Source organism: Pseudogemmobacter hezensis, from assembly GCF_013155295.1.
Taxonomy (GTDB): Bacteria; Pseudomonadota; Alphaproteobacteria; order Rhodobacterales; family Rhodobacteraceae; genus Pseudogemmobacter; species Pseudogemmobacter hezensis.
On sequence record NZ_JABJXT010000010.1, the window covers coordinates 57,672 to 165,310 of the forward strand.

At 62.9% G+C, this 107,639-nt stretch carries 95 protein-coding genes, 1 tRNA gene and 1 pseudogene (1 of these 97 only partly in view); 43 read left to right on the forward strand and 54 right to left on the reverse strand.

Annotated elements, in window-relative coordinates; genetic code table 11:
- Positions 1–1,474 carry the 3' portion of an MFS transporter gene (locus HOY34_RS12520; protein WP_172363356.1) on the forward strand. It extends 35 nt beyond the left edge of the window, so the window shows 1,474 of its 1,509 coding nt (coding positions 36–1,509); its start codon lies beyond the left edge, outside the window; the stop codon is at positions 1,472–1,474.
- Positions 1,475–1,613: 139 nt separating this feature from the next.
- Here HOY34_RS12520 and HOY34_RS12525 read toward each other — a convergent pair whose 3' ends face one another.
- Positions 1,614–2,951, reverse strand: coding sequence for an MFS transporter (locus tag HOY34_RS12525; protein WP_172363358.1), 1,338 nt, complete (start codon positions 2,949–2,951; stop codon positions 1,614–1,616).
- A gap of 299 nt (positions 2,952–3,250) precedes the next feature.
- Between HOY34_RS12525 and cyoA the strand changes: the two genes are divergently transcribed.
- Genes cyoA through HOY34_RS12550 form a run of 5 tightly spaced genes read left to right on the forward strand, consistent with a single transcriptional unit; the run spans position 3,251 to position 8,230 of the window.
- The gene (gene cyoA, locus HOY34_RS12530) at positions 3,251–4,414 is read left to right on the forward strand and encodes a ubiquinol oxidase subunit II (protein ID WP_172363360.1); all 1,164 of its coding nucleotides are present in this window, start codon (positions 3,251–3,253) and stop codon (positions 4,412–4,414) included.
- A 14-nt stretch (positions 4,415–4,428) separates the two neighbouring features.
- Complete coding sequence (cyoB, locus tag HOY34_RS12535; protein WP_172363362.1) at positions 4,429–6,447, forward strand: cytochrome o ubiquinol oxidase subunit I; 2,019 nt, start codon at positions 4,429–4,431, stop codon at positions 6,445–6,447.
- Between the two features lie 3 nt (positions 6,448–6,450).
- Positions 6,451–7,104 (forward strand): cytochrome o ubiquinol oxidase subunit III, encoded by a 654-nt coding sequence (gene cyoC / locus HOY34_RS12540; protein WP_172363364.1) that lies wholly within the window; start codon positions 6,451–6,453, stop codon positions 7,102–7,104.
- The gene (cyoD, locus tag HOY34_RS12545; RefSeq protein ID WP_172363366.1) at positions 7,104–7,493 is read left to right on the forward strand and encodes a cytochrome o ubiquinol oxidase subunit IV; all 390 of its coding nucleotides are present in this window, start codon (positions 7,104–7,106) and stop codon (positions 7,491–7,493) included. Before cyoC ends, cyoD begins: the two co-directional genes overlap by 1 nt.
- Positions 7,490–8,230 carry an SURF1 family protein gene (locus tag HOY34_RS12550; protein WP_172363368.1) on the forward strand — a complete coding sequence of 247 codons (741 nt, stop codon included), beginning with the start codon at positions 7,490–7,492 and terminating at the stop codon, positions 8,228–8,230. The genes cyoD and HOY34_RS12550 overlap by 4 nt, the downstream gene beginning before the upstream one ends.
- A gap of 27 nt (positions 8,231–8,257) precedes the next feature.
- On the opposite strand, the gene HOY34_RS12555 is transcribed toward HOY34_RS12550, so the two are convergent.
- Positions 8,258–9,484: a 2Fe-2S iron-sulfur cluster-binding protein gene (locus tag HOY34_RS12555; protein ID WP_172363370.1), complete on the reverse strand. Its 1,227-nt coding sequence runs from the start codon at positions 9,482–9,484 to the stop codon at positions 8,258–8,260.
- Between the two features lie 399 nt (positions 9,485–9,883).
- Here HOY34_RS12555 and HOY34_RS12560 point away from each other — a divergent pair, with 399 nt between their 5' ends.
- Positions 9,884–12,184, forward strand: a complete 2,301-nt coding sequence (locus HOY34_RS12560; protein ID WP_172363372.1) for an FdhF/YdeP family oxidoreductase — start codon at positions 9,884–9,886, stop codon at positions 12,182–12,184.
- Positions 12,181–12,492 (forward strand): hypothetical protein, encoded by a 312-nt coding sequence (locus tag HOY34_RS12565; RefSeq protein ID WP_216654736.1) that lies wholly within the window; start codon positions 12,181–12,183, stop codon positions 12,490–12,492. The genes HOY34_RS12560 and HOY34_RS12565 overlap by 4 nt, the downstream gene beginning before the upstream one ends.
- Positions 12,493–12,565: 73 nt before the next feature.
- Here the strand turns inward: HOY34_RS12565 and HOY34_RS12570 are convergent, their stop codons facing one another.
- The 14 genes from HOY34_RS12570 to HOY34_RS12635 all read right to left on the reverse strand — a co-directional run bounded on the left by HOY34_RS12570 (position 12,566) and on the right by HOY34_RS12635 (position 27,446).
- A complete protein-coding gene (locus HOY34_RS12570; protein WP_172363374.1) occupies positions 12,566–14,455 on the reverse strand; it encodes a family 2A encapsulin nanocompartment cargo protein cysteine desulfurase in 1,890 nt (629 codons plus the stop codon).
- Positions 14,430–15,359 carry a family 2A encapsulin nanocompartment shell protein gene (locus tag HOY34_RS12575; protein WP_172363376.1) on the reverse strand — a complete coding sequence of 310 codons (930 nt, stop codon included), beginning with the start codon at positions 15,357–15,359 and terminating at the stop codon, positions 14,430–14,432. Before HOY34_RS12575 ends, HOY34_RS12570 begins: the two co-directional genes overlap by 26 nt.
- A 130-nt stretch (positions 15,360–15,489) precedes the next feature.
- Complete coding sequence (gene epsC, locus HOY34_RS12580; RefSeq protein ID WP_172363378.1) at positions 15,490–16,530, reverse strand: serine O-acetyltransferase EpsC; 1,041 nt, start codon at positions 16,528–16,530, stop codon at positions 15,490–15,492.
- A 202-nt stretch (positions 16,531–16,732) separates the two neighbouring features.
- The gene (locus HOY34_RS12585) at positions 16,733–17,200 is read right to left on the reverse strand and encodes a rhodanese-like domain-containing protein (RefSeq protein WP_172363380.1); all 468 of its coding nucleotides are present in this window, start codon (positions 17,198–17,200) and stop codon (positions 16,733–16,735) included.
- Between the two features lie 316 nt (positions 17,201–17,516).
- Positions 17,517–18,551, reverse strand: coding sequence for a serine O-acetyltransferase (locus HOY34_RS12590; protein ID WP_172363382.1), 1,035 nt, complete (start codon positions 18,549–18,551; stop codon positions 17,517–17,519).
- A 92-nt stretch (positions 18,552–18,643) separates the two neighbouring features.
- Positions 18,644–19,444 (reverse strand): hypothetical protein, encoded by an 801-nt coding sequence (locus HOY34_RS12595; protein WP_172363384.1) that lies wholly within the window; start codon positions 19,442–19,444, stop codon positions 18,644–18,646.
- A 49-nt stretch (positions 19,445–19,493) separates the two neighbouring features.
- On the reverse strand, positions 19,494–20,084 hold the full coding sequence (locus HOY34_RS12600) for a carboxymuconolactone decarboxylase family protein (RefSeq protein WP_172363386.1): 591 nt from the start codon (positions 20,082–20,084) through the stop codon (positions 19,494–19,496).
- Positions 20,077–20,766 carry a CMD domain protein gene (locus HOY34_RS12605; protein ID WP_172363388.1) on the reverse strand — a complete coding sequence of 230 codons (690 nt, stop codon included), beginning with the start codon at positions 20,764–20,766 and terminating at the stop codon, positions 20,077–20,079. Before HOY34_RS12605 ends, HOY34_RS12600 begins: the two co-directional genes overlap by 8 nt.
- 287 nt (positions 20,767–21,053) lie before the next feature.
- Complete coding sequence (locus tag HOY34_RS12610) at positions 21,054–22,268, reverse strand: SfnB family sulfur acquisition oxidoreductase (RefSeq protein ID WP_172363390.1); 1,215 nt, start codon at positions 22,266–22,268, stop codon at positions 21,054–21,056.
- 1 nt (position 22,269) lies between these two features.
- Complete coding sequence (gene ssuD / locus HOY34_RS12615; RefSeq protein WP_172363392.1) at positions 22,270–23,433, reverse strand: FMNH2-dependent alkanesulfonate monooxygenase; 1,164 nt, start codon at positions 23,431–23,433, stop codon at positions 22,270–22,272.
- A gap of 72 nt (positions 23,434–23,505) precedes the next feature.
- Positions 23,506–24,318: a MetQ/NlpA family ABC transporter substrate-binding protein gene (locus HOY34_RS12620; protein WP_172363394.1), complete on the reverse strand. Its 813-nt coding sequence runs from the start codon at positions 24,316–24,318 to the stop codon at positions 23,506–23,508.
- Positions 24,319–24,347: 29 nt separating this feature from the next.
- Positions 24,348–25,007, reverse strand: a complete 660-nt coding sequence (locus HOY34_RS12625; protein WP_172363396.1) for a methionine ABC transporter permease — start codon at positions 25,005–25,007, stop codon at positions 24,348–24,350.
- Positions 24,997–26,046, reverse strand: a complete 1,050-nt coding sequence (locus HOY34_RS12630) for a methionine ABC transporter ATP-binding protein (protein ID WP_172363398.1) — start codon at positions 26,044–26,046, stop codon at positions 24,997–24,999. Before HOY34_RS12630 ends, HOY34_RS12625 begins: the two co-directional genes overlap by 11 nt.
- Positions 26,043–27,446, reverse strand: a complete 1,404-nt coding sequence (locus HOY34_RS12635) for an LLM class flavin-dependent oxidoreductase (protein WP_172363400.1) — start codon at positions 27,444–27,446, stop codon at positions 26,043–26,045. Before HOY34_RS12635 ends, HOY34_RS12630 begins: the two co-directional genes overlap by 4 nt.
- A 380-nt stretch (positions 27,447–27,826) precedes the next feature.
- On the opposite strand from HOY34_RS12635, the gene ssuD (HOY34_RS12640) reads away from it, so the two are divergent.
- Positions 27,827–28,975, forward strand: a complete 1,149-nt coding sequence (gene ssuD, locus HOY34_RS12640) for an FMNH2-dependent alkanesulfonate monooxygenase (protein WP_172363402.1) — start codon at positions 27,827–27,829, stop codon at positions 28,973–28,975.
- A 1-nt stretch (position 28,976) separates the two neighbouring features.
- Positions 28,977–30,449: an FAD/NAD(P)-binding protein gene (locus HOY34_RS12645; protein WP_172363404.1), complete on the forward strand. Its 1,473-nt coding sequence runs from the start codon at positions 28,977–28,979 to the stop codon at positions 30,447–30,449.
- 102 nt (positions 30,450–30,551) lie between these two features.
- Here the strand turns inward: HOY34_RS12645 and HOY34_RS12650 are convergent, their stop codons facing one another.
- The 10 genes from HOY34_RS12650 to HOY34_RS12695 form a co-directional block, all read right to left on the reverse strand.
- Positions 30,552–31,718: a glycosyltransferase family 4 protein gene (locus tag HOY34_RS12650; protein WP_172363406.1), complete on the reverse strand. Its 1,167-nt coding sequence runs from the start codon at positions 31,716–31,718 to the stop codon at positions 30,552–30,554.
- Between the two features lie 319 nt (positions 31,719–32,037).
- A complete protein-coding gene (locus HOY34_RS12655) occupies positions 32,038–32,787 on the reverse strand; it encodes an SDR family oxidoreductase (RefSeq protein ID WP_172363408.1) in 750 nt (249 codons plus the stop codon).
- A gap of 4 nt (positions 32,788–32,791) precedes the next feature.
- Entirely contained in the window at positions 32,792–33,652 is an 861-nt protein-coding gene (locus HOY34_RS12660) for a fumarylacetoacetate hydrolase family protein (RefSeq protein ID WP_172363410.1), read from the reverse strand.
- A gap of 43 nt (positions 33,653–33,695) precedes the next feature.
- On the reverse strand, positions 33,696–35,159 hold the full coding sequence (locus HOY34_RS12665) for a mannitol dehydrogenase family protein (protein WP_172363412.1): 1,464 nt from the start codon (positions 35,157–35,159) through the stop codon (positions 33,696–33,698).
- Positions 35,160–35,223: 64 nt separating this feature from the next.
- The gene (locus HOY34_RS12670; protein ID WP_172363414.1) at positions 35,224–35,991 is read right to left on the reverse strand and encodes an SDR family NAD(P)-dependent oxidoreductase; all 768 of its coding nucleotides are present in this window, start codon (positions 35,989–35,991) and stop codon (positions 35,224–35,226) included.
- Positions 35,992–36,059: 68 nt separating this feature from the next.
- Complete coding sequence (gene uxuA, locus HOY34_RS12675; protein ID WP_366926958.1) at positions 36,060–37,253, reverse strand: mannonate dehydratase; 1,194 nt, start codon at positions 37,251–37,253, stop codon at positions 36,060–36,062.
- 126 nt (positions 37,254–37,379) lie between these two features.
- On the reverse strand, positions 37,380–38,162 hold the full coding sequence (locus HOY34_RS12680; protein ID WP_172363416.1) for a transporter substrate-binding domain-containing protein: 783 nt from the start codon (positions 38,160–38,162) through the stop codon (positions 37,380–37,382).
- A gap of 34 nt (positions 38,163–38,196) precedes the next feature.
- The gene (locus HOY34_RS12685) at positions 38,197–38,925 is read right to left on the reverse strand and encodes an amino acid ABC transporter ATP-binding protein (RefSeq protein WP_172363418.1); all 729 of its coding nucleotides are present in this window, start codon (positions 38,923–38,925) and stop codon (positions 38,197–38,199) included.
- Positions 38,909–39,562: an amino acid ABC transporter permease gene (locus tag HOY34_RS12690; protein WP_216654737.1), complete on the reverse strand. Its 654-nt coding sequence runs from the start codon at positions 39,560–39,562 to the stop codon at positions 38,909–38,911. The genes HOY34_RS12685 and HOY34_RS12690 overlap by 17 nt, the downstream gene beginning before the upstream one ends.
- A 10-nt stretch (positions 39,563–39,572) precedes the next feature.
- Positions 39,573–40,256, reverse strand: coding sequence for an amino acid ABC transporter permease (locus tag HOY34_RS12695; protein ID WP_172363420.1), 684 nt, complete (start codon positions 40,254–40,256; stop codon positions 39,573–39,575).
- Positions 40,257–40,343: 87 nt separating this feature from the next.
- Here HOY34_RS12695 and HOY34_RS12700 point away from each other — a divergent pair, with 87 nt between their 5' ends.
- Positions 40,344–40,592 (forward strand): hypothetical protein, encoded by a 249-nt coding sequence (locus tag HOY34_RS12700; RefSeq protein ID WP_172363422.1) that lies wholly within the window; start codon positions 40,344–40,346, stop codon positions 40,590–40,592.
- A 44-nt stretch (positions 40,593–40,636) separates the two neighbouring features.
- Positions 40,637–41,515 carry a GntR family transcriptional regulator gene (locus tag HOY34_RS12705; protein ID WP_301538903.1) on the forward strand — a complete coding sequence of 293 codons (879 nt, stop codon included), beginning with the start codon at positions 40,637–40,639 and terminating at the stop codon, positions 41,513–41,515.
- Between the two features lie 92 nt (positions 41,516–41,607).
- Here HOY34_RS12705 and HOY34_RS12710 read toward each other — a convergent pair whose 3' ends face one another.
- Complete coding sequence (locus HOY34_RS12710) at positions 41,608–42,510, reverse strand: DMT family transporter (RefSeq protein WP_172363426.1); 903 nt, start codon at positions 42,508–42,510, stop codon at positions 41,608–41,610.
- Between the two features lie 167 nt (positions 42,511–42,677).
- Here HOY34_RS12710 and HOY34_RS12715 point away from each other — a divergent pair, with 167 nt between their 5' ends.
- The 5 genes from HOY34_RS12715 to HOY34_RS12735 all read left to right on the forward strand — a co-directional run bounded on the left by HOY34_RS12715 (position 42,678) and on the right by HOY34_RS12735 (position 49,370).
- Entirely contained in the window at positions 42,678–43,568 is an 891-nt protein-coding gene (locus tag HOY34_RS12715) for a LysR family transcriptional regulator (protein ID WP_172363428.1), read from the forward strand.
- Between the two features lie 205 nt (positions 43,569–43,773).
- Entirely contained in the window at positions 43,774–44,292 is a 519-nt protein-coding gene (locus HOY34_RS12720; RefSeq protein ID WP_172363430.1) for an RNA polymerase sigma factor, read from the forward strand.
- A 61-nt stretch (positions 44,293–44,353) separates the two neighbouring features.
- Positions 44,354–45,346 carry a FecR family protein gene (locus tag HOY34_RS12725; protein WP_172363432.1) on the forward strand — a complete coding sequence of 331 codons (993 nt, stop codon included), beginning with the start codon at positions 44,354–44,356 and terminating at the stop codon, positions 45,344–45,346.
- A 158-nt stretch (positions 45,347–45,504) separates the two neighbouring features.
- Positions 45,505–48,015: a TonB-dependent siderophore receptor gene (locus tag HOY34_RS12730; RefSeq protein WP_172363434.1), complete on the forward strand. Its 2,511-nt coding sequence runs from the start codon at positions 45,505–45,507 to the stop codon at positions 48,013–48,015.
- 101 nt (positions 48,016–48,116) lie between these two features.
- Complete coding sequence (locus HOY34_RS12735; RefSeq protein WP_172363436.1) at positions 48,117–49,370, forward strand: YncE family protein; 1,254 nt, start codon at positions 48,117–48,119, stop codon at positions 49,368–49,370.
- Between the two features lie 112 nt (positions 49,371–49,482).
- On the opposite strand, the gene HOY34_RS12740 is transcribed toward HOY34_RS12735, so the two are convergent.
- Both HOY34_RS12740 and HOY34_RS12745 read right to left on the reverse strand, forming a co-directional pair.
- Complete coding sequence (locus HOY34_RS12740) at positions 49,483–50,028, reverse strand: YaeQ family protein (RefSeq protein WP_172363438.1); 546 nt, start codon at positions 50,026–50,028, stop codon at positions 49,483–49,485.
- 157 nt (positions 50,029–50,185) lie between these two features.
- Complete coding sequence (locus HOY34_RS12745; protein WP_172363440.1) at positions 50,186–51,031, reverse strand: arginase family protein; 846 nt, start codon at positions 51,029–51,031, stop codon at positions 50,186–50,188.
- 232 nt (positions 51,032–51,263) lie between these two features.
- Between HOY34_RS12745 and HOY34_RS12750 the strand changes: the two genes are divergently transcribed.
- The 3 genes from HOY34_RS12750 (at position 51,264) to HOY34_RS12760 (ending at position 55,373) form a co-directional block, all read left to right on the forward strand.
- Entirely contained in the window at positions 51,264–52,430 is a 1,167-nt protein-coding gene (locus HOY34_RS12750; RefSeq protein WP_172363541.1) for a nucleotide sugar dehydrogenase, read from the forward strand.
- 236 nt (positions 52,431–52,666) lie between these two features.
- Positions 52,667–54,127, forward strand: a complete 1,461-nt coding sequence (locus HOY34_RS12755) for a mannose-1-phosphate guanylyltransferase/mannose-6-phosphate isomerase (protein WP_172363442.1) — start codon at positions 52,667–52,669, stop codon at positions 54,125–54,127.
- 76 nt (positions 54,128–54,203) lie between these two features.
- The gene (locus HOY34_RS12760) at positions 54,204–55,373 is read left to right on the forward strand and encodes a glycosyltransferase (RefSeq protein ID WP_172363444.1); all 1,170 of its coding nucleotides are present in this window, start codon (positions 54,204–54,206) and stop codon (positions 55,371–55,373) included.
- 9 nt (positions 55,374–55,382) lie between these two features.
- Here the strand turns inward: HOY34_RS12760 and HOY34_RS12765 are convergent, their stop codons facing one another.
- Complete coding sequence (locus tag HOY34_RS12765) at positions 55,383–56,279, reverse strand: LysR substrate-binding domain-containing protein (RefSeq protein WP_172363446.1); 897 nt, start codon at positions 56,277–56,279, stop codon at positions 55,383–55,385.
- A 122-nt stretch (positions 56,280–56,401) separates the two neighbouring features.
- Here HOY34_RS12765 and mbhE point away from each other — a divergent pair, with 122 nt between their 5' ends.
- The 8 genes from mbhE (at position 56,402) to HOY34_RS12805 (ending at position 62,789) form a co-directional block, all read left to right on the forward strand.
- Entirely contained in the window at positions 56,402–58,648 is a 2,247-nt protein-coding gene (gene mbhE, locus HOY34_RS12770; RefSeq protein WP_172363448.1) for a hydrogen gas-evolving membrane-bound hydrogenase subunit E, read from the forward strand.
- Positions 58,645–59,058 carry a Na+/H+ antiporter subunit B gene (locus tag HOY34_RS12775; protein WP_172363450.1) on the forward strand — a complete coding sequence of 138 codons (414 nt, stop codon included), beginning with the start codon at positions 58,645–58,647 and terminating at the stop codon, positions 59,056–59,058. Before mbhE ends, HOY34_RS12775 begins: the two co-directional genes overlap by 4 nt.
- Positions 59,058–59,420, forward strand: a complete 363-nt coding sequence (locus HOY34_RS12780) for a Na+/H+ antiporter subunit C (protein ID WP_172363452.1) — start codon at positions 59,058–59,060, stop codon at positions 59,418–59,420. The genes HOY34_RS12775 and HOY34_RS12780 overlap by 1 nt, the downstream gene beginning before the upstream one ends.
- The gene (locus HOY34_RS12785) at positions 59,417–60,919 is read left to right on the forward strand and encodes a Na+/H+ antiporter subunit D (RefSeq protein WP_172363454.1); all 1,503 of its coding nucleotides are present in this window, start codon (positions 59,417–59,419) and stop codon (positions 60,917–60,919) included. The genes HOY34_RS12780 and HOY34_RS12785 overlap by 4 nt, the downstream gene beginning before the upstream one ends.
- The gene (locus tag HOY34_RS12790; RefSeq protein WP_172363456.1) at positions 60,916–61,425 is read left to right on the forward strand and encodes a Na+/H+ antiporter subunit E; all 510 of its coding nucleotides are present in this window, start codon (positions 60,916–60,918) and stop codon (positions 61,423–61,425) included. The genes HOY34_RS12785 and HOY34_RS12790 overlap by 4 nt, the downstream gene beginning before the upstream one ends.
- On the forward strand, positions 61,425–61,721 hold the full coding sequence (locus HOY34_RS12795) for an MrpF/PhaF family protein (protein WP_172363458.1): 297 nt from the start codon (positions 61,425–61,427) through the stop codon (positions 61,719–61,721). The genes HOY34_RS12790 and HOY34_RS12795 overlap by 1 nt, the downstream gene beginning before the upstream one ends.
- Positions 61,714–62,004, forward strand: a complete 291-nt coding sequence (mnhG, locus tag HOY34_RS12800; RefSeq protein WP_172363460.1) for a monovalent cation/H(+) antiporter subunit G — start codon at positions 61,714–61,716, stop codon at positions 62,002–62,004. The genes HOY34_RS12795 and mnhG overlap by 8 nt, the downstream gene beginning before the upstream one ends.
- Before the next feature lie 182 nt (positions 62,005–62,186).
- On the forward strand, positions 62,187–62,789 hold the full coding sequence (locus tag HOY34_RS12805; RefSeq protein WP_172363462.1) for a glutathione S-transferase family protein: 603 nt from the start codon (positions 62,187–62,189) through the stop codon (positions 62,787–62,789).
- 197 nt (positions 62,790–62,986) lie between these two features.
- On the opposite strand, the gene HOY34_RS12810 is transcribed toward HOY34_RS12805, so the two are convergent.
- Both HOY34_RS12810 and HOY34_RS12815 read right to left on the reverse strand, forming a co-directional pair.
- Positions 62,987–63,676 carry a response regulator gene (locus tag HOY34_RS12810; RefSeq protein WP_172363464.1) on the reverse strand — a complete coding sequence of 230 codons (690 nt, stop codon included), beginning with the start codon at positions 63,674–63,676 and terminating at the stop codon, positions 62,987–62,989.
- A complete protein-coding gene (locus HOY34_RS12815) occupies positions 63,673–65,205 on the reverse strand; it encodes a sensor histidine kinase (RefSeq protein ID WP_172363466.1) in 1,533 nt (510 codons plus the stop codon). The genes HOY34_RS12810 and HOY34_RS12815 overlap by 4 nt, the downstream gene beginning before the upstream one ends.
- Positions 65,206–65,367: 162 nt before the next feature.
- Between HOY34_RS12815 and HOY34_RS12820 the strand changes: the two genes are divergently transcribed.
- Positions 65,368–67,284 (forward strand): potassium transporter Kup, encoded by a 1,917-nt coding sequence (locus HOY34_RS12820; protein WP_172363468.1) that lies wholly within the window; start codon positions 65,368–65,370, stop codon positions 67,282–67,284.
- Positions 67,285–67,354: 70 nt separating this feature from the next.
- Here HOY34_RS12820 and nagB read toward each other — a convergent pair whose 3' ends face one another.
- The 7 genes from nagB to HOY34_RS12855 form a co-directional block, all read right to left on the reverse strand.
- On the reverse strand, positions 67,355–68,074 hold the full coding sequence (nagB, locus tag HOY34_RS12825; protein WP_172363470.1) for a glucosamine-6-phosphate deaminase: 720 nt from the start codon (positions 68,072–68,074) through the stop codon (positions 67,355–67,357).
- On the reverse strand, positions 68,071–68,964 hold the full coding sequence (locus tag HOY34_RS12830; RefSeq protein ID WP_172363472.1) for an ROK family protein: 894 nt from the start codon (positions 68,962–68,964) through the stop codon (positions 68,071–68,073). The genes nagB and HOY34_RS12830 overlap by 4 nt, the downstream gene beginning before the upstream one ends.
- Before the next feature lie 2 nt (positions 68,965–68,966).
- Positions 68,967–70,004 carry an ABC transporter ATP-binding protein gene (locus HOY34_RS12835; protein ID WP_172363474.1) on the reverse strand — a complete coding sequence of 346 codons (1,038 nt, stop codon included), beginning with the start codon at positions 70,002–70,004 and terminating at the stop codon, positions 68,967–68,969.
- Positions 70,004–71,515 (reverse strand): argininosuccinate lyase, encoded by a 1,512-nt coding sequence (gene argH / locus HOY34_RS12840; RefSeq protein WP_172363476.1) that lies wholly within the window; start codon positions 71,513–71,515, stop codon positions 70,004–70,006. Before argH ends, HOY34_RS12835 begins: the two co-directional genes overlap by 1 nt.
- A 3-nt stretch (positions 71,516–71,518) precedes the next feature.
- On the reverse strand, positions 71,519–72,385 hold the full coding sequence (locus HOY34_RS12845) for a carbohydrate ABC transporter permease (protein ID WP_172363478.1): 867 nt from the start codon (positions 72,383–72,385) through the stop codon (positions 71,519–71,521).
- Positions 72,385–73,257, reverse strand: coding sequence for a carbohydrate ABC transporter permease (locus HOY34_RS12850; RefSeq protein WP_172363480.1), 873 nt, complete (start codon positions 73,255–73,257; stop codon positions 72,385–72,387). Before HOY34_RS12850 ends, HOY34_RS12845 begins: the two co-directional genes overlap by 1 nt.
- A 164-nt stretch (positions 73,258–73,421) precedes the next feature.
- The gene (locus HOY34_RS12855; RefSeq protein WP_172363482.1) at positions 73,422–74,666 is read right to left on the reverse strand and encodes a sugar ABC transporter substrate-binding protein; all 1,245 of its coding nucleotides are present in this window, start codon (positions 74,664–74,666) and stop codon (positions 73,422–73,424) included.
- Positions 74,667–74,889: 223 nt separating this feature from the next.
- Here HOY34_RS12855 and HOY34_RS12860 point away from each other — a divergent pair, with 223 nt between their 5' ends.
- The 7 genes from HOY34_RS12860 (at position 74,890) to HOY34_RS12890 (ending at position 82,434) form a co-directional block, all read left to right on the forward strand.
- Positions 74,890–76,095, forward strand: coding sequence for an ROK family transcriptional regulator (locus HOY34_RS12860; protein ID WP_253944433.1), 1,206 nt, complete (start codon positions 74,890–74,892; stop codon positions 76,093–76,095).
- Positions 76,096–76,123: 28 nt separating this feature from the next.
- Entirely contained in the window at positions 76,124–78,361 is a 2,238-nt protein-coding gene (locus tag HOY34_RS21835; RefSeq protein ID WP_216654738.1) for a PIG-L family deacetylase, read from the forward strand.
- 361 nt (positions 78,362–78,722) lie between these two features.
- Positions 78,723–78,917: a hypothetical protein gene (locus HOY34_RS12870; protein WP_172363484.1), complete on the forward strand. Its 195-nt coding sequence runs from the start codon at positions 78,723–78,725 to the stop codon at positions 78,915–78,917.
- A gap of 158 nt (positions 78,918–79,075) precedes the next feature.
- Positions 79,076–79,882, forward strand: a complete 807-nt coding sequence (locus tag HOY34_RS12875) for a MetQ/NlpA family ABC transporter substrate-binding protein (RefSeq protein ID WP_172363486.1) — start codon at positions 79,076–79,078, stop codon at positions 79,880–79,882.
- An 11-nt stretch (positions 79,883–79,893) separates the two neighbouring features.
- Positions 79,894–80,691: a MetQ/NlpA family ABC transporter substrate-binding protein gene (locus HOY34_RS12880; protein WP_172363488.1), complete on the forward strand. Its 798-nt coding sequence runs from the start codon at positions 79,894–79,896 to the stop codon at positions 80,689–80,691.
- Positions 80,688–81,800: a methionine ABC transporter ATP-binding protein gene (locus HOY34_RS12885; RefSeq protein ID WP_172363490.1), complete on the forward strand. Its 1,113-nt coding sequence runs from the start codon at positions 80,688–80,690 to the stop codon at positions 81,798–81,800. The genes HOY34_RS12880 and HOY34_RS12885 overlap by 4 nt, the downstream gene beginning before the upstream one ends.
- On the forward strand, positions 81,781–82,434 hold the full coding sequence (locus HOY34_RS12890; protein WP_172363492.1) for a methionine ABC transporter permease: 654 nt from the start codon (positions 81,781–81,783) through the stop codon (positions 82,432–82,434). The genes HOY34_RS12885 and HOY34_RS12890 overlap by 20 nt, the downstream gene beginning before the upstream one ends.
- Positions 82,435–82,455: 21 nt before the next feature.
- Here the strand turns inward: HOY34_RS12890 and HOY34_RS12895 are convergent, their stop codons facing one another.
- The 5 genes from HOY34_RS12895 to HOY34_RS12915 all read right to left on the reverse strand — a co-directional run bounded on the left by HOY34_RS12895 (position 82,456) and on the right by HOY34_RS12915 (position 88,415).
- Entirely contained in the window at positions 82,456–83,817 is a 1,362-nt protein-coding gene (locus HOY34_RS12895; protein ID WP_172363494.1) for an LLM class flavin-dependent oxidoreductase, read from the reverse strand.
- Between the two features lie 7 nt (positions 83,818–83,824).
- The gene (locus HOY34_RS12900; protein WP_172363496.1) at positions 83,825–85,033 is read right to left on the reverse strand and encodes an SfnB family sulfur acquisition oxidoreductase; all 1,209 of its coding nucleotides are present in this window, start codon (positions 85,031–85,033) and stop codon (positions 83,825–83,827) included.
- Between the two features lie 4 nt (positions 85,034–85,037).
- Entirely contained in the window at positions 85,038–86,261 is a 1,224-nt protein-coding gene (locus HOY34_RS12905; protein ID WP_172363498.1) for an SfnB family sulfur acquisition oxidoreductase, read from the reverse strand.
- Between the two features lie 261 nt (positions 86,262–86,522).
- Positions 86,523–87,464: a homocysteine S-methyltransferase family protein gene (locus tag HOY34_RS12910; RefSeq protein WP_172363500.1), complete on the reverse strand. Its 942-nt coding sequence runs from the start codon at positions 87,462–87,464 to the stop codon at positions 86,523–86,525.
- Between the two features lie 123 nt (positions 87,465–87,587).
- Positions 87,588–88,415, reverse strand: a complete 828-nt coding sequence (locus tag HOY34_RS12915) for a LysR family transcriptional regulator (protein WP_172363502.1) — start codon at positions 88,413–88,415, stop codon at positions 87,588–87,590.
- A 120-nt stretch (positions 88,416–88,535) separates the two neighbouring features.
- Between HOY34_RS12915 and HOY34_RS12920 the strand changes: the two genes are divergently transcribed.
- On the forward strand, positions 88,536–89,534 hold the full coding sequence (locus HOY34_RS12920) for an SDR family oxidoreductase (RefSeq protein ID WP_172363504.1): 999 nt from the start codon (positions 88,536–88,538) through the stop codon (positions 89,532–89,534).
- 85 nt (positions 89,535–89,619) lie between these two features.
- On the opposite strand, the gene HOY34_RS12925 is transcribed toward HOY34_RS12920, so the two are convergent.
- From HOY34_RS12925 to HOY34_RS12955, 7 genes are all read right to left on the reverse strand, one after another.
- Positions 89,620–90,468: an HpcH/HpaI aldolase/citrate lyase family protein gene (locus tag HOY34_RS12925; RefSeq protein WP_216654739.1), complete on the reverse strand. Its 849-nt coding sequence runs from the start codon at positions 90,466–90,468 to the stop codon at positions 89,620–89,622.
- The gene (locus tag HOY34_RS12930) at positions 90,465–91,640 is read right to left on the reverse strand and encodes a CaiB/BaiF CoA transferase family protein (RefSeq protein WP_172363506.1); all 1,176 of its coding nucleotides are present in this window, start codon (positions 91,638–91,640) and stop codon (positions 90,465–90,467) included. The genes HOY34_RS12925 and HOY34_RS12930 overlap by 4 nt, the downstream gene beginning before the upstream one ends.
- Positions 91,641–91,685: 45 nt before the next feature.
- Complete coding sequence (locus HOY34_RS12935; protein ID WP_172363508.1) at positions 91,686–93,125, reverse strand: aldehyde dehydrogenase family protein; 1,440 nt, start codon at positions 93,123–93,125, stop codon at positions 91,686–91,688.
- A gap of 8 nt (positions 93,126–93,133) precedes the next feature.
- Positions 93,134–94,657 carry a fumarate hydratase gene (locus HOY34_RS12940; protein WP_172363510.1) on the reverse strand — a complete coding sequence of 508 codons (1,524 nt, stop codon included), beginning with the start codon at positions 94,655–94,657 and terminating at the stop codon, positions 93,134–93,136.
- Positions 94,658–94,697: 40 nt separating this feature from the next.
- Positions 94,698–95,291, reverse strand: coding sequence for a glutathione S-transferase N-terminal domain-containing protein (locus HOY34_RS12945; RefSeq protein WP_172363511.1), 594 nt, complete (start codon positions 95,289–95,291; stop codon positions 94,698–94,700).
- Positions 95,292–95,428: 137 nt separating this feature from the next.
- Complete coding sequence (locus tag HOY34_RS12950) at positions 95,429–96,577, reverse strand: LLM class flavin-dependent oxidoreductase (protein ID WP_172363513.1); 1,149 nt, start codon at positions 96,575–96,577, stop codon at positions 95,429–95,431.
- 66 nt (positions 96,578–96,643) lie between these two features.
- Positions 96,644–97,159 carry a flavin reductase family protein gene (locus tag HOY34_RS12955; protein ID WP_172363515.1) on the reverse strand — a complete coding sequence of 172 codons (516 nt, stop codon included), beginning with the start codon at positions 97,157–97,159 and terminating at the stop codon, positions 96,644–96,646.
- Between the two features lie 190 nt (positions 97,160–97,349).
- Here HOY34_RS12955 and HOY34_RS12960 point away from each other — a divergent pair, with 190 nt between their 5' ends.
- Positions 97,350–98,240 carry a LysR family transcriptional regulator gene (locus tag HOY34_RS12960; RefSeq protein WP_172363517.1) on the forward strand — a complete coding sequence of 297 codons (891 nt, stop codon included), beginning with the start codon at positions 97,350–97,352 and terminating at the stop codon, positions 98,238–98,240.
- A gap of 110 nt (positions 98,241–98,350) precedes the next feature.
- Here HOY34_RS12960 and HOY34_RS12965 read toward each other — a convergent pair whose 3' ends face one another.
- The gene (locus HOY34_RS12965; RefSeq protein ID WP_172363519.1) at positions 98,351–98,917 is read right to left on the reverse strand and encodes a L,D-transpeptidase; all 567 of its coding nucleotides are present in this window, start codon (positions 98,915–98,917) and stop codon (positions 98,351–98,353) included.
- 206 nt (positions 98,918–99,123) lie between these two features.
- Between HOY34_RS12965 and HOY34_RS12970 the strand changes: the two are divergent.
- A pseudogene (locus HOY34_RS12970) lies at positions 99,124–99,935 on the forward strand (IS5 family transposase); the annotation flags it as partial.
- 736 nt (positions 99,936–100,671) lie between these two features.
- Here the strand turns inward: HOY34_RS12970 and HOY34_RS12975 are convergent.
- Positions 100,672–101,136 carry a hypothetical protein gene (locus HOY34_RS12975; protein WP_172363521.1) on the reverse strand — a complete coding sequence of 155 codons (465 nt, stop codon included), beginning with the start codon at positions 101,134–101,136 and terminating at the stop codon, positions 100,672–100,674.
- Between the two features lie 555 nt (positions 101,137–101,691).
- Between HOY34_RS12975 and HOY34_RS12980 the strand changes: the two genes are divergently transcribed.
- From HOY34_RS12980 to HOY34_RS12995, 4 genes are all read left to right on the forward strand, one after another.
- On the forward strand, positions 101,692–103,716 hold the full coding sequence (locus HOY34_RS12980; protein ID WP_172363523.1) for a dynamin family protein: 2,025 nt from the start codon (positions 101,692–101,694) through the stop codon (positions 103,714–103,716).
- Positions 103,717–103,760: 44 nt separating this feature from the next.
- On the forward strand, positions 103,761–105,035 hold the full coding sequence (locus HOY34_RS12985) for a dynamin family protein (protein WP_172363525.1): 1,275 nt from the start codon (positions 103,761–103,763) through the stop codon (positions 105,033–105,035).
- A gap of 163 nt (positions 105,036–105,198) precedes the next feature.
- Positions 105,199–105,552: a roadblock/LC7 domain-containing protein gene (locus HOY34_RS12990; protein WP_172363527.1), complete on the forward strand. Its 354-nt coding sequence runs from the start codon at positions 105,199–105,201 to the stop codon at positions 105,550–105,552.
- 393 nt (positions 105,553–105,945) lie between these two features.
- Positions 105,946–106,035 (forward strand) — tRNA-Ser (locus HOY34_RS12995).
- Between the two features lie 36 nt (positions 106,036–106,071).
- Here the strand turns inward: HOY34_RS12995 and HOY34_RS13000 are convergent.
- Complete coding sequence (locus HOY34_RS13000; RefSeq protein ID WP_172363529.1) at positions 106,072–107,151, reverse strand: tyrosine-type recombinase/integrase; 1,080 nt, start codon at positions 107,149–107,151, stop codon at positions 106,072–106,074.
- Positions 107,152–107,639 lie beyond the last annotated feature (488 nt).

Here is a 107,639-nt window from a genome sequence, read left to right on the forward strand (position 1 = left end):
CATCTCAAGTGCTCTTTTTCTGATCGTTATCGATATGACGGTGCTTTACACGGCGCTGCCACGCCTGACCCATGATCTGGGGGCGACGGCGACCGAAAAGCTGTGGATCGTCAATGCCTATCCGCTGGTGGTGGCGGGCCTTTTGCCGGGCTTAGGCACTTTGGGCGACCGGCTGGGGCATAAACGTATGTTCCTTGCGGGGCTGGTGGTCTTTGGTCTGGCCTCTGCCTTTGCGGCTTTTGCGCCCTCGCCTGCCCTGCTGATTGCGGCGCGGGTGCTGCTGGCGGTGGGGGCGGCGGCGATGATGCCCGCGACGCTTTCGCTGATCCGGCTGACCTTTACGGATGAGAAAGAGCGCGCCTTTGCTATCGGCATCTGGGCGGCGGTGGCCTCTGGCGGGGCGGCGATCGGCCCGGTGGTGGGCGGACTGCTGCTGGAGTGGTTCTGGTGGGGCTCGGTCTTTTTGATCAACGTGCCGGTGGTGGTGCTGGCGCTGGCTTTGGGCGCGGTATTGCTGCCGCGCAGGCCCGGTAATCCCTCCAGCCCCTGGGATCTTCTGGGCTCGGTCCAGGTGATGATCGGGCTTGTTGGTCTGGTCTTTGCGATCAAAGAGCTGGCAAAGCGGCAGCCTGATTTCTGGCAGGCCGGGGTCAGTTTTGTGATCGGCCTGGTGGCGATGGTGATCTTTGTGCGTCGCCAGCGTCTCAGCGCGCAGCCGCTGATCGATTTCGCGCTGTTTCGCAACCCGCGCTTTGCCGCGGGCGTGGCAACCGCGCTGACGGCGGCGGCGACGCTGATCGGGTTCGAGCTGGTTTTCAGCCAGCGGCTGCAGCTGGTGCTGGGCTATTCGCCGCTTGAGGCGGGGCTTTTGATCCTGCCGATCCCGCTGGCCTCTTTCATCGCGGGGCCGGTGACCGGGATCGCGCTGCCGCGCATCGGGGCGACGCGGGTGCTTTGGGGCTCGCTTATGATGTCGGGGCTGGCGCTGGCGGCCTATCTGGCGCTGCACAATGGGGCGGTTTTCCTGTGGCTGGCAGCGCTGACGGTGATGGGCTTTGGCGTCGGGGCGGCGATGACGGCGGCCTCGGTCTCGATCATGCTTTCCGCACCAGAGGAACGCGCGGGCATGGCGGCCTCAATCGAAGAGGTCTCATTCGAGATGGGCGGTGCCCTGGGGATTGCGGCCTTTGGCAGTCTGATGTCGGCCATCTATAGCCGCGCGATGATCCTGCCAGAGGCGGTGGTGATTGCCGACCAGGCGCGTGACAGCATTGATGAGGCGCTGCTGCTGGCCGAGGCCCTGCCCGCCGATCAGGCGGCGCTGATCGCCTCGCTGGCCCGGACCGCGTTTGATCGGGCCTTTTCCGGCGTGACGCTGGCGGCGGCTTTGCTTTTGCTGGCGGTGGCACTGGTGATCTGGCTGCGCACCCGAGGCCTGAGCCCCGAGGATAAGGCGGTCCGCCCCCATCACTGAAGGGGCGGCCCCGGCCATTGCAGCGCAAAGCCTGTTGGAATGAAGAAAACCGCCAACCCTTCAGGGCTGGCGGTTTTTCTGTTGGCAGGCTGTGTTCGCAAGCTGTGCAGGGCAATCCCTGCGGCTTTCAGCGGGATGATCAGCTGGCTGCGCGGAATTCAAGCCGTCCGGCCAGCCAGATCGCGATGATCGAGCAGATCGCGCCCGAAAGCAGATAGAGACCCGCCGCAGGCAGCCCCAGCGAAGAGGCCAGGAACAGCGCGGTGATCGGGGCAAAGCCTGCGCCGAACATCCATGCCAGATCAGAAACGATGGCCGAGCCGGTGTAGCGGTTTTTCGCGCCGAACAACGCGCCCACCGCGCCCGAGCTTTGGCCAAAGCTAAGCCCCAGGATTGACCAGCCAAGCGCCAGATAGATCACTTCGCCGCTGCGTCCACCCGACAGCAGCACCGGCGCGGCGATGGCGAAAAGACCGATCAGCACAGCGGTTGCCTGCAACAGAACGCGCCGTCCGAACCTGTCAGCCAGCCAGCCCGAAAGCACCACGGCAAAGATGCCCAGAACCGCAGCCGCCGCATCCAGCAGCAGATACTCGCCGATGGTTTCCTCGGTATAAAGGTTGATCCAGGACAGTGGGAACACCGTCACCATATGGAACATCGCAAAGGTCGCCAGCGGCACGAAGATGCCCAGGATGACGGTGCCGCCATCCTCGCGCAGGGTCTGGGTGACCGGGGTCGGTTGCAGCTCGCGGGTGGCGTAAAGCTCCTGGAACTCATGCGAGGCCACGATGCGCAGACGTGCAAACAGCGCCACCACGTTCACGGCGAAAGCCACGAAGAACGGATAACGCCAGCCGAAGTCCATGAAGTCCTGCAGGCTGAGACTGTTCAGAAGATAGGCAAAGAGAGTGGTCGCCACGATCAGCCCGATCGGCGCCCCCAGCTGCGGCACCATCGCATAAAGTCCGCGCTGATTTTTCGGCGCATTCATCGCCAGCAGCGAGGGCATCCCGTCCCAGGCCCCGGCAAGCGCAAGCCCCTGACAGATTCGCAGCGCTGCGAGAATCACCACCGACCAGATGCCGACGGTCTCATAAGAGGGCAAAAGCCCCATGGCGACGGTCGCGGTTCCCATCAGGAACAGCGCCACTGTCAGCTTGGCCACCCGGCCGATCTGACGGTCCAGCGCCATGAACAAAAGCGAACCGATGGGCCGCGCCACAAAGGCCAGCGCCAGCAGACCAAAGGCCATCAGCGTGCCCGTCAGCGGATCGGTGAAAGAGAAAACCAGCTTTGGAAAAACGATGACCGCCGCGATGGCAAAGACGAAAAAGTCAAAGAATTCAGAGGCGCGACCGATAATAACGCCGACGGCGATATCTGAGGGCGACACCGAATGGATGGCCTCATTCGCGCTGTCTTGGCGATCGGCGGCGCGATCTTTAGCGCGACCTGTGGCGGATGTGTTCGACATCTGAGGGTTCCTGGGCTGGTTCGGTCGAATGGCAGAATCTTTTGGCGCCTGATCTGCCCCGGCCCCGCTGTTCAGCCCTGGTGAAAGGAACTGACGGGGTCGCGGTGGGACGCCGCTATCTCCTGCCCCTGAATATGCTATAACTGGCATATGGCAAAACGCCGCATGTTCTGCGACGTCGCATAAGGCTAGGCGGTAGGGGCCCGGGGGCCTGATCCCCAGATCCACCCAGCGTGACCACTTCGGGAAATGAAGGCAGTCATATGAAATCATTGCTAAATATCCGAGCGACTCTCTTGATGTCTGCTCTTGTCGCTCTTGCAGGATGCAAGGCTGAGGTTCTGGCGCCCTCCGGGGATGTCGCAGCCCGGCAGCGTGACCTTCTGGTGCAATCGACGCTTTTGATGCTGCTGATCATCGTTCCGGTGATGCTGCTGACGGTGTTCTTTGCGTGGAAATATCGCAGTAAAAACAAAGAGGCAGACTATCAGCCCGACTGGGATCACTCGACCAAACTCGAGCTGGTGATCTGGGCGGTGCCGCTTTTGCTGATCATTTGCCTTGGTGCGCTGACCTGGGTGGGTACGCATCTTCTGGACCCCTATCGGCCGCTTGATCGCACAGATGTGAACACGCCGGTTACCGAAGAACATCAGACCCTGAAGGTCGAGGTGGTCGCGCTCGACTGGAAATGGCTCTTCATCTACCCCGAGCAGGGGATCGCCACCGTGAACCGCCTGGTGGTGCCCGAAGATACCCCGATTGAATTCAGCCTGACCTCGTCCACGGTGATGAACGCCTTCTACATCCCGTCGATGGCCGGGATGATCTATGCGATGCCGGGGATGGAGACCAAACTTCACGGCGTCATGAACGAGCCGGGCGACTATAAGGGCATTGCCTCGCATTTCTCGGGCGCGGGTTTCTCGGGGATGCATTTCGTGGCAACCGCCACCGATCAGGCCGGGTTTGACGCTTTCGTGGCCGAGACCAAAGCCGCAGGCGGCATGCTGGACCGCACGGCCTATCTGGAACTGGCCGCGCCCAGCCAGAATGAGCCTGTTCGCACCTATGCGGATGTCGATCCGATCCTGTTTGCGCGGGTGGTCAATATCTGCGTCGAGGATGGCAAGATCTGCATGGCAGAGATGATGGAGATTGATGCCGCAGGTGGCGCAGGCCATGCGGGCATGATGAACCTGATGCCGCGCTATGCCAGCGCCGATGGCCGTGCACTGGCGATCCCGGTGCTGGGCGGCAATCTGAACATGATCCAGGGCTTCTGTGGCCCCGATGAAGAGGCCCGCATGCTGACGCAGCGCGTTGTCATCGCCCCGCGTGAGATCACCGAGCCCGGCCCGATGCGTGGTGCCGGCCTGACCCCGCCGCGCGGCATTTTCGCCAAAGAACCCAACCAATTCAGCCAGATCCCGCCCGAAGCCGGCGCTGGCAAAGACTTCTGAGAGGACGCGGAGAAATGGCAGACGCGCCGGGCGCACAGCCCACAACCTTTCTTCTGGGTCGCCTCAACTGGGAGGCCATTCCGAAAGAGCCCATCGTCTGGGTCACCTTTGCCGCCGTCGTTCTGGGCGGGATCCTGGTGCTGGCGGCCCTGACGAAATACCGTCTTTGGGGCTATCTGTGGAAAGAATGGTTCACATCGGTCGATCACAAGAAGATCGGCATCATGTATATCGTGCTGGCACTGGTCATGTTCGTGCGCGGCTTTGCCGATGCGCTGATGATGCGGCTGCAGCAGGTCTGGGCCTTTGGCGGATCCGAGGGCTATCTGAACAGCCACCACTATGATCAGATCTTCACCGCCCATGGCGTGATCATGATCTTCTTCGTGGCGATGCCCTTCATCACCGGGCTGATGAACTACCTGGTGCCACTGCAGATCGGCGCGCGGGACGTGTCTTTCCCCTTCCTGAACAATTTCTCGTTCTGGATGACGGTGGGCGGCGCGGTCATCACCATGGCATCGCTGTTTGTGGGCGAATATGCGCAGACCGGCTGGCTGGCCTTCCCACCACTGTCGGGCATACAAAGCAGCCCCTATGTCGGCGTTGATTACTATATCTGGGGCCTGCAGGTCGCGGGTGTCGGCACCACGCTTTCGGGGATCAACCTGCTGGTCACGATCCTGAAAATGCGCGCACCCGGCATGACGCTGATGCGGATGCCGATTTTCACCTGGACCTCGCTTTGCGCCAATATCCTGATCGTGGCCTCTTTCCCGATCCTGACCATGACGCTGATCCTGCTGACGCTGGACCGCTATCTCGGCACTGCCTTCTTCACCAATGAGGCGGGCGGCAATGCGATGATGTATGTCAACCTGATCTGGATCTGGGGCCACCCTGAGGTCTACATCCTGATCCTGCCGCTGTTTGGCGTGTTTTCCGAGGTCACCTCGACCTTCTCGGGCAAGCGCCTCTTTGGCTACAGCTCGATGGTCTATGCCACGATCTGTATCACCATCCTCAGCTATCTGGTCTGGCTGCACCACTTCTTTACCATGGGCTCGGGGGCCTCGGTGAACTCGTTCTTCGGGATCACCACGATGATCATCTCGATCCCGACGGGGGCCAAGCTCTTCAACTGGCTTTTCACCATGTACAAAGGCCGCATCCGTTATGAGCTGCCGATGATGTGGACGGTGGCCTTCATGCTGACCTTCGTGGTTGGCGGTATGACGGGCGTGCTGCTGGCGGTTCCGCCTGCCGATTTCGTGCTGCACAACTCGCTGTTCCTGATCGCGCACTTCCATAACGTGATCATCGGTGGCGTGCTGTTTGGCCTGTTCGCGGCGATCAACTTCTGGTGGCCCAAGGCCTTTGGCTACAAGCTGAATGTCTTCTGGGGCAAGGTCTCGTTCTGGTTCTGGGTTGTGGGTTTCTGGGCTGCCTTCATGCCGCTTTACATCCTGGGCCTGATGGGCGTCACCCGCCGCATGCGGGTGTTTGACGACCCCAGCTATCAGATCTGGTTCGGTATTGCGGCCTTTGGCGCGGTGCTGATCGCCATCGGTATTGCCGCGATGTTCGTGCAGTTCGGCGTCTCGATCTGGAAGCGCAACGATCCTGCGATGCGCGACGAGACCGGCGACCCCTGGGATGGCCGCACGCTGGAATGGGCAACCTCTTCGCCGCCCCCCGATTACAACTTTGCCTTCACCCCCGTCAGCCACGGTCTTGACACCTGGTGGGACATGAAGCGCGAGGGGGCAGCGCGGCCCACCGGCAAATACCACGCCATCCATATGCCGAAGAACACCGGCATGGGTGTGATCCTCTCGGCGATTGCCACGATCTTCGGCATGGCGATGATCTGGTACATCTGGTGGCTGGCAGTCCTGTCCTTTGTGGCGCTGGTGGCGGCCTCGATCTGGCACACCTTCAACTATAACCGCGACTTCTATATCCCGGTCGATGAGATCGAGGCCAAAGAAGCCGCCCGTACCAAACAGCTGCAAGCTGCTGCAGGGGTCTGAGCGATGAGCTATTTTTCACCCTCTAACCCGGCCGCGCTTTATCTGAAGAGTGACACGGCTGCGGTCGACAAATACTGGGACCAGTCTGAGCATCACCCCGAAGAGGGGGCCTCTACACCCCTGGGTTTCTGGGTCTATCTGATGTCAGACTGTCTGATGTTTGCGGTGCTTTTCGCGGTATATGGGGTGCTTGGCACCTCATATGCGGCGGGGCCGGGGCCAAAGGCGCTGTTTGACCTGAATCTGGTGGCGCTGAACACGGCGATGCTTTTGCTGTCGTCGATCACCTTCGGCTTTGCGATGCTGGCCCTTTATGCGGGCGACAAAAAGCGCACCCTGCGCTGGCTGTTCATCACGCTTTTGTTCGGCCTCGCCTTCCTTGCGATCGAGCTTTATGAGTTCTGGCACCTGATCCATGAGGGCGCGGTGCCGCAGCGCTCGGCCTTCCTGTCGTCCTTCTTCGCGCTGGTCGGCACCCACGGGCTGCACGTGTTCTTCGGCTCGGTCTGGCTGGTTACGCTGATGGTGCAGCTGTCGACCAAAGGCATTACCGGGCCGAATATCCGCCGGATGAACTGCCTGTCGATGTTCTGGCACTTCCTGGACGTCATCTGGATCGGCGTCTTTACCTTTGTCTATCTGCTGGGGATGATCTGATGGGCGCGCATCACGACACGCATGGGCATGATCATGGTCACGGCGACAGCCATGATCACGGCAGCTATGCCACCTATTTCAAAGGCTTCATCCTTTCCGTCATCCTGACCGCAATTCCCTTTGGCCTTGTCATGGCAGGAGGGTTCGAAAGCCGCCTGCTGACGGTTGCGCTGGTGGTTGGCTTTGCGGTGATCCAGATCCTGGTTCACATGGTCTACTTCCTGCATATGACCGCCAAACACGAAGAGGGCTGGACGCTGATGTCCACGCTTTTCACGCTGATCGTGGTGGTGATCATGCTCGCGGGTTCGCTTTGGGTCATGTATCACATGAACACCAATATGATGCCGCAGATGAACCATGAGGCCCTGCAGGGCTTCGGATCATGAGCATTCGGGGCGCTGTAACCGGCGCCCTGCGCACCAGGGCGGGGCAAATGGCCGCTCTGGTGTTCATTGCGCTGATCGGGCTGGGGGTCTGGCAGATCCAGCGTCTGGCCTGGAAAACCGACCTGATTGCCCGCATCGACGCAAGACTGGCGGCCGCGCCCGTGCCGCCGCCTTCTGAGGCCGCGTTTTCCGATATGGAAACGCCGGAATATCTGCGTGTCGCGCTGGTGGGCCGCTATATCGCGGATGGCCCGGATGCTGTGCCGCTGCAAACGCTGGTCCAGGCGCTGACCGTTCAGGGGCGCGGCTATTGGGTGATGGCGCCTTTCCTCAGCAATGATGGCCAGTTCATCCTGATCAATCGCGGCTTTCTCCCTGAGACGATGAAAGACGCCGTGCCGCCGGTGCCCGAAGGCCAGCAAAATCTGAGCGGGCTTTTGCGGCTCAGCCAGCCGGGGGGGGCGTTTTTGCGCTCGAACGATCCCGGGGCCGGGCGTTGGTTCTCGCGTGATGTCAAGGCAATCGGGGCCGTGCTGGGCACGCCGCTTGCGCCCTGGTTCCTCGATCTTGGCCAACCAGGAGAGGTGGTGCCCGAAGGCGTCTATCCGGTTCCGGGCCTGACGGTTGTCCGGCTGCGCAACAGCCATCTGGGCTATGCGATCACCTGGTTTTCGCTGGCTGTGGTCTGGGTGATTGGGGTCGGCGCGGTTCTGCGCGCGCGTGATCCTGACGCCTGAGCCTGACGCCCGAGCCGGGGCGGGCCTTCAGCCGCCCGCGCAGGAATTGCAGCTGATGCGTCCGGTCCGGCGATGATAGAGCACCGTCTCGCCCGCCAGCACCTCGCCGCCGCATCTGTCGCAAAGCGTCGGGTCGGTCATCGTCTCATGCGCAAAGCCGCCGGTCTCGACATATTCGCCGCCGATTTTCTTTGGCCATTCCCGGTCTTTGACGATATCGGCGCGGAAATATTCCTCGAACCGGGTCCAGCGGCTGATCTGATCCTGGCTTAAGCCATATTCGCGCAGCGTCTCGACCATCAGCGCCTGGCGATGATCGAACAGCGCATGGGTGATGACCATCCAGTGATGGGCATTGCGCGGCTTCTCGCCCCAATAGACCTTTTCGCCCGTCATCATCTGCTGCAGAAAACTATATTGCTTTGAGGCCGCCCGGTCCTGGGTCACCCCCTCAAAGAAGGGCGCAAGCTGCGTATCGGCAAAGACTTTGGCATAGAAGGTGTCAAAGATGCTGCGCAGCCTGCCACCCTGATCCAGCGCCTGCCAGAGCGCGGGGTCCAGCGGCGGCGCAGAGGTGATCTCGGGCAGGTCGCGGTAATCCAGCGAGAAGGGGCCGCGGATCTCAAATTCACCGCCGGGCTCTGCGTCTTGCGCAAAACAGGCGGGCAGCGGCGTGCCATCGGTCAGCACAAGTCGCGCCTCGGGGCAGGGGCTGGTTGCGGGGTCTGAGGTCAGCATCAGCACAGGCTCCTGATCCGGTGGCACGCCAGTCACCAGCCGCAGGCTTTGCCCGCTGCGATAATCCAGCGCGGTCATCGTCTCAAAGGTGATCCGCAGGGAACCAGAGCTATGCCCCTCAACCGCCACCAGCATGCAGGCGGTCGTCATATCGGCGGGGTCTTTGCGGGCCAGTTTCATCGGGCCGCTGGCCACGCATTTGCAGGGCAGGAAATAGCCCAGATCCTTTATCCGGTCGCTCAGTCGCCTTTGCGCCCCGCGCGGGATCTCGCCTTCGGTGCATTTGGTCAGGCAGGTCTGACAGGCGCCGCCCCGGCAGGAAAAGGGGGTGTCGATCCCCACCCGCAGCAAGGCATCCAGCACGGTTTCATCGGGAAAGGGGGTGATGATTTGCCCGTCAATTTCCAGCGTAACCGGGGGGGCTGCAGGATCGGGCGTCGGGCTGGCCGATGGGGCGCCCTCGCGCGGGTTGATTTGCAGGGGGCTGATTTGCAGGGGGGTGGTGCTGGCACTCATGAACAAAGCTTTCGACGGATACGGGCCCATGTTGCCGGAAAAGAGCGCCCAAAGGGTGGCGTCATTCCGGGGATTATGTGGCAAGCCAGCTGCCAAGGGCCCGCCCACAGGAAATGGCTCGGCCATGCCCAGGTTATGAACGCGCCTTCATATTGGTAATGGCATGAAAGACACATTCCTGATGGTAAAATAGGCAAAGGCCGCTTGTGATGCCTGAAAAGACGCATCTGAGACTTGGATTTCACCGTTTTGCCGCTATTTCAAAGGGGCAACCCTTGTGCGGGGCCGATGCTCATCGCTTTGCTGCGATGATCGGGCCAGGCCTTTCGGCAGCTCATCAATTCTGTTCGCCGCTCTGCCCTCTGTCAGGGGGTATGGCCATGCGCCAAAGGGTCTGCCATGGGCAAGAATGAGTTTATCGGGAAGAAATCCGCCGCCGCCGGCGGTTGGGGCGCGCTGAAAAGCTGCGGCAAGCGGCTGTTGCAGACCGGCAAGCCATTGTCGGGCGCACGCACCATGCTGAAGGCGAACCAGCCCGACGGCTTTGACTGCCCCGGCTGCGCCTGGGGCGATCCGGAACATGGCTCGTCGTTTGAGTTTTGCGAGAATGGCGTCAAGGCCGTCGCATGGGAGGCGACGCAGAAGCGCGTCACGCCGGATTTCTTTGCGCAGCACCGGGTGGCGGATCTGCGGGGCTGGTCGGATTACGCGCTGGAGCATGAGGGGCGGCTGACCCATCCGATGGTCTATGACCGGGCGCAGGACCGCTATGTCCAGACCACCTGGGATGAGGCTTTCGCGGGCATCGCGCGGGCGCTGAACGCGCTGGATCACCCCGATCAGGCTGAGTTCTATACCTCGGGGCGGGCGTCGAATGAGGCGGCCTTTCTCTATCAGCTTTTCGTGCGGCTATATGGCACGAACAACTTCCCCGACTGTTCCAACATGTGCCATGAGGCCTCGGGCGTGGCACTGACCGAGGCGATTGGCATCGGCAAGGGCACGGTGCTTCTGGAGGATTTCGAAGAGGCGGATGCGATTTTCGTGATCGGCCAGAACCCCGGCACCAACCATCCGCGAATGCTGGCCGATCTGCGCAAGGCCACCGCGCGGGGCGCGAAGGTGGTGGTCTTCAACCCGCTGAAAGAAAAGGGCCTGCAGCGTTTTGCCGATCCACAAAACAAGCTGGAGATGATCTTCGGCGGGTCAGAGCCGACCTCGACTGATTACTATCAGCCCCGCCTTGGCGGCGATATGGCGGCGGTGCGGGGCATGGCCAAGGTGGTCTTTGCCGCAGACGCCCAGGCGCTGGCTGAGGGGCGGCCCTCGGTGCTGGATCACGCTTTCATCCGTGAACACAGCCACGGGTTCGAGGCCTGGAAAGCCGCGGTTGACGCCACGCCATGGGAGCAGATCCTTGAGCAATCCGGCCTGACCCAGGACGAGATCACCCGCGCGGCCGGGGTCTATCTGGCCTCCGACCGCGTGATCTGCACCTGGGCGATGGGGGTGACGCAGCACCGCCATTCGGTGCCGACGATCCGCGAAATCTCGAACTTCATGTTCATGCGCGGCAATGTCGGGCGGCCTGGCACCGGCCTTTGCCCGGTGCGCGGCCATTCGAACGTCCAGGGCGACCGCACGGTCGGCATCAATGAGAAGGCCCCCAAAGCGCTGATCGACGCGCTGGAGCGCGAGATCGGCGTCAAAATGCCCCGCGCGCGCGGCCATAACGTGGTCCAGGCCATTGGCGCGATGCTCTCGGGTGAGGCGAAGGCCTTCATCGGCCTGGGTGGCAATTTCGCCCGCGCCACCCCGGACAGTGATCTGGTGGCACAGATCCTGCAGCGCCTTGACCTGACGGTGCATGTGGCGACCAAGCTGAACCATTCGCATCTCTTGCCCGGCAAGGTCTCTTATATCCTGCCCTGTCTGGGCCGGACCGAGATCGACAAGAACGCCAAAGGCCAGCGCCAGATCGTCACCGTTGAGGATTCGATGAGCATGGTGCATGGCTCGGGCGGCATCAATATGCCGGCCTCGAAAGAGCTGCGGTCCGAGGTGGCGATTGTGGCCGGGATGGCGGCGGCGACGGTGGGCTCGGCCCATGTCGATTGGGCCGCGATGGCCGAGGATTACGACCTGATCCGCGATCTGATCGCCCGCGTGCTGCCCGCTTTCGGCGATTACAACACCGCTGTGCGCAAGCCGCGCGGCTTCTGGCTGCGCAACCCGGCGTCCGAGCGTGAGTTCAATACCTCTACAGGCCTTGCCAATTTCTCGCCCGACCCGCTGCCCGATCAGACCGAATGGCAGCAGGCCGACCAGGGCGAGGGGATGCTGGTTCTGCAGACCTTCCGCTCGCATGACCAGTATAACACCACGATCTACGGCATGGATGACCGCTATCGCGGCGTCTATGGCGAGCGGCGGGTGATCTTCATCAATCCCGCCGATCTCGCCCGGCTTGGGCGCAGCGCGGGCGATATCGTCGATCTGACCAGCCACGCCCCGGACGGCACCACCCGCGAGGCCCTGGCCTTCCGCCTTGTTCCCTATGAGATCCCGCAGGGCTGCATCGCGGGCTATTACCCCGAGCTGAACCTGCTGGTGCCCCATGACGCCTGGGGCGAGGGCAGCTTCACCCCGGTCTCAAAATCGATCCTTGTCAGCCTGCGACCGGGCCTGCAGGCCGCATGAGCAGCGAGGCCGCGTTTCTGACACTATGCGAGGCGCTGGCGGCACGTGGCCTGCCGATGCTTTCAGCGATGCTGATCGTGGCTGCCGATATGGGCGTGGCGCAGGACAGCCGGACATTCGCGCGACACTTAGGCGTCGAACATGCGCTGGCGCTGCGCGAATTGGTGGCAATGGAGGAAGAGACGCGGCTGGTGGTGATCACCCGCCGCGACAGCCGCAGCCAGCGCCTGCATTTCACCCTGACCGAAGCGGCAGTTTCGCTTCTGGCCCATGCGAAGGCAGAGGCGGGCGGGGCGGATCAACCCTGACGCCCTGCAGCGCATGTGAAACGGCAAAACCCCGCCCAGTTTTACCAGGGCGGGGTTTCCATCTTCCAGGCCCTCAGCGGGGTGCCGAGGACAGCCGTTTAACCACCTGGATAAAGCGGTCCACCTCATCGGTGGTGTTGTAAAAGGCCAAAGACGGGCGCACGGTCGTCTCAAGCCCGAAACGGCGCAGGATCGGCTGGGCGCAGTGATGCCCGGTGCGAACCGCGATCCCCTCTTCGTTCAGGGCAACCCCCACCTCATGCGTGGTATAGCCGTCCAGCGTGAAGGACAGGACGCTTGCCTTGTCCCGCGCCGTGCCGACCAGGCGCACGCCTTTGATCGGGCGCAGAAGATGGGTCGCATAATCGAGCAGCTCATGCTCATAGCGGCCTATGTTCTCGATCCCCCAGTCCTCGACATATTCCAGCGCGGCACCCAGGCCCACCGCATCGGCGATATTGCCGGTGCCAGCCTCGAACTTATTCGGCGCGGGCTGAAAGCGGGTGCGCTCAAAAGTGACGTCTTCGATCATATTGCCGCCGCCCTGCCATGGCGGCATGTCGTCAAGGACCTCGGCCTTTGTCCAGAGCGCGCCGATGCCGGTCGGGCCAAAGATCTTATGGCCCGAGAAAACAAAGAAATCCGCGCCGATATCCTGCACATCCACCCGCATGTGGCTGATCGACTGCGCCCCGTCGACCAGCGCTTTCGATCCATTCCGATGCGCCAGATCGACGATTTCTTTGACCGGAACCACGGTGCCAAGCGCGTTCGACACCTGGGTGACCGAGACCAGCTTCACCTTCGGCCCCAAGAGGCGCTGATATTCGGACAGGATCACCTGGCCGTCATCGTCAACCGGGATCACCTTGATCTTCGCGCCGACCGCCCAGGCCAGCTGCTGCCAGGGCACGATATTGGCGTGATGTTCGAGGTTTGAGACGATGATCTCATCGCCCTGGCCGATGTGTTTCGCGCCCCAGGATTTGGCCACCAGGTTGATCGCCTCGGTGGTGCCACGGGTAAAGATCACCTCATTGACTGAGGGCGCATTGATAAACCGCCGCACGGTTTCTCGGGCCTTTTCATAGGCATCGGTGGCGCGGGCAGCCAGCTCATGCGCGGCGCGGTGGATGTTCGAATTCTCATGCGCGTAGAAATATGAGATACGATCAATCACCTGGCGCGGCTTTTGCGTGGTCGCGGCATTGTCGAACCACACGAGTTGCCGCCCATTTACCCGCTCTTGCAGCACCGGGAAATCGCGGCGCACGGCATGGACATCAAAGGCCCCGCGTGTCGGCTGCGCAGGGGTTTCTGCGCGGGCCGGGGCCTTTGTGCTGTGCTTACCCGCCAGCAGCGCCTTCAGATCATCTGCACCCGGCAGGCCAAAGCTGCTGGCCGAGACCAGATCCTCGCGCGGCACATCCGGGGCCCGGCTTTGCGGCGCATAGGGCGCGGCATCAGCCAGGAAGTAGAAGGGCGATCCGCCCTCTGCCCCATGCGCGGCTGTGGGCGAGGGCGCCGCACGCGGGCTGACCTGCGGCACCCCAAGCGCATGGCCGCCGAAACGACCGTTCAACGCAGGTGGCACCGTGGTCGCATGATCCGGCAACCCATTGACCGCTGCAGCCTTCGGCGCAAGCGATGGAGTCGAGGCCAGCACAGCGGCCCCGTCCTGGGGTGTCGATGGCGCGGCATTGGCCCCGGGCGCGAAGGCCCCCGGAAGCGCCGGCCCATTGGCCAGCGGCCCCGGCGAGAAACCCGCCGGCTGCGGATTTCCGGGCACCGGGTTCGATGGCAGATGAGCCGCCGCCGGGATCTCCGGCGTCCCGCCCGCCGCAGCCGGAGCTGCGGCGAAGAACTGCGCGGCAAGCTGGGTCAGCGCCGCCACATCGGGCAGGCCCTGCGGCGTCTCAACCGGGCCCGGAAGCGAGTTACTTGTAGGTGTCGGGATAGTCATGGAACTTGCCGATCTCCACATCATCCAGCACAGCCAGGGCATCCGGCGATTGCACGACCAGCGAGCAGTAGAGGCTGATCAGGTAAGACGCGATGGCCGAGCGGTTGATCCCCATGAAGCGGACCGAAAGCCCCGGGGCCTGCTCGCCCGCGAGGCCCGGCTGATAAAGGCCGACCACGCCCTGACGCTTGTCGCCAACCCGGATCAGCAGGATCTTGGTCTTGCCGTCAACCACGGGAACCTTGTCCGACGGGATGATCGGAATGCCGCGCCAGGTCAGGAATTGCGAGCCAAACAGCGAGACCGTGGGTGGCGGCACACCGCGACGGGTGCATTCACGGCCGAAGGCTGCGATGGCATCGGGATGGGTCAGGAAGAAGGCGGGCTCTTTCCAGACCTTGGCGATCAGCAGATCCAGATCATCGGGCGTCGGTGCGCCGGTCAGCGGGTAGTTCACCTGATCGGGGTGGACATTGGCCAGAAGGCCGTAATCCGGGTTGTTGATCAGCTGGCCTTCCTGGGTTTCCTTGATCGTCTCGATCGCCAGACGCAGCTGCTCTTTGACCTGGTCAAAGGGGCTGGAATAGAGATCCGAGATCCTTGTGTGCACATCGACAATGGTCGAGACGCCGTTCAGGAAGTACTCGCGCGGGGTCTCATCATAATCGACGAAGGTCTGCGGCAGTTCGGATTCGTCCTCGCGGGCCGTGCAGGCCACATGCACATCCTGCGGATTTTTCACCGTGTTCAGACGATAGATCCCGGCCTCGACGGGCAGCCATTGCAGCAGGTGAACCAGCCAGCGCGGGCTGATCGTCGAAAGGATCGGGACGGTTTTGGTGGCATTGGCAAGCTGGCGGGCGGCGGTATCGCCAAGCGCAGATTGCGGGGTCAGATCAGCCATGAGGCGCTCCGCTTGAGGAGGGTGGGATAGAATGCTGTGGGAAAATTATTTCTTCGATCAGGGTTTCGGCAGAAAATAGTTCCAATTCAATCAATTTTGGGAGAATTTTCTGCTGTAATGGCGGCTGTGTTCAGGCGCTTTTGGCATGTTCATTCTCTGGCTGTTCACGCGATTGCACCCGGGCCTGGGAGACGATGCTGAAGGGGGGCACATCAGCCGTGACCCAGACATTGCCGCCAAGGACCGAGCCCTCGCCGATACTGACCCGCCCCAGCACGGTCGCGCCGGAATAGATCACTACGTCATCGCCGATGATCGGATGGCGCGGCAGGCCTTTGACGACATTGCCCTGCTGATCGGTGGGGAAGCTTTTGGCCCCCAGCGTGACACCCTGGAACAGCTGCACGCGCTCGCCGATGATGGCGGTGGCACCGATCACCGTTCCGGTGCCATGGTCGATGAAGAACGAGGCGCCGATGCGGGCACCGGGATGGATGTCGATCCCGGTTTCTCCATGCGCCATTTCAGCGATCAGCCGGGCGATCAGCGGCAGACCCAAAAGTGACAGCCGATGCGCCATGCGGTGGTTGATCAGCGCCCGCAGCCCCGGATAGCACAAAAGCACCTCATCGACGCCGCGTGCCGCCGGATCGGCTCGAAAGGCCGCGACGACATCGCTGTCCAGCAGCCGCCGAATGTCGGGCAGCGCCCGGATGAAGGCTGAAACCAGCACCCCTGCCGCCGCAGGGTCGGGGGCCTCGCCCGCGCCCAGGGTGCGGCGCGCCCAGTCGAGTTCAAGCCGCACCTCATGGGTCAGCTCATGCACCACGCGCGTCAGCGTCCTGGCGATAAAGCCGTTCTCATTCTCCTGGCGCAGATCTGCCGGGCCAAGGCGCATCGGGAACAGCACCGCCCGCAGATCGGTGACGATGGCGGCCACCCGCTCGGGCGAGGGCAGCTCTCGCGGGCCCGCCTCTTCCAGCCGCAGCTGCGAGATGCGCCAGTCATGGCGGGCCTGGGCAAGGCCTGCGACGGTGGCGGCGATGTCATCGCTTTGGGCTGCGGCAGACGGGAAGGGGCCGTGCGGCACCCCGGTGGATGCGGCAGCACAGAGAGAGGTCTTTGCCGTCGCGCGGGCATCGGGGCCGTGGCTGCGGGCCGGTTCTGGCATTTCAGTCTCCGTTAAACCTGAGGCTCCCCGGCGTCATGGGGAAGGGGGCCGTGGGGGAAGGGGGCTCGTGGGGAAGGGGGGCCTTGGGGGGAAGGGGCGTTCTGAAAACGCCCTGAAAAAAGGAGCGGGGGAAAATGTCGGGGACAAATGCCGCCGGTCAGATCCGATCCAGGCGGCAGAGGCCACAGCGGGCCACGCGGCTTCAGTCTTGCAGCCAGGGCAGACCATGAAAACGCCAGCCATCCAGACCGCCCCGGTGACCATGGGCATCAAGATTGCCCTCGAAGCCCTGGTCGACGCTGTAGACGGCCGTGTAACCTGCCTTTGTCAGCGCCTCGGCGGCGGCGGCGGATCTTTTGCCGCTGCGACAAAGCAGCAGAATTCTGGCGGCCTTGTCGGGCAACTGTTGCGCGACCTGACGGATGAAATGCGGGTTGCGGTTCATCGCGGTGCCCGTGGCCCAGGCCACATGCAGCGAGCCCTCGATCCGCCCGACATAGGCGCGTTCCTCAATGGTGCGCACATCCAGCAGAGCCGCCTCGCCACGGGAAAACAGATCCCAGGCGCTCTGCGGACTGACCAGCCCGGCAAAGCCGATGGCCTCGGTCAGGGCCTGGCCTGAGGGAACGGGGGTGGCTGAAAAGCGGGTATCGGCACGCAGATTCATCATCACACTCCTGACACGGGCGCCGCTCACAGGGACCGGATCGCCTTCGCAACAGGGTCAGGATAGCGCCGTAATCCGCGTGCCGGGAACAGGATTTGCAGCCCGCCGGGCGCGCAAATGCAAACTTGGAATGCCGCAATCGCGCAAAGCCTGGCGGGGATAATATTTCTCTTTCGCCGGGCATTTTCGGGGAAGCGTTTTGCTGGGCCCTGACGCGGCTGCGGCCCTGCAGATCCGGTTTGGGCCATAAGGTTCCTATCGGAGAACGGCGCTGTGCCAGAGAATCAGCGCCGCCCGCGATCAGGCCATGGCTGCCGGATCACGGGCTGTCTGGCTGCTGGCCAGGCTCAGCGGTGCCGCCTTCGGTCATCCGCAACTGGGGCCGCGCCTGGGTGACGACCGCGCCCGGCGCGACGCTTGCCAAAAGCCAGACGCCGCCGCCGATTACCGCCCCCTTGCCCAGCGTGATCCGCCCCAGGATGGTCGCGCCTGCATAGATCACCACATCATCGCCGATGATCGGATGGCGTGGCTCGCCCTTGACCAGGCTGCCGCTGCCGTCATCGTGGAAGCTTTTGGCCCCCAGCGTCACCTGCTGATAAAGCCGCACATTGCGCCCGATCACCGCAGTCTCGCCGATCACCACCCCGGTGCCGTGGTCGATGAAGAAAGCCGGGCCGATTTTCGCGCCGGGATGGATGTCGATCCCGGTCAGCGAATGCGAATGTTCGGCCATGATGCGGGCGATCATGCCGATGCCGCTGCGGTAAAGCGTATGTGCGATGCGGTGATGCAGGATCGCCGCCACGCCCGGAAAGCAAAAGGCCACCTCATCCAGGCTTTGCGCCGAAGGGTCGCCCTTATAGGCTGCCAGGATATCGGTGTCATGCAGATCGCGCACGATGATCAGCTGCGCGACGAATTCGCGGGCGATGCTTTCGCCCTGGTGCTGCGCGGTGTCGGGGCTGGCATCGGGGGCCAGCATCAGCTCGGTGGTGATCAGCGCAGAGAGGCGGTCGCGGATCGAGGCCAGCATAGAGGCGACAAAGCTGTCGGTCTGGTCGGGCTGCAGATCGACGGGGCCGAAATGGCGCGGATAAAGCGCCGAGACCGCATCGTTCAGCACCTCGATAATCGCGCGTTTTGAGGGCAGGCGCGGCGTCGGACGCCCGTGATAGCGCCGCTGTTGCGAGACCAGCCGCAAAAGCCGCAGCTTTTCGGTCAGGGCCGCGATCAGCTCCGGGCCATCCGTGCTGTCAGCCGGATTGGGGGTATTGTCAAAGACCGCGTTTGTGAGCGGATTTGTGACCGGGTTGGTCCAGGGCGGGGTGGTGTCTTTGGGGGATCCGTCCATCGCGCGCTCCGTCGCTGGCATTGGCACAGGCTGTCAGCGCAGGCCCTGGGTGTCAGACCCGGTCAATTGGCTGAGTTTGCGCTGACGGGTGCCTAGCGAATGTGATCCGCGCTGCCAATGGAAGGATCTTTTCTTCTTTGGGCCTTGTGGGGAAGGGATTTCTCTCTGCCCTCGGGGCCAAGCGCGCGCGACCAGTCTGTGGCTGTGCGCGGGCTGTGATGTGCTGCGCGAAAGCGGCGCAGCCAGTCCAGCTCTGCTCCGGGGTGAAACAGTGCGGCGATCAGGGGCTGTTGCAACAGCCGGGTGCGCAGGGCGCTTAGCCCTGGCAGGCCGGAAAGCAGGAAAAGGTTCAGATGCCGGTCGTAAAGACCCAGCCGCCACAAAAGCGGCGCGAGGATGCAGGCGCTGTCATCAGGGAGCGCATCGGCCAGGGCGGTGCGGGTGGCTGGCCGGGCGGTTGCCAGGGCTTCCAGCGGGTGCAGCGCCTGGCGCAGGGCGAAGATCGCCAGATCCAGATCGGCCGGGAATGCGCCTGGATCAAGGTGTTCCAGCCGGGCAAGGGCGGCTTCGGTCAGCTGAACCAATTGCAGATTGGCCGGGTCACCCGCAGCCGCCGCCCCGCCAGAGGCACGGGTTATGGCGGTCAGTGTCTCAGCCCCGTCTGCAAATGCGATTGGTCCTGCGTCTGGTGAATATATGCCCGGAGGGATCAGCGCCCCACCCTGCGGCGGTGCCGGATACGCGCCTGGATCGCGGCTTTCGGAGGGCAGACGCCGGAACGGCCAGGATCGGGCCGCCAGCATAAGCTGCACAGTATCGGCCCAGGCGCTGCCCTCAGGCGCAAGCAGCTGCCAGTCTTCGCTTTTCCTTTCTGCTTTGGCCTGGGTTTTCATGTCTGGCGGCTTCTTTTGTGGTGATTGGGGCAAGGGCCGGAGGGTGGGCTCAGATCTGGAGGCTCTGGCCCGCGGCCAGGGCAAGCCGCGCGTTCCAGTTGCTATAGGCGGCGGTCAGGATCAGATCGACGATCTCCTGGTCATCCAGCTTTTCTTCTTCCAGCCGCCAGAACAGGCGGTTCGAGGTGCGGGCGGGCACAGCGCTTAAGGCGCTGGCGGCGTCGATTTCCGCCCCGAGGCGACCTGTCAGCGGGCAGGGCAGCCCCTCTTCCAGCAAGAGCTCGACCTCGCGCTTGCGCCGCAGGCCCTGGGCGGCGCGGCGGGCATGGGTGGCGGCGGTGAATATGCAGCCGATGCGGCGTGCAACGGCGGTGGCAACCAGATCACGCTCGCCCAGGGAAAGCCCGGGGCCCCGGCGGCGGGCCAGAGCGGCCTGCGCCGCCGTCAGTGCATCTGCCTGCGTCTGTTGTATCTGATCGGCAGCGGTGGTCTTTGGTCGGGGCTGGTGCAGCGCCAGCGGCAGAAACGGCGCCGGGCCGCTTTCACTGTCACTGATCGACCCGGCCAGCCCGCCTGACTGCCAGGTCTGCCAGGCCAGCCCCGTCATCGCAAAGCGGCTGGGTCGGGTGGTCTCAGCCATAGGCGCGGCCTGGGCGCTGGAACTGGCCCGTTTGCTTTGAGGCCGCAAGTGCCGCCGCGCCGGCCAGCAAATGCGGCTGGCGGGCAAAGGCATAGGCCCGCAGCCCTGCAACCACCGGGCTAAGCGCCCCAAGGAAGGCGATCAGCCCGTTCAGGCCGGGGATTTCATCGGGCGTCCAGCCTGCCTCGGCCAGTGCCTGTAGTGCCTCTTCGCTGGCGTCGCGCGGATGAAGCGTGATCAGATGCGCATGCGCGAAGGCTGCCGCCAGCCGGTGGCCCAGCAGGTCCTGGATCTCGGGATCGGCCCGCCAGACCGGACCGTCCAGATCCTCGGCGCTCAGCGGTCCGGGTGGCCAGGTGCCGTAGGGGCCGGGCAGCGCGGCATTCGCGGCCTCAAGCGCCACCAGCCGGGCCAGGGCATTGTCCTGCGCGGCCAGCAGCTGATGGAAGTGATCGGTCACCACCTCATCGCCGTGCAGGCTGGCGGTAAAGAGCGCAATCGCCAGCCGCTCACGCCCCTGGGCCGGGGTAAGGTTTTCGAACAGAGCGCGATAGCTGGCCTCCAGCCCATCCAGCAGCTCTGGGCGGTTGCGCAGCGCTCGCGCGACCGGGCTGGTCTGGGGCAGGCCCGCCAGACGCTCGGCGATGGTCAGCAGGTGCAGGCTGGCATCATGGCGGGACATGGTTCTTTCTCCTGGATTGTTGGCCTGAAATGCCGGTCTGAATTGGTGGCGGATCGGGGCCTGTATCTGCTGCCCTTTCTGCATTCTTGCATAATGACGATAAAATAAGACGTGTTTTATTTCGCCTGCAGGAGAAGAAGCCCGCCCCAATCATGGCTTTCGGGGGCGAAAAATGCCCCCGCCTGTCAGGGCGCTGTGCTTTATCAATGGGGGCTGGCCATGAAAAAGGGGCGGAGGATTCGCGCCCCCGCCCCCTGCGTTCATCGCGCAGCCATCAGTTCCAGTCCCTAATTCCAGTCGTGACGCGGCGGTTTGACACCGTTCAGCGCCCAGTTGCCGACCAGATGGTATTTCCAGCGCACCGGATCATGCAGCGTATGGACGCGGGCATTGCGCCAGTGACGATCAAAGCCATGCTTTCGCAGGGACGAGCGCGTGCCGCCCAGCTCGAACAGGCGGTTGGTGGCCTCGATCGCCACCTCGGTGGTCAGCACCTTGGCCTTGGCGACCGCGACCGAGGCGCGGGCGACGTTATCCTCATCGGGGGCGGGTTTGGCCTGATCCAGCACCCGGCCTGCGCGGTCCAGCAGCGCCTCGGCGGCGGCCTGGCGGATCTCCAGCTCGCCGATGCGCAAAATGGTCAGCGGGTCGTCAGAGGCGCGCTCGGCACCGGAATCGATCCAGGGCCGGGCGTGTTCGCGCACGAAGACGATGGTGTCATCCAGCGCCGCCCGCGCGATCCCCGCGTCAATCGCCGCCGTGGTGATCTGCGCGAAGGGCCCGGCAAGTGTCGGGCTTTCATAGGATTTATAGCTGGGGATCAGGTTGAAATCCTGCACCCTCAGCCGTTCCAGCAGCACCGTGCCGCTGGAGGTGGTGCGCTGGCCGATACTGTCCCAGTCATCGACCACCACAAGGCCGGGCGTGTCACGGGCGACAAAGGCCAGCTGGCCCAGCCCCTCATCATCCAGCGCCAGCACGCCCAGGTAATGCGCGTAAAGCGAGCCGGTGCAATAGCCCTTGCGCCCCTCGATCACATAGCCCTCGCCGTCGCGGGTGAGGCGGGTCTGCAGATCGGCCACGGTCTTGCCGCCGGTTTCCGACAGCGCATTGGCAAAGCGGTGGCCCTGCAGCACGAGGCCGAAATAATGCTGCTTTTGCGCCTCGGTCCCTTGCAGGCGCAGGTCTTCCAGCAGGCAGTAGTGGTTCTGCGGGATCTGCCCCAGTGAAGGATCCGCGGCTGAGATGATGGCGATCACCTCGGCCAGCGTCGCATAGGAAACCTCGGCACCGCCATAGGCCTTTGGCACCTGGATGCCCCAGAGGCCCGAGTTCGAGAAGTGATCGACCACCTCGGCGGGAACGGCGCGGTTCGCGTCGCGTGCGGCTGCGCCGGGGCGCAGGAAGGCGGCCACCTCATGCGCGATGCGGATCGCCTCGGCATCGTCTTTGATCACATGGGCGGCGGGCGGGTTGATCGGGTAATGTGCAGAAACGGTCATCTCAGTCTTTCGCCTTAACATTGCCGCCATGACCGCCGCCGCCAAAGACCTGAGGCGCACCGAAAGAGGGGCGCAGGGCGGGGCGGGGCGGTTTGATGCCGATTTCGGGGAACAGAAGTTCGGCCACGGTATAGGCCTCTTCCAGATGCGGATAGCCTGAGGCGATCACCGTATCGATGCCGATCTCCTGATATTCGCGCAGCCTGGCCGCAACGGTCGCGGGCGAGCCGACCAGTGCCGTGCCCGCGCCCGATCTGACCAGCCCCACGCCCGCCCAAAGGTTCGGAGAGACCTCAAGCCGGTCGCGCCGGCCCTCATGCAAGCGGCGCATCCGCTCCTGGCCGACGGAATCTGACTGGGTCTTTTGCACTGCCTGGGCCTTGGCGATCGTCTCATCCGAGAGGTGTGAGATCAGACGGTCAGCGGCCTCCCAGGCCTCGGCGTCCGTCTCACGAACGATGAAATGCAGGCGGATGCCGAAGGAAACCCTGCGCCCCTTTGCTGCGGCCGCCTTGCGCACCGCCTCGATCTTCTCGGCGACCTGGGCGGGGGGCTCGCCCCAGGTCAGATATTTCTCGACATAATCGCCCGCGAAATCATGCGCGGCATCCGACGAGCCGCCGAAATACAAAGGCGGGCGCGGCTCCTGGAAGGGGGGCAGGCCCAACTTCGCATGATGGGCCTTGATATGCTTGCCATCCAGATGCGCCTCGCCGGTTTCCAGCAGGCTGTTGAACACGTCGAAAAACTCGCGGGCGTGATCATAGCGGGCGTCATGGGGCAGGAAGATGCCGTCGCCCGCCAGTTCAGCCGGGGCACCGCCGACCACGATGTTCAACAAAAGCCGCCCCCGCGACAGCCGATCCAGCGTCGAGGCCAGCCGCGCGTAATAGGCGGGCGAGGCGGTGCCGGGGCGCACCGCGACCAGGAATTTCAGCCGCTCGGTATGGGCGGCAAGATCTGCGGCCAGGATGAAACTTTCCTCGCAGGCGACCGAGGTCGGGATCAGCACGCCCGAATAGCCCAGATCATCCGCCGCGCGGGCGATCTGGCGGAAATAATCGGGATCACCGGGCCGCGCCCGCAGATCGCTGCCCAGATAGGCACCATCCCCGGATGAGGGGATGAACCACAGGAAATCCAGGGGTTTGTCAGATTGGGTCATGGCGGTGTCCGGGCTGGCTGACAGGGATAAATCTCCCGCCCGGGCAGGGGCGGGAGAGGGGCATAGCGGGTCTCAGAAGGCGGGGAAGATCTGGCCTTTGTAGCGTTCCAGGATGAACTGGCGCGTCTCATCCGAGTTCAGCGCTTTGGCAAGGATCTGGATGCGCGGATCTTTGGTGTCATCGGGGCGGGTCACCAGATACTCGCTCCAGACGTTGTGGCCGTCCTGGCCATTGTCGATAAACAGCGCCTTGTTGATATCAAGCCCCGCCTCAAAGACGTAATTGCCGTTCAGCGCGCCCAGATCGACCTCATTCAATGCGCGCGGCAGCAGGGCGGATTCCAGCTCGATAATATCGAGGTTTTTCGGGTTCTCAGTCACGTCTTTCAGGCCCGGCAGCGGATCCTCGGGCGAGGTCAGCGATTTGAATTCGCCCAGTTTGATCAGGCCCAGCTGTTGCAGCAGCAAAAGCCCGCGCCCGCCATTGACCGGATCATTCGGGATCGCCACTTTCGCGCCATCCCTCAACTCATCCAGCGCGGTGATTTTGGTCGAATAGGCGACGTAAGGCTCAATATGGACGGGGACGACCACGGTCAGATTGTCGCCGCGCTCGCGGTTCCATTCATTGAGATAGGGGCGGTATTGGTAATAATTGCCGTCCAGCTCGCCCGAGACCAGCTGCGCATTCGGCTGGATGTAATCGGTGAAAACGCGGATATCGAGGTCGATCCCTTCTTTGGCCACGATGGGTTTGACGAATTCGAGGATCTCGGCATGCGGGATGGCGGTCGCGCCGATCACCAGCTTTTCCTGGGCCTGGGCGGCCCCCGACAGCCCGAGTGCGGCGGCGGCCGCCAGGGCAAATGTTTTCAGTTTTGACATAGGCTTAGTCCTTTGAATTGAATGGGGTTTCAGCGGCGCGAGAAACGGGTCACGAGGCTGTTTCCAGAGGCCTGGATCAGCTGCACCAGCAAAATAAGGACCACGACGCAGACCAGCATGATCTCGGTCTGGAAGCGGTGATAGCCGTAGCGGATCGCCAGATCGCCAAGCCCGCCGCCGCCGATTGCGCCCGACATGGCGGTGTAATCGACCAGCACAATCGCGGTGACGGTCGCGGCGGCGATCAGGCCGGGCAGTGCCTCGGGCAGGACGGCGCGAAAGATTGTCTGGACGGGCGAGGCCCCCATGGCAAAGCTGGCCTCGATCACGCCGGGATCAACCTCGCGCAGCGCGGTCTCCACCAGGCGGGCGAAGAAGGGGGACGTGCCGACGACCAGCGGGAAGATCACACCTTTGATGCCCAGCGAGGTGCCGGTGATCAGCACCGTGACTGGCATCAGCACGATCAAAAGGATGATGAACGGGACCGAGCGGATGATGTTGAGCACAAAAGACAGCATCCCATAGCCAAGGCCATGCGCGAAGGGCTGGCCCTTGCCGGTGACGAACAGCAAGATCCCCAGCGGCAGCCCGATCAGCACCGTCAGCACCAGCGAGACGCTGACCATGGCCAGCGTCTGGCTAAGTGCGGTGCCGATATCGGCCCAGTTGATACGTTCAAACCACATGAAGATGCCTCACTTCGGCGGGCGCAGCAGCAGGGGCCGCGCCGCCGATCACCTCGACTGCGGCGCCTGCGGCCTGCAGCGCGGCAGTGGCCGCCACCGCATCGCCGCCGCTTAACGCGATGGAAAACTGCGCATAGGGTGTGGTGCGGATATGGCCGACGCGCCCGCCGAGAATGGCGAAATCGACGCCAAATTCGCGGGCGATCCGCGACAAAAGCGGCTGATGCGTGTCCGCCCCCGTGAAGGTCAGGCGCAGATGCTGGCCTGTGGCGGTGCCGGGATCGGACAAGGCGGCATCGCCCTCGGCCTCGCGCACAAGGGCGCGGCTGACCGGGTGGCCGGGGTGCAAAAAGACCTTTGCCACCGGGCCTTCCTCGACCACGCGGCCCTTTTCCAGCACGGCGACACGGTCGCAGGCGCGGCGGATCACCTCCATTTCATGGGTGATCATCACGATTGTTACGCCCAGCTCGCGGTTGATTTCCTGCAAAAGATCAAGCACCTGGCCCGTGGTCTGCGGATCCAGAGCCGAGGTCGCCTCGTCGCACAGCAGCACTTTCGGGTCATTGGCCAGCGCCCGCGCGATGCCGACGCGCTGCTTTTGCCCGCCCGACAGCTGACGCGGATATTTCTGCGCGTGATCCGACAGGCCCACCCGCGCCAGCAGTGCCGCGACCTTCTCTGCGATCTGCGCTTTGGTCAGTTTTCCGGCCAGCTCCAGCGGATAGGCGACATTGCGCGCCACCGTCCGCCCGCTGAGCAGGTTGAAATGCTGAAACACCATGCCGATCTGGCGGCGCAGCGCCTGCAGCCCGGTGCCGCGGGCATCGGTGATCTGCTGCCCGTCGATCCAGACCTGGCCGGATGAGGGGCGTTCCAGCAGGTTGATCAGCCGCACCAGGGTTGATTTCCCCGCGCCCGACGCGCCGATGATCCCAAAAATCTCGCCGCGCCCGACCTGCAGGTCGATCCCGTGCAGCGCCGGAAGCGTGCCGCGCTTTGACGCGAAATTCTTGGTGACGGCCTCAAGGCGGATCATTCTGCGGCGGCCTCTTTTGCCGTCTCCGCCGCCTTGACGGCCTCAATGTCGCGGTAGTGCTGGGCGGGGTGGTTTTCGGGCAGATAGGGCCCTGCGCCAAACAGCTTTTCGCGCAGCGTGCCGGGGGTGTATTCGGTTGGATAGGCGCCGCGCTTTTGCAGCTCTGGCACGATCAGATTGACCACATCCTCAAAGGATCCCGGCGTCACTGCATAGGCGATATTGAACCCATCGACATCGGTTTCCGCCACCCAATCCTGCAGCGTGTCGGCAATCTGTTCGGGCGAGCCGACAAAGACCGGGCCCTGGCCGCCGATGCCGCCATATTTCGCCAGCTCATCCACGGTCCAGACTTTGTCTTTGCCGCCAAAGGCATCCAGCATCGAATGGATCGCATTGGTCTCAACCTTGCGGATCACCTCGCCGGGCTGATAGGCCCCGAAATCGACGCCGCTCCAGCCTGACATGAACACAAGCGAGCCCTCATATGAGATATACTTGCTGTAATCCTCAAATTTCGCGCGGGCTTTTTCTTCAGTCTCATCGGTGATGATGGTGATCAGCGTATAGATATAAAGCTTTGAGGGATCGCGCCCCTCGGCCGCCGCGCGGGCGCGGATGTCAGCGACATATTCCTTCAGCAGCGCCTTTGAGGGCGCACCGACGAACACGCATTCCGCATGTTTCGCGGCAAAGGCCTTGCCCGGACCCGAGGCCCCGGCCTGATAGATCAGCGGCGTGCGCTGTGGCGAGGGCTCGGTCAACCCATAGCCCGGCACCTCAAAATATTTGCCCTTATGGCCGATCTCATGCACCTTTGCGGGATCGGCGAAAATGCGGCCATCCGCATCGCGGCGCACGGCATCTTCCTCCCAGGAGCCTTCCAGCAGCTTGTAGATCACCTCAAGATATTCCGAGGCGACCTCATAGCGGTTGTCGTGCTTTTTCAGCCCGCCCTGGCCGATATTCTTCGCGCCACTTTCCAGGTAAGAGGTGACGATATTCCAGCCCACCCGGCCTTTGGTGTGATGGTCGGCGGTGGCGATGCGGCGGGCGAAAGTATAGGGGTGCTCAAAGCTGGTTGAGGCGGTGATGCCGATCCCCAGATGCTGCGTCGCCAGCGCGATAGGGGCGGCCAGCTGGATCGGGTCATTGACCGGAATCTGCGCCCCGTTGCGGATCGCGCCGTCATTATTGCCGTTATAGACATCATAATAGCCGATTACATCGGCGATGAAGATGCCGTCGAAAATGCCGCGTTCAAGCGTGCGGGCCAGGTTCTGCCAATAGTCCAGATCCTTATAGGTGGCCGAGCGGTCATCGGGATGCGCCCAGAGGCCTGGCGACTGGTGGCCGACGCAATTCATGTCAAAGGCGTTGAAACGGATCTTGCGGGTCATCTGAGATTTCTCATTTCTGGGGCGCTGCGCCGTCCTGTGAAGCGCGGGCTTCAAAACACGACAGGTTATGACGTGATTAACCCCGCAAGCCCGCCTGAGGCGATTCCAAAGCTTTCCCCGCAAAGAGAAGGAAGCTGCTGTAAGCCGCGCCGGGGCAGCGGGGATTTTCCGGGGGCACGGAATTTCAACGAAAATCGGGGCGAAACAGCAGGCCTGTTCCCCGGCCGTAGATAACTATTCTCCCGGCAGGGGGGTGAAGAGCGGGGCCGTTTCCACCAGCCGCCGGGTTTTGGAATGGCCGCAGGCGGGTGGGCGGGCCTATAAATCAGCGAAATGGGGCGGGTCTGATCCGGCCCCGCTGTCCCTTTCAGGAAAAACAGATGAACCAGCCGCAGCCCCCCGCCAGCCCCGAGATTTTCTGGTTCCTGCCGACCTCGGGCGACACGCGTTATCTGGGCACCTCGGATTTCAGCCGTGCGCCTGACAATGCCTATATCCGCCAGATCGCGGTCACGGCGGATCGGCTGGGCTATGACGGGTTGCTGATCCCGACGGGGGCCAGCTGCCAGGACCCCTGGGTGACGGCGGCCAGTCTGATTGCCGAGACGCGGCGGATCAAACTGCTGGTGGCGCTGCGCACCTCGATCATGGGGCCGACCGCCTCGGCGCGGCAGGCGGCGACACTGGATCAGGCGCTTGGCGGCCGGCTATTGCTGAATGTGGTGCCGGGGGGCGATGCGACAGAGCTGGCGGCGGATGGTGTATTCCTGAAACATGACGAGCGTTATGAGGCCGCGGATGAGTTCCTGACCGTCTGGCGGCGCATCCTTGCAACCGATGCCGCCGTGACCTTCAAAGGCAAACATCTCAGCGTCGAGAATGCCCGCAATTACCACCCGCCCGTGCAGCGCCCCTATCCGCCTTTGTATTTCGGCGGCTCTTCCCCCGCCGCGCATGAGCTGGCCGGGAAGCATGTCGATGCCTATCTGACCTGGGGCGAGCCGCCCGAGGCGGTCGCAGAAAAAATCGCCGATGTGCGGGAAAAGGCCGCGCAGAACGGGCGCTCGGTCCGGTTCGGGGTGCGGCTGCATGTGATCGCCCGCGAGACCGAGGAAGAGGCCTGGGCCGATGCTGACCGTCTGATCTCGCACCTATCGGACGAGGATATCGCCGCCTCGCAGGCCAATCTGGCAAAGATGGACAGTCATGGTCAGGCCCGGATGCAGGCGCTGCATGGCGGGCGGCGTGACCGCCTGGTCGTGGGGCCGAACCTCTGGGCGGGCGTAGGCCTGGTGCGCGGCGGCGCGGGAACGGCGCTGGTCGGCAACCCGCAGCAGATCGTTGATCGTCTGCGCGAATATCAGGCGCTTGGGGTTGATACATTCGTGCTGTCGGGCTATCCGCATCTGGAAGAATCGATCCGCTTTGCCGAGCTGGTCTTCCCGCTTTTGGGCAAAGACGCGGTGACGGAACGCTCGGCCCAGACGGGCGGGGCTTTTGATATCCGCGCCCGCGCATCGGCCAGCTGATATGAGCCTGGACCAGCCCCGGGCCCGCGCCGCCCGCCATGTGGTGATTGTGGGTGCCGGGCTGTCAGGTGCCGCCGTGGCCTGGCACCTGGCGCGAAACACCGGCCTCCTTGGTCCGCGCATCACTCTGATAGAGCCGCGGCCCCAGCCTGGCCGGGGTCTGGCCTATTCGACGCCTGACCCCGATCACCGCCTGAACGTGCCGCATGTGAAGATGACGCTCGACACCTCGCAGCCCGATCACTATGCGCGCTGGCTGCAATCAGATGCGGCCCCGGCCTATGCGGCGGATGCCCATCGCCCTGATGGTGCGATCTTCACGCCACGCGCGGTGTTCGGCGCCTATGTTCACGCGCATCTGGCGCCCGATCTTGCCTCTGGGCGGATCGTCCATCTGCAAAGCCGCGCTGTTTCTGCCAGTCGTGAGGGCGGGCGGGACGGCGGGAAGCTCGGGGGGCAGGACGGGGGGCAGGTCGGGGGGCAGGTCGGTGGGCCCTGGCGGGTCTGGCTGGAAGATGGCCGATCCGTCACCGCCACGGATCTGGTGCTGGCCGCCAGCCACCCGGCCCCCGGCCTGCCGCCACAGCTGCGGGGGCTTGCCGGGCAAAGGGCGCTGATCGCCGATCCCTATGCGCCAGGGGCGCTGGACGATATCGCAAAAGATGAGGCGATTTTGCTGCTGGGCGCGGGCCTGACCGGGGCCGATGTCGTGGCCAGCCTGATCCGGCGCGGCCATCGCGGGCCGATCCGGCTGGTGTCGCGCACGGGCCGCCGCTCGCAGCCGCATGGGCCAGAGCAGGCGGAAAGCCAGGCCGATTTCGGCACCGATCCTGCGCTTACCACAAGGGCGCTTTTGCGTCGTATCCGCCATGAGCTGCGCGAGGCCCAGAAGCAGGGCCTGACCTGGCACCCGGTCTTTGATCGTCTGCGGGCGCAGGGGCCGCTGATCTGGGCCGCGCTGCCGCTGGAAGAGCGCCGCCGCCTTTTGCGCCATCTGCGCGGGCTTTGGGATATTCACCGTTTCCGCATCGCGCCGCAGACCTATGCGATTTTGCAAGAGGCCCAGGCCTCGGGTCAGCTGACGGCCTTTGTCGGGCGCATCGGGCAGCTGTCTCAGCATGCGGGCAGGCACCGCCTGAACATTCGTTTGCGCAAAGGGGGCCAGCAGGATCTGGTATTTGACCGGCTGATCCTGGCGACGGGCCCCTCGCATGGGGCGGTCACCACCTCGAACCCGCTCTATGCGGATCTGGCCGCCCAGGGCCTGATCGCAGCGGATGCGTTGTCGCTGGGGCTGGCGGCAACCGCAGATGCGCAGGCGCTGGACCGCGAGGGCCGCGCCCAGCCGGATCTTTTCATCGCAGGTCCGCTGGCCCGGGCCGCCGTTGGCGAGCTGATGGGCGTGCCCGAGGTGACGGCCTGGGCCGAGCGCCTTGCGGCACGGCTGGCTGTGCCAGGTTCCGGCGGTGTCTGATCCCGGCGGCGTCTGATCCGCCGGGGATACCTGAAGACAACCGATCAACCTGTGTATTCACCCCGCGCAGGCATGGAAGGTTGCGGCCGGACCGAGGTGGCCTCAGACCCTGATATTCGCGGCTTCCAGCTTGTCCAGCAGCGTATCAACAGGGCGCAGCCGTGGCAAAACCGGAAGCCGGTTCACACCATCGAACTTTTGAACGACATCATTTGCTATCCGTTCAAGGGACTCAATATGCGATTCAATTGAAAAATACTTGTGCCGTTCAAATGCCGCTGCCGACATCCGGCGGTATCGTCTTTCTCCTGTGCTTTGGATCGCGGCAACCACCGTCTCGCCGGACATATCATCCAAAAGGAACCCGGCCTTGCTGTTCCCCATCATCTCTACCGGGCCAGGGGCATAGCTTGCGGCCAGAACCGGAACGCCGAATGAAAAGGCCTCAAGAACAACATTCCCGAAAGCTTCCTTTTTAGACGGCAGGATCAACAGCCGCATATCGGAATACATTCTCTGCTTGTCTTCACAGTTCAGGCATATCTCAAAGTGATCAAGAATTGAATGATTGATGGCGAGCTCTATAAATTTAGCGTAATCCGGAGAGTTTTCGTCGTGGGTTGTGTATATATGCAGCGGTGGCAGGCCTGCTTTTTTCATCGCCTGGGCAATTCCCAGAAGGCGCTCGCAGTCTTTTGCGTGGAAATCAATTCTTCCTACATATCCAAATTTAGTATTTTTATCAGTATCATATGAATTTATGTCTCTGATCGCCACCGGCGGCGCTATCTTTACCTGTCCATATATAACAAGCTGCCTTTGGAAAGAGATGTCGCCGTCTGAGAATGACAATATGCATGAGGCCATATTATCCTTCAGCAGGTCGCGTCTGGTAAGAATGTTGATTTCCTGGATCAAAAAGGCCATCTGGCCGGAGCCCAGAGCAATGATCGGAAATTTGTAAAATATGTCTCTTATGTCCTTGGGGTATTCGAACTGAATGCTGTTTCCGATGAGGAGAACAGTATCATCCGGTGACCAGCTCTTAAACATCTGAATAATTTTGTCCCGGTCCTTTTCCAGTGAAAAAGCGCCGTTTAATGATATTTCCCTGTCGTGTTTGCGGGAAATCGCAATATATTCAATGGGTCTGTTCGCGGTCTCTCTGAGTATGTTTCTGGTTCTGTTCTGAATGCCGCCAATCCGGCTGACGTCAGAAACGATCAAAACTATTCTTGCAACCTCAGACTTCCCACGATTTACACTCACAGCCCGAAGTCCTTCGATTTAAATGCCAATCATACCAGCGGGGAAATCCCGGGGCTGAGCAGATTGTTCCACGATGGACATTATGGCACGCGGTTCAACGGGTAAAGAGCCGTGTCGCCACTTCAGGCCAGGCCGCTGCCGCACCGAAGCTGGCCCCGATGCGGCAGCGGCCTGGCAGCATTTCCCTGAAACGCGACGGGTCTTTCTCTCGTTGGTCAGGACACAGGCATGCCCGATATTTCAGTGAAAGCCCGTCAAAAATGCCCGCCCCGGTTTTGGTGCGGGCATTTTTATGCATGGATGTGGCCTTAGATCGGCCTCAGATCGTGATGCCGCCGTCTACCGAAATCGCCTGGCCGGTGATGAAGGCGCCCTCATCCGAGGCAAGGAAGGCGCAAAGGCCTGCGACCTCTTCGACGGTGCCAAGCCTGCCCAAAGGCTGGCGGGCGATAAAGCTTTGGCGCGCGGCCTCGACCGAGCCCATGGTCTGGCCCAACTCCTCGATCCGCTGATTAAGCGAGGGCGAGGCGACAGTGCCGGGGCAGACCGAATTGGCGCGGATGCCATAGCTGACATAATCAGCGGCGATGGATTTTGTCAGCGCGATCACGCCGCCTTTCGTTGCGCCGTAAGCGGCACGGCGCGGGAAGCCCTTGATCGACGAGACGACCGAGCCGATGGTGATGACAGAGCCGCCATGCCCTTTCATCTTCGGCACCGCCTCTTTCAGCACATGGAAGGCGCTGCCAAGCGTGATATCGACCGAGCGCTGCCAGTCGTCAAAGCCGCATTCCTCGATGCTGCCCTGATGCACATAGCCGACCGCATGGACGAGGATGTCGATCCGCGGAATGTCTTGCAGCCAGGCGGCGATTGCGGCCGGATCGGTGGCGTCAACGCGGCGCGTGGTGGCGCAATCCAGCGTTGAAAGCGCCGTCTCGTTCAGATCCGAGGCATAGACGGTCGCGCCTTCGGCCGCCAGCCGCTCTGCGACCGCGCGGCCGATGCCCTGGCCTGCGGCGGTGACGACGGCGATACGGCCCTGCAGCCGGTTTGAAAGATCGGTCACCGGCTTATCCTTTCACGACCTGAGAGACGGGGGTGACGGTCTGGCGCTGTTCGCCCAGGCCTTTGATCCCCAGCGTCACCACATCGCCCACGCCCAGATAGCGCGGCGGCTTCATGCCAAGGCCAACGCCGGGGGGGGTGCCGGTGCAGATCAGATCGCCCGGCTCCAGAGCGCAGAATTCCGACATGTAAGAGATGATGGTTGCGACATCGAAGATCATCTTCGCGGTATTGCCGGTCTGCATCCGCTCGCCATTCACATCCAGCCACATCGGCAGGTCGGCAATATCGTCGAACTCGTCGATCGAGGCCGCGAAGGGCCCGGTCGGGCAGAAGTTCGGATAGCTTTTGCCTTTGACCCATTGGCCGCCACGCTCCAGCTGCCAGGCGCGTTCGGACACGTCATTCACAAGGGTCAGGCCCAGGACGTGATCCAGCGCCTGATCGCGGGTGATGTTCAGCGTGTGCTTGCCGATGAAGATGCCCAGCTCGACCTCCCAGTCGAGTTTGGTCATTTTGTCGGAGAAGAGGATCGGCTCATTCGGGCCGCAATAGGTGGCCGAGCTTTTGTTGAAAAGGATCGGCTCTGCCGGGATCGGCATGCCCGATTCCGCGGCGTGGTCGGAATAGTTCAGCCCGACGCACCAGATGTTTTTCGGGCCGGAAACGGGCGGCAGGATGCGGGCCGCTGCCTGATCAAGCGCCGGAAGGCTTGCAAGATCAACGCCTTGCAGGCGTGTTTTCAGGTCCGGGATGGTGTCGGGTGTGAAATCGCTCACAATCGCCGAGACGTCACGCGCGATATTATCCGCGTCCAAAAGCGCGGGAATTGCGCGGCCATCACGCTCAAGCCGGATGAACTTCATGTCGGAAACCTTCTCGTTTGGGTTGGGCCATGGCCCGCAGAATTCAGCTGTCGGCGCGGATGCCGGCGAGAGCGCCGATCACGCCTTTGTCGCGGATCGCGGTCAGCGCGGCCGTCAGCAGCGGCTGCAGCGCGGGGTCGGGCGTGGGCCCGAATACGGGTTCAAATCCAAGGAAAGCCGCTACCGTTTCTTCGGGGGTCTGCGCCGCCTGATCGGGGGCATTCCAGGCGTTGAAGGTCGGGTCGTTGATGATGATGGGCTGGCCCGCCTCATTCACCGCCCCGCAAGAGCGGATCCAGAGCGCGACCGCCATCACCAGCGCGTCAGAGCGTTCACCACGGGCCAGACGCTCGCCCAGCATCGCCAGCAGCCGCTGCGGCACTTTTTGCGAGGCATCCGAGGCGATCTGAACGCAAAGATGCTGCAGCGCGGGGTTGGCAAAGCGGTCGCGCAGCCCCTCGACATAGCGGGCACCGTCCATGCCGGGCTGCAGGGTCGTGGCCGCCTCGCGCCAGTAGATGTCGATGAAGGCGCGCAGGGCAGGATTGGCAAAGGCCTCGGCAACCGAGGCAAAGCCCGCGATCTGGCCCGCCGCCGCGATTGCGGTATGGGCGCCGTTCAGCATGCGCAGCTTCATATGTTCATAGGGTTCGACATCGGCGACGATCTCGGCCCCCGACAGCTCCAGCGCGGGGCGGCCCCAGGGGAAGTCATCCTCGATCACCCAGCGGAAATAGGGCTCGGCCACCACGGGCCAGGCATCTGTGGCACCCAAGGCGGCGCTGATCGTGGCGCGGTCCTGGTCGGTGGTTGCGGGCACGATCCGGTCAACCATCACACAGGGCGCGGCGGAATTGGCCTCGATCCAGGTGACAAGATCAGGGTCGCTCAGGGCGGCAAAGCGCACCAGCGCGGCCTTGAGCACGCGGCCATTTGCCGGAAGATTGTCGCAGGACAACAGCGTCAGCGGCGTCAGCCCCGCCGCGCGACGGTTCCATAGCGCCGCCGTCAGGAAACCATATATGGTGCGAGGGCGATCAGGGTTCGCAAGATCATGCAGGATGTCTGGGTGATCTTCCAGAAGCCTGCGGCTGGCGGGATGGGTCAGATAGCCCTTTTCGGTGACGGTCAGCGTAACGATCCGCACCGTCGGCAGGCTGAGCGCCTCGATCAGGCGCTCAGGGTTTTCCGGCGCGGTGATCATCTCGATGATCGAGCCGATCACCCGCAGATCCTCGCGCGTGCCATAACGCTCGCAATAGGTATAAAGGCCGTCCTGGGGGGCCAGCAGGTCGCGGGTCACCGGGCTGCGCAGCGAGGCGGCGATGATGCCATAGCCCAGCTCGCCGCGCCCGAGGCAATCATCGATGAAAACCGCCTGATGCGCCCGATGAAATGCGCCGACGCCCAGATGCACGATGCCAGGCGTCACCTCTGCACGATTATAGGCCGGGCGGGTAACACCGGGGGGCAGGTCGTTCAGGGTGGCAAGCGACAGTCTGGGCATTGGGGCAGGCTCTTTGGTAAGGGGCGGGCAAAGGGTGAAAGGCGCGGCGTCTCTGCCGGGGGCCTCAGCCGAATTGCAGCCCGCCATTCATGTCGATCACGGTGCCGGTCATAAAACCCGCCAGCGGTGAGGCCAGGAAGCGCACCGAATGGGCGATTTCCTCTGGCTGACAAAAGCGCCCGACCGGGATCGCGGCCAGCTGGCGGTTGCGATCTTCCTCGGAAAGCTGCTCCATGATCATCGGCGTCACCACATAGGCGGGGGCGATGGCATTCGCGGTCACCCCGGTGGCGGTCAGCTCGCGGGCTGAGGCATAGGTCAGCCCGACCAGCGCCGCCTTCGAGATCGCATAGCTGGTGCCTGCGGTCAGGCCGCCGGATTTCCAGGCGTAAGAGGCGATATTGATCAGACGGCCCCAGCCCTTTGCCTTCATCCCCGGCACGAAGGCTTTGGTCAGGATCAAAGCCGCATCAAGGTTGACCGCCATGATGCGGTGGAATTCCTCCAACGTGGTCGCGGCCAGTTTATGGGGCGACAGGATGCCGGCATTGTTGACCAGGATATCGACGCCGCCTGCAGTCCCGTCTGCGGCCCCGCCTGCGATTGCCTCTGCGGCTTTGGTCAGCGCCTCGGCATCACCCAGATCAACCACCATCGGGTTGATTTTGCCAGGATATTGATCGGCGTTCTGATCGACCAGGCTCTGCAGCGCAGCCGCGTCGCGGTCGCAGGCGATGACATCTGCGCCCGCATCCAACAGGCCAAGCGCAATGGCACGGCCAATGCCGCCTGCAGCGCCCGTTACAAGCGCGGTCTTTCCTGTCAGTTCCATCTTATCCGTCCATCTGCTCTGATGGGGCGCGGGCCGATCAGCAGGCCCGCGCTCCGGTTGGGCACCGATCAGGCGCGGCGGGCGACCTCGATCCCGTGCATCACGCCGCGGATCTCGGCCAGGCCCTTCAGGCGGCCGATCAGCGTATAGCCCGGGTTGACGCGGGTTTTCGCGATGTCATCGGCAAGCTGGTGGCCATGGTCGGGGCGCACCGGGATCTGCCAGTCGGCGCGGCCTTCGGCCAGACGGCGGGCCTGCTCGTCCAGGAAGACCTGGATCAGCGCGGGCAGATCCGAGGAGCCGCCCAGATGGTCGGCCTCATAGAAGGAACCATCCGCCTCGCGCTGCACATTGCGCAGATGGGTAAAGTGGATCTGGGCCGCAAATTCCTGCGCCATGGCGGTCAGGTCATTGTCCTCGCGCGAGCCATAAGAACCCGAGCAGAAGGTCAGGCCATTTGCCGGGCTTTTGACGCAATCGACGATCCGGCGTGCATCCTCGCGGGTGGAGACCACGCGCGGCAGACCAAACAGCGGGAAGGCGGGGTCGTCGGGGTGGATGCAAAGACGTGCGCCAACCTCTTCGGCCACCGGGACGATCTGCTCAAGGAACCAGGTCAGGTTGGCGGCCAGCTGGGCGCGGTCGATGCCGTCATATTCCGCCAGCGCCGCAAGGAAGCTTTCGCGGTCATAGCTGCGCTCGGTCGCAGGCAGGCCCGCGATCAGGTTCTTTTCGATCAGGGCGATCCGCTCGGGCGTCAGGCTGTCAAAGCGGGCTTTGGCCTCGGTGATCTGCGCGGCGCTATAGCCCGCTTCGGCGTTGGGGCGTTTCAGGACGAAGAGGTCATAGGCGGCACAGTCAAGCGCATCAAAGCGCAGCGCCAGACCGCCGCCCGGCATCGGATAGGCCAGATCGGTGCGGGTCCAGTCGCAGACCGGCATGAAGTTGTAGCAGATGGTATAGATGCCATTTGCCGCAAGATTGCGGATGGTTTGCTGATAATGCGCAACCCAGGTCTGGCGCTCGGGCTGGCCGAGTTTGATCGTATTGTGCACCGGGATGCTTTCGACCACGCTCCAGCGCAGGCCAGAGGCCTCGATCAGGGCTTTGTGCTTTGCGATCTCTTCGACCGACCAGACCGAGCCATCATAGATATGATGCAGCGCGGTGACGATGCCGGTGGCACCAGCCTGGCGGATTTCGTCCAGCGAAACCGGATCCCCCGGACCATACCAGCGGAAGCACTCTTCCATGAATTGCATCGTCGACTCCGTCAGATAAAAGAAAAAGCGTTCATCCCGGGCCGCGCGGTGGCGTGACCCGTTGGTTGGGTTTTTGGTCAGGGAAGGTTCGGCGCGGGCAACAGGGCCGCCCGCGCCGGGGTTGGTTTACTCTTCGATCACTGCGGGCAGGTCGAAGCCGAAGTAATGTTTGAAGATGGTGTTCAGCTCGCCGCTTGCGAGGTCAGCCTGCACCCATTCATCGACGGCCGCTTTCAGCGCGGGCTCGCCCTTGCGGATGCCGACGCCATAGGGCAGCTCTTTCAGCACGATTTTCGAGACCAGCGGATCCTGAGGACGACGCTCGTTGATGGCGTTCAGGATCCCGGTCGGGCCGACGAAATAGTCGTTCTGGCCCGAGACGACCGAGGTGATCACCGTCGGATTGTCGTCATAGCGCATGACGGTCACGCCGGGGATCTTCGAGGCTTCGGCATCATTGGTCGAGCCACGCACAACCGCAACCGACTTGCCGTTCAGATCGTCCAGCGTTTCAACCTTGGTGCTTTCCGTTGCGGCAACCAGGATCGGGATCACCGCATAGGCCTGCGAGTAGTCGATCACCTCACGGCGCTCTGGCGTCATTGCCAGCGCGGCCATCACCAGATCGGCCTTGCCGGTCAGCAGGAAGGGGATGCGGTTCGGGTCGGTGGTCTCGACGATCTCAAGCTCGACGCCCAGATGCTTGGCCAGCAGGCGGGCGGATTCCACCTCGGCCCCGGTCGGCTGCATCGAGGCATCCATGCTGCCCCAGGGGCTGGAGCCAAGGTCGATCGCCACGCGGACCACGCCACGCGCACGGATATCGTCAAGCGTATCGGCGGCGGCCAGGCCGGGGATCATGGTTGCGGCGATCAGGCCAGCGCTCAGCAGCAGGTTCCGTCTTTTCATCTTGCTCCTCCTTCAGGACAGATTACGTCTTTGTTTACAGGCCATTGCTGAGGAAGGCCCTCAGTTCCTGGCTTTGCGGGTTCTCCAGCATCGCGCCCGGTCCTTCCTCCTGGACCTTGCCCTTATGCATAAAGACGACCTTGTTTGCGACGCGGCGCGCGAAGGCCATTTCGTGGGTGACCAGCACCATGCTCATCCCGCCGCGGGCGAGATCTTCCATCACGCGCAGCACTTCGCCCGTCAGCTGCGGGTCAAGCGCCGAGGTGACCTCGTCGAAAAGCATCAGCTTGGGCTTCATCGCCAGCGAGCGGGCGATGGCGACGCGCTGTGCCTGGCCGCCCGAAAGCTGCTCGGGGTAGCTTTCGGCCTTGTCGGCCAGGCCCACCTTTTCCAGCACCTCATGCGCCAGGGCGCGGGCATCGGACTTCGACAGTTTCTTCACGCTGCGCGGCGCCAGCATGATGTTCTGCTCGACCGTCAGATGCGGGAAGAGGTTATAGCTCTGGAACACGATCCCCACATCGCGGCGCAGCGCACGCCGATCCAGCGCTGGATCGTGGATCTTGTGGCCGCAGACGGTGATCTCGCCCGAGTTGATCGTTTCCAGCGCATTGACGCAACGCAGCGCGGTGGATTTCCCCGAGCCCGAGGCCCCGATCACGGCGGTCACTTCGCCCGGGCCCACGTCAAAGGTCACACCTTTCAGGACCTCGACCGCGCCAAAGCTTTTATGGACATCGCGGAGACTAACGACTGCCGACATGGAGTTTCCTTTCAAGGCTGCGGCTCCACATCGAAAGCGGGAAGCACATCGCAAAGTAGAAGCAGGCGACGATCAGGAAGATCGGAAGCGGTTCAAAGATGGCGTTGTTGACCACCTTGCCGGCCTGGGCCAGTTCGATGAAGCCGATCACCGAGGCCAGTGAGGTGTTCTTGATGATCTGCACAAGAAAGCCGACGGTCGGCGGTGTTGCGATCTTCAGCGCCTGCGGCAGGATCACCTGGAACATGCGCTGAAAGCGGTTCAGGCCAAGGCAATCTGCGGCCTCCCACTGGGTTTTCGGAACCGACTGCAGACAGCCGCGCCAGATCTCGGCCAGGAAGGCCGAGGAATAGACCGTCAGCGCCGCCCCGGCGGAAATGATCGCGGGCAGTTTGTCAAAGCCCAGGATTGCGATCCCGAAATACAGCAGGAACAGCAAGACCAGCAGCGGCGTGCCCTGGATGATCTGGATCCAGGTGGCGGCTGCCAGCCGGATCAGGCGATTGGTCGAGATCCGGCCAAGCGCCACGATGAACCCCAGCACCGAGCCGCCGACAAAGGCGATCAGCGAAAGCCCGACCGTCCAGAGCGCACCATGGGCGAGATATTCGAACTGAGCAAGATTCAAAGGCATCATCTTCCCCTCCTCAGATGGTTGTGCCGAGCTTGCGCCGGCGCGGGAAGATCAGCTGCCCGAACAGGAAGAAGGCTGCACGGACGATGAAGGACAGCAGGATATAGATCACCCCGGCCACGATATAGGTCTCAAGCGCGCGGAAGGTTTCCGACTGGATGCGGTTGGCGATTGCCGTCAGCTCTTCGGCCGAGATCTGCGAGGTGATCGACGAGGCCAGCATCAAAAGCACATATTGGCTGGTCAGCGCCGGATAGACCCGTTCAATCGCCGGGCGCACGATCACATGCCAGTAGGTCTGCACCTGTGAAAGCCCAAGGCAGGTTGCGGCCTCGACCTGCGAGCGATGGATCGACTGCAGGCCGGCCCGCACGATTTCGCAGGTATAGGCGCCGATATTGATCACCAGTGCCGCAACGGCCGCAAAATTCGCCGAGACTTTCAGGCCCGCCATGGCAAAGCCGAAATAGATCAGGAAGATCTGGATCAGGAAGGGCGTGTTACGGATGATCTCGACATAGCTCGCAATCACCCATTTCAGCCAGCGCGGCCCATCTGCGCGGCCAATGGCGCAAAGCGTGCCCAGGATGCAGCCAAAGACCGTCGAGATTGCCGAAAGCTGCAGCGTAAGCCAGGCTCCGGCAAGGAATTGTGGCCAATAGGTCCACAGGAATGAGAAGTCGAACGTGTATGACAAGGCGTGATTTCCCGGCTCAGATCGCGGTTGCGCAGCTGTCTGCGAAAGATGGCGATGGCTTTTGACAGGCCAGACACAGGAAAAGAGATGAATTTCTCCTCCGGGCGCTTATCCTGGCAGATGCCTGACTGGCAGATGTCTGAAAGCGCGGGAAATCCCTTTGATCCTGGCCTGCCACGTGGCGGCGAAGACCACTCTCCCCTGGTCTCATTCGCGTCATGCACCCTCCCCGGTCCACAGCGTAAGTTCTTTATCGACAAAACACATAAATGCGCTATGCAGGTCAATATGTTTTTTATGGAAAATAGACATCCTCTGGTGGCGTCCCCGAAATGAAGACGAATTCCTTATTTAAAGCCTCGTATAATCAATGCCTTGATATGATTTCCGGGCTTGAGCCCGATGCTGTTTTTCCGACCGAAAGCAAGTTGTCCGACGCGCTTAAGATCAGCCGGACGACGGTGCGTGCGATCCTGAATCGGATGTCTGACGAGGGGATCATCCGGCTGCAGGGGCGCGAAAAGACATTGCTGCGTGCCCCTGTTCCGGGGGATCGATTCGCGCAAAACGTGGTCGAGCCGGTGTCGCGGATCGCAGAGAAACGGGTGATGGAATGGCTGGTCGGCCCCGATTGCGTGGTGGGGGCGCTGATCAACGCGCTTGATCTGTCGCGCCGCCTTGATCTTTCGGTTTCGGCGGTGCGCGATTGCCTGGCACGGTTCGAGCATTTCGGCATTGTCACGCGCGAGGAAAGCGGGCGCTGGCGCAGCCTTGGCCTGACCGCGGATCTGGTCAGCGAGCTTTTCGAGATCCGGGAAATCCAGGAATGCCGCGCGCTTGAGCGGTTGATGCTCTTGCCCGACAGCCATCCGGCCTGGGCAGAGATTCGCCGGATCGGGGCCCGGCATCAGCTGCATCTGGAGGATAAAAAGCTGCTGCTGCGCGAGTTTACGATCTACGATTCACAGCTGCACCTGACCATTGCCAGCGTGGCAAGCAACCGCTTTTTCATTGAAAGCCATTCGCTGATGGGGCTGATTTTCCCCTATCACTATGATACTGATATGGAACAGAATTTCGGCAGGCAGCGCCAGGCGGTGCTGGAGCATCTGACCTATATCGACGCTTTGATGCAGCGCGATCTGGCAGCCGCCAAAGAGGCTTGTCTTGCCCATTTGCATTCGGCGCTGGCAACCTTGCTGAACTCTATCGAGATGAAGGCCGGCGTCCTGGTCTTTCCGCAGGCCAGCCGCACATGACTGACGCACATGACTGACGCGCATGACTGGCGCACATGACTGGCGCGCAGGCGTAGGGCTGTGCCATCGGCCTGCGCAGCCTTTGCCGGCAATCACCTTTTGCCTGAGGTCAGCCAGACGCCCAGCATGGTGATCGCAAGTCCGGCGAACATGATCGGGGTCAGCGGTTCTGAAAACAGCGCCCAGGCCCAGATCATCGTGACCGGGGGGCTGAGATAGATCGCGGCGCTGACTCTGGCGGCGGGAAAGATACGCAGCGCGGTGTAATAGACCGAATAGGTCGCAAAGGTTGCGATCAGAACCAGCCAGGCGATCCCGGTCATGAATTGCAGCGTCAGCGGCGGTGCCAGCCCCTCGCCTGCGATCAGGGCGCAGGCTCCGAACAGAAGGGCGCTGGTCAGGGTGTGGATGCAAAGGCTCTGATACACCGGGATGTGCAGGATCGGCTGCCTGCGATGCAGGATCGAGGCCAGCGCAAAGACCAGCATCGAGGCCACCGTCAGCCCATAGGCCCAAAGCGGCGCGGTGCCAAAGCTCAGGCTGTCGAAGCTGACCACCAGCACGCCGCCCAGAGCGATGACCGTGCCCAGCCATTGCCGCCCCGTCAGGCGCTCGCCCAGCAGGGGCTGCGACATTGCCGCAATCGCCAGCGGCAAAAGGTCTGAGATCAGCGCCACGAGGCCGGTCGGAACCCGCTGGCCGATCGCCAGCGCAAAACCACCCAGATAAAGAAACACCGCCATCACGCCAAAGCCCATCTGCGCCAGAATGGCCCTGAACGACAGGCGCGGGCCGAAGGCGATTGCGAATGGCAAAAGGATCAGCCCCGAGATCAGCGTGCGCCAGAACAGCAAAAGCGCGATCCCGGCCTCTTCATTTGCATAGCGGATGCCGACGAAGCCGGAACTCCAGCCGACGATCAGCACGAAGGCCATGGCGGGCCACAAAAGCGGGTGATGGCTACGGATCGGCAGCGCGGTGGCAAGGTCGGACATTTCGCATCCCGGGTTGAACTGGATGGCCTTGCCTAAGGCCGGGCGCGACGATCTGCACATGACAAATTTCGATGCGATCATGACAATAGTGCCGCCAGGGTAATGAATCATTGCATCATCACCCTGGCTGGCGTCATACTGGCCTCAGTCAGGTCGAAGGTGCTTTAATGAGCGATTTCTCTTCCCGCCGTCTGGATATCGACGCCCTGCGTGCGGTCAGGGCGATCCGCCAGCATGGCGGTGTGACCCGCGCAGCAGAGGCGCTAGGGCTGACGCAATCTGCCGTCAGTCATAAGATCAAACGGCTGGAAAGCAGTCTTGATTGCGAGATCCTTGCCCGTAAGGCGGGTGCTTCGCTTTTCACGCAGCAGGGCGAAGAGTTGCTGACCTATGCCGATCGCATTCTCAGCCTGCATGACGAGGCGCTGCTCAGCCTGACCAAGACCGATCTCAGCGGCCGGATCCTGCTGGGCCTGACCGAGGATACCACCTGCTCGGATCTTGCGCGGATCCTTGGGCGGTTCCACCGGCTGCATCCGCAGGTTTCGGTGCGCATAAAGGTGCGGATGAGCCTGGTGCTGCGGGCCATGCTTGAGCGGGGCGAGCTGGATGCGGCCATTGTGCAGATCTTTGCCCATGAGATCCGGCCTGCCGATGTGGTGCTGCTGCGCGAGGGGTTGCATTGGGTGAAATCACGCGAGCTGGCGCTGCCGCCCGATGGCGCGGTGCCGTTTTTGTCCTTTGATGATGCTTGCTTTTATCGGCAATGGGCGCTGGATATCGGCCAGGACAGCGGGGCGATGCTGGAAACCGTGTTTGAATGCTCAAGTGCGGCAGGGATCACGGCGGCGGTGAATGCGGGGCTTGGCGTGGCCCTGCTGAGCGAGCGTCACATCGGCCCGGGGACCGAGGTGATTGCCGACAGGTTCCCCGCGCCGCCGGGGCTGGCCTATGTGATCCGACGCTCGCGCAAGGCGCGCAACCCTGCGCTGGAAAGCCTGATCGCAGAGGTAAGCGCCGAGATCGCGCGCAATGGCGGCCTGTCCCTTGCCGCCTGAAGGGCACAGCCGCGGCCGGGGCATATAGCCGTGAAAGCGCGCAAACCAGCCGCCGACTGTTGCGCATCGGAAGCGGCCACATGCGGATGCGGCGCAGAGCCGCGGTGAAATCTTGACAAATCAAGGTGGGAATTGCAGGGCGGTCTGATCTCTTTTCCCCCCACGTCATTCCCGGCGCGGCCTGCAGCCTTTCGGAGCTATTCTGATGGATGATGTAAGAGCAGAGCAGCTGGAACGCCTATACCGCAGCGAGCGTGAGCGTCTTTCAAAGATCGCGCATCGGCGGGTGGGGGCGGCGGCTGCGGCAGATGTCGTCCAGGACCTGTTTGCCGCGCTATGGGGCCGGGCGTGCGAGCATGTGAAATTCACGCCCTCTTATTTGGCCCGCGCCACACGCTTTACCGCGATCAGCCACTTTCGGGCCGAAAGCCGCCGCGCAAAAACCTTAAGCGGCCTGACCGAGGCGCAATATGCCGCGCCTGCGCTTTCGCCGGAACAGATCCTCGCCGCCCGCCAGGAGCTGCAGCGGACCGAGGCCGCCATTCAGGCGCTGCCAGTCCGAACCCGCCAGGTTTTCCTGCTGAACCGGCTGCACGGCTGCACCTATGACGAAATCGCCCTCGGGCTGGAGATCTCTGTCAGCACGGTCGAGCGTGAGATGGCGCGGGCGATCCTGGCCTGCCGGGCCGCGATCCCCGAAGCCGAACCGCCGCCGGCCCGCTGATAAGGGCGGGCCTGGGGGGTGCTGCCCCGATATGATTGCACTTGCGGAAAGCCAAATCCCGATGACCATCGACAGATCTGCTCAGCCTGGAGATGCGGCGCGCGTGGAACGTGAGGCGATCGCCTGGTTCACCCGCATGAATGGTCGCCCGACAATGACCGAACAGCGCGATTTTGATCATTGGCTGGCGGCCTCGCAGAGCCATGTCATGGCCTATCAGTCGGTTGTGCAGATGCTGGAAAATATCGGGCCGGGGGGGGCGGGCTTTGCCAGCGGCGGCGAGGATCTGGCCCTGCCTTTGCAAAGGATCGAGGCGCATCGTCAGAAAAAGAGCAGACAGCTTGCCGCCAGGATCGTGACGGGCGGCATCCTTAGCGCGGTGCTTGGTTTCTGGATCTGGCTGGAACACCCCAATGCCTTGCAGAACCTGGGTGCCGATTACGCAACGGCCCGCGCCGAGCGGGCGCGTTTCGTGCTGGCAGATGGCTCTGAGGTGCTGTTGGACGCAGATTCGGCGCTGGATGTTGATTTCACCCCGGGCGAGAGGCGCGTCCATCTCTTGCGCGGCTCTGCCGCCTTTACGGTTCGCCCCTCTGATCAGCCTTTCATCGTTGCGGCCGGCAAGGGTGAGGCGCGGGTGCTGGGCACGGTTTTCGATGTCAGCCTGCTGGGCGATCAGCAGGTGACGGTTACGCTTGCCAGTGGCAGCCTGCAGGTGACGACGGGCGGTGGCGGCGTGCTGCTTTCGCCCGGGCAAAGCGTCAGCTATGACAACCAGGCCCTGCGGCCCGTCGAAGCGGTGGATATTGCCGAGCGCACCGCCTGGCATGAGGGGCGGCTGATCTTCAATGATGCGCCGCTTGCCGATGTGCTGGAACAGATCGGGCGCTATCGGCGCGGCCGTATCGTGATCACCGATGCGGCCCTGGGGGCGCGCAGGGTCAGCGGCAATATCTCGCTTGAAAACGCCGATGCGGCCCTGCAGGCGCTGCAAACCTCGGTCGGGTTCTCGCTGACCAGTATTGCCGGGCGGGTGGTGATTGTCTCGCGCTGACGCCCCGAATCCACGGCTGTAAAACGCGCCGCATAATTTTTTGATTTTTTGTGAGGGGACCCCCCGGCCAGAGGCGATTGGTAATATGAGAGGGCCGTAGCCAGCAGATCCCGCCAATCTCTCTCGTCAGGTCAGATCAGGGAAAGAGGTTCCGAAACATGAACGCGAGAATTGGGCGCGGCACGCTGATGGCGCTGATGGCGGGCACCATGCTGGCGCAGCTGCCGAACGGGGCATTTGCCCCGGCGATGGCACAGGAAACGGCGCGGGTCTATGCGTTCGACATCCCCGCGCGGGCCATTCGCGCTGCGATGAATGATATCGTGCGGATCAGCGGCATTGATGTGGCCTTTGCTGAAACGCCCGCCGCCTCGGCCCGGGGCAATGCGGTGCGGGGCACCATGACGCCCGAACAGGCGGTGGCCAGGCTGCTGGCGGGATCGGGGCTGTCCTATCGGTTCACCGATGCCAATACCGTCACCATTCTGGACAAAAGCCAGACCAGCGGCGCGGTGACCAATGAGGGCGCGGGCAATCTGGGCACCATCATCTTGCAAGCCGGGCCCGCAACCGAGGGCACCAACAGCTATACGACCAATGCCAGCACGATCGGCAAAACCGCCGAGACCCTGCGCGAGACGCCGCAATCTGTCAGCGTGATTACCTCGCGCCAGATCGCGGATCGCGGCTTAAGCGATCTGGGCCAGGCACTGAACACCGCGACCGGGGTCACCGTCACCCCCGACCAGTATTACAGCGCTGGCCGCTTCTTCGCCCGCGGGTTTGAGATCACCAATCTGCGCCTTGACGGCGGGGCGGTCGGCGTCACCAGCACTTTCGATGCGATCAGCAGCGTCGGCCTGTCGCGCTATGACCGGGTCGAGGTTTTGCGCGGCGCGGATGGTCTTTTCTCGGGCAATGGCGAGGCGGGGGGCGTGATCAGCCTTGCGCGCAAACGCCCGCTGGCCGGGCGCCAGAGCACGGTTGAGCTGGGCTACAGCGATTTCGGCCCTGGCCGCGCCAGCTATGATTTCAGCACGCCCCTGAATGCGGCGGGCAGCCTCCGCGCGCGGCTGATCGTCTCCACTGAGAAAGGGGATGCCTTTTATGATCTGGGCAAGCGCGACAACCGTTCGCTCTATGCGATTTTTGAGGCGGATCTGGGCGACAATACGGTCCTGACCTTTGGCGGCAGCTATGACCGCCAGAAAAGCACTCCATGGAGCGGCGGCCTGCCGCGCTATCTGGATGGCTCGGATATCGGGCTTGCGGTTGAAACCAGTCTGGGCACCGACTGGGCATCGCTGGATCACAAGGGCTGGGAGGTTTTCGCCGGGCTGCGTCATGATTTCGGCGCGGGCTGGGTCTGGAACAGCAATCTCACCTATGCGCGGCATGATTATCTGGGCCTTTACGGCTATATGGCGGGTGCGGTTGACCCTGCCACCGGTGATGGGCTGGTCTATAATGGCTCGCATAACTGGGGCAAAGGCTATCAGCTGCAGGCGGACAGCAATCTCGCCGGGCAGCTGGATCTTTTCGGCCTGCCCGCCGATGTGGTGGTGGGGCTGGATTACGCGAAACACAGCTCTGACGTCAGCCGGGCAGAATTCACCGGGCCTGCGGTCAATCTGGCCAATATCGGCAGCCAGGGCTGGCCGATTTCAATCGTGCCCACCTTCCCGGGCGACTACCGTTTCAACTTCCACCCCTATGAGGAAACCCGGTTCGGCGCTTATGGCCGGGCAAAGCTGCATCTGAACGATACGACCCGGATCATGCTGGGGATGCGCTATGGCAGCTATCGTTTCTCTTTCCACCGGGCCAGCTATAACCGCGATGGCTCGGTCAACTGGACAGAGGCGCTGGATTACGCCGACAATGGCGTGCTGACGCCTTTTGCCGCCATCTCGCATGATCTGAACGGCTCCTGGACGGCCTATGCCAGCTATGCCGCGATCTATCAGTCGCAGTCGCGCTATCTCAGCGGGCCCGAGCCTGGCCTGCCGCTGGATCCGATCACCGGCGAGACCTTTAAGACCGGTCTGAAGGGCGAGCTGTTTGACGGCGCGGTGAACACCTCTTTGGCCGCCTATTACACGCGGCGTCAGGGCGAGGCGGTTTATGATCCGCGCTATAGCGGTGCCTATAATCCCGGCAATGGCAGCAATTGCTGCTATACCGACAGCGGCGAGGTAACCAGCAAGGGCATCGACCTCGAGATCTCGGGCGAGGTCGCGCCGGGTCTGCAGCTTTTCGCGGGCTATACGCTGAACCTTAACAAAAACAGTGAAACCGACGCGCTTTACAGCTCTGTCACGCCCAAACATATGCTGAAGATCTGGGGGAATTACACCCTGCCGGGTGAGTATTCCGCCTGGTCGCTTGGCGCGGGGGCCCGGGTGCAATCTGCGACCGGGGTCAGCGGCACGGAATGGGTGTCGGACGGCGCTGGCGGCTGGGTCGGTCTGCCCTTTGACTTCGGGCAAAGCGGATATGCCGTGGCCGATATCAGTGTGCGCTATGATTTCAATGAGAAATCCTCGCTGGTGCTGAATGTGAACAACCTCTTTGACCGGCGCTATTATGCCCAGCTTGGCACGCTGTCGAAGAACAACTTCTACGGGGCCCCGCGCGAAATCGCGCTGACCTTCCGCAGCACGTTCTGAGCCTGATGCATTGCGACAAAAGCCCCCGGGCCCGGGCGGATCTCCCGGGGCCGGACCACGGATCGCTGCAGGCAAGGGTCTGCGGCCAGGATGGGATCATCATGAAACATCCTTTGTCTGCCCACCTTCGGCGGCTGTTGCCTGCCATATATGCACTGAATCTTGCCGTTCCGGCGCTGAATCTTGCCGTTTCGGCATTGGCCCTTGCCGTTCCGGCGCTGTCAATTTCCACCCCGGCGCTGGCCGAGGCACCTGCCACCACCGCCACTGCTACCACCGCCACTGCCATCCCGGCTGAGACGGTGGCGCTTGCTGCTGCGATCACCCGCACGGACAGCATTCCCGGCGCCTATGAGATCGTTCACTGGCCCGAAGAAGGGCTGCTTTTTGTAGCCTCGGTGCCCTCATTCGAGAATGCCGGGCTGGGCTATATCCATGTTCTCGACGCCAGTGATCTGCGGCCGATCCGCCAGATCCAGCTGAAGCGGCGACCCTTCGCGCTGGCGCTTGATCGCAGCACCGGGCGTCTTTACGCGGGCCATACGATGGATGGCACCATGAGCGTCATCGACGCGCGTGGCGGCCAGCTGCTGGCCGAGATCCAGCTGGGCCAGCCCCTTCCCGATGGCGGGGTCGAGCGCAGCCGGATGATCCTGCCCGATACCGCGCGGGGGCTTGCCCTGGTCACCAGCCCGTCAGAGCCTGGTCTGGTATGGGTGGTGGATCTGCCGACGGGCAAGATCCTTCACCGCATCGGGGGGGGGTTATGGCCTGCCGGGCTGGCGCTTGATGAACAGAGCGGGAATTTCTTCGCCAGCGGCGGCGGCATCAGTGAGATCAGCGTCATTGATCCGCGTGCGGGCAAGGTGATCAGCACGATCAGCACCGGGGATACCGTCGAAGAGGGGGCTGCGGCCTCACAGCATTTCTTCGTCAATCTGGCGGCAGATCAAAGCGGGAGGCGGCTTTTTGCGGCCGATGCCAATACCGGGGCGGTCTATGTTTTCGACATCGCAACCGGCCGCCAGCTGGCGCGGGTCGATACGGGGCCGGGCACGCTGGATCTGGTCTATAGCGCGGCGCGTGACGAGATCTGGGTCACCTGGCGCGGGGTGACCGGGCGCGATCCGAACGGCGAGGGCGGTCTGACCGTCATCGACGCGGCCAGCTATAGCGTCCGCAGCAAAATCCCGCTGCCAGTGCATCCAAACAGCCTGGAGCTGAGCGAGGACGGCCAGACGCTGTTTGTAACCGTTAAAACACCCCATGAAGACAGCCATCCGTCCTTCCGCCCCGGTGCGCTGGATTCGGTGATCCGGCTTGACCTTTCACGGCTGCCAAAGATGCAACCCTGAGGCCCTGAGGCCCTGAGGCCCTGAGGCCCTGAGGCCCGGGGTTCTGATGTCCGGGCCAGCCCGTCATCCCCTGAAATATGGGGGGGTGACGGTCAGGCCATACCGCCAGCCGTTACGCCGCAGATTTCCATTCTGCGGGGCTGATATAGAGAATGGTGCCATCGACGCTGACCATCACCTCGCCATCCTGCACATTGACCTGCAGTTTCATCGAGCGATTTGCCTGTTTCGCCAGCCCGGCAGTGTCATCGGGCGTCAGGCTGACCACCTGCAGATTGTCAAAACGTGCCGAGCTGCCTTTGATCTTGTCCCACCAGATATCGGCCTGCCTGCCGCCATAGGCGTAGACGGTCACCTTTTTGGACTTGCTGCAGGACTGCCGGATCACCTTTTCGCTGGGCAGCCCCAGACAAACCCATAGCTCCAGCTCGCCGCTCAGGCTTTTTTGCCAGATATCCGGCTCATCCTCGGTTGAAATGCCCCGGGTCATCTCAAGCCCCTCTTCGGCATTCAGCGCGAAAGCCAGAAGGCGCAGCATCAGCCGCTCATCCGTTTCAGACGGATGTTTGGCGACGGTCAGCCTGTGGGTCTCGTAATAGTGGCGGTCCATATTGGCCACCGACAGCTCGACTTTGTAGATGGTGGCATTTTGCGCCATGACCGGGCCCCGGATGTGGATGATGAGGGTGCATAATGCGTTCTGCGCGGATGGGTAAGCGTAAAACCTTCACCGCCCGCGCCATGCTTTGCTGCAAAGGCACGCCTGGGTCAGGGAGCGCAGCCGGCAGAGGCCGTAAAGACCCCCCTCAGATATCTCACGATGCAAGCATCCGCTGCACAATCGGGGAAACGATGTCCAGGATCAGCGCAAGCGCCGCGCGTGCCGCTTCGGGGTCAGAGGGAAGCTCATATTCCGCAAGCTCCAGCCCGATGATCTGGTCTGAGGGGATCCCGGCCAGTATCGCCTGCAGCTGATTTGGCAGCACCCCCTGCGCCACCGCATAGGCGGCGGGGATAAGGCCTGGCTCCATGACGTCCCAGTCGATGTGAATCCAGACCGGACGGCGGCCCAGCCAGCTTTGCACGGCACCCACAGTCAGCTGATCCGGCGGCAAAACCTGCACCGCATGTTGTGCGATATGCGCGGCCTCGGGGGCGTCGATGTCGCGTGCGCCCAGGATCAGCGTGCGCGCGGGTGCTATTCCGGCACCATGGCCGCTTTGCCACAGGCCAGAAGCTCCGGCCAGCGCCATACCCCCCAGATAGCCAGAGCCGGTTGTTGCCGGGGTGTTGTAATCGGCATGGGCGTCGATCCAGATCAGGGCAAGATCGCTGACGCTTGTGGCGGCCGCGGGCAATGTCGCAAGGCTGGCCGAGCAGGTATTGGCGATCACAATGGCCCTGCCCTGACAGGAAAGGGCGGCGCGGGTGGCCTGGGCCAGCTGACGCAGGACCGGGCCTGCCTCGTCCAGCGCGACATCCCAGTTGTCAGCGCGGTGGCCACCGTTCTCAGTCGCCTGATCCGCACAGTCTGTGATGTTCAGCGCAAATTTTTCTGCCAGCGCTTCGGCCAGGCTCTTTGCCCCGGGAATGGCACCGGCTGTGCGGTCGGCGATGCGCGCCTGTGAAAGAATGATCCCAATTCTGGCCTCTGGTGTCACTTGATATTTCCCTTCAAACATATCGCAGAGCAGAAAGACAATCTGCCGCTTTGTCAACGAAGGCACGGCGGCCTGGCTGGTGCCGCCGGGACCGCCCCGACCGCCAGGCGCAACAAAGACACACCGCGCATCCTGGAAACCCGCTGTTTCCCTCTGTTTAAGTGACAAAAGTGCAAAGTCCGGGCATAGATGGGCCACGCCCGCAGCATCTGTCGGGCCGGAGATCTGGATGATGAAGATTGCTGTTGCCGGGCTGGGCTATGTCGGGCTTTCCAACGCGGTATTGCTGGCGCGCCATCATCAGGTGACAGCGGTGGATGTCACGCAGGCACGGGTCGATATGGTGAACGAGGGGCGCTCGCCCATCGTTGACCCCGATATTGAGGCGTTTTTGCAAAGCGGCAGCCTGCAGCTGAGCGCGACCACAGATGCGGCCGCCGCCTATCGGGACGCCGAATTCGTCATCGTCGCCACGCCCACCAATTACGACACCGCCAGCAACTACTTTGACACCTCCAGCGTTGAGGCGGTGATTGCCGCGGTGATCGCCGTCAACGCCCATGCGGTGATCGTGGTGAAATCAACCATCCCGGTGGGATTTGTCGAGCGCATGCGCCGCGAGTTCCAGACCGATCAGGTGATCTTCAGCCCCGAGTTCCTGCGCGAGGGCCGGGCGCTTTACGACAACCTCCATCCCTCGCGGATCATCGTCGGCGAACGCTCGGACCGGGCGCGCCGTTTTGCCGATCTGCTGATCGAGGGGGCCGAGGAAAAGGACGTCCCCACGCTTTTCACCGACCCCTCTGAGGCCGAGGCGATCAAGCTTTTCGCCAATACATTCCTTGCCATGCGGGTGGCCTTTTTCAACGAGTTGGACAGCTATTCGCTGTCGCGCGACATGGACAGCCGCCAGATCATTGAAGGCGTCTGCCTCGACCCGCGTATCGGCTCGCATTACAACAATCCGTCCTTTGGCTATGGCGGCTATTGCCTGCCGAAAGACACCAAGCAGCTGCTGGCGAATTACTCTGAGGTGCCGCAGAACCTGATCGCCGCGATTGTCGATGCGAACCGCACCCGCAAGGATTTCCTGGCGGAACAGATCATCGCCCGCCGCCCCGCCGTTGTGGGCGTTTATCGTCTGGTGATGAAGGCGGGCTCTGACAATTTCCGCCAAAGCTCGATCCAGGGCATCATGAAGCGGATCAAGGCCAAGGGGATCCGCGTCATCGTCTATGAACCGGCGCTTTCCGAGGATGAATTCTTCGGCTCGGCGGTGCTGCGCGATCTGCAGGCGTTTAAGTCTGAGGCGGATATGATCCTTGCCAATCGCCGCAGCCCCGAGCTGGAGGATGTGGCTGACAAGCTTTTCACCCGCGATCTGTTCGGCGCTGACTGAACGCGCTGCCTGAACGCACTGACTGGGCAGGGGGGCTTCGCACGGGGGTTTAATGACGGGGCCTGATGTGGGGGGCGGTGCAGCAGGCGGGCAGATTAAAGCCCCGGCACGGCCTTGCGAATGCCGCGATTTTTGTCTGGTATGTGGTTTTGAAAGGCCTGGGGGGATGGCCCCGGGCATTGGGCCGGTGGTGGCCCCGGATGCCCCCAAAAGGGGGGTTGCGATGAGGTTTGCGTATGGCTGAGCCAGTTCAGAAGATCACCCCGGTCCTGCTTTGCGGCGGCTCTGGCACCCGGCTCTGGCCCTTGTCGCGCAAAAGCTATCCCAAGCAATTTGCGCTGGAAATTGACGGCCAGACGCTGTTCCAGGCCTCGGCGCTGCGGTTGTCGGGCCAGGGCGAGGGGCTGACATTCGCCCGCCCGCTGGTGGTGACGGGCAGCGATTTCCGTTTCATCGTGACCGAGCAGCTTTTGGCGATTGGCGCAGACCCCGGCCCGATCCTGATCGAACCTGCGGCCCGCAATACCGCGCCTGCGGTGCTGGCGGCGGCGCTTTACCTGCATCAGGCGGACCCGGATTCCGTGGCGCTGGTCGCGCCCTCGGATCACGCGATCCCCGACAGCGCGGCCTTTCGCGCGGCGGTGGCACGCGGTCTGCCAGAGATTGCCGCCGGGCAGATCGTGACCTTTGGCATCACCCCCGACCGGGCCGAGACCGGCTATGGCTGGCTGGAACTGGCAGCCCCCACCAAAGACGGGGCCCCCGTCCGGCTGGGCCGCTTTGTCGAAAAACCCGATGCGACCCGCGCCGCGCAGATGCTGGCGGCGGGGCATTTCCTGTGGAATGCCGGGATTTTCCTCTTCCGCACCGCCGATCTGATCCGCGCCTATGAGGAATTCGCGCCGCAAATGACCGAAGCCGTGCGCCAGGCGCTGGCTGCCGGGCAGACCGATCTGGGCTTTCTGCGCCTGGACCCAGGCGCCTGGAGTGGGATCGAGGATGTCTCGATTGACTATGCGGTGATGGAAAAAGCGCCCAATCTTTCGGTCGTGCCCTTCTCGGCGGGCTGGTCGGATCTGGGCGGCTGGGATGCGGTCTGGCGTGAAGGCGGGCCGGATGCCTCGGGCAATGTGCTGGGCGGGGGGGCGACGGCGATCGACTGCGAGGATACGCTTTTACGATCCGAGTCTGAGGGGGTCGCGCTGGTCGGCATCGGGCTGAAGGGCCTGATCGCGGTGGCGATGCCCGATGCGGTTCTGGTGGCCGCCGCTGATCGTGCGCAGGATGTGAAACTGGCGGTCACCGCGCTAAAGGCGCGTGGCGCCCGCCAGGCTGAAACGCTGCCCCGCGATTACCGCCCCTGGGGCTGGTATGAAAGCCTGGCGATTGGCGAGCGGTTCCAGGTCAAGCGCATCCATGTCCATCCCGGCGCGGCGCTGTCGCTGCAATCGCATTTCCACCGCTCTGAACATTGGATCGTGGTCGAGGGCACCGCCCGCGTCACCGTCGATGATCGCGTGCAGCTGGTGACGGAAAACCAGTCGGTCTATATTCCGCTGGGCTCAAAACACCGGATGGAGAACCCCGGCAAGGTGCCGATGGTGCTGATCGAGGTGCAGACCGGGTCTTACCTCGGCGAGGATGACATCATCCGCTATGAGGATGTCTATGCCCGTGGCCAGGGGGCCAAAGGCTAGATCCGCCCCGGTTGCTGTAATCTGTTGCCTGGTTAAGACCCCGAAACAGCATCACTTACCGCGCCGGAGGCCCTTTATGCGTGTTGCCCTCGTTCATTTCTGGCTGGTCGGCATGCGTGGCGGCGAAAAGGTGCTTGAGGCGCTGTGCCGCCTTTACCCCGATGCGGTGATCATCACCCATGTCGCGGATCGCACTAAGCTATCGCCGCTGATCCTGAGCCATGAGATCCGCGAGACCTTTATCGCAAAGCTGCCCGGCGCAAAAAAGCATTACCAGAAATACCTGCCCCTGATGCCACGTGCGCTGGAACAGCTGGATATGTCGGAATTCGATCTGATCATCTCCAGTGAATCCGGCCCCGCCAAGGGGATCATTCCCCGGCCGGACGCGCTACATCTGTGCTATTGCCATTCACCCATGCGCTATATCTGGGATCAGTATCACACTTACCGCGCGCGGGCCGGGCGTCTGTCGCGGCTGATGATGCCCTTGATCTCGCCCCGGCTGCGGCTCTGGGATGTGGTCAGCGCGGCGCGGGTGGATCAGTTCATCGCCAATTCCAGCTTTGTCGCGCAGCGGATCCAGACCTATTACCGCCGCGAGGCCGAAGTGATCGCGCCCCCTGTCGCGGTGGATGAATTCCGTCCCGCGCCGCCCGATCAGATCGGCGATCACTATCTGATGGCGGGCGAGCTGGTCAGCTATAAGCGCCCCGATCTTGCGGTGGCGGCCTTTGCGAAATCGGGGCGCAGGCTCAGGATCGTCGGTGACGGGGCCGAGCGCCGGGCGTTGGAGAAGATCGCCACCCCGAATATCGAGTTCACCGGGCGACTGCCTTTCGCGCAGCTGAAGGAAGAATTCGCCCGTTGCCGGGCGCTGATTTTCCCCGGCGAAGAGGATTTCGGGATCATCCCGGTTGAGGTCATGGCCTCGGGCCGTCCGGTGGTGGCCTATGGGCGCGGCGGCGTGCTGGATTCGGTGATACCGGGGGAAACCGGGGTGTTCTTCGATCGCCAGACCCCTGATGCCCTGGAAGAGGCAATCGCGCAGCTGGAAAGCGGGCTTTTGCAAAGGCTGGATCCGGGCGTGCTGCAATCCCACGCGGGCCAGTTCAGCGAGGCCGCTTTCACGCTGCAGATCCGGCAGGCAATCGCCGATGCCATGCAGCGGTTTTCAAAGCCGGGCACCCGCGTCAGGAATATGGGGGCGGAACACGCGCAAAAATCGGCAGATTCCCTGGTCTGAAAGGCCGTGTCAGGCCGTCAGCGCCTTCTTCATGATGCAGGCCACCTCGTCATAGGTCGCGCCACGGGGCGCCGTTTTTCGCCAGATCAGCGACACCTCTCTGAGGGGGGCCTGCGCCGCCAGCGGCAGGGCCTTTACCAGCTTTTCCCGCAGCACCTCAGAGCGCACATAAAGCTGCGGCAAAAGCGAGATGCCCATGCCAATCGCCACCATCTGGCGCAAAGTGTCCAGGGTGGTGCGTTCATAATCAGTGGCCAGATGCGCGCCCGCAGCGGTGCAAAAACGGATGATCTGGTCTTGCAGCTGCGGGCCGAAATCCATCGCCAGAATGGTCTCGCCTGCAAGGTCGGCGGGCTGGATCTGCGCCTGCCCTGCCAGCCGGTGATCGACGGGCAGGACGACCATCAGCGGCTCTGATATCAGAGGGTGGCATTCCAGATCGGGGCGGTCCACGGCTTCGGGCAGCAAGATCACATCATGGGCGCCGTCAATCAGCTGGCGCACCAGCACATCGCTGCGCTCTTCACGCACCCGCAGCCTGGTCTGGGGGAAGGCCCTGCGCAGATCCGGCATCGCCACCGCCAGCGCATAGGCCCCAACCGTATGCACCACGCCGATCTGCAACAGCGCGGGCGGGGCCATAGGGTCGTTGCGCCTTGCGATCTCGCGGATGTCCTCAAGACTGTCGAGCATGGCGCGGGCCCGCCTGGCCACCTCCTGGCCGGTGGGTGTCAGCGAAACCCTTGCCCGGGTGCGTTCCACAAGGCGGGCGCCCAGCCGGGCCTCAAGCTCTTTGAGCTGAATGCTGAGCGTGGGCTGTGCCACCCGACAGGCCTCAGCCGCCTGGCTGAAATTCAGCGTATCGGCCAGGGCCACCAGATAGCGCAGCTGTTGCAGGCTGGGCATGAGACCTCTTATTTATAACAGCTATAACAAGCTATATCATTATCTATTTCCATCCGGAAACCGATTTCGCTAGATCCTGTGTCAGCTCTGAACCCCGCAAAGCGCAGAGGCTGCGAACCGATATGCCATCAGACCATTCCGCGCCGGGCGCATCCCGGGTTTGGGGCTATGCGGCAGCCCTGATCTCGCTGGGCCTTGCCATAGCTGTCGCCATGCAGGCGCAGGCTGTGCTGGGCGGAGAGGTTTTGCTGGCCAGCTGGGCCTGGGCGCCCTCGCTGGGGATTTCGCTGGGCTTTATGCTGGACGGGCTTTCGCTGATTTTCGCGCTGCTGATCACCGGGATCGGGGCGCTGATCTTTCTTTATGCCACCGGCTATATGGGCGATCATCCGCAGTTCGGGCGGTTTGTGCTGTTTCTGTTTCTCTTCATGCTGTCGATGCTGGGCCTGGTGCTGGCCCGCGATCTGATCACCCTCTTCGTGTTCTGGGAGCTGACCTCGGTCACCTCCTACCTGCTGATCGGCTTCAACAACGATCAGCCAAAGGCGCGGCGCAATGCGTTGCAGGCCCTGCTGGTGACGGGGGGCGGCGGGCTTGCGCTTTTGGCCGGGTTTATTCTGATCGGCATGGCGGCGGGCAGCCATGATCTGGCGCAGATCCTTGCCTCCGGGGGCTTGCAGGACCACCCGCTTTACCTGCCGATCCTTGGGCTGGTTTTGCTGGGGGCCTTTACCAAATCGGCGCAGTTTCCGTTCCATTTCTGGCTGCCAAATGCGATGGCCGCGCCGACCCCGGTCTCGGCCTATCTGCATTCGGCAACCATGGTGAAGGCGGGCGTCTATCTGCTGGCGCGGCTGCATCCGACGCTGGGCGATACCGCCGCCTGGAGCGGCACGCTGACCGCGGCGGGCCTGCTGACGGCGGTGATGGCCTCGGTATTCGCGCTGCGCCAAAGCGATCTGAAACAGGCGCTGGCCTATACGACGCTGATGGCTCTGGGCACGATCACGCTGTTTCTGGCGGGCGGATCACCCTATGCGCTGACGGCCGCGATCACCTTTCTGATCGTGCATTCGCTTTATAAGGCGGCGCTTTTCATGGTGGTCGGTGCCATAGATCACGCCACCGGCACGCGTGAGGTGGCGCATTTAGGCGGTCTGCGCCGGGCCATGCCGCTGACTGCGCTGGCGGCTGCGCTGGCGGCGGCCTCAATGGCGGGGCTGCCGCCGATGCTCGGCTGGATCGGCAAAGAGCTGCTTTATGCCGGGGCGGGCACGCTGCCTGTGCCGGGCCTGGTGACAGCGGGGGTTCTGCTGGCCAATGCGCTGATGTTTGCGGTGGCGGGGATCGTGGCGCTGCGCCCCTTCTGGGGCCAGCCCATCGCGCCGCCGCACCCCCCGCATGAGGTGGGCTGGCAGATGCTGGCGGGCCCTTTGCTGCTGGGTGTCCTGGGGCTTGGCTGCGGCCTTGCTGCAGGGCTTTTGCAGCCCTTTGTGAGCGTGGCGGTCACGATCAGCCTGGACCAGCCTCATGCCGCCGATCTGCATCTTTGGGCCGGGCTGAACCTGCCCTTCGCCCTTAGCCTTGCCACCTTCGCGCTAGGCACGCTGATCTGTCTGGCCCGCGATACGCTGCGCCGTGCCATAGCGGCGGGTCTTGCCCGCCTGCCGGGCTTTGATCCCGGCTGGGATCGGTTTCTGGACGGGTTCCGGGCCTTTGCGCTCTGGCAGTCGCGGCTGATCCAGACCGGGCGGCTGAGCCATTATCTGACCGCGACCTTCGTCACCCTTGCGCTGACGCTGGGGGTGACCCTGATCCTGAAGCGCCCTGTCATTGCGATCGCGCTTTCGGCCTCGCCCCTTTTGTGGCTGATCGCGGGCTTTACGCTGGCGGGGGCGGTGCTGGCGCTGGTGCCTGGCTCCCGCATTGCCAATATCGCCGGGATCGGCACGGTCGGGATCGGGGTTGCGCTGATCTTCATCCTGTTTGGGGCGCCGGATGTCGCCACCACGCAGCTGATGGTCGAGACCCTTTCGGCGGTGCTGTTCGGGATCGCCATGCTGCGCCTGCCTGGCATCATCGAGCGCCGCTCGCCCCGCAAACAGCTGCTGCATGCGGGGATCGCGCTGGCGGTTGGCCTGTGTGTTACGCTGACCATCCTGGCCATCGTCTCGCATCCGCTTGACCGCCATATCACCCGCTTTTTCGAGGAAGGCTCTTACGCGCAGGCGCATGGGCTGAACATCGTCAATGTGATCCTCGTGGATTTCCGCGCCTTTGACACCTTTGGCGAGCTGACGGTGGTGCTGCTGGCCGCGATCGGGGCCTATGCGCTGCTGAAACGCAAAGCGGCAGGGGGGCGCGAATGAACTCGCTTATTCTCAGCACCGGGGCCCGGTTTCTGGTCGCGCTTTTCCTGGTCTTTTCGGTCTATGTGCTGCTGCGCGGCCATAATGCGCCGGGCGGCGGCTTTATCGGCGGGCTGATCGCGGCCTGTGGCTTTGCCATCCATGCCTTTGCCAGTGGCGTGGCCGAGGCGCGGCGTGCCCTGCGGGTTGATCCGCGCAGCATTGGCACCTGGGGGCTGATCTGCGCGCTGATCGCAGGGCTGATGGCGGGGCCTTTGGGGGCGGCCCCGTTTCAGGGCATCTGGGCAGAGATCGCAGGTTACAAAATCTCAAGCGTGCTGCTGTTCGATATCGGCGTCTATCTGGCCGTGATCGGCGGTGTCCTGACGCTGATCTTCGCGCTGGAGGATCTGGGGGAGGAGGTCGGCTGATGGAAACCGTGCTCGCGCTTTTGTCGGGTCTGCTGACGGCTGCGGCGGTCTGGCTGATGCTGTCAGGCAATCTTTTGCGCTTTCTGTTCGGGCTTTTGCTGCTGTCAAACGCGGTCAATCTGGCGATCTTTGCCGCGGGCCGCCTGACCGGGGCCGCGCCCCCCCTGCTGGGGCCGGGCGGGGCTCTGCCCGGGCATGAGATGGCGAATGCCTTGCCCCAGGCGCTGCTTTTGACCGCGATTGTCATCGGCTTTGGCCTTTTCGCTTTCGCGCTGGCGCTGACCATCCGTGCCTGGCGCAGCTTTGGCCATCTGGAGGTTGACCGGATGCGGCTGGCAGAACCGGATGAGGGCGAAAAATGAGCTGGATCCTTGCGCTGCCGATCCTTGCGCCCTTTCTCACGGCGGCGCTGGCCTTTCTTTTGCGCAACCGGCGCGGCTCTGGCTGGGTGTCGGTGCTGGGCGCGGCCCTCTCGCTGGTGTTGGCGGTGCGGCTGTTGCTGGCGGTGCTGGAGCATGGCGTGATCGCCGGGCAGATGAGCGCATGGCCCGCGCCTTTCGGCATTACGCTGGTGGCCGATTACCTCAGCGCGGCCATGGTGCTGATCACCGCGATCATCAGCCTTGCGGTTGCCATCTGGGCCATGGCCGAGATCGGCCAGACCTCAACCCGGCTGGGCTGGCACGGGCTGTTCCAGACCCTGATCGGCGGCGTGAGCGGGGCCTTCCTGACCGGAGACCTCTTCAACCTTTACGTCTGGTTTGAGGTGCTGCTGATTTCATCCTTCGGCCTTCTGGTGATCGGCGGGCGCAGGCAGGCGATTGATGGCGCGGTGAAATATGTCACGCTGAACCTGATCTCGACGGTGCTGTTTCTTTGCGCGGCGGGGCTGACCTATGGCGCAACGGGCACGCTGAACATGGCCGATCTGCACCGGGCTGTCGCCGCGCATCCCGACCCCGGGCTGATGACGGTCATTGCGGTGATGTTCATGCTGGCCTTCGGGCTGAAGGCTGCGGTCTTTCCGCTGTTCTTCTGGCTGCCCGCCTCATATCACACGCCGCATTTCGCGGTCTCGGCGGTTTTTGCCGGGCTTTTGACCAAGGTGGGCGTCTATGCGCTGATCCGCAGCTTCACGCTGATTTTCACCCATGACCAGGGCTATACGCATCAGATCCTGCTTTGGACCGCCTGTCTGACCATGCTGAGCGGGGTGCTGGGGGCGGCGGCGCAAAGCGATTTTCGCAAGATCCTCTCGTTCCATATCGTCAGCCAGATCGGCTATATGGTGCTGGGTCTGGCGCTGATGTCGCCGCTGGCGCTGATGGGGGGCGTGTTTTACCTGCTGCACCATATCATCGTGAAGGCGAACCTTTTCCTGATTGCGGGGGTCTCGCGCCGCCTGACGGGCAGCTCTGATCTTTACGCGATTGGCGGGCTTTACAGATCCGCGCCGCTGCTGGCGGTTTTGTTCCTGATCCCGGCCTTTTCGCTGGCGGGTTTTCCGCCGCTGTCGGGGTTCTGGGCCAAATATGTGCTGGTCAGGGCCTCGCTGGATGCGGGCATGGGGCTGGTTGCCTTTGTCGCGCTTCTGACCGGGCTTCTGACGATTTACTCGATGACCAAAATCTGGGCCGAGGCCTTCTGGAAACCCCATCCCAATGGCTCCTGGCCCAGGCTTTCCGATATCCCCGCCCGCCCGCGCTGGCTGATGCTGGCGCCGATCATCGTGCTGGCGGCGATGACGGTGCTGATCGGCATTTTCCCGCAGCCCTTCATCAGCTTTGCCACGATTGGCGCCGGGCAGTTGCTGGATCCCGCCGCCTATATCGAGACGGTGTTGCGGGGGCGCGCATCATGACCCTTCTGGCGATGAACCTGCTGCTGGCTCTTGGATATGCCGCGCTTTGGGGCAGCTTTGCGCCGCTGGATCTGGCGGGCGGTTTCGTCATTGGCTTTGTCGCGCTGTGGTTCGGGCGCAGACTGGCCCCGGGCCGCGGCCAGGAAGGCCCTGCGCATGACCGCTACGGCCCGCGCTATTTCCGCGTTTTGCCGCAGGTGCTGATCCTGTTTGTCTATTTCCTGAAAGAGCTGGTAAAATCCTGCCTGATGGTGGCGCGTGACTGTATCGCCCGCCGCCCCCGTCTGCATCCGGCAATCGTGACCTTCCCGATCGGTCCGAAAAGCGATCTTGAGATCTTTGTGCTGGCCAATCTGATCACCCTGACCCCGGGCACGCTGACGCTGGATGTGGCGAAAGACAAAAGCCATCTGCTGATCCACTCGATCTATGCGGCGGATGCGGATGCGGTGATCGCCGATCTGCGCAGCGGAATGGAGCATCGCGTCAGAGAGGTATTCCGCTGATGACACCCACAGACTTCCTGGCGATTTGCCTGAACACCGGCCTTGGCCTGATCGCGCTTTCGATTGCCCTTGGCTTTGTGCGGCTTTGGCGCGGGCCAGAGCTGGCCGACCGGGTGGTGGCGCTGGATATGATGACCTCGGCGATCATCGGCTTTTGCGGGCTGTTCGCGGTCAGGGCGCAGGTTGAGGGCTATCTCGATATCGCGGTGGCCCTGGCATTGGTCAGTTTTGTCTCGGTCGTGGCGCTGGCGCGATATGCCGGACGGCTTGCCCGCAGGAGCGATCAGAATGATTGAGGTCATAACTGGCATTCTTGCCCTGCTGGCGGGGGGATTTGCGCTGATTGCGGCGCTTGGCGTGCTGCGCTTCCCCGATGTGCTGACGCGGATGCATGCTTCGTCGAAGGTTGGCTCATTCGCCGGGGCGCTGGCGCTTTTGGCGGCGGCGGTCGATATCGGAACACTCAGCGCGGCCACCAGGGCGGGCTTTGCGATCCTGTTCATCTTTCTGACCGCGCCCATCGGGGCGCATCTGCTGGGGCGGGCGGCGCTTTGGCGCAGGCTGACAGGGCGCAGGTAACCCGGCCCCGGCGCGAAAGCGGCATGGACCCGATCATTGCATCCCCTGAGACCAAAGCGTCTGGCTCATCACCAGGGCTGCGCTCTGGCCTGTCGTTTCACCATGCGCGGATCGGATTATGGCTTATGGTTTCCGGGTGTGACCCTATATAAGCGCGGCATATCCAGCAGGGGGGAAATGCGGTGAGATTGTTTTACAGCACAAGTTCACCATTCGCACGTATGGTGCGGATTGCTCTGATCGAGAAGGCGGTGCCCTCGGTCGAGCCGGTCCTGGTCAATCCCTGGCAGGATGCACCGGATCTGATCCGTGCCAATCCCAGCTGCCGGGTTCCGGCGCTTGTGCTTGATGATGGCACCGCGCTGAGCGAAAGCCAGATGATTATCGCCTGGATGGATCGTGAGTATCCGCAGCCGCCGCTTTACAATACTGCGGCGCTGGCGCTGGCGGGGATCGCGGTTGGCGCGATTGAGGCTGCCGCTGCCATCATCATCGGGCGGCGGGCGACCGATGCCGGTTTTGACACCTCTGCGGTCGGGCTGCGCCGTCGCCGTTCGATTGTCACCGCCCTTGATACGCTTGAGGCGCAGGCAGCGGCGCTGGAGCGCCCTGATCCCGATCTGGCCGTGATTGCCACGGTGACCCTGGTGGATTACCTGCATTTCCGTTTTGGTGGCGCGGAATGGATGCCGCAGATCGCGCGGCTTGATGCGTTGTCGCAGCGGCTCCGGGCGCGTCCGTCCTTTGCCGAAACGATGCCGACCGAGATGCCGGCCCAACCCTGACCCGTGCCGCTCTGGTCGTGCAACCCTGGCCCATGCAGCAGCGCTGAGCGTCCAGAGGCCTGAGGCTATTGCCCGTCAGTCCGCGCGCCATGCGCCAGGGGCTGCGGGCGGGCCGTGTGATTGCAGGATTTGCATTTTGTGGTGCTGATCTGTTTTGCAAGGCCCGCTGCGCGTGCCTCATGCACTTGCGCAAAACGTCAGGTCGGGTTGATCCAGCGATAGCCGATGCCAGCCTCGGTGCGGATGGCGCTGGCGTCAAAGCCGACGGCTTCCAGCTTTTGGCGCAGCTGCCCGATAAAGACCCGCAAATAGGCGACATCCGCAACATGCGCCGGGCCCCAGACGCGCAGCAGCAGCTGGCGATGCGTCACAATCCGGTCGGGCTGCTCCAGCAGGGCCAGCAAGAGATCGAACTCTTTTGGCGTCAGCCTGACCTCTTCGGCGCCAACAAAGACCTGGCGCAAGTCCCGCGACAGGGTCAGATCGCCGCTGCGCAACAGCGCCTGGGCCCCGGCCCCACGCTTTGGCCGCAACGAGGCCCGCAGCCGCGCCAGCAACTCGCCGATGGCAAAGGGTTTGGCGACAAAGTCATTCGCGCCCAGATCCAGCGCCAGGATCTTCTCCATCTCCTGGTCATGGGCCGAGAGCACGATCACCGGCAGATCACTGTCGGCCCGCAGGCGCTCGATCACGGTTTTGCCGTTCATATCGGGCAGGCCAAGATCAAGGATCATCAGATCGGGGCGCAGCTGCGCCACTGCCGCCAGCGCCTCGGCGCCATTGGCGGCCAGCGCGGTGTCATAGCCCGAAGCCCCAAGCGCATGAACAAGGAAGCGTTGGATCTGTGGCTCGTCATCCACGATCAGGATCAGCTGACGCTCGCTCATCTGCGGCTGTCCGGGGCTGTGGAAAGGGCAGGGGCTATGGGCAGGACAAGGGCGATCTGGCTGCCGCCGCCCGGTGAGGGGTTCATGTGGGCCTCAAGCCTGCCGCCCAGCAGCCGGGCGATCCCCTTGCAGATCGGCAGGCCAAGGCCGCTGTTCTCTTCGCCGCGTGTCAGATCGGGCGTGGCCAGCCAGGCCGCGACCGGGGCAGGCAGGCCCGCGCCACTGTCATGCACCTCAAGCCGGATCTGATCCCCCATCTGCGACCCAGTCACCGTGATCGGGCCCGGCGCGTAGCGTTGCGCATTTTCGATCAGGCTGAACACGACCTGTTCGACCAGCCCTGCCTCGGCCATGACCAGCGCCAGATCGGGCAGATCGGTGCGGATCTGGCAGGCAGGCCAGGCGCGCCGCGCCCGGGCGGCGGCCGCACGTGCGCAATCTGCGGGGGCGACCGGGCTGAATGCCACGGCCGCGCCGCTGACCAGCCGCGTCATCTGCAACAGCTTTTCGACATAGCGGGCCAGGCGCTCGGCTTCCTCAGATGCGGCATCGATCAGATCGGACTGGGCCTCTGGCGTCAGCCCTTCGCGCAGATCGCGCAGCGTGGTGACCGAGCCAAGGATAGTGGCAAGCGGCGTGCGCAGATCATGGGACAGCGACGACAGCAGCGCCGCCCGCAGCATCTGGCGTTCAGAGGTTTCCCGCTCTTCCCCTGCCTTGCGGGCCAGTTCCAGCCGCTCCAGCGTCGCCCCGGCCTGGCGCAGCACAGAATCGATCGCCTCACCGCGATAGCCTGCGTCCCGGTCGGTGGCATTTGGCAGACGGTGCCCGATGGCATAACGCGCCTCTTCGCCCAGAGGCAGCGGGTGGAAGGTCAGATGCGATCCGGTCCAGCCCTCGGCAATGCCATCCTCGCGCCTGCCGCGCAAAAGCGCCTGCCCGGCGGCCTGATAATCGGCGGGCCGCAGGTCCGGGCCGCCAGGCTGGGGCTGCAGCACCTCGCCCAGGCGCGTCAGCACCGCGACGGGCGCATCTGACAGGGCGGCAATATGGCGGGTGGCGGCGGCCAGAACCTGGGTCTCACTTTGCGCCGCATTCAGCGCGCTGCTGGCCGAGGACAGCACCGTCAGCACCAGCGCCCGGTCTCGCGCGGTATCGACCTGCTCGCGCATCCGCCCCGCCAGAAAGCCCGTCAGCCCGGCTGCGGCCAGGAAGGCAACCAGCACGATCATGTCCTGGGGTCGCGCCGCCATCAGCGTGAACTGCGGCTCGATGAAGAAGAAGTTGAACACCGCCACTGCCGCCACCGCCGAGCCGATCCCCGGCCAGAAACCAAAGGCCGCCGCATTGATCAGCACCGCCATCAGCAGGACCAAAAGCGCGACGATCTCGCTCATCCAGCCGCGCGAAGACACCAGGATCAGCGTCACCAGCGCCAGGACCAGCACCGCCACAAGCAGCTGCAGCGGCCGCTGTGACAAAGGGCCGGCGCGGACAGGGCCAGAGGGGGGCGGAAATGCAGGATCCATGCGCTGATCAAACCCCGGCGCAGGAATTTGTCCACCGTCTTTATGGAATCCTTATATCTGCGGCGGCTTTCCCCATCGCTTCCTTACGCGGATGCGCAGAAATCCGGGATAGCGCCAGGGGCCTGCGCTTTGCCCGCATCCCCGGCCAGACCGGAGAGCAAAATGCACGAGCACCCCCTGACCCCCGCCACGGACGGACATCAGGCCCGCAAACCCGCGATGGCCGCGCTGACGCTGGGCGTTCTGGGCGTGGTTTACGGCGATATAGGCACCTCGCCGCTTTATGCCCTGCGGGAGGCGATGATCGCCAGCGGTGCCACCCCCGGCCATGTGCCGCGCGAGAATATCTTTGGCGTCATCTCGCTGATCGTCTGGACGCTGACGCTGATTGTCTCGGTCAAATATGTGGTGATCCTTTTGCGGGCCGACAATGACGGCGAGGGGGGCACGCTGTCGCTGCTGGCGCTGGCGCAGCGGGCGCTTGGCAGGATGCAGGGGCGGCGCGCCCTGGTGCTGGTGGTGCTGGGGATCCTGGGGGCGGCGCTGTTCTCTGGCGATGCGGTGATCACGCCGGCGGTTTCGGTTCTTTCGGCGGTTGAGGGGCTGAAGCTGATCGCCCCGGGCAGCGCGCCTTTTATCGAGCCGGTCGCCATGGCGGTGATTGTCGCGCTGTTTTGGGTGCAAAAGCACGGCACCGACCTTGTTTCGCGCTTTTTCGGCCCGGTGATGCTTTTGTGGTTTCTGGTGCTGGCGGCCGGGGGCCTGTGGCGGCTGCAGGACGCGCCTGAGGTGCTGGCCGCCCTGTCGCCGCATCACGCGGCCAGCTTTCTGATGGCGCATCAGGGCGTTGCGCTGGCGGTGCTGGGTTCGGTCTTTCTGGCGGTGACCGGGGCCGAGGCGCTTTACGCCGATATGGGTCATTTCGGCGCGCGTCCGATCCGGATCGGCTGGTTCTACCTGACATTCCCGGCGCTGGTGCTGAACTATCTGGGCCAGGGGGCAGAGCTGCTGACCCGCCCCGAGGCGCTGGAAAGCCCCCTTTACCTGATGTATCCGCCGCAGATGCTGGTGCCGATGGTGGTGCTGGCGATGCTGGCGACGGTGATTGCCGCCCAGGCGGTGATCACGGGGGCATTCTCGCTGGTGCAACAGGCGATCCAGCTGCGGCTTTTGCCCCGGATGCGGATCCGCCAGACCTCAGAGGAACAGCAGGGCCAGATCTATATCCCGCTGGTCAATGGGTTGCTGATGTTCGGCGTGCTGGCGCTGGTGGTGACCTTTGGCAGCTCCTCGGCGCTGGCGGCGGCCTATGGGATCTCGGTTTCGGGCGCGATGCTGGTCACCTCTTTGCTGGCGGTGGTGGTGGTGCGCTGGCACTGGCGCTGGCCGGTGATTGCCATTCTGGCGATCCTCGGGCCGCTGGTAGTCCTGGAGCTGGTGTTCTTCGGCTCGAACCTGATGAAGGTGGCGGATGGCGGCTATGTGCCGCTGGCGCTGGCGGCGGTTATGCTGGCGGTGATGCTGATCTGGCGGCGCGGCTCGGCGATTGTTCTGGCGCGTGAGGGCGAGGGCCAGCTGCCCCTGACCGCGCTGGTCGGCAAGCTGGGGTCTGAGCGTATCGCAAAGGTGGCGGGCACTGCTGTCTTTCTGACCGCCTCGCCCGACAAGGCCCCGGTGGCGCTTTTCCACAGTCTGAAACACTTCCGCGCCCTGCATGAGCAAAACATCATCCTGTCGATCGTGACGCGCGACCTGCCCCGGCTGAGCGATGAGACGCGGATGCGCATCGAAGAGATCGCGCCCGGCTTTCGCCGCATCACCCTGCACTATGGTTATGCCGAAGACCCGGATGTGCCACGCGCCCTGATGCTGGCGCGGCAGCGCGGGCTGAAATTCGACATCATGTCGACCTCGTTCATCCTGTCGCGCCGCAGTCTGCGCCCCTCGGTGCGCAGCAAAATGCCGATGTGGCAGGCGCGAATTTTCATCTGGATGTCCCGGAATGCAGCCACCGCCCAGGACTATTTCCGCATCCCCGCCGGGCGGGTGGTTGAGATCGGCAATCAGGTCAGCCTCTGAGCGATGCGCCCGCAGTTCCCGGCGGCCGTCAGCGTCGTGGTGATGATCCGCCGCCTGCCAGGGCCATGCATCACAGCAAAGCCGCAGCATCCTCGTCGATAAACACATGGACCAAAGCGTGCAATTGTAGCGCCGAGGCCGGGCAATCGGCACTGACAGGCCCGCGCAAAGCGGCGCGGATTGCGCAGGCCTTGGCTGTTCCGGTGGCGATCAGCAACTGCTCACGCGCCTCAAGGATGGTGCCGATGCCCATGGTCAGGGCGCTGTGGGGCACATCCCCGGGGGTGGGGAAATCGGGGGCATTGGCGCTGCGGGTGCTGTCGCTGAGGGTAACCAGCCGGGTGCGACTGTCGAGCGCCGAGCCTGGTTCATTGAAGCCGATATGGCCGTTTCGCCCGATCCCCAAAAGCTGAAGATCAATGCCGCCCGCCTGTTTTATTGCATTTTCAAAGGATTGCGCTTCATGGGCCGGGTCTGCGGCCATGCCATCGGGCAGGTGATGGGCGGCCAGCGTCACCTTTCCAAAGAAATGGCGCTGCATGAAGGCATGGAAAGAGGCGGGGTTTTGCGCCGAAAGGCCGATATATTCATCCAGATTGAAACTGGTGATCCCGGCGAAGGACAGCTCTTTTGCCGCGACCCGGGCAGAGAGATCGTCATAGACCGCAATCGGGCTGCGCCCGGTGGCAAGGCCCAGCGTGCGGATCTCTGCGGATTTCACTTTTTGCGCAATAAGAGAGGCAGCCGCCCGCGCCACGGCCCCGGCGTCTTTAAGGATGTGAAGATTCATCTGCCTGGCTTTTTACACAGATCTGCGGCGGCCAAAGCGGCGCCGATGGCCCCCGCCCGATGCCCCAATACCGAGGGGCGCAACCGGGGGGGAGTGGTGAAATACTGCGGCAAAACGGCCTGAACCGCCGCCAGCAGACGCGGCTGTCCGCCGATAGAGCCGCCAAAGACGAAAACCTCGGGCGCGGCTACGGCGCTGACCGCCAGAACCGCCTGCGCCAGCAGATCGGCCTGGGCGTGCAGCACCCGCTCAAACACCGGATCGTCCGAGGCGAAAAGCGCCGCCAGATCGGCATCGGGCGCAGCGCCTGCTGCCTGACAGGCCGCCCGCCAGCCGCTGCCGCCCAGACAGTCCTCAAGCGCGCCAGAGCCGCGCCGGAAGGCATCACGCGCATCACCGCCGATGGGCAAAAGCGCGATCTCGCCCGCCGCCCCCGCCATGCCGCGCAATAGCCCGCCATTGGCGACCAGCCCCATGCCAATGCCGGTGCCTATGGCGATGAAGGCCAGAGGATCACCCGCTTCGCCAGCCCGGGCCTCGGCAAGGGCGGCGGTATTGACGTCGTTCTCCAGCCGCAGCTGCGGGCCAAACCGCGCGGTCAGCAGGGCGTGGAAATGCGTCCCCTCCATATCGGCGATATTGGGGATAAGGCTGAGCGCGTGGCTGCGCGGATCGACCGAGGCCGGCAGGCCGACACCCACGGCCAAAGCCGCGCCCTTCGGGTCAAGCCGCTGGCTGATTGCCAGCAGCTGATCGGCCAGATGGGCACCGCCGCGGGTATCGGTCGGCTGCTGGTGCTCGGCCAGAACCTGGCCCCTGGCATCGGTCAGAACGGCCAGAACCTTGGTGCCGCCGATATCGACACCCAGAAAACGCTGATGCGGGGCCATGATCATTTGCGGCCCAGGGATTTCTCGCTGGTGGCATCGAAGGTGTAAAGCCGGCCACGGGGCAGGGCGGCTGTGACCTGGCTGCCCACGGCAGGGGCCTGGCCGCCCGGGGCGGTGCCGATCACCGTCTGGCCTGCGGCCTGGAAATGGACAAGGGTTTCATGGCCCAGGGGCTCGACCACGGTGACCGGGCCGGAAAGCGTAAGCACGGGGTCGGGCACGGGCTGATTGACCAGCAGATCCTGCGGGCGGATGCCCAGTTTCAGATTGCCACCAGGATCAGAGGTGATCCCATCCGCGCCCTCACGGCCCTGCACGATATTCATCGAAGGGCTGCCGATGAAACGGGCGGTAAAGACATCGACGGGGTTTTCATAAAGATCCATCGGGGCGCCTGCCTGCAGGATATGCCCTCCATTCATCACCACGATGCGGTCGGCCATGGTCATCGCCTCGACCTGGTCATGGGTGACATAGACGATGGTGGTGCCAAGGCGCTGGTGCAGGGCCTTGATCTCGATCCGCATCTGCGCGCGCAGCTGGGCATCAAGGTTTGAAAGCGGCTCGTCGAACAGGAAGGCCGAGGGCGAGCGCACCATCGCGCGACCGATGGCGACACGCTGGCGCTGGCCCCCGGACAGGGCAGCCGGGCGGCGGTCAAGATATTGGGTCAGGCCCAGGGTTTCGGCCGCCTCGCTGACGCGCTTGTCCTTGTCCTGTCTGGACATTTTCGCGGTATAAAGACCGAATGCGATGTTCTGGCGCACGCTCATATGCGGGTAGATCGCGTAATTCTGGAACACCATGGCGATATTGCGCTCTTTGGGGTCCATATCGTTGACCAGGGTGCCGCCGATGCAGATCTCGCCGCCCGAGACCTCTTCGAGGCCCGCGATCATCCGCAATGTGGTGGATTTCCCGCAGCCCGAGGGGCCGACAAAGACGACGAATTCGCCGTCTTTTATCTCCAGGTCGATGCCGTGGATGATGTCGGTGCGGCCATAGGATTTGACCAGTTTTTTCAGCTCGATCATGGCCATCAGCGGATCTCCGTCAGGGTTTGGAAGGCGGCGTCCAGGGCCTGGCGGGCGCGTGTCTCGTGATCCGCAAGGGTCTGGGCGCGGGCCTCGGCCTGGGCCAGGGCCTGGTCATAGCTGGCCAAAGCGGCCAGCATCGGGGCAGGGGCGGGGCCGCCGAAACGGTCACGCACGGCGACGAAATAGTCTGGGCTGACGATCTGCGCGAAATCCGCCTGGCTCAGGGTGCTGTCGCGCCCGGTATGGGCGAGGAAGGCCCGGGCAAAGGGGGCAAAGCCGCCTGCCGTAAGGCTGGTATCGGCTGCGACGACCGCGCGGGCGGTATCGGCGGCGATTTCATGCGCCAGGCGGAAGGACAGGCCCTCGCGGCGGACCAGGCTGTCGGCCAGTTCGGTGATGGTGATGCAGCTGCGGTCGATATTGGCGGCCACACGGGCGGAATTGACCTGCACCTGCGCCACGAAAGCACTTAGCAGTCGCAGCACCCGGCTGGCGCTGTCAAAGGCCTGATAGCCCGCCTCCTGGCTTTCGCCCTCGCTGTCATTCATATCGGTGAAGGGGGTGTTGTGCATGATGTCCAGCATGACCCGCGCCCGCCCCACCGTTTGCGAGGAGAGATGCCGCATATGCTCGATCGGCACCGGATTGCGCTTTTGCGGCATGATGGAAGAGATCTGCACCAGGGCATTGGGCACATGCAGCTGGCCGACCTCAAAGGCGGTCCAGAACTGGAAGTCCTGAATAAGGCGGCCCAGATGCAGGAACAAAAGCTCAAGCGCGGAATAGGTGGCGGTGATGTAATCGACCGCCGCAATGCAGGAATAGCTGTTTTGCTGCGGGCCCCTGAAGCCCAGCAGCTCGGCCACCCGGGCGCGGTCGATCGCAAAGCCAGAGGTGGTGATCGCGGCAGCCCCCATCGAGGACAGGTTCACCACATCGCGCGCCGCCTCGATCCGGGAGATGTCGCGCAGAAGGATCTCAATCGCCGCCGAAAGGTAATGCCCGAAGGTGGTGGGCTGGGCGGGCTGGCCGTGGGTATAGGCGACGATCAGGGTCTTATGCCCGGCGCGGGCCTTTACGATCAGGGCAGCGCAAAGGGCGCGGGCCTCGGCCAGAAGCTGGTCAAGCCGCGGCTTCAGCGCCAGTTTGAAAAGCGTATGGTCGATGTCATTGCGCGAGCGCGCCGTATGCAGCCGCCCGCCGATATCCGCGCCGACCCGCGCCTTCAGCTCTTTTTCGGTCAGGAAGAAGTAATCCTCGACCTCGCCGGTATAGGTCAGGGTGGCCGGGTCGATCTCTGTCTCCATAGCGGCAAGCGCACGGGCGATGGTGGCGGCGGTCTCTTGCGGCAGGATGCCGGTCTCGCTGAGCATCACCAGATGGGCGCGGTCGACGGCGCGGAAGGCCTGGACGTGATGGGTTTTTGACCCGTCAAACAGCGGCCGCAGGACGGTGTCCTTATAGACCGGATCGGGAAAGACCGAAGTGTCGGGGGGAAGGGGCTGCTGCGCCATGGCTTAGCCTTTCAGACCGGCCAGCATCACGCCACGCACGATATAGCGCTGCAATGCCAGGAAGATTACAAGGGTGGGGATCGTGGCCAAAGCCGCGCCGGTCATGATCATTTCCCATTGGATCGACTGCTCGACCGCGAAAGAGGTCAGGCCGATGGGCAGGGTGTAAAGCTCGGGCGAGGTGGTGACGATCAGCGGCCAGAAAAACGCCGTCCAGTTGCCAAGGAAGGTGAAGATGGCCAGCGCCGACAGGGCGGGCGTCACCAGCGGCATGGCGATTTTCCACCAGATTTCAAACTCGTTCAGGCCGTCGATGCGGGCGGCCTCAAGGAAGTCATTGGGCACGCCCTCGAAGAATTGCTTCATCAGGAAGGTGCCGAAGGCCGTCATCATGCCGGGGAACATGATGCCCCAATAGCTGTCAAGCCAGCCCAGATTGGCGCTCATCAGATACCAGGGGATCACCAGCATTTCGGTGGGGATCATCAGGGTGGAAAGGATCGCAATGAAGATCAGCTTGCGGCCACGGAATTCAAACTTGGCCAGTGTATAGCCGACCAGGCTGTCGAAGAAGAGGTTCGAAAGCGTGACCACCGTGGCGATCAGCATCGAGTTCATGAACCATTTCAGAAAGCGGCCATCCGCCAGCACGGTGACATAGTTCTGTATCGTCGGATCAGCCGGGATCAGCCGCAGGTCATAGATCTGCCCCGAGGTTTTCAGCGAGGTCGAGAACATGAACAAAAGCGGCGTCACCATCATCACCCCGCCGATGAACAGCAGGGTCCAGGTGATGATTTTTCCCGGCCTGACGCGGGCAAAGGGCAAAGAGGCAAAGGGCGGTGTGGGGGCTTTGGGGGGCGATGTCATCAGCCGCGCTCTCGCATGATCCAGAGTTGCAACAGGGAGATCACCAGCAGGATGGTGAAAAGAACCACGGTCTGCGCCGAGGCATAGCCCATCTCATAAGAGGAAAAGGCGGTCTGATAGATCATCAGAACCAATGGCTTGGTTGATCCAAGCGGCCCGCCGGGGTCGATCGAGCTCATATTGTAGACCTGATCGAAAATGCGCAGGAAGCCGATCGAGGAAAAGACCACCAGAAAAACCGTTGTCGGTTTCAAAAGCGGCAGGGTGATCTTGCGCAATACCTGCCAGTCATTCAGCCCGTCGATCCGCGCGGCCTCATAATAGGTCGAGGGGATGGCCCGCAGCCCCGCCATGAAGATGATGACCTGAAAGCCTAAGCCCGCCCAGATCGCGGTGAAGGTGATCGAGGGCAGCGCCAGCTCGACCGAGCTGAGAAATGGGATCGGGCTGATCCCCAGCGAGCCCAGGAAATTGTTGATGATGCCGGTCGGGGCGGGCTGATAGAACCAGCGCCAGACCCAGGCCATGGCCGAGGCCGTGGTGATGAAGGGCAGGAAATAAAGCGCCCGCAGGAAGGTGTGACCAAAGCGGATGCGATCCAGGAAATAGGCGATCACGAAGGCCAGTATCAGCGAGACCGGGGTGCCGATGATCAGATAAAGGAAGGTATTGCGAAACACCTGCCAGAATTTCGGATCAGCAAAGAGGCGTTTGTAATTCTCAAGGCCGATATATTCGGGATCGGACAGCAGATCCCAGTTTGTCAGCGACAGGTAGAAGGCCTCAAGGGTCGGATAAAAGCGGATCGCGCTGTAAAACAGCACCGGCAGGGCCAGAAAGCTCCAGATCCACAAAAGGCGTCTGGTCCGCATTTTCAGGCCCGAGGCAGGGCGCATCTTCAGGGGCGGCGGCAGAGAATGGGCGGGCTGCATTCCGCGATCCTTATCGTAAGCTGAGGGGAAACGGCGCCTGGTGGCACCTCAGGGATAAGCCCGGGCGCCCGTTTGGGGCGCCCGATGCCATAATCAGTGCGGGATCAGTTGTTGAATTTGTCCAGCACGGCCTGCTCAGCTGCGGCAGCCTCGGCCACCGAATCCGCCGGCGACTGGCCTTGCAGCAGGACGCGGTTGACCATGTCGGTGACGATCTGGCGCTGCGCGTTTTCTTCGACGAACAGAGTGGTATGGGCATATTCCAGCCCTTGCAGGAAGGGCGCATAGACCGGATCGGCCAGGTTTGCCTCGGTCAGGGCGGCACTGCGGCGGGCGGGCAGCTCGCCGACCTCTTCCAGCCAGATCTTCATCGCCTCTTCCGAGGAAATATAGGCGAGGAATTTCTGCGCCGCCTCAAGCTCTTCGCCACTCGCACCCGCGCCGATCCCATTGGCGAAATAAGACGCGTAATTGGATTTGGTGCCATCAGCGCCTGCAGGCAGCTCGGCCACGCCCCATTCGAAATCGGTGATCGAGCGGAAAGCGCCCAGGCGGAAAGTGCCGTCCACGGTCATGCCTGCGCGGCCCGCCCGGAAGGCGGCCTGCCCCTCATCCATGAAGCCCGACATGCCCACCTTCTCTGTCAGTTGCAGATTGGTGTAATATTCCAGTGCTTTGACGCCAGCCTCAGAGTTATAGGCGACGGTCTTGCTGTCGTCGGAATAGGGGGCGCCGCCGAACTGACGCACCAGGATTTCACGCCACCAATGGTGATCCTGCCCTGCCATGTCGAGGGTGATGCCTTCGGTTGTGAAATTGCCGGCCGCGTCGAATTTGGCGATTTTTTTCGCGGTCTCGACCAGCTCTTCCAGGGTCTTCGGCGGCTCGGCGATACCGGCCTCGGCGAAAAGCGCCTTGTTGTAGAAAAGCGCCAGCGAGCGCACCGCCGTCGGCAGGCCATAATAGTCATCGCCGCGCTTCATCGCCGAGACGATCGGGAAGAACTCGCTTTCGATCTGGTCATGCGGGAAGACGGTCGCATCCAGCGGTTGCAGCACGCCGCCCTTCACGAACTGATCGGTCCAGCCATAGAACAGCTGCATCACGTCCGGGCCCTTTTTGGCCATGGTCGCGGCAACCACACGGGTCTGGTAATCGGCATAGGGGAAGGTCACCTGCTTGACGGTGATATCCGGGTTGGCCTTTTCGAAATCGGCGATCAGACGATCCATCGCTTTGACGCGGGTGTCGAAAACATACTGCCAATACTCGATTTCTACCGCGCTGGCCGCCGTGGCACTGAAGAAGGCCGCACCGGCGATCAGACCGGCCAGAATAGTGTTCTTCATGGTTTTGCTCTCTGTTGGAGATTCGGTTTTGACAACTTCTTCCGCAGTTATCCCGCCGCACCGGCGCCTTTCCGCGATGCCTCAGGATGGGTTCGCGCTCTGAACCTGTCAATAAGTAAATTAACTTGCAATAATATTTGCGCTGACCCAGAACCAGAGCCGTGCAAGAGATACTGGCAGCGGGCGGCAAATGCGTGCTGACCGGAAAGAAGGATCGAGGCCCTTGCAAAGCGACGCCGAAAAATCCGGGGTAAATGCACCTGCCGCAATGGCCGGGCGTGGTGGGCTGGGCAAGAATCCAACCCGCTCGCGCGATCATAACCGTCGGATTGTTCTGGATCTTTTACGCCAGACCAGCCCCCTGGGCCGCAAGGCCCTGGCCGAGGCAACCCAGCTTTCCGGCCCTGCCGTCGCCAATATCCTGGACGATCTGTTGCGCGAGGGGCTGATTCTGGACATGGGGCGGCGCAAGGCCGAGGGTGAGAAGCAGGGGCGCGGCCAGCCGCCGCTGCATTTCGCGCTGAACCCCCGGGGGGCGCATACGCTGGGGTTTGAAATCTCGGTGCGGGGGGTGGTCTCGGTGATGCTGGATCTGGTGGGCACCCAGATCTCGCAGCAGGTGCTGGCCCCCTCGGGGCTGGGCCTGCATGAGGGGCTGGCGGTGATCCGTCAGGAAATCACCCGCGCCGCGGCGCTGAACGCGGGCCCTTTGATGGGGGTGGGTATCGTTCACCCCGGCGGGCTGGCCATCGAGGGGCAGGAGACCGCAGATCCCACCACCCTGGGCGACTGGGACAATGTCAGCCGCGACGCGCTGGCGCAGCTGCTGGGGGCGCCGGTCTGGCTGGAAAATGACGCCAATGCCGCCGCCCTCTCTGAGGCGCTTTTCGGCATGGCGGCGCATCTCAATGATGTGGCGGTGCTTTATTTCGGCGAGGGTCTGGGGCTTGGCGCTTTGCAGGCGGGGCGGCTGATGCGCGGCGCGCGCGGCCATGCCGGAGAGATCGGCCATATTGTCGTCGTGCCGGATGGCAAAGCCTGCAGCTGCGGCCAGAGGGGCTGTCTTGAGCGTTATGTCTCGCGCCATGCACTGTCTGAGGCGCTTGGCATCCCGCTGGGGCGCGGCACGGTCACCAGCCTCTGGCAGGACCAGGATCCCCGCCTGATGGGCTGGATCGCGGCGGCGGGCGGGCATCTGGGGCAGGTGGTCAGCATGGTGGAAAACCTGCTTGATCCCGAAAGCATCATCCTGTCGGGGCAATTGCCCGCGCCTGTCTTGCAGGCGCTGATTGCGGCCACGCCGCTGCGCCCCTCGGTTGCGGCGCATTCGGCGCGGCTTTTGCCACGGCTGCAGCCGGGCCATGCCGGGATTTTCACCGCAGCCCTGGGCGCGGCGGCCTTGCCCTTTTACGATGCGATGTCGCCCTGAGGGGGCGCGACAGGTCTGAGGATGTGGGATGCGTGATCGGGCTGAACTTGCGGAACTGCGCGACAGGTTTCTGAGCTTTCGGCTGGAAAGGGCGCTGACGCGGCTGCGCTCGCCGCTGGGGTTTCTGAACAGTGGCGCCCATCCCGATGATGAGCATAGCGCGCTTCTGGCCTGGCTGCGCTTTGATCGCGGGTTGTGGACGGCGACCCTCAGCGCGACGCGCGGGCAGGGCGGTCAGAACCGCATCGGCCCCGAGCGCGGCGATCTGCTGGGGGCCATACGCAGCCGCGAGATGGAGCATGCCGCCACCGTTCTGGATGCCGATCACTATTGGCTGGACGAGGGGCCCGCCAAAGAGCCGCGTGAGCCGCTGACCGATTTCGGCTTTTCCAAAAGCGGCCGCGACACGCTGCACCGCTGGGGCGGTCGCGCGGCGGTCGTTGCCAGGATGGTGCGGATCTACCGCCTGCATCGCCCCGATATCGTGCTGCCGACCTTCCTCGATGTGCCCGGCCAGCACGGGCACCACCGCGCGATGACCGAGGCCGCGCTGGCCGCTCTGCCCCTTGCCGCCGACCCGGCTTTTGCCTGCGATGGGCTGCCGGTCTGGCAGGTGGCCAGGGCCTGTCTTCCGGCCTGGTCGGGCGGCGGTGCCACCTATGATGATGAGGTTCCGCCCCCCCCCGCCACCCTGATCCTGCGCCCGCAGGGGCCCGAGCCATGGACCGGGGCAAGCTGGGCCGAGATCGGCGAGGCGTCGCGGCTGTGCCATGCCAGCCAGGACATGGGCGATCCGACGCGTTGTCAGGATGAGGGCTGGCCCCTGCATCTGATCGGGGGCGGTGCCGGGGATGACCTGCTGCAAGGCCTGCCGCAAACCTATGGCGCGTTAGAGGGCGCGCCGCCGCAACTGGCAGAAATGGATGCGATCTTCGCAGAGCTCTCCGGGCGGAACAGTCATGATCCGGACGGTCAGGGCCTGCGCGGCCAATGGCTGCCTCAGGCGTTGCGCGCGGCAGATATCCTTTTGGCCGAGGCCCGCAGCTCTGGCTGCTGCTCTGGTGGCAATTCCGGGGTCCATGAATTCCGCCTTGCGCGGCTAAAGCGTGGTCTCGATCAGGCGATGCTGCTGGCCGCCGATCTTTTGCCTGTCAGCCTGCCCCGCGCCTTTTCCCCTGCGCCCCCGTTTCATCCGCTTTGGGACAGGATTTCGGGCAATGGCAGCTCGCATCGGCTGATTTGCCATGAGATAGACGATCGCCCCTATCAGGGGTTTGTCCCCTTTGCCCCGGATATGGGCGGAGACCGGGGACCAGAGGGTCCTGACCTGCTCGATCTGATCCATCGCCGTGGCGAAGGTCCGGGGCGGTGGTCCTTGCCATTGCCGCATGGTTGGGTGCCAAAGCTGCCATCAGAACTGCCGGCTGAGCTGCTTCCAGGCCCTGGTCTGAACGGCGCTGTGTTGCAGGTGGATAAAGATCTGGCGGCAGGGCTTTATCAGCTGGCGATCCTGGATCAGGGCCGTCCGGTCCTGCGTCAGCGCAGCGGGCGGCTTGCCTCGGGTGAGGTGGTTTTTGTGCAAGAGCCGCTGACCCTGCGCCTTTTGTCGCTGCAGCTAACCCCGCCCGAGGGACGGATCGGCTATATTGCCGGCAGCGAGGAAATGACTGCGGCATTGCAGGCCATGGGGATCGCGCCCCTGTTCTTGCCCAACCCGATAACGCCCGAGGCGTTAGAGGGGATCGACACGCTTTTGCTGGGGGTGGTGGCCCTGGGGATGCGCCCCGACGTGCTGGCGATCCTGCCGCACCTGGCGGATTGGGTCCGGCGGGGCGGCAACCTGGTGACCTTTTACCAGCGTCCCGATCAGGGCTGGCCGCAAGAGGGGATCGGGCTTGACCTGCTGCGCATCGGCCAGCCCTCGCTGCGATGGCGCGTGACCGATCCAGAGGCCGTGGTCCGGGTTTTGGCCCCTGCTCACCCATTGCTGATGGGCCCAAATCTGATTGGCGAGGGTGACTGGAGGGGCTGGAACAAAGAGCGCGGGCTCTATTTCGCCGCCAGTTGGGGCGCAGGCTATCAGCCGCTTCTGGCGATGTCAGACCCGGACGAGCAGCCCTTGCACGGCGCCCTGCTCAGCGGCCTTTTCGGGGCCGGACGCCATAGCCATGTCAGTCTGACGCTGCATCATCAGATCGCCCATATGGTGCCCGGCGCTATACGGCTTTTGGCCAACCTGCTGCACGCGCCCCGAACTGTGCCCTGAACTGTTCCTTGAACTGTGCCCCGAAATGCACCCCGCACAGCTGCCCGAACAGCCACCAGGCCGGCTTAGCCCCGACATCACGTTCTGGCGCGGCGTCAGCCTGCCGCTTGCGGCCTTGTGCAAGGTGTCAGGGCTTTGCTTTTATCGTCCAGCCGCTGCCGAACGCTTCCCGCGAGAGCTGTCTGGCAGCAGCACGGTACTGGGCTTCTTTCCCGTCGCGTCAGAGGGCAGCCCGGCATGAGCCGCCCGCCTTCACCCCGGGATCCCGGGCCCTGCCGCCGATCTGATCCTGCTTTTTCTGCTGGCCGGTCCGGTGCTGCCGGTCCGGTGCTGCCGGTCTGCAGCATTCTGCGCAACAGCTTTGACCTTGCGGCCAGCGATCCTTTCAGCGGGCAGCGCCGGATCTTTGGCCGCCGCTTATTACTACAACGCGATTTTCGATAGGCTGTTCGTGGCCCTGGCGACGACGTTTTTTGCGGCGCTGATTGGGCTGACCTTCATCCCGCTGGTCATTTTCTACGCGCTGATGGGGCGGCGTGAAACACTTCAGGCATGAGCGGCGGGCAGCGCAGAAGGAAATTCCCTTCCGCGCCGCCAGTTTGGAATGGACCCGAGGCGCTGCTCTGCCTGATAAAAGACGATGAATATGATCGTTTATTTGCGGCGCCAGAGCAAGCCTTGCTGGCTTTCCGGATGTCGCAGGAAGGAAATGAGATGCGAAAATCAACGAGGCTGGCCTCATCCCTGGCGCTGGTTGCGGCGCTTTGGGCGGCCCCGGCTTTGGCGGATCTGAAGATCGGCGTCACGCCGGGGGTGGTGGCGGATTCCGTGATCACCGCCGCCGAAGAGGCGAAGGCCCAGGGCCTGGCGGTCGAGGTGATCGAATTTGCCGACTGGGCCACGCCAAACCTGGCGCTGTCCAGCGGCGATCTGGATCTGAATTTCTTCCAGCATCAGGCCTTTCTTGAGAATGCCGTCAAAGAAACGGGCTTTGATCTTGTGCCCGTGGCACCCGGTTTCCTGCCCAATATCGGCCTCTACTCGCTGAAATATGACAGTCTTGAGGCCCTGCCGGATGGTGCAAAAGTCGCGGTCGCCAATGATCCCGTCAACCAGGGCCGAGCGCTGGTTTTGCTGGCCAATGCCGGGCTGATCGGGCTGAAGGATGGCGTGGGTTACCTCGGCACGCTTGATGATGTCACCGACAATCCGAAGAACCTCACCTTCGTTGAGATCGAAGGCCCGCAGCTGGTGCGCGCCATTGAGGATGTCGATCTCGCCCAGGGCTATCCGGCGCATTATGTGTCGGCGGGCAACCCCGATCTGGCAGGCCAGGCGCTGGCCTATTCCGGCGTCGATGAAACCCGTTTCGCCATCGCTTTCGTCTCGCGCCGCGACAATGCCGAAGACCCCGAAATCGCGCGTTTCGTTGAGATCTACCAATCCGCCCCCAGCGTCGAGGCAAAGATCGCCGAATATTACGCCGGGAATCCGATCCTCTACTCCCTCCCCTGGAAATGACCGGAGCCGCCATGAAACGCATTATCCTTGCCGCGACCCTGGCCCTTGCGCCGCTTGCCGCCTTTGCTGATCCGCTGAAAATCGGCGTGGTTCCCGGGGCTTATGGCGACACTGTCGCGGTCGCCGCCGAAGAGGCGAAGGCCAAAGGCCTCGATGTCGAGGTGATCGAGTTTTCGGACTGGACCACCCCCAATGTCGCGCTGGATGCAGGCGATATCGACCTGAACTTCTTCCAGCACGAACCTTTCCTGAAGAACGCCAATGAGCAGGGCGGCCATGATCTGGTGGTGGTGGCGCCCGGCATCCTCGCCAATCTCGGGCTTTATTCGCTGAAGCACAAAAGCTTTGACGAGATCCCGCAGAACGGCACCGTTGCCATCGCCAATGACCCGGTGAACCAGGGCCGCGGGCTTTTGCTTTTGGAAAAAGCCGGGCTGATCAAACTGAAAGAGGGCGTGGGTTTCCTCGGCTCGGTCGATGATATTGTCGAAAACCCGAAGAACCTTTCCTTCACCGAGGTTGAAGGCCCGCAGCTGGTGCGGATCACCGGCGATGTTGATCTGGCCCAGGGCTATCCGCATTTCATCGTGGCGGCGGGCACCTTTGATCCGACTTCGGCGCTTTTGTATTCCGGGATCGAGGATCGCCAGTTCGCGGTGGCTTTCGTGGCCAAAGCCGACCGCAAGGATGACCCGAAGATCAAAGAATTCATCGATATCTTCCACAATTCCAAAGCGGTCGAGGATCAGGCCCGCAAGAGTTTCTCAGACAGCGACAAGCTCTATATCCTGGCATGGAAGGACCAATGAGCGCGGGCGTCCTTAGCCCCGCAATCACCCTTGCCACGCCCGTCGCAGCAGCGGCGGGCACGGTGGCGGGCAAACCCCGCCCCGGCAGCCTGCGCTTCGAGGCGGTGGCCAAGACCTACCATTCTTCCGCCGGCGCGGTTGAGGCGCTGAAAGACATCAGCCTCGACATCGCGCCGGGCGATATCTACGGCATCATCGGCCGCTCGGGCGCGGGGAAATCCAGCCTCCTGCGCACGATCAACCGGCTGGAAGAGCCGACCACCGGCCGCGTGCTGGTCGATGGCGAGGATATCTCGCGCCTCGATGAGGCCGGGCTGGTAGCGCTGCGCCGCCGGATCGGCATGATTTTCCAGCATTTCAACCTGCTTTCCGCCCGCACCGTGCGCGAGAATGTGGCGCTGCCGCTGATCGTGGCCGGGGTGGCGAAAGAGGAAATCCGCACCCGCACTGATGAGGTTCTGGCGCTGGTCGGCCTCTCGGATAAGGGCGACACCTATCCCTCGCGCCTTTCGGGCGGGCAAAAACAGCGGGTGGGTGTTGCGCGCGCCCTGGTCTCGCGCCCCGAGATCCTGCTGTGCGATGAGGCGACCTCGGCGCTGGACCCGGAGACGACGCTCTCGATCCTGGAACTGCTGCGCGACATCAATCGCAAGCTTGGCCTGACCATCGTGCTGATCACCCATGAGATGAGCGTGATCCGTGAGATCTGCAACCGCGTCCTGGTGCTGGAAGGCGGCGCGATTGCCGAGGAAGGCCCGGTCTGGCAGGTTTTCGGTGCGCCGCGCCATGATGCAACCCGCTCGCTGCTGGCGCCATTGCAGCGCGACCTGCCGCCCGAACTGACCGCAAACCTGCGCCCTGAAGCGCAGACCCCCCGCGACCGGGCGGTGATCGGCATTTCCTACGCCGGAACCGTAGCCCCGGATCTTCAGGCGCTGGCCTCGGCCACGAAAGGCGCGGTTGAGTTGCTTTCCGCCTCGGTCGAGCGGATCCAGTCCCATGCGGTCGGGCGTATCGTGCTGGCGCTGGCCCCGGGGGCAAAGCCCGCGGCGCTGACCTCTCAACATCCATCGGCAAAGGTGATCGGCTATGTCCCCGCAGATGATTGATCGCCTCTGGCAGGCCTTTTATGACACGCTTTTCATGGTCGGCATCTCGGCAGGCATCGCCGTGCTGGCGGGCATCCCGCTGGCGGTGTTCCTGGTAACCTCGGGCCCCGGTGGCATCTTTGCCGCGCCAAGGCTGAACCGCATCGTCGGGCTGTTCGTCAACGGCTTTCGCGCGGTGCCCTTCATCGTTCTGCTGGTGGCGCTGATCCCCTTCACGCGGCTGGTTGTGGGCACCACCATCGGGGTCTGGGCGGCCATTGTGCCGCTGGCGGTTTCCGCCACGCCCTTCTTCGCCCGTATCGTCGAGGTGTCTTTGCGCGAGATCGATCCCGGGCTGATCGAGGCCGCGCAATCCATCGGCTGCCGCCGCCATCACATCGTCCGCTATGTCTATCTGCCCGAGGCGCTGCCCGGCATCATCGGCGGGCTGACGATCACGGTGGTCACGATGATCGGGGCCTCGGCCATGGCGGGGGCGGTCGGGGCTGGTGGGCTTGGCGATGTGGCAATCCGCTATGGATATCAAAGGTTTGACACCACGGTCATGATGGCCGTGATCGTGATCCTTGTGGTGCTGGTGTCAGCCGTGCAATTCGCCGGTGATTACGCCGTGCGCAGGCTGAAGGCGCGCTGAAGCGCCTTCAGATTTCTGCCGTCAGGTCGGCTGCCGATAGCCCGCGCCAGCATGGCGGGCGGGCAGGCGGTCGCCCTCCTGGAACAGTTTGCGGCGCAGCGTGCCCTCAGCATAGCTGGTCTTGTAAAGACCACGGGCCTGCAGCTCTGGCACCACCAGATCGGCGAAATCCTCATAGCTTTCGGGCACCGCAAGGCGCGAGAGGTTGAAGCCGTCGATCCCGCCCTCGGTCACCCAGGAGACCAGCTCATCCGCCACCTGCGCAGGCGTGCCGACCAGCAGCGGATAGCGCCCGCCAAGTGCCAGCTGCGCCAGCAGATCGCGTTTCGTCCAGCCCCGGCTTTCCGCCAGTTTCGTCGCCGACTGGATCGCGTTTGATCCCGCGTAGGGAACCGGATCATCCAGCCCGAATTTGGCGAAATCGATCCCCGTCGAGGCCGAATAATGCGCAAGCCCCGCCTCGGGGCTGGAAGCCGCCTGAAACTCGGCCAGCTTTTCCCGCGCGACGGCCGGATTGCGGTCGGTGATGATATTGACGCCGGTCAGGATCTTCACGTCATCCGCCCGCCGCCCGGCCGCCACCACCGCGCGGCGGATGCTGTCGGATTGCGCCCGCGCCACCGCCTTTTCAGGCGCTGAGATGAACACGCATTCCGCATGACGCGCGGCGAACTGTTGCCCGCGCCCGGATGTCCCGGCCTGATAGATCACCGGGCTGCGCTGCGGTGAGGGCTCGGACAGGTGATAGCCCTCAAATTGAAAGAATGGCCCGTCATGGCGGATCTTATGGACCCGCGCCGGATCGGCATAGGTCCGGGCGGCGCGATCACGCAGAACCGCGTCCTCCTCCCATGATCCTTCCCAAAGTTTGTAAAGCGCCTCGAGGTAATCATCGGCCAGATCATAGCGCTGATCGTGGCCGTCAAGCGCCGCCCGCCCCACCGCGCGGGCGGCGGAATCCAGATAGCCGGTCACGATATTCCAGCCGATACGGCCATTGGTCAGATGATCCAGCGTCGAGATCCGGCGGGCGAAAGTATAGGGGTGCTCCTGGTTGACATTGACCGTGACGCCAAAGCCTAAGTGCTGCGTCACCGCCGCCATGGCAGAGACCAGCAGGATCGGATCATTTACCGGAAGCTGCACGCTTTCGCGCAAGCTGACATCGACATTGCCGCCATAGACGTCATAGGTGCCAAGAATGTCGGCGAGGAAAATCCCGTCGAAAAGCCCGCGTTCCAGCGTTTTTGCAAGGCCCGTCCAATGGTCCAGCCGGGTGTAGTCCATTGATCGGTCGCGCGGATGCACCCATTGGCCATGGTTGATATGGCCGACGCTGTTCATATTGAACGCATTGACGATGATGTGTTTTTGTCCGGTCATCGCAGCCTCAGATCGCGCCATGGCGGGGCGGGTTTACCCCGTTCAAGAGGTGATTTCCGACCGCATGATATTTCCAGCGAACAGGGTCGTGCAGCGTATGGGTGCGGACATTGCGCCAGTGGCGGTCAAGATTGTCCTCGGTGAAGGTGGCCGAGGTTCCGGTGAACTCAAACAGTTTCGAGCCCGCCAGCAGCCCCGCCGTCGTGGTCAGCGCCCGCGCTGCCGCAACGGCAACTGACGCCTCGGCGACCGAGGTTTCACTCGCGTCCAGGATCGCAGCATCGACGGCCCGCCCGGCGCGGGTCACCAGCGCCCTTGCCGCCCGCAGCCGCAAGGCCACATCGCCAAGGCCCGCCAGCGTCAGCGGATCCTGCGCCGCGCTTTCGACTTTCGCGTCAACCCAGGGGCGCGCGCGGTCGCGGATGAAAGGCAGCGTCGCCTGGAACGCGCCCTCACCGATGCCAAGGTCGATGGCGGCATGGATGATCTGGGCGAAGGGGCCGATCGGGGTTGGCCGCTCGAAACTGTCCTGAAAGGGCACCACCTGATCGGGGCTGACCGCGACGCGCGAGAACGCGACCGAGCCTGATCCCGTGACACGCTGGCCAAAGCCGTCCCAGTCGTCGGTAATGCTGACGCCTGCAGCCTCACGCGGGATGATCACCAGCTGCTGGCGGCCCTCTTCATCGACCACCAGCGTCGGGATCTGATGCGCGAAGATCGCCCCGGTGCAGTAGAATTTCTGCCCCTCGACATAAAGCTGCCCGCCTTCCCGGATCAGCCTGGTGCGGCGCTGAAAGTCCTTCGCGCCGATCTCGGCCAGGGCGTTGCCGAAACGGTGGCCTTCAAGCGCCAGGCGGAAATAGTGTTGTTTCTGCGCCTCGGATGCGCCGGCGCGGATCACCTCCAGCGCGTAGAAATGATTCTGCGGGATCTGCGAAAGCGAGCCATCCGCCGCCGCGATGATCGCCGTCACCTGCGCCAGCGTCACCGCCGAGACCCCGGCACCGCCGTAAGCCTTTGGCACCGTGATCCCCCAAAGCCCCGAGGCGGTGAAACGGTCCAATTCCTCCCAGGGCAGGGCACGGGCGCGGTCGCGCAGGCTGGCCGAGGGCGCAAATTCGGCGGCCAGCTTTTTGGCGACGGCAATCGCCTCGGCGTCCGAGGTGATCAGATGGGTCTGGCCTGGCGGGGTCGCGTGACGGGTCTCGGTCATATCTTCAGTTCCATTGATGCCGGGCCGGGGCCGCGCCGTTCAGATGCCAGTTGCCCAGCAGGTGATATTTCCACCGCACCGGGTCATGCAGCGTATGAACCCGCGCATTACGCCAGAGCCGCCCGAGGTTCAGGCCCGCTCGGGTCGAGGCCGATCCCGCCAGCTCAAAGAGCTTTTCCGAGGCCTGCAGCGCGATTTCCGTGGTCAGGATCTTGGCCTCTGCCACCGCGACAGAGGCGCGGGCGCTGCTTTCTTCCGTCACCGGCAGGGCGGCGATCTCATCAAGCGTCAGGGCCGCCTCGCGCAGAACCTCTTGCGCGGCCAGAAGGTCGATCTGCAGCCGCCCGATATCTGCGATGATATAGGGGTCGTCCTGGGCGCGGGGCACGCCAGCATCAATCCAGGGGCGCGATTTCTCACGCACGAAGCGGACCGCCTCTTCCAGAGCACCGACCGCGATGCCCGCATCAATCGCGGCCTGGATCAGCTGCGAGACTGGCCCGGCAAGGCCCGGCGTGCTGGCGCGTTGCCAGACCGGGAAGATCTGCTCCTCGCTTTCGATCAGCACATTGTCGAAAATCACGCTGCCCGATGAAGTGGTGCGCTGCCCGAAAGAAGACCAGTCATCCAGCACCCTGACGCCCGGCGCATGGCGCGGCACCCAGACCTGGACCGGGCGGCCCTGGGGGTCATTGGCGCGGGTCGGGATCCAGTCGGCGAAAATCGCGGCGGTGGAATAAAAACGGTGGCCGCTTATCCGCCAGCCCTCGGGCGAGGCGCTCAGGCCTGTTGTGTTATGGGTGACGAGGGCGCGGCTGCGTTCCGGCCCCGCATTGCCGATGCGGTGTCCTGCCAGAATATCGGTGTAAAAGCGGCTTTGCTGCGCGGGCGTTCCGGCCTCTCGCAAAAGCTGCAGCACGCCGAAGTGGTTCTGCGGGATCTGCCCGGCTGAACTGTCAGCGGCGCAAAGCGTCTCGAACACCAGGGCCAGCGTCAGGTAGGAAAGATCGGGGCCGCCAAAGGCCCGGGGCACCGTGATCGCGCCCAGCCCCGAGGCGGTGAAATCGTCGATCTCGGCAAAGGGCAGGATCCGTTCGGCATCGCGGCGGGCGGCTTTGGGCGCCCAGTCAGCCGCCAGGCGCTTTGCGGCGGCGATGGCCTCGTCATGCGTGGTGATTTTCGCGGGGGGTGCCTTTTGCGCGGCGGTGTGGATCGCGGGCCTGTTCATCGGATCCGGCCTTTCTGCCGGGGCTTCCCGGTCGTCTGCAGCTGTCTTTCGCTGCAGTTTTTACGCCCGGTGGCTTGCCCGCGCCATTCTGAAGCCTGGCCCGCAGAGAGGATGCGACTGGCGGCAGCCCCGGCCTGGAGGGAAGATCTTTCTCCAGGCCGGGGCTGGCTTGCTCTGCGGCTTCTGGCGCGGGGCAGGGGCGCAGAATCCCGGGCACTTCACCCGGTCGGGCGCAGTTGTGTTGTGGCGGCAGCCTTGTGGTCAGGCCCCAGGGTGCAGCAGCCCGTGGATTTCGCAGATATGGTCTGGTCCGATGCCGCAGCATCCGCCGATCCGGCTTGCGCCTGCTGCGATCCAGCTGCGTGCAAGGTCTGCGTATCCGCCCGGGCTGAGATCATCGCGCAGGCCGCAAAGCCCGGCATTGGCCTCGGGCTTGTCCGCAGGGTCGGGGGTTGGCACAAAGGCATTGGCATAGGCCCCGACCGCATCGGCCAGTGCTGTTCCGCGCAACTCATCACGTGCGGCGCGGATCGCGGGCTCCATCAGCTCGGCCAGCGAGCAATTGAAGAGCAGGCTTTCGGCGCCCAGATCCAGCGCGGCGCGGGCCGCCTGGCGGACCGTTTCGCCAGAGCGCAGCACAGGCTCTGCCTGGCCCGCAAGCACCGGGGTCACCTCTTTGGTGTCCTGAAGCGTGAAGGACAGCCACAGCGGGCGCGGGTCTGCCCCAAGCGCCTCGCGCAAGACCCGCACCTCGGTCAGTGAGGCCTGCGTCTCGGCAAGCCAGATATCGACATAGGGCGAAAGGCCCGCGATCAGCACCGACAAAAGCCGCTTTGCCTCTGCCGGTTCAAAGAGATCAGGGCGGTAAGAGCCGAGAACAGGCGGCAGCGACCCGGCGACGATGATCTTGCGCCCCGCTGCCGCCGCCCGATCTGCGGCCTCACGCGCCAGCCGCCCGGCCAGCGCTGCCAGCGCCTGGCCGTCGCGGTCAAACCGTTCATCGCCGATATGAAAGGGCACCAGCGCATAGCTGTTGGTGGTGATCACATCGGCCCCGGCCTGGATATAATCATCATGGATTTCCGAGACGAAATGCGGCGCCTCGATCAGGGCCAGCGCCGACCATTCGGGCTGGCGGAAAGGTGCGCCGCGCCGCAGCAATTCGCGGCCCATGCCGCCATCAAGAACCAGGGGGGATGTCATGTCGCTCTTTCTGAATTTCGGGGCATGATCCCCGCAGCTTACAAAAAGCGCAATGAAACGGGCATTGTTTTTTAGCTGCGGATTTCGCAATGGCTGATCTCTTTTCCCTGCGGTCGGCGCAGCCTATCCGCCAGCGGTCATGCGCGATTTCAGCATCTCCAAGAAGGCCCTGATCTGGGGTTGCCGCAGGGCCTGGGGCCGGGTTGCAAGAAAGACCTCCAGCCCGGGCAGCCTCAGGTCGGGGAAGGGTTCGGCCAGGCCGCCTGCCAGCACCCTGGGTAAAACGGCCGCGCCATGGCCACGCTGAACCGCCGCCAGTTGCGCGGCAAAGGACGAGACGCGGATGCGAACAGTGCCGAACCCGGCGGCCCGCGCGGCTTTCATATGCGGCAGCTGATCTTGCGGCGGCAACAGACCGATCATCGGCAGCGCCTGGGGCGTGAGATCTTCGCGTGTGGCAAGCTCGGGCCGGGCGAAAAGGCCGAATGCCACATCGGGCAGGCGCTGATAGATCAGCGAGGGCTCGCCCAGATGCAGGGTGCGGATGGCGATATCTGCGGCCCCCTGGGACAGTTTCACCAGATCGGGGGTGACGGTGAAATCGACCGTGCAGCCGGGATGCGCGGCGGTGAACTCTGCCGCAGTATCGGTGACAGGGCCGATGAAACCCTCGCCCGCCGTGACCCTGACCCGACCTGAAAGGCCCGGGGATTGCGGGGGCGGGGCCAGGGCTGCCTCAAAATCCTGCGCGGCCTGAACCAAAGCCGCGCCGCGTGCGGTCAGCCTGGTGCCATCGGCGCCGCGCTCGACCAGGGCCGCGCCGGTCTCTGCCTCAAGCTGGGTGATCCGCCGCGACAGGGTCGAGGCGGCCATCCCAAGCGCCTCACCCGCGCGCAAAAAGCTGCCGCGCCGCGCCACCGCCAGCAAAAGCCGCAGATCATCCCAGTTCATTTCTGCACCCCGCTTTGCACTACGGCAAAGCCGTTTTGCCATGCTATGCGTTCTGCGCAAAGCCTTTCCGCGTTATCTGCCCTGGATCAGGCGCAATCCGCGCAAGGCAGGATCATCAAGATGCAGACTGTATTCGTCACCGGCGCGACCGGGCTTTTGGGCAGCAACCTTGTGCGGCTTTTGCTGCAGCGCGGCATGGCCGTGCGGGCGCTGGCCCGCTCGCGCAGCAAGGCACAGACCCAGTTTGGCGATATCCCCGGGCTTACGGTCATCGAGGGGGATATGCGCGATGTTGCGGGCTTTGCCCCGATGCTTGCGGGTTGTGATGTGGTCTTTCACACCGCCGCCTATTTCCGCGAAAGCTATGGCGGCGGCAAACATTGGGAGATGCAGAAGCGGATCAATGTCGACGCCACGGCTGCGCTGATTGCGGCGGCCTATGCGGCGGGTGTGCGCAGGTTTATCCATACCAGCTCTATCGCGGTGGTGAATGGTCCGCGGGGCGCGCTGATCAATGAAAGCATGCGTCGCGATCCGCGCGACGCCGATGATTACTACCGCAGCAAGATGCAGTCTGATGCGGTCGTGCAGGACTTCCTGCGCAGCCACCCCGATATGTTCGCGGCTTTTGTGATGCCGGGCTGGATGCATGGCCCCGGCGATCTGGGGCCAACGGCTGCGGGGCAGTTCACGCTTGATTATCTGAAACGGGCGCTGCCTGGTATTCCACCGGGGACGTTTTCTTTCGTTGATGCGCGGGACGTGGCCTTTGCCATGGCGGCGGCTGCCGAAAAAGCGCGGCGGGGCGAGCATTACCTGGCCGCCGGCCATCACATCACCATGCCCGATCTGGTGCAGATCTATCAGCAGGTGACCGGGGTTCCGGCCCCAAAACGCCGGATCCCGGTCGCCGTCCTGTGGCCGATTGCGCTGCTGCAGGAGGTGATCGCCCGCATCAGCGGACGCCCGGCTCTTTTAAGCCTTGCCACCGTGCGCACCATGCGCGCCGAGGCCGGGCGCACCCGCTTTGACCCTACGAAATCCCGCGCTGAACTGGGTCTGACCTTCCGCCCCATCGCCGAGACGATCCGCGATGAGGTGGCCTGGTTCAAAGGCTGATCAGGGGCAGGGGGCGGGTGTGACCCGCCGCCACCGCCCACCCCCATCACCCCGCTGGCAAACCGGGTCACCCGGCATCGCTGTATTACTTTTGCGCAGATTTCCCCTGTCCTGCACGTCGCAATACCTGTCGCGCGCGCATGACGACCGGTGCATCGACCATCATCCCGTCAAGGTTCACGACGGCCTGATCGCCAACCGCTTCGATCAGCCTGCGGGCCGCAGCAAGCTCTTCCGGATCAGGCATGAAGGCTTCCCGTGCTGCAGAAACTTGCGCCGGATGGATCAGCAACTTGCCACCAAAACCCAAAGAGACCGCATGACGGATATCCCCGGCGATCAGAGCTGCATCGTGAACCGCTGTTGTCACCCCATCGACCGGCGGCGGCAGACCTGCGCAGCGTGAGGCGACCACAAGCGCACTGCGCGCCAAAAGCAATGCCTCACGATTATGGGCCGATCCGAGATCGGCCGCGAAATCGATCGAACCGAATACGAGTCTGTCAGCGACCGCAGCAATCTTCACCGCATGATGCAGCCCCAGGGCGGATTCGATCAGCGCCAGCACCGGTTTGCCCGATGAATTGCGGCAAGACAGAATATCTTCGGGATATTCCGCTTTTGGCAGCATCACGGCGCTGACCGGCAAATCACGGCAGGCCTGAATGTCGCGCTCATACCAGGCTGTTCCGGCACCATTGATACGGATGATCACATGGGGTTTATGGGCACCCGCGGAACGCATCAGGTCTTGCAATGCAGCCAATAATCCCTGGCGGGCGCGATCCTTTTCCGCTTCTGCGACGGCGTCCTCAAGATCAATCACCACCGCATCCGCCCCTGCCGCGAAGGCTTTCGCAAAGCGATCCGGGCGGTCAGCCGGCACAAAGAGTGCCAATGCCATGTCATCAGGCGGCACAGGCACTTTGCTCATCCCTGCACGGCTCCGACTGGCTTGCGGCTGTCCTGGCTGGCTGCAAGCTCGGCCAGAATTCTGGCGTTATGCTGGCCAATCCTGGGTATCGGATCCATGCGTGGCGCGAATTCAGCAGGAACGCCCGGCGGAAGCAAAGCCGGGATCCGCCCGGTCGGGGTCGCCACATCGACCCAGCGGTTTCGCGCCCTGAGTTGCGGATGGTTCCAGACCCCAGCCATATCGTTGACACTGGCATTGGCGATCCCGGCAGTATCCAGCCTTGCGATTACCTGCTCGGCGGTCAGATGGGCAAAGCAATCAAGGATAATCGCGCAAAGCGTTTCCCGATCCGCCGAGCGTTTCGCATTGGTGTCAAAGCGCGGGTCAGTGGCCAATCCAGGCTGGCACAGCACATCACGGCAGAAAGCCTGCCATTCCCGTTCATTCTGGATCCCAAGCATCACGGATTTTCCATCTCCGGCCATCATCGGCCCATAGGGATAGATACTGGCATGAGCGGCCCCCGCCGGAACCGGGCCAGCCGCGCCCTCATAGGCATAATAGAGCGGGAAGCTCATCCATTCGGCCATCGCCTCCAGCATCGAAATCTCGATCCGGCAGCCGCTGCCCGTCTTGCCGCGATTGATCAGCGCCGCCAGGATATTGGTATAGGCATACATGCCTGCCGCAATATCTGCGATAGAGCACCCGGCTTTCGCGGGCTGATCCTTGCTGCCGGTGACAGAGAGGAACCCCGCCTCGCTTTGGATCAGCAGGTCATAGGCCTTCTTGTTGCTATAGGGCCCGCCCTCGCCATAGCCTGAGATATCGCAGACGATCAGCCGCGGATGATCCTGTTTCAGCGCCTCATAAGACAGGCCCATCCGGGCACTGGCCCCCGGCGCAAGGTTCTGGACCAGCACATCCGCGCCCTGCAGCACCTGGCGCAAAACCTCAAGATCTGCGGGCTTTTTCAGATCCAGCGCCAGGCTTTCCTTCGAGCGGTTCACCCAGACGAAATGCGAGGCCATACCCTGGACGCGGGTGTCATAATCGCGGGCGAAATCGCCGGTTTCGGGGCGTTCGACCTTGATGACACGCGCGCCAAGATCGGCAAGCTGCCGGGTGCAGAACGGGGCGGCAATCGCATGTTCCAGACTTACAACCACAATTCCGTCGAGCGGGCGCATCTTATATCCCTCTTGCATTTCAACACTTTGATCCAGGCGGCAGCATCAGCTGCCGTGGTTCAGAACAACCGTCTTGGTTACTGAGAAATCGTAAAGCGCGGCAAAGCCCTTTTCGCGGCCATGCCCGCTTTTGCCATTGCCGCCGAAGGGCAGCTCGATCCCTGCGCCCGCGCCATAGGTGTTCAGGAAGACCTGACCTGCCCGCAGACGCTTTGCTACGCGCATCTGGCGGGCGCCATCCTTTGTCCAGATCGCGGCAACAAGGCCGTAATCGGTGCCATTGGCAAGGCGGATCGCCTCTGCCTCATCGTCAAAGGGCAGCGCCGCCAGCACGGGGCCGAAGACCTCTTCGCGGGCAAGCTCGCTTTCCGGGTCAACCGGGCCAAAAAGGCTGGGCGTCACGTAAAAGCCGCGCGGATCAAGGCCCGGGTCGGGGCGGCCCTCGGCCAGCAACGGGATCCCTGCGGCTTTGGCGCGATCGATGAAGCTTTGCACCCGCTTTTGCTGTTTCGCGGTGATGATCGGACCGCAGTCATGGTCCATCTCGGGCGCGCCGACGCGCAGTTGTGAAAAGGCCTCGGCGAGGCGGGCGATGAAGCGGTCATAGATCGAGCGCTGGATCAGCACGCGGCTGCCCGCCGAACAGGTCTGGCCGGTGTTCTGGATGATCGCCTTGCAGATCACCGGGATCGCCTGATCGAAATCGGCGTCCTCGAAGACCAGATGCGGGGATTTCCCGCCCAGCTCCAGCGTGCAGCTGATGTAATTGTCGGCGGCAAGCTTCTGGATCACCTGCCCCACCTCGGGCGAGCCGGTGAAGGACACGAAATCGACGCCCGGATTGCTGACCAGCGCCGATCCGGCCACCGCGCCGCGCCCGGTCACCACATTGATCGCACCATCCGGGAAGCCCGCCTCTTGCGAAAGCGCCGCCAGCCGCAGGGGCGTGGCGCAGGCATCTTCGGCCGGTTTCAGCACGGTGGCGTTTCCAGCTGCCAGCGCTGGTGCCAGCGTGCGCCCGAACATCTGCGCCGGGTAATTCCAGGGCAGGATATGGCCGGTGACGCCATGCGGCTCGCGCAGGACAGAGACCTGGAAGCCATCGAGATAGGGGATCGTCTCACCATGCAGCTTATCCGCCGCCCCGCCGTAAAACTCGAAATAGCGGGCCAGCGCGGTGATATCGGCGCGGGCCACCGAGGCGGGCTTACCGGTATCGAGCGATTCCAGCGCCGCGAGTTCGGCGTGATGGTCAAGGATGACGGCTGCAAAGCGCGACATGATCCGGCCGCGCTCAGTCGCGGTCATCCGGCCCCAGGTGCCTTCGTCGTAAGCCCTGCGCGCGGCCCTGACTGCCAGATCGACGTCCTGTGCATCGCTGTCGGCGATGGTGGCAAAGGGCTGGCCCGTCGCCGGGGCCAGGCAGTCCAGCTGCGCACCGCTGCGGGCCGGCACCCATTTTCCGCCGATGAAATTCTCAGACATCTTCTCTCCTACACTTTAGCGCTCGGGCGCATCGCAGGACGCGCCCAGGCCTGCGGCCCCAGCCGGTGGATCGAGTTCCCCTCGCTGTCCACGGCGACCAGAACCGGCATATCCCTGACCGTGAATTCATAGACCGCCTCCATGCCGAGATCGGCAAAGGCCACCACCCGCGCCTCGCGGATGGCTTTCGAGACGAGGAAGGCCGCCCCGCCCACAGCGATCAGATAGGTGGCATGGTGGCGGGCGATTGCGGCAATGGTCGCCTCGCCACGCTCGGCTTTGCCGACCATCGACAAAAGGCCCTGGTCCAGCACCATATCGGTATAGGGGTCCATCCGGGTCGCGGTGGTGGGGCCTGCGGGCCCGACAACCTCAGCGCCGACCGGATCGACCGGGCCGACATAATAGATCACGCGGTCTTTGAGGCTGAAGGGAAGCGGCTCACCCAGCCCCTGCATCTTCTTCATCCGCGCATGGGCCGCATCGCGCCCGGTCAGCATCCGCCCGTTCAGAAGCAGCGTCTCGCCTACTTTCCAGCTGGCCATCTCTTCGCGGGTCAGCCGGTCGAGATCGACACGCCGTGCCCCAGCCGTATCGTCGCCCGCGATCTCGGGCCAGGCGTTCAGATCGGGCACCTCGGCATAGGCCGGACCAGAGCCATCCAGCGCCAGATGCACATGGCGGTTCGCCGCACATTGCGGGATCAGCGCCACCGGCTTTGACGCGGCATGGGTCGGGAAGGAGGACACCTTCACATCCACCACCGTCGTCAGCCCGCCCAGGCCCTGGGCCCCGATGCCAAGCGCATTGATCCGCTGGTAAAGTTCCAGCCGCAGGGCCTCGGTCTCATCCTGGGGGCCACGGGCGATGATCTCGCCCATATCAATCGGCTCGTTCAGCGCCTCTTTGGCGATCAGCATGGCCTTTTCCGAACTGCCGCCGACACCGACCGAAATCATCCCCGGCGGGCACCAGCCCGCCCCAAGTGTCCTTACCTGATCGACCACCCAATCCGCGACCGATTGTTCCGGGTTCAGCACCGCAAAACGGGTCTTGTTCTCGGATCCGCCACCCTTGGCAGCTATGGTCAGATCCAGTGTCCTGCCCGGCACCAGATCGACATGGATCACCGCAGGCGTATTGTCGCGGGTGTTCTTGCGGGCAAATATCGCATCCGAGACCAGCGAGGCGCGCAGCGGGTTGTCGGCATCCAGATAGGCGCGGCGCACGCCCTCATTGATCAGATCGGCCAGCGAATGGGCGGAATCGATCACCACCTGCTGGCCGACTTTGGCAAAGATCACCGCCATGCCGGTATCCTGGCAGATCGGTCGCCGCCCGAGTGCTGCCATCCTGGAACTCGTCAGGATCTGGCTGATGGCATTCTTTGCCGCCGGGCTTTCCTCGCGGTGCCAGGCCGCGATCAGATGCTCCAGATAATCCGCCGGATGGTAGCAGGCCACGAATTGCAGGCCTGCGCGCACCGTCTCGGTAATATCTTCGCCGCGAATAAAGACCAGGTCGCGTGTCATCGGGACATCTCGCTGCCGGAAGAGAAGGGGCCAGGCGGTTTCATACGAAGGGCGCCGTCTGCGCAAAGGAGGGGCGATCCGCGAGTTGCGCTGAGAGCGCCGCGATGCGCGGGAAATCGGTCAGCCAGCCCGCTGCACCAAAGCGCAGCGCCACGTAATCCCAGGCGATGACCGTGGCGATCACCGCAAGGTCGGGGGTGCCGCCATGCCAGGCCGGCGGATCGGCCTCGAGCCGCGCGAAGCCGTTCAGGATGCTGCGCCGCCGCCGCAGACCCACCGGCGCGGCATCGAACCCGGCGTCGGTGATCACGCGACCGACCATCGTATGGACCGCAGCCTCGATCACCCCGTAGGCCAGCCCCGATTTCGCAATGATCTGATCCTTATCGCCATCAAGCAGCGAAGGCGCAGGCCGCGTCGCCTCCAGCCAGAGCACCACCAGCAGGCTTTCGCTGAAACTCGTGCCAGCATCGGTGATCACCGCAGGCACCCGCGCTGCAGGATTGACCGCCAGCAGATCCGCGTCATCGCCCCAGGGATTGACCACCTGCTCGTCAAAGCCAAGGCCCTTTTCCAAAAGCGCGATCCGCGCCAGGCGCGCAAAGGGGGATGTGGTATTGATCAGGACTTTCATCGCATCTCACTTTCAGGGCACGGCGCCTGCAGGACAGGGCGCCTGCAGGAATTGGCGCCTGCAGGAATTGGTGGGGGGCGGACGCCCCCCTTGCCGGACCAGCTTAGCAGCGCTTTGCCGATCCGGCCCCGTCTTCTTCAGGCCGCAGCCTGGGCGCTTTGGCGCATCGGTTTGCGCAGGCCTGCCTGTTCCAGCAGCGGCATCACCTTTTCGTTCCAATAGGGCAGCTCGGCATTGTAATCGACCATCGAGATCAGCGTGCCATCGATGCCGGTGTTCGACAGCTCGATCAGCTTGTCGGTCACCTGCTCGGGCGTGCCGACCAGCGGATAGCCCCCCCAGCCCGCAATGAAATTGGCGCGGAACTTGTCGAAATACTCTTTCGAATAGCTGCCGCTTTCGATCCCGAAGACGCGGCAGACATTGTCGCAGGCCTCCCAGTCGCCTTTTTCATGGACGTAATAGTCGTAATATTCCTTTGCCTCTTTCTCGGTGTCGCGCACCACCGCATAGGAATAGGTGAAGGCACCAATCTCGCGCCTGTGCTGCTCATAGGCGAGGCGGCGCATGTCATTGACCCAGGCCTTGCCCTTGTCGAGGTTCTCAACCACCGAGAAGTTGATATCGCAAAAGCGCGCGCCAAATTCGCGACCCTTCGGCGACGACCCCGCGCTGATCAGCACCGGACGCGGTTTCTGGAAGGGTTTGGGATCAGAGAAGCCGTTCTTGATGGTGATGAATTCGCCATTCATCTCAGACCATTCTTCGGTCCAGAGTTTTTCAACCGCCTGAATCCATTCGGTCGCATATTCATAGCGGGTATCATGTTCCATCATCTTGACGCCGAACATTTCCATCTCGGGCGTGAACCAGCCGCAGACCATATTCAGGCCAAAACGTCCTTTGGAAATATGGTCAATCGTGGTGGCCATTTTCGCCGCGACAATCGGATGGATGGTCGGCACATGCGAGGTGGCAAAAAGGTAGATGCTTTTGGTCTGTGCCGCCAGCGCCGCCGCCCAGGTATAGGTTTCCATGCAATTGCCGTTGAAATTCGACGGCCCGCCAAACCCGCGCCAGCGCGCGATCGGCACCATACATTCAAAGCCCGAGCTTTCCAGCATCCGCGCGATTTCGAGGTTCTTCTCGAAAGTTGGCTCGAAGCTGGTCTCTGCCATGGTGATCGCACAGGCATTCGAACAATTCGATCCGAAAATGCCCAGCTTCAGCTTGTTGTCATTGAACATCGGGTTATTGGCCGCGCGGAACGCGTCAAGGTTACTCATTGGCTTCTCCTCCGCTATTATAGGTTTGTTCGGCTGCACCTGGGTCAGGCAGCCCGGGCTCCGGCTTCAGCAGGCCAGCGAATGCGAGCGAAACAACGAGCCTTCCTGGTAAAGCAGCGGGGCCGCCTCGCCATAAAGCTGGATGTCCTCGACCGTGCCGATGAAGATGGAATGGCTGCCATAGGGCACCGTCTGCGCCACTTTGCAAAAGATGCTGGCCTGGGCGTCGCGCAGATAGGGCATGCCCGTTTCCGTTTCGGCCCAGTCGCCGTTCCGAAACCGCTCATCCCCCTTCAGCTTGCCGCTGAACAAAGGCACCAGGGCGTGATGATCGCAGCTTAGCAGATTGATGCAAAAGGCCCCGCTGCTACCGATCGGCCCATGCAGGCTGGCGCTTTTATTGACGCAGATCAGCAGACTGGGCGGCGTGGTCGAAACCGAGCTGACCGCGGTCGCCGCCATACCATGTCTGCCGCTGCCGTCACGCGCAGTGATGATAGTCACTGTCGAAGCCTGGCGGCGCATGGCATTTTTGAATGCATCAATTAAGGCAGCGTCGGGCGCTGCAACACAGTCCGTCATTTTCGTCCCCCCTGCGCGGTGCGTGTCAGATCACCGGCGTCTCTATGCGGTTCAAGGCGCTGCCGGGCCTCCTGCTCTGGCGTGCCAGAACCCCTTGCGCAGCGTCTGCCGCATCCTCCTGTAGACAATATGACCGAGGCAAAGCATTGTGTCCAATATATGGGATGCTTCTTTTCGATAGGTTTATCATATGGATTTGCGTCGCTTCCGCTACTTCGTAGTCTGTGCCGAAGAGCTGCATTTCACCCGGGCCGCCAGGCGAATAGGGATCGCCCAGCCACCATTAAGCCAGCAGATTCAATTGCTTGAAAAAGAGGTGGGCACGCGGCTTTTCCACCGGCTGACCCGGGGCGTTGAGCTGACCCCGGCAGGCGAAGCCTTCCTGACCGATGCGCGCAATGTGCTGGATATGGCGGAACGCGCGATGACATCGGCCCGCCAGATCGGGCGTGGTGAACGCGGGTCGATCAAGATCGGGTTTACCAGTTCGGCGTCATTCAACCCGTTTGTGCCGGGAACAATCAGCCGGTTCCGGGCGGAAAATCCCGATGTCGAGGTGGTGCTTGACGAAAACACCACCCGGGTTTCGCTGCAGAATTTGCGCAATGGCAAGCTGGACATCGCCTTTCTGCGGCCTGCTCCCGGCGAAGTGCATGATCTGCGCGTGCAACATCTGTTCCATGAAGAGATGCGGATCGCGCTTCCTGCCAGCCACCCGCTGGCGAATGAGACACGGCTGAAGCTTTCCATGCTGGCGACCGACCCCTTCGTGCTTTACCCGCGCACCAATGGCCAGGCGCTCTATGACGCGATTGTTGCGGGCTGTCAGAATGCAGGGTTCAGCCCGCGCATCGTGCAGGAGGCACCGCAGATGGCCTCGACGGTCAGCCTGGTTGCGGCGGGTGTTGGCGTGACCCTGGTGCCGGAATCGATGTGCCAGCTGCAAAGCTCCGGCGTTGTCTATCGTGAGATCGTAGGAGCCAAGCCAACCGCTGCACTCAGCCTTGTGCAGCGCGAAAGACCGCCCTCGGTCCTGACGGGAAAATTCTCGGATCTCTGCCGCAAACTGGCCATTGGCTGAGCGGCAAACACATCCGGGCCTGCGGCCCAGAAGCATCGACATTCATCCGCGCGGGGATCCGCGCGGGCGCAATGTCATGACGGCCCGGATGGTCGCCCAGGGCAATGCCCTCAGATCAGGCGCACTTTCGTGCCGACCTGCACCACCGCGAACAGCTCTTCCACATGCTCATTGTAAAGACCGATACAGCCCGAGGATGAGGGCCGCCCGATCTTGCGCGTGTCATGGGTGCCATGGATCAGATAGGCAGGCCAGGACAGATACATCGCATGGGTGCCAAGCGGATTGTCCGGCCCCGGCGCCAGATAGGCCGGAAGCGATGGATCGCGTTTGCGCATATCAGCCGTCGGCGTCCAGTCCGGCCCGACGCGCTTGCGCACCACCTCGGTATAGCCGCGCCTTGTCAGCTCTTCGCTCAGCGGAACCGAGGTCGGATACAGCCGGTGCTCTTTGCCATCGCCAGACCAGTAATGCAGCGCCCTCGAGGAGGTATCTGCAAGGATCACCCCTTTGCCCAGGCTGTCGAAGTGATCGCGCCAGTCCTGCATCTGAAAGCTCGACGCATTGTTGCGCGGATTCTGCACCGGCCGGGCCTGCAGAATTGCGGGCGCGGCCAGGGTGAAAAGGCCAGCGGCGCCGATCATCAGCGCATGGCGGCGAGAGGGAGGGATGCTCATATTATATCCTTTTCAGGGGATTTTGCCACATTCGGCTGCTTGGGCCCGGCTGCGTTAACCCGGGCTTGTGGGATAAGGCTTAATGCACCACAATCTTCGCACCGACTTTCACACGTGCGTGAAGATCGATAACATCCTGGTTAGGATCAGGCCCCATTGATTGTGCTGCTGTTCGGTGATTCAGCAGGTGTCAGGAGCCCCTTCTGATGAGCAATCTATTCTGGCTGACTGACGCGCAGATGGCGCGGCTCGAGCCGTTTTTCCCCACGAGCCATGGCCGTCCACGCGTCGATGATCGCCGTGTCTTGAGCGGCATAATCTTCATCAATCGCAATGGGTTGCGCTGGTGTGATGCCCCTCGCGAGTATGGTCCATCAAAGACGCTCTACAACCGCTGAAAGCGCTGAATCCGGATGGGGGTGTTCACCCGAATAATGCACGGTCTGGCATCGGAGGCTGCCGACGAGAAGACCATCATGATCGATGTCGAGCCGGGGCAGCGCCACTGGTTCGAGCGCCCCGGCGAAGGGTACCTGAAAGCTCATCGCACGGCCTCCAGCCTGCGGGTAAAAAAGGGGGGCGTGGTCGCCTGATCGGTCGCACGAAGGATGGTATGAATACCAAGCTTCACGCCGTTGCCGATGCCCAAGGCCGCCCGATCAGCCTGTTTGTCACAGCCGGTCCGGTCAGCGACTACAGCGGAGCCGCTGCACAGCTCGCGCAGCTTTCCAAAGGCAGAGTGGATGCCGGCGGATCGGGGATATCGAGCCGGTGACGCGCCACCGGTTCAAGCGAACCGGCGAGGGCCGATTGGTTCAGAGATGCGTTGAAAGACAAAGGCATAAGCGCCTGCATCCCGGGGCGGAAAACCCGCAAGAAGAAAGTTCGATACGACAAGCGCCTCTAAAAACGCCGCAACCGCATCGAGACCATGTTCGGCAGGCTCAAGGACTGGCGACGAGTTGCAACCCGATACGACAGGTGCCCCATTGTCTTCCTCTCGGCCATAGCCCTCGCTCTCGGCCATAGCCCTCGCAGCAACCGTCCTCTTCTCGCTCTAAAGTTAATGAGTCTAGAGCCTAAAGCGCGTCTTGGCGATATGCTGCAACCGTCGCCGAATGGCCGCTTCGATTATCGCGTGATTGACCTCCTGGAGGATAAAGAGGCCATATGCCCTGCCCCCAGATCGGCACGGTCACCCGCAGTGGTGCGACAGTGACAGCGCCGATCACCACGCTGGGCTGTTTCAACCGCGCCGTGTTTGCCAGAGGCCCCCCCCTGAGCAATGAAGAGCATCATGAGCAAGACGAGGAAGAGGTTTTCCGCCGGAAGTGCATGAGCCGCGGCGCGGTTGGTTCTGGACAATGCGCCTTTTAGATGGATGCAGGGCGGCTGCGCGAGGGCACGCCGGATTTCACAGCCCCTTCAAAACGGCATCGGTCAGGGCGCCGATGGGCAGTTGCCCTGGCTCTGTGCAGAACGTGCCGCTATCATGCCCGGTGCGCTTGCCGCACAGGCAGAGCCGGGGCGCATGCCGCGGTGAAGCCCGGCGTATCGCCTTGTTTTGCGGCACGCAGATCTTTGCTGCGCAGGTGCCGCACCGACCCGGACCAGAACGGGCGGACCAGAAAGGGCGGGCAGCTGCACATCTGGCCCTGATACCGTGACCGCCCCCCGGCCGGCATTGGCATGCCGGCAACAGATTGCCCGGACCGTGGCTCCACAGCGCGGGCCTGATCCGCAGGGGTGAAACCTTATCTGACCTGCATCAGAAGGCTGGCCGCGCGATTGGGCGGCGGCACATAGGGCGGCCCCATCTCGGTCGATCCAATATCCGGCAGCGCAGACTGCACGGTCGTGGCATCGATACCGGTCTTTGCGACGGTTGCCCTTTCGGAGACCTTTTCTGAGGCCCTGTCAGAGATCTGCCTGACGGCGCTGATCCTGAAGGGTTCGGCGGCGCTCTTTTCAGCAACACGCCCCTCATCAAAGGCGCTGTTTCTGAAAACAAGCCGGATGTTTGCGGTCTGATCCCGCGTCGCATCCGTTTCTTCGGTTCGCCTGGCGACAGATGTTGATTTGCTGCCAAACAGTCGATGCCCTGTAATACCGCTTTCGGGCATCTCAGAAAGGCTGGGGTCGCGCTTCACGCCAATATGTTCAATGGCGCGAGCCCTTCTGGCGCGGGCCTTTTCGGCTAGAATAAGTGCATCGGACATTTTGCCCTCCGTCATGATATGACTCATCCCATGGTTGTAATCAATTGTGGCGTGAATTGGACTTAACTTTGACCATCTTCTGTCCTGCGAAAAGGCGAGACGAAGTCTGACAGGCAGGCGCAGGCCTGGTGTTGCTGGCCGATTCCCTCTGCGGCAAAATCCGGGATCATTCGGACAGGTTTTTACCAGTGATAATTCGATAAATCGGCCAGAGCGGCCTCTGCAGAATCATCCTGGCAGATGCCTTTGATTTGCCAAGGATATCCGGCAAATGTGGCCTCTGCGCGGCTGCGGTGGCCCCGGCTCCGCCCGCATCGGCAAGCACAGAAGCAGAATCTTTATCCGTCGAAATACCTGAGAAATATGCATTTTATATTCAAAAAATAAGGGTCTGATGCCCCGCGCCCCGTGCTGCCCGACAAGGGGCCAAACTAAGCCATTATTTTGCCAGAATTGTTTTCACCATATTAGCTAAGATCGTGCCACTTAAAGAATTTTCGTCGCGTTCATGGTGCCGGCACAGGCCAGAACAACTCAGCTTGCGGGGCGACGAAAATGCGTGATTATGCCAGTGCAGATATGGCCGATGTGGCGGCCCCGGCTGATGCATTTCGGCCCTTTGAACACTCAACCCCGACGCTTTCCGGAATTCGCGCGACGCTTGATACGCTGGGAGAGTTGTCAGAGCGGGTCGAGAAGCTGCTTCCCAATGGTTTTGAGGATCAGTTCACAGAGCTGAGGGCCCGGCTGGCAGGTTTCACCGCGCCGATCACCTTTATTGGTCAGGTCAAGGCAGGCAAAACGGCGCTGGTCAATGCGCTTGCGGGCCGGCCAGGGCTGCTGCCGTCGGATGTTAATCCCTGGACATCAGTGGTCACCACCCTTCACGTAAACACGCCTCGCCCGCGCAATGTCCGCGCTGAATTTGTGTTTTTCGACCAAAGCGAATGGGAAGAGCTGATTCAGGAAGGCGGCCGTCTTGGCAAGCTGGCGAAACGGGCCCAGGCGGATGGTGAGCTGAATGAGATCCGCGCCCAGGTCGAGGATATGTATCTCAAATCCCGCAAACGCCTTGGACGGAATTTTGAACTGCTGCTGGGCAATCGTCACAAATATGACGAATATACCCAGCAGCTGATCGAGCGCTATGTCTGCCTTGGCGATCAGTATGGCTCGGATGAGGCCTCTGCAGGACAGGGTCGCTTTGCCGATATTACCCGCTCGGCCGATATCTATGTGGGCCTTGAGGGCTATCCGGTCGGGCTGTCCCTGCAAGATACGCCCGGCGTCAATGATCCGTTCCTGATGCGCGAACAGGTGACTTTGCGCAGCGTGACCAATGCCTCGATCTGTGTCGTCGTCCTGTCGGCCGCTCAGGCGATGAACTCGGTGGATCTGGCGCTGATCCAGCTGCTTTGCGCTTTGGAAAGCCGCCGCGTCATCATATTCGTGAACCGCATTGATGAATTGCAGGATCCGGCACGCGAAGTGCCAGAGATCCGCAGCGCCTTGCAGCGCGTGCTTGCAGACCACGGCATTGGCGATATCGGAACCATCGTGTTCGGAAGTGCGCTTTGGGCCGAAGCGGTTCTTGGCGGTGGCGCTGTGCCTTTGCCCGCGGCCTCGGGCGCGTCGCTTGCACGGCTTGCGCAGCAGGACGAGGCTATCGACCCCGCCGCATTTCCTGCGCTTGCCTGGCAGCACTCCGGCGTGCCTGACCTGCTAGAGGCGATCGGCGGCGCGGTCAGCGAAGGGGCCGCTGCGCAGCTTACCGAAGAGACCTGGGGCCGCCTCAGCAATCTGGTGCAGACCGCCCGCGCCCGCAATGCGGCCGCCAATTCATCGGTTTCGCGCCTGTCGGAAGAACAGGTCACCGAAAAGATCGGCAGGCTTCGCCAGACGGCAGAAACCTATATCAGCAAGGATCTGACCGCCTTTCATCAGGCGCTGGTCGAGCGCGTTACCCAATGCAGCGAAGATTACGTAAAGCGGATGGCCGCCGAACTGCTGGACCGCGCCAAAGCCAATGGGCGCGCCGGGGTCGAGACCTGTGATCCGATGCATCTGCGGATGCGGTTGCGCACTGCCTATATTCGCTATGCCAGCGATCTGCGGACGTTTTGCCGCGATATCGGTGACGGGGTCGCGCAGGCGATGGCCGATCTGCTGGAGCAGATGCTGGGCGATGCGGCAGTCGATATCCAGTTGCAACCGCCCGCCCCCCCGGCAATGGCCCCGCCGATTGCTTTGGGCCGCACCATCGTTGTCGATCTGCAGACCACCCGCTGGAAGGCCTGGATGGCCTCGCATATCAGCAGCGCGGGGCTGGCCAGAGAGTATCACAGCCTTGTCGAAGCCGAGGTCAACTCGATCCGCGACGAGCTGATTGCGACAGCGGCGGAAAGCTTTGGCGCGGTCGGCACCCTGTTGCGGGCGTTTATGGATGAGCAGGCAGATATTGCGCTGGCAATCGCGCGTGGCACCCCGCTGCGCGAAGGCCAGGCCCATCCGATGCTGCAAGATCGCAGCAAGGCGCTGGACGAGCTGAACCACGATCTGCGCCAGTTTCGGTCTCTCTGAGAAGCGGCCCGCTTCCGGATCTCTTGTATAGAAGGCTCTTCTCAATGGCATATGATCAGATTGCCGACCGCATCGTCAGCCCCGCCGCGCTGGCACGCCTGACGGAAAGGGCGAATGCGCCGCCCAGGCTGGCGGTTTCCGGCGAGTTCAGCTCTGGCAAGTCAACGCTTCTCAACCTCTTGCTGGGGCAGGACATCCTGCCGATCCGGGCGACCGCGACCGCCTTGCCCTCGGTCTGGATCAGCTATGGCGATAGAGAGGGGCATTTCATTGATGCAAACGGCAGGCAGCAGCCGCTGCCGTCTGAGGGCATCGACTGGGTGCCATCCAACGCCCGCTATATTCGGCTTTATGTGATCGCCGATGTGCTGAAGGATTGCGAGATCATCGATCTTGCCGGATTGTCAGATCCTGATCGGCCCGACAGCGTCATTCAGGAAATGCTGTCCTATGCCAGCCTGGCAATCTGGTGCACGCCCGCCACCCAGGCATGGCGCCAGTCAGAACGCGCGGCCTGGCTGACAGTGCCGGCCCGCATTCGGGCAAACAGCATCCTGGCCGTTACCCGCAGCGACAAGCTGCGCAATGCGCAGGAACGCGATCGCGTAATGCGCCGGGTCTGCTGCGAGGCCGACGGACTTTTCGCCGCCGCCACTCCGATTTCGGCGATGCAGGCAAAGATCGCGCTTGAGAATGCCGATGATGATGGTTTTGCAGAAAGCGGCATTGATCAGCTGGCCTCGCTGGTCACGGCGCAGATCGACAGGATCCGTGGCAGAAGGCTGCGGCTGCTTGATCGCTATATCGCGGATGATACCCGCTTTGATGTGGCCGTGGCTGAAGCTGCGGATGCCACCGCGGATGTATGCGGGGATGATGCGGATTTTTCGATGCCGCTGATCCTGCGCGACCCTGCCCCGGAATTCGAGCTGACCCCCGAGATTGTGTCTGAGATCGCCCAACTGCCAGAGGCGGATCACAGCGCGCAGGCAGAAATGCCGGATCTCTCTGTCTGCTTCGACGATCCTGCGCCACTTATACCCTCCCAGGCAGAGGCCGAACCCGCCGCGCCAGCCGAGGCCCTGGTCAGCAGTATAGAGGCGGCAATCCAGCGCGTGATGTCAGGCTATTTCACAGCCGACACCAAGCCGCAGGCTGCCGTGGCTGCGCCGCATCCGGCGCCCCCCGGCGCCATTCCGCGCGAAACCATGATCTGGCGAGAGATCGTTGCAGGTTCCGATGTCTCCCCCCGTGACACCCCGGTCATCGATCTGATCGACCAGCTGCTAACCCGACTATTCAATGAGAAAGGACAATAAGATTCAGGGGCCTTGCGCCTTTTGAATCCCGAGAAGACCAATCACGGATTGCAACATGAGTCCGATACACGGGCCGAAGCCCTCACGAAGACCCAGAGCCTCGGCCGAGGCCGCGCAGGTCAGAAAGACCCGCGTGCAGAGAAAGACAAAAGGAAAGACCAAAATGAGCACGAACATTGCTGCACTGACCGAACTTGATGGCTTTATCGGTGGCTGTCTTGTTGACAGTGAAACCGGCCTTATGCTGGCGTCTGAAGGTGGTGGCAAAATCGACCTCGAGGCTGCATCGGCGCTGAACACCCAGGTGGTTAAGGCCAAACTGGCGGCGATCGATGCGCTTAAGCTTTCTGACACGATCGAGGACATCCTCATCACTCTGGGCCGTCAGTTTCACCTGATCCGTCCGCTGACCTCGGCGCCCACCGTGTTCATCTATGTCGCGCTTGATCGCAAATCGGCGAACCTGGGTCTGGCAAGGATCAAGCTCAAAGGTGTTGAGGCTGGCATTACGCTGTAATTGCCAGGGAGGGCGCGGCCGGCCGATCTGTAACCCCAGTACAGCTATTGGCCGGCTTGCGCCGTTCCACGAGCGTTCTTTGATGCGATAGACCACTTTTGCCCGGCGCGGCCTGATTGCCGGGCAACGGCGCCGACTGCGTCGGGCTGGTATCCGTCACCCTCGCGCCTGAGTATTTCGACCGATGTATCATAGTCATACGATTTTCGGAGGGGGGCTGGCTGTCGGCAATGCCCCGAGCGGGCGCACCGTCGGGCAGCCTCTGGCACCGGCAGCGCAGCGTTGATCACCGGAGCCGCGACATAAGAGCGATGCTTAAGCAGCGCGGGGTGCTTCAGAGTGCAAAATCAGGGGTTGATGCTGGCTGCGTCATGAGTGTAGAGAGCAAAAGACGGACAGTTGGCCGAGTGGTCGAAGGCGCACGCCTGGAAAGTGTGTAGGCGGGGAACCGTCTCGAGGGTTCGAATCCCTCACTGTCCGCCATTATTACCTTAAGCCGCTGAAAACGCTGTATTAAATTCAGGTTTTCCAACGCTGTCCTGATCGGTTTACAATGTTCCGATCCTGTTCTGTTCCAATCACAGCTCTGCGGCGGTCGGCTGATTTGGTGTAGTGGTCAACCTCCTTAAGGGTTTCGTGACCTGTCCATGAGCTGATTTGATGCGCCGTAGCGCCACCCTCTGCGAGTTCGGTTGCCAGGCTCTTTCGCAGCCCATGTGCACTCTTTTTGAACCCTGCATCAATGGCAGCTTCCCGGATCATGGTGCCCAGGGCCTTTTCTGACCTGGCTTTCCCTTTGGCATCAAGGAACGTCATCTGCCCGGTGAGTGCCTTGAGTGCCTCGTGCATCAGGGCGCGATCTTCTGAGAGATGCTGCGCAAAATCCGGCAGCGGACAAGTCCATGGAATGTGAGCAGGACCGCCAGTCTTTACCTGCCTGTAGCTGAGGACTCCGTCTCGCACCATTCCGGGACCGAGGCAGACGGCATCGCTGATACGCGCTCCTGAGAAGCGTAGGATTTCAAAGGCGGCGCGTGTCGAGGACCCCATTGGCCATCGCTTGCGGAATGCCTCGACTTCCTCTGACGTCCATGGTGGGTGACCGCCTTTTGCCTTCGCCTTTGGCATGGCCACATCCAGTGCTTCATTGCGCTCAAGCAAATTCGCTGTGACGCCAAAATTGCACAGGAAACGCCATGTCCGAAGGCGGTGCCCCTGGGATGTGCTCTGGGGCAGATTTGCCCGGATGTGCCGGGATCTGAGGCCGCGCGCAGAGAGTGCGCCGAACTCCGTCACGAGGGCGTCGCAATGCCTGCGAAACATAGCGCGGGTCGCATCCTTGGACTGCTTGAAATGGTCTGATGAAAGGGCCGCCCTGACAAGCGCCTCGAATGATCCAGCAGTTACCGGGGCTTTCTCGGGCGCGGCCTTTTTCGCATCCGCATACGTCCGCAAGAAATCGGGATGGTCGACCGGCAGGTCGGGCAACTTTATCAGAGGCTGGCCTTTGCGCTGAAAATAGCGATAGGTCTTTCCCCGCCTGGTCACGACCTTAAGGCCGGTGAGCGTCACGATCCCACTCCGGTTGCCTTGTCCCATTCATCTTCTCCCGCTCGTGGCTCAGGGGGTAGATCGTCCGCCAACGTGGTTGCGATAATGACGACACTGCCGTCGCGCATCAAGCGCAGGCCGCTCACGGACTTCCCCGAAACCTCAAGCGCCTCAATGCCGCGGCGAATTGCGGCCTGACTTGGCTTGGCTGCCCCCATCACGCACCCCCTTCCTGAGAGAGAGCGGAGGGAGGGGTGGCATCCATGCGTATCAAACCGGATTGTTGTGCGTGAGTGGTGGTTTCGTGCGCAACAACGGGGTGGATCGGGGTTTCTTGCGCTTTCTGCAAAGAACTAACCGGATCAGCGTAGTTCTGGATAGCGCTTGCCGGGGCGCGGCGGTTCCAGGTTGTTGAATCTCACGCGGAACTGAGCCGGTTTTGTCACCGAGAAGTGAGCCACCTCTGATTATGGATTTTGGTTCAAGCTGGGGTCAAGGTTGGGTGTGTCTCCTTCTTTTTTCTTACTGCAGCTGCT

What these genes read in the sequence shown, in the direction of transcription:
- HOY34_RS12815 (WP_172363466.1), bottom strand. Translation starts at nt 65,205, where the DNA reads ATGGATCCTGCATTTCCGCCCCCCTCTGGCCCTGTCCGCGCCGGCCCT.
- HOY34_RS12660 (WP_172363410.1), bottom strand. Translation starts at nt 33,652, where the DNA reads ATGAAGTTCATCCGGCTTGAGCGTGATGGCCGCGCAATTCCCGCGCTT.
- HOY34_RS12855 (WP_172363482.1), bottom strand. Translation starts at nt 74,666, where the DNA reads ATGAAGAACACTATTCTGGCCGGTCTGATCGCCGGTGCGGCCTTCTTC.
- HOY34_RS12905 (WP_172363498.1), bottom strand. Translation starts at nt 86,261, where the DNA reads ATGAACAGGCCCGCGATCCACACCGCCGCGCAAAAGGCACCCCCCGCG.
- HOY34_RS12760 (WP_172363444.1), top strand. Translation starts at nt 54,204, where the DNA reads ATGCGTGTTGCCCTCGTTCATTTCTGGCTGGTCGGCATGCGTGGCGGC.
- HOY34_RS12880 (WP_172363488.1), top strand. Translation starts at nt 79,894, where the DNA reads ATGAAACGCATTATCCTTGCCGCGACCCTGGCCCTTGCGCCGCTTGCC.
- HOY34_RS12565 (WP_216654736.1), top strand. Translation starts at nt 12,181, where the DNA reads ATGAGCAGCGAGGCCGCGTTTCTGACACTATGCGAGGCGCTGGCGGCA.
- argH (WP_172363476.1), bottom strand. Translation starts at nt 71,515, where the DNA reads ATGGCGCAGCAGCCCCTTCCCCCCGACACTTCGGTCTTTCCCGATCCG.
- epsC (WP_172363378.1), bottom strand. Translation starts at nt 16,530, where the DNA reads ATGCCAGAACCGGCCCGCAGCCACGGCCCCGATGCCCGCGCGACGGCA.
- HOY34_RS12750 (WP_172363541.1), top strand. Translation starts at nt 51,264, where the DNA reads ATGAAGATTGCTGTTGCCGGGCTGGGCTATGTCGGGCTTTCCAACGCG.
- HOY34_RS12755 (WP_172363442.1), top strand. Translation starts at nt 52,667, where the DNA reads ATGGCTGAGCCAGTTCAGAAGATCACCCCGGTCCTGCTTTGCGGCGGC.
- HOY34_RS12875 (WP_172363486.1), top strand. Translation starts at nt 79,076, where the DNA reads ATGCGAAAATCAACGAGGCTGGCCTCATCCCTGGCGCTGGTTGCGGCG.
- HOY34_RS12925 (WP_216654739.1), bottom strand. Translation starts at nt 90,468, where the DNA reads ATGAGCAAAGTGCCTGTGCCGCCTGATGACATGGCATTGGCACTCTTT.
- HOY34_RS12975 (WP_172363521.1), bottom strand. Translation starts at nt 101,136, where the DNA reads ATGTCCGATGCACTTATTCTAGCCGAAAAGGCCCGCGCCAGAAGGGCT.
- HOY34_RS12630 (WP_172363398.1), bottom strand. Translation starts at nt 26,046, where the DNA reads ATGATCCGCCTTGAGGCCGTCACCAAGAATTTCGCGTCAAAGCGCGGC.
- HOY34_RS12885 (WP_172363490.1), top strand. Translation starts at nt 80,688, where the DNA reads ATGAGCGCGGGCGTCCTTAGCCCCGCAATCACCCTTGCCACGCCCGTC.
- HOY34_RS12890 (WP_172363492.1), top strand. Translation starts at nt 81,781, where the DNA reads ATGTCCCCGCAGATGATTGATCGCCTCTGGCAGGCCTTTTATGACACG.
- cyoD (WP_172363366.1), top strand. Translation starts at nt 7,104, where the DNA reads ATGGGCGCGCATCACGACACGCATGGGCATGATCATGGTCACGGCGAC.
- HOY34_RS12555 (WP_172363370.1), bottom strand. Translation starts at nt 9,484, where the DNA reads ATGAGTGCCAGCACCACCCCCCTGCAAATCAGCCCCCTGCAAATCAAC.
- HOY34_RS12955 (WP_172363515.1), bottom strand. Translation starts at nt 97,159, where the DNA reads ATGACGGACTGTGTTGCAGCGCCCGACGCTGCCTTAATTGATGCATTC.
- HOY34_RS12690 (WP_216654737.1), bottom strand. Translation starts at nt 39,562, where the DNA reads ATGATGCCTTTGAATCTTGCTCAGTTCGAATATCTCGCCCATGGTGCG.
- HOY34_RS12900 (WP_172363496.1), bottom strand. Translation starts at nt 85,033, where the DNA reads ATGACCGAGACCCGTCACGCGACCCCGCCAGGCCAGACCCATCTGATC.
- HOY34_RS12920 (WP_172363504.1), top strand. Translation starts at nt 88,536, where the DNA reads ATGCAGACTGTATTCGTCACCGGCGCGACCGGGCTTTTGGGCAGCAAC.
- HOY34_RS12665 (WP_172363412.1), bottom strand. Translation starts at nt 35,159, where the DNA reads ATGCCCAGACTGTCGCTTGCCACCCTGAACGACCTGCCCCCCGGTGTT.
- HOY34_RS12810 (WP_172363464.1), bottom strand. Translation starts at nt 63,676, where the DNA reads ATGAGCGAGCGTCAGCTGATCCTGATCGTGGATGACGAGCCACAGATC.
- HOY34_RS12850 (WP_172363480.1), bottom strand. Translation starts at nt 73,257, where the DNA reads ATGCGGACCAGACGCCTTTTGTGGATCTGGAGCTTTCTGGCCCTGCCG.
- ssuD (WP_172363402.1), top strand. Translation starts at nt 27,827, where the DNA reads ATGAACCAGCCGCAGCCCCCCGCCAGCCCCGAGATTTTCTGGTTCCTG.
- ssuD (WP_172363392.1), bottom strand. Translation starts at nt 23,433, where the DNA reads ATGACCCAATCTGACAAACCCCTGGATTTCCTGTGGTTCATCCCCTCA.
- mbhE (WP_172363448.1), top strand. Translation starts at nt 56,402, where the DNA reads ATGCCATCAGACCATTCCGCGCCGGGCGCATCCCGGGTTTGGGGCTAT.
- HOY34_RS12985 (WP_172363525.1), top strand. Translation starts at nt 103,761, where the DNA reads ATGGCATATGATCAGATTGCCGACCGCATCGTCAGCCCCGCCGCGCTG.
- HOY34_RS12610 (WP_172363390.1), bottom strand. Translation starts at nt 22,268, where the DNA reads ATGACCGTTTCTGCACATTACCCGATCAACCCGCCCGCCGCCCATGTG.
- HOY34_RS12790 (WP_172363456.1), top strand. Translation starts at nt 60,916, where the DNA reads ATGACCCTTCTGGCGATGAACCTGCTGCTGGCTCTTGGATATGCCGCG.
- HOY34_RS13000 (WP_172363529.1), bottom strand. Translation starts at nt 107,151, where the DNA reads ATGGGACAAGGCAACCGGAGTGGGATCGTGACGCTCACCGGCCTTAAG.
- HOY34_RS12930 (WP_172363506.1), bottom strand. Translation starts at nt 91,640, where the DNA reads ATGCGCCCGCTCGACGGAATTGTGGTTGTAAGTCTGGAACATGCGATT.
- HOY34_RS12730 (WP_172363434.1), top strand. Translation starts at nt 45,505, where the DNA reads ATGAACGCGAGAATTGGGCGCGGCACGCTGATGGCGCTGATGGCGGGC.
- HOY34_RS12895 (WP_172363494.1), bottom strand. Translation starts at nt 83,817, where the DNA reads ATGACCGGACAAAAACACATCATCGTCAATGCGTTCAATATGAACAGC.
- HOY34_RS12710 (WP_172363426.1), bottom strand. Translation starts at nt 42,510, where the DNA reads ATGTCCGACCTTGCCACCGCGCTGCCGATCCGTAGCCATCACCCGCTT.
- HOY34_RS12635 (WP_172363400.1), bottom strand. Translation starts at nt 27,446, where the DNA reads ATGACCCGCAAGATCCGTTTCAACGCCTTTGACATGAATTGCGTCGGC.
- HOY34_RS12910 (WP_172363500.1), bottom strand. Translation starts at nt 87,464, where the DNA reads ATGACATCCCCCCTGGTTCTTGATGGCGGCATGGGCCGCGAATTGCTG.
- HOY34_RS12935 (WP_172363508.1), bottom strand. Translation starts at nt 93,125, where the DNA reads ATGTCTGAGAATTTCATCGGCGGAAAATGGGTGCCGGCCCGCAGCGGT.
- HOY34_RS12700 (WP_172363422.1), top strand. Translation starts at nt 40,344, where the DNA reads ATGAATTTCTCCTCCGGGCGCTTATCCTGGCAGATGCCTGACTGGCAG.
- HOY34_RS12645 (WP_172363404.1), top strand. Translation starts at nt 28,977, where the DNA reads ATGAGCCTGGACCAGCCCCGGGCCCGCGCCGCCCGCCATGTGGTGATT.
- HOY34_RS12960 (WP_172363517.1), top strand. Translation starts at nt 97,350, where the DNA reads ATGGATTTGCGTCGCTTCCGCTACTTCGTAGTCTGTGCCGAAGAGCTG.
- HOY34_RS12950 (WP_172363513.1), bottom strand. Translation starts at nt 96,577, where the DNA reads ATGAGTAACCTTGACGCGTTCCGCGCGGCCAATAACCCGATGTTCAAT.
- HOY34_RS12820 (WP_172363468.1), top strand. Translation starts at nt 65,368, where the DNA reads ATGCACGAGCACCCCCTGACCCCCGCCACGGACGGACATCAGGCCCGC.
- HOY34_RS12705 (WP_301538903.1), top strand. Translation starts at nt 40,637, where the DNA reads ATGATTTCCGGGCTTGAGCCCGATGCTGTTTTTCCGACCGAAAGCAAG.
- HOY34_RS12785 (WP_172363454.1), top strand. Translation starts at nt 59,417, where the DNA reads ATGAGCTGGATCCTTGCGCTGCCGATCCTTGCGCCCTTTCTCACGGCG.
- HOY34_RS12585 (WP_172363380.1), bottom strand. Translation starts at nt 17,200, where the DNA reads ATGATGAATCTGCGTGCCGATACCCGCTTTTCAGCCACCCCCGTTCCC.
- HOY34_RS12525 (WP_172363358.1), bottom strand. Translation starts at nt 2,951, where the DNA reads ATGTCGAACACATCCGCCACAGGTCGCGCTAAAGATCGCGCCGCCGAT.
- HOY34_RS12605 (WP_172363388.1), bottom strand. Translation starts at nt 20,766, where the DNA reads ATGTCCCGCCATGATGCCAGCCTGCACCTGCTGACCATCGCCGAGCGT.
- HOY34_RS12915 (WP_172363502.1), bottom strand. Translation starts at nt 88,415, where the DNA reads ATGAACTGGGATGATCTGCGGCTTTTGCTGGCGGTGGCGCGGCGCGGC.
- HOY34_RS12725 (WP_172363432.1), top strand. Translation starts at nt 44,354, where the DNA reads ATGACCATCGACAGATCTGCTCAGCCTGGAGATGCGGCGCGCGTGGAA.
- cyoC (WP_172363364.1), top strand. Translation starts at nt 6,451, where the DNA reads ATGAGCTATTTTTCACCCTCTAACCCGGCCGCGCTTTATCTGAAGAGT.
- HOY34_RS12715 (WP_172363428.1), top strand. Translation starts at nt 42,678, where the DNA reads ATGAGCGATTTCTCTTCCCGCCGTCTGGATATCGACGCCCTGCGTGCG.
- HOY34_RS12560 (WP_172363372.1), top strand. Translation starts at nt 9,884, where the DNA reads ATGGGCAAGAATGAGTTTATCGGGAAGAAATCCGCCGCCGCCGGCGGT.
- HOY34_RS12680 (WP_172363416.1), bottom strand. Translation starts at nt 38,162, where the DNA reads ATGAAAAGACGGAACCTGCTGCTGAGCGCTGGCCTGATCGCCGCAACC.
- HOY34_RS12740 (WP_172363438.1), bottom strand. Translation starts at nt 50,028, where the DNA reads ATGGCGCAAAATGCCACCATCTACAAAGTCGAGCTGTCGGTGGCCAAT.
- HOY34_RS12845 (WP_172363478.1), bottom strand. Translation starts at nt 72,385, where the DNA reads ATGACATCGCCCCCCAAAGCCCCCACACCGCCCTTTGCCTCTTTGCCC.
- HOY34_RS21835 (WP_216654738.1), top strand. Translation starts at nt 76,124, where the DNA reads ATGCGTGATCGGGCTGAACTTGCGGAACTGCGCGACAGGTTTCTGAGC.
- HOY34_RS12670 (WP_172363414.1), bottom strand. Translation starts at nt 35,991, where the DNA reads ATGGAACTGACAGGAAAGACCGCGCTTGTAACGGGCGCTGCAGGCGGC.
- HOY34_RS12980 (WP_172363523.1), top strand. Translation starts at nt 101,692, where the DNA reads ATGCGTGATTATGCCAGTGCAGATATGGCCGATGTGGCGGCCCCGGCT.
- HOY34_RS12735 (WP_172363436.1), top strand. Translation starts at nt 48,117, where the DNA reads ATGAAACATCCTTTGTCTGCCCACCTTCGGCGGCTGTTGCCTGCCATA.
- HOY34_RS12625 (WP_172363396.1), bottom strand. Translation starts at nt 25,007, where the DNA reads ATGTGGTTTGAACGTATCAACTGGGCCGATATCGGCACCGCACTTAGC.
- uxuA (WP_366926958.1), bottom strand. Translation starts at nt 37,253, where the DNA reads ATGCAATTCATGGAAGAGTGCTTCCGCTGGTATGGTCCGGGGGATCCG.
- HOY34_RS12720 (WP_172363430.1), top strand. Translation starts at nt 43,774, where the DNA reads ATGGATGATGTAAGAGCAGAGCAGCTGGAACGCCTATACCGCAGCGAG.
- HOY34_RS12595 (WP_172363384.1), bottom strand. Translation starts at nt 19,444, where the DNA reads ATGAAAACCCAGGCCAAAGCAGAAAGGAAAAGCGAAGACTGGCAGCTG.
- HOY34_RS12940 (WP_172363510.1), bottom strand. Translation starts at nt 94,657, where the DNA reads ATGACACGCGACCTGGTCTTTATTCGCGGCGAAGATATTACCGAGACG.
- HOY34_RS12600 (WP_172363386.1), bottom strand. Translation starts at nt 20,084, where the DNA reads ATGGCTGAGACCACCCGACCCAGCCGCTTTGCGATGACGGGGCTGGCC.
- HOY34_RS12795 (WP_172363458.1), top strand. Translation starts at nt 61,425, where the DNA reads ATGACACCCACAGACTTCCTGGCGATTTGCCTGAACACCGGCCTTGGC.
- HOY34_RS12570 (WP_172363374.1), bottom strand. Translation starts at nt 14,455, where the DNA reads ATGACTATCCCGACACCTACAAGTAACTCGCTTCCGGGCCCGGTTGAG.
- HOY34_RS12945 (WP_172363511.1), bottom strand. Translation starts at nt 95,291, where the DNA reads ATGAAAGTCCTGATCAATACCACATCCCCCTTTGCGCGCCTGGCGCGG.
- cyoB (WP_172363362.1), top strand. Translation starts at nt 4,429, where the DNA reads ATGGCAGACGCGCCGGGCGCACAGCCCACAACCTTTCTTCTGGGTCGC.
- HOY34_RS12965 (WP_172363519.1), bottom strand. Translation starts at nt 98,917, where the DNA reads ATGAGCATCCCTCCCTCTCGCCGCCATGCGCTGATGATCGGCGCCGCT.
- HOY34_RS12765 (WP_172363446.1), bottom strand. Translation starts at nt 56,279, where the DNA reads ATGCCCAGCCTGCAACAGCTGCGCTATCTGGTGGCCCTGGCCGATACG.
- HOY34_RS12620 (WP_172363394.1), bottom strand. Translation starts at nt 24,318, where the DNA reads ATGTCAAAACTGAAAACATTTGCCCTGGCGGCCGCCGCCGCACTCGGG.
- HOY34_RS12590 (WP_172363382.1), bottom strand. Translation starts at nt 18,551, where the DNA reads ATGGACGGATCCCCCAAAGACACCACCCCGCCCTGGACCAACCCGGTC.
- HOY34_RS12775 (WP_172363450.1), top strand. Translation starts at nt 58,645, where the DNA reads ATGAACTCGCTTATTCTCAGCACCGGGGCCCGGTTTCTGGTCGCGCTT.
- HOY34_RS12835 (WP_172363474.1), bottom strand. Translation starts at nt 70,004, where the DNA reads ATGGCCATGATCGAGCTGAAAAAACTGGTCAAATCCTATGGCCGCACC.
- HOY34_RS12990 (WP_172363527.1), top strand. Translation starts at nt 105,199, where the DNA reads ATGAGCACGAACATTGCTGCACTGACCGAACTTGATGGCTTTATCGGT.
- HOY34_RS12780 (WP_172363452.1), top strand. Translation starts at nt 59,058, where the DNA reads ATGGAAACCGTGCTCGCGCTTTTGTCGGGTCTGCTGACGGCTGCGGCG.
- HOY34_RS12575 (WP_172363376.1), bottom strand. Translation starts at nt 15,359, where the DNA reads ATGGCTGATCTGACCCCGCAATCTGCGCTTGGCGATACCGCCGCCCGC.
- HOY34_RS12685 (WP_172363418.1), bottom strand. Translation starts at nt 38,925, where the DNA reads ATGTCGGCAGTCGTTAGTCTCCGCGATGTCCATAAAAGCTTTGGCGCG.
- HOY34_RS12550 (WP_172363368.1), top strand. Translation starts at nt 7,490, where the DNA reads ATGAGCATTCGGGGCGCTGTAACCGGCGCCCTGCGCACCAGGGCGGGG.
- nagB (WP_172363470.1), bottom strand. Translation starts at nt 68,074, where the DNA reads ATGAATCTTCACATCCTTAAAGACGCCGGGGCCGTGGCGCGGGCGGCT.
- mnhG (WP_172363460.1), top strand. Translation starts at nt 61,714, where the DNA reads ATGATTGAGGTCATAACTGGCATTCTTGCCCTGCTGGCGGGGGGATTT.
- HOY34_RS12830 (WP_172363472.1), bottom strand. Translation starts at nt 68,964, where the DNA reads ATGGCCCCGCATCAGCGTTTTCTGGGTGTCGATATCGGCGGCACCAAG.
- cyoA (WP_172363360.1), top strand. Translation starts at nt 3,251, where the DNA reads ATGTCTGCTCTTGTCGCTCTTGCAGGATGCAAGGCTGAGGTTCTGGCG.